Consider the following 115,343-nt stretch of genomic DNA (forward strand, 5'->3'; position numbering starts at 1 on the left):
GGTTACATTCCGAACCCGGAAGCTAAGCCTTTCAGCGCCGATGGTACTGCAGGGGGGACCCTGTGGGAGAGTAGGACGCCGCCGAACAATTTTTACAGAGAGAGCTCTGTCAGGAACTTTGTTTCCCGACAGAGCTCTCTTTTTGTTGCGCTGCGGGCCACTCGGTGTTCATGTTGCCTGGGCACGATGCCAGTCATGGGGACTCCTGCGGACGAGCTGTTGCAAGAGCTCACCAGGTCGGGCGTACGACCGGGTGACGAGGTGGTGGTGCCGTCGTACGGCACCGCCGAGGCCGCGGAAGCGGTGCTGCTGGCCGGGGCCCGGCCGGTGTTCGTGGACATCGAGGCCAATACCTTCTGCATAGACCCGGCCGCGGTCGCGGAGGCGCTCACGCCCCAGACCGTCGCCGTCATCGCGGTGCACACCTTCGGCCACCCCGCCGACATGGTTCGCCTCGGAGAACTCGGCAGGCGGCACGGTCTGGCCGTCATCGAGTACGGGGCGCGGCCCGAGCCGGCCTCGGAGATACTGCGACGGCAGGCGAACGCGGCTTATCTGGACGGGAAATTGCGCGGCGTGGTCATTCCGCGGGTGGCTCCGGGGGCCCAGCACACCTATCAGCAGTACGTGGTGCGTGTGCCGGGCAATGGCAGGCCGGACCGTGACGCCTTCGCCCGTACGCTGCGTTCCCGCGGTGTGGTGTGCCATGTCCCCGTACAGACGCCGGCTCATCGCACCGCGCGGTTCCGGCGGGACTTGTGGCTCGCGGAGACCGAGCGGGCCGCCGATGAATGTCTGGCGCTGCCCGTCGACGCGACAATGTCCCGGCGGGAGTTGCAGCGTGTGGTCTCCGCCTGCAATGCGCTCGGCGGGGTTCTCCAGGTGGCGGCTTAACCGTGGCCGTTGGGGCGGCGGTACGGAGCACCCTGATCTTCGGGGTATGATTTATTCCGTCGACGCGCCCCAATAGCTCAGTCGGCAGAGCGTCTCCATGGTAAGGAGAAGGTCTACGGTTCGATTCCGTATTGGGGCTCTCCATTTCACGGCACAAGGCCCTCGCCGATCGGCGGGGGCCTTAGTCATGTCTCGGATGATTTCTGAGGGTTGCTCAGGAGTCCTGCGGCTCGGGGACGCGCATGGCGAGGATCGCCATGTCGTCGGACGGCGGCTGGGCCGCGAAGCGCTCGACGGCGCGCAGCACTCGGGAGGCCACCGCGCCCGCCGTAAGACCCGTGCAGGTTGTCAGTACGTCGATGAGGCCGTCGTCGCCGAGCATCCGGCCGCCCTCGCGGCGCTCGGTCACGCCGTCGGTGACGCACAGCAGGACATCGCCCGGCGCGAGGGTGACGGTCTGCTCGTACAGTTCGAGGTCGTCCATCACGCCGAGCAGCGGCTGGGGCTCGGCCGCGGCCTCCACGGTGCCGTCCTGGCGGAGCCGCAGCGGCAGCGGATGGCCCGCGCAGACGACCTTCAGCAGGGCGCTGCCGTCCTCCTGGGGCCACAGCTCCCCGTAAAGGAGCGTCAGAAAGCGGCTGCGGGCGCCCTCGTCGAGGATGGCGGCGTTGAGGCGCTCCAGCACCGCCGGGCCGCCGAAGCCCTCGCGGGCGAGGAGGCGCAGGGCGTGCCGGGCGAGGCCGGTGACCGCGGCGGCCTCCGGGCCGGTGCCGCAGACGTCGCCGATGGCGAAGCCGTACGCGCCGTCGCTGATCGGGAAGAGGTCGTAGAAGTCTCCGCCGACCTCGTTGCCCTCGCCCGCCGCGCGGTAGATGACCTCGACCTCCACGCCGGAGACATCGGGCAGTTCGGGCGGCAGCAGGCTGCGCTGGAGGGACTGGCTGATGGCGGTGCGCTCGGAGTACAGCCGGGCGTTGTCGAGAGCGAGGGCCGCCCTGCGGGAGAGGTCTTCGGCGAGCTCCAGGTTCTCCTGGCGGAAGTGGCCGTCGGTGGACTTGCCGAGGGTGAGCATGCCGATGACGCGGTTGCGGGCGACCAGCGGCAGCACCACGGTCTCGCCGCCGACCGCCGAGGCGGTGGCGAGCGAGGCGCTGGGGCCCGAGGACGGGCGGGCGGCGTCGCCGAGGCTGAGGCCGCGCAGTGAGGTCCGCAGCGCCGCGGCGTGGGCGGCCTGGGAGGGGGCGGTCCACAGGCGGGCGCCGCCGGTGCGGACCTGCTCGGGCGGGTCGATCTTCGTCAGCAGGGCCTTGAGGCCGTCGATGCGCTCTTCGTCCTCGTGCAGGACGTAGGAGAGTTCGGGGTCGGAGGCGGGGTCGGCCACGGTGTAGACGGCGCACCAGTTGGCCAGCGTGGGCACGGTCATCTGGGCCATGAGGGCGAGCGTCTGGTCGCGGTCGAGGGTTCCGGCGAGCAGATCGGAGGCCTCGACGAGGAAGGAGAGGGAGTTGCGGCGCAGCCGCTCCAGCTCGGTGAGGCGGGCGCGTTCGACAGCGAGCGCGATGCGGTCGGCGGCGAACTGAAGCCGCAGTGCCTCCTCGTTGCTGTAGCGGGCGGGGGCCTCGGCGGCGACGCCGAGCGAGCCGGTGAGCCGGCCCTCGACCTTCAGCGGGACGGTGACGACCGAGCGCAGGCCGGTGTTGGCGAGGAGCGGGACGGCGCCGGGCACGACGGACAGATCCTCGTGGACGGCGGGCATCCGGGCGGAGCCGTAGCGGCCGGTGCCGGCCTCGACGGGGACGCGGGCGAAGCGCTGGCGTGCCGAGGTGAGCCCGGTGGAGGCGCGGACCTCCAGCTCGGTCTCGTCGTCGGTGGCGAGCAGCAGATAGGCGGCGTCTCCGTCGAGCATGTCGCGGGCGCGCTCGACGGTGCGCTGGAGCAGCCCGTCGAGGTCGTCGGGGGCGGGCGAGCCGAGGGAGACCTCGAAGGCGTCGGCGGCCGTGCCGCGCTCGGCCATGTCGGCGGCGTCGGGCCCGGGGCCGCGCTGCGGGCTCTGGAGCACCGCGCGCTCCCGCTCGCGCACCAGCAGGCAGACGGTGGACGGATCGCCGTCGGCGTCGCGGACGCGGAGGTGGGAGGCGTACACGGGGATGACGCGGCCGTCGGCGCCCCTGATGCCGTACGAGCCCTCCCAGCGGGAGAGCTGAAGGGCCTCGGCGACTCCGGTGCCGGTGCCGGGGGTGTGCGGCCAGGCCGCGAGGTCGGTGAGGGGCTTGCCGACGATCTGTTCCGGGGCGTAGCCGAACAGTTCCTGCGCGTCATCGTTCCAGGCGCTGATGACGCCGGTGCGGTCGATCTGGGTGACCGCGACGCGGATCCGGGTTTCGGTGACGGGCAGGGCGTCGGTGGGCAGGGCGGGGCCGGCCGAGCGGGTGCCGGCCGGGCGGTCCGGGAACTCGAGGTGGAACCAGACCTGCTTGTGGGTGGCCGTGTACTCGACGCCCCAGCGGGAGGCGAGCGCGGCGCACAGGAGCAGGCCGCGGCCGCCCTCGCGGTCGGGGTTGCCGATGGGGGAGCTGGTGGTCTGGAGCGGGAGTTCGCGCTCCGGGTAGCGGTCGGTGACCTCGATGCGGGCGCCGCCGTCGGCGCGGATGCACACGACGTCGGCGGTGGTGCCGGAGTGGACGACCGCGTTGGTGACCAACTCGCTGGTCAGGACGACGGCGTCATCGACGATGTCGGTGAGGCCCCATCCCTGGAGGGTGTCGCGGACAAAGGTACGGGCGGAGGCGACCGAGCGTCCCACCGGCTCGAAGGTGGCGGCTGCCCGCGCGGTGATCACAGGTCTCCTCATGCGTGTTGTCTCGGCGATCTGCTCACCCATGTCGCAGCGCCCCTCCGATGCCTGGCCGGATGCCAGGTTACTTACCTCGACCGCTTCCGCGAACGCCGGTGGGGGTTGATTCCACCCAGAGTGTGCTCTCGGGGGTGTGCGATGGTGCCGAACTGTTATGGCCTGGTTGGGACGGGGTGAAACACTGGGCAAGCTGGAAGAAGAACCCGACGAGGATGGTCGACCCTGCGGGAGGGACACGGTGGAGTCTGGCGCTGCGACGCGAGGCACGAGCACGCGCGCGAAAGGCGGACGGTCCCGGAGCAATGGGACGACTGAAGTGGACACGGCGGCCCTGCACCGCCTGCTGACGGCGATGACGGCCATGCGGGACGGGAACTTCCGCAAGCGTCTGACGGTCTCGGGCGATGGTGTGATGTCCGAGATCGCGGCGGTTTTCAACGAGGTCGCGGACCGAAATCTCCAGCTCACGGGCGAGCTGGCGCGGGTGCGGCGGGTGGTCGGGCGTGAGGGGAAGCTCACGGAGCGGCTGGAGATGGGGGCGTGCGAGGGCTCGTGGGCCGCGGCTATCGATGCCTCCAATGCGCTGGTGGACGATCTCGTGCGCCCCGTCTCCGAGGTCGGCCGGGTGCTGTCGGCGGTCGCCGAGGGCGACTTGGAGCAGCGGATGGATCTGCGCTCGCAGGGGGCGGACGGATCGGCGCATCCGCTGCGCGGGGAGTTCCTCAAGGTGGGCCGTACGGTCAACGGCCTGGTGGATCAGCTGTCCGCGTTCACCGACGAGGTGACGCGGGTGGCCAGCGAGGTGGGCACGGAGGGCAAGCTCGGCGGCCAGGCCCGGGTGCGCGGGATGTCCGGCTCGTGGAAGGACCTCACGGAGTCCGTCAACACGATGGCGTCCCGGCTCACCGCCCAGGTACGTGACATCGCTCTCGTGACCACGGCGGTGGCCAAGGGTGATCTGTCCCGGAAGGTCACGGTTCATGTGGCCGGGGAGATGCTCGAACTGAAGAACACCGTCAACACGATGGTGGATCAGCTCTCGTCCTTCGCCTCGGAGGTGACCCGGGTCGCTCGTGAGGTGGGCACCGAGGGCGAGCTGGGCGGTCAGGCGAAGGTCCCCGGCGTGGCGGGGGTGTGGAAGGACCTGACGGACTCGGTCAACCTGATGGCCGGGAACCTCACCGCCCAGGTGCGCGGGATCGCCCAGGTCACCACGGCGGTCGCCAATGGCGATCTGTCGCAGAAGGTGACGGTGAGCGCGCGCGGCGAGGTCGCCCAGCTCGCCGAGACGATCAACACCATGACCGAGACGCTGCGCACCTTCGCGGACGAGGTGACGCGGGTGGCCAGCGAGGTCGGGGCCGAGGGCCTGCTGGGCGGTCAGGCGCAGGTGCCGGGTGCGGCGGGCACGTGGAAGGATCTCACCGATTCGGTGAACACCGCGTTCCGTAACCTCACCGCGCAGGTGCGGGACATCGCGCAGGTGACGACGGCGGTGGCGAACGGCGATCTGTCGCAGAAGGTCACGGTCGATGTGGCCGGCGAGATGCTGGAGCTGAAGAACACCGTCAACACGATGGTGGACCAGCTCCAGTCCTTCGGCGTCGAGGTGACGCGGGTGGCGCGGGAGATCGGCGTCGAGGGTGAGCTGGGCGGTCAGGCGCAGGTGCCGGGTGTGGCGGGTACGTGGAAGGATCTCACCGATTCGGTGAACACCGCGTTCCGTAACCTCACCGGACAGGTGCGCAACATCGCAGAGGTGACGACGGCGGTCGCCAACGGCGACCTGTCGCAGAAGGTCACCGTGGACGTCTCCGGCGAGATGCTCCAGTTGAAGAACACCGTGAACACGATGGTGGATCAGCTGTCGTCCTTCGCCGACCAGGTCACGCGGATGGCCCGGGACGTGGGCACCGAGGGCCGGCTGGGCGGGCAGGCCCGGGTGGACGGCGTCAGCGGCACCTGGAAGGACCTGACAGACTCCGTCAACTCCATGGCGGGCAACCTGACATCGCAGGTGCGCGGGATCGCGCAGGTGACGACGGCGGTCGCGCGCGGCGATCTGTCGCAGAAGATCGAGGTCGACGCGCGGGGTGAGATCCTCGAACTGAAGAACACCATCAACACGATGGTCGATCAGCTCTCCGACTTCGCCGAGCAGGTGACCAGGGTCGCCCGCGAGGTGGGCACGGAGGGCCGGCTGGGCGGGCAGGCGCGGGTGCCCGGCGTCGCGGGCGTCTGGCGCGATCTGACCGACTCGGTGAACAGCATGGCGGGCAATCTGACCGCTCAGGTCCGCAGCATCGCGCAGGTCGCCACGGCGGTGGCGCGCGGTGACCTGTCGCAGAAGATCGAGGTGGACGCCCGCGGCGAGATCCTGGAGCTGAAGAACACCCTCAACACCATGGTCGACCAGCTGTCCTCCTTCGCCGAGGAGGTCACCAGGGTGGCCCGCGAGGTGGGCACGGAGGGCCAGTTGGGCGGGCAGGCCGAGGTGCAGGGGGTCTCCGGCACCTGGAAGGACCTCACCCAGTCCGTGAACGGCATGGCCGACAATCTGACCTCCCAGGTGCGCAGCATCGCCGAGGTGACCACGGCGGTCGCCAAGGGCGATCTGTCGAAGAAGATCACGGTCGACGCCAAGGGCGAGATCCTGGAGCTCGTCACGACCGTGAACACGATGGTGGACCAGCTGTCGTCGTTCGCCGAGCAGGTCACGCGGGTGGCCCGTGAGGTGGGTACGGAGGGCCAGCTGGGCGGGCAGGCGCGAGTGCCGGGCGTGACCGGCATCTGGAAGGACCTGAGCAACAACGTCAACCTGATGGCGAACAACCTCACCATTCAGGTGCGCAACATCTCCCAGGTCTCGGCCGCGGTCGCCAACGGCGATCTGACGAAGAAGGTGACGGTCGAGGCGCGCGGCGAGGTCGCGGCGCTCGCCGACACCGTCAACACGATGGTGACGACGCTGTCGTCCTTCGCGGACGAGGTCACCCGCGTGGCGCGCGAGGTGGGCACCGACGGCATCCTCGGCGGCCAGGCGCGGGTGCCCGGCGTCTCGGGGACGTGGAAGGACCTCACCGAGTCCGTGAACTCGATGGCGTCCAACCTGACCGGGCAGGTCCGCAACATCGCGATGGTCACCACGGCGATCGCCCAGGGTGACCTGACGAAGAAGATCGACATCGAGGCGCGGGGCGAGATCCTCGAGCTCAAGACGACCATCAACACGATGGTGGACCAGCTGTCGTCGTTCGCCGACCAGGTCACCCGGGTGGCCCGCGAGGTGGGCACCGAGGGGCAGTTGGGCGGCCAGGCGCGGGTGCGGGACGTGGCCGGCACCTGGAAGGACCTGACCGAGTCCGTGAACGAGATGGCGGGCAACCTGACCCGTCAGGTGCGCGCCATCGCCGAGGTCGCGACCGCGGTGACCCGCGGCGACCTCAACCTCAAGATCGATGTGGATGCCGCGGGCGAGATCCAGGTCCTCCAGGACCACATCAACACCATGATCGCCAACCTGCGCGAGACGACGCTCGCCAACGAGGAGCAGGACTGGCTCAAGGGCAACCTGGCCCGTATCTCCGGTCTGATGCAGGGGCGGCGCGACCTGGCGGACGTCGCCCGGCTGATCATGAGCGAGCTGACCCCGGTGGTCTCCGCGCAGCACGGCGCGTTCTTCCTGGCGGTGCCGACCGACGAGGGCGTGGAGGTCGGCGCCGACGGCGACGGGGACGCGTACGAGCTGCGGCTGATCGGCAGTTACGGCTACTCCAAGGGCACCATGCCGACGACCTTCCGGCCGGGCGACTCGCTCATCGGCACGGTCGCGGTCGAGAAGCGCACCGTGCTGATCGAGCGGGTGCCGCCGAACTATCTGAGGATCTCCTCGGGCCTCGGCGAGGCCGCCCCGGCGAATGTGATCGTGCTTCCGGTGCTGTTCGAGGGCCAGCTCCTCGGCGTGATCGAGCTGGCGTCCTTCCAGCCCTTCACCCAGATCCAGAAGGACTTCCTCAGCCAGATCGCCGAGATGATCGGCACCAGCGTCAACACCATCGCCGTCAACACCAAGACGGAGGTGCTGCTCATGCAGTCGCAGGAGCTCACCGAGCAGCTGCGCGAGCGGTCGGCCGAGCTGGAGAACCGGCAGAAGGCGCTCCAGGCCTCCAACGCGGAGCTGGAGGACAAGGCCGCACTGCTGGCCCGGCAGAACCGCGACATCGAGGTCAAGAACACCGAGATCGAAGAGGCCCGGCAGGTGCTGGAGGAGCGCGCCGAGCAGCTCGCCGTCTCGATGCGCTACAAGAGCGAGTTCCTGGCAAACATGTCGCACGAGCTGCGCACCCCGCTCAACTCCCTGCTGATCCTCGCCAAGCTGCTGGCCGACAACGCCGACGGCAATCTCTCGCCCAAGCAGGTGGAGTTCGCCGAGACCATCCACGGCGCGGGCTCGGACCTGCTTCAGCTGATCAACGACATCCTGGACCTGTCGAAGGTCGAGGCGGGCAAGATGGACGTCAGCCCGACGCGTATCGCCCTGATCCAGCTCGTCGACTATGTGGAGGCGACGTTCAGGCCGCTGACCGCGGAGAAGGGCCTGGACTTCTCCGTACGGGTCTCCCCGGAGCTGCCGGCGACGCTGCACACCGACGAGCAGCGGCTGTTGCAGGTGCTGCGCAACCTGCTGTCCAACGCGGTGAAGTTCACCGACACCGGGGCCGTGGAGCTGGTCATCAGGACGGCGGGCCCGGATGTGCCCGACGGCATCCGGGAGCAGCTCCTGGAGCACGGCGCGCTGCGCGACCCGGACGCCGAGATGATCGCGTTCTCGGTCACCGACACCGGTATCGGCATCGCGGCCAGCAAGATGCGGGTCATCTTCGAGGCGTTCAAGCAGGCCGACGGCACCACCAGCCGCAAGTACGGCGGCACCGGCCTCGGACTGTCCATCAGCCGGGAGATCGCCCGGCTGCTCGGCGGTGAGATCCACGCCGCCAGCGAGCCGGGCCGTGGCTCGACCTTCACGCTGTACCTGCCGCTCCACCCGAGCGGGCTGCCGCCCCAGGGCTACCCGCAGCTCGGCCCCGGCGGCGATGGCGCGCTCGCCCTGGAGGCCGTGCTGGACACCGGCGCGGAGGGGGCGGAGGAGCGCGCCCCGGAGGCGCGGGAGGCCATGCGGGACGTCTCGGCGGTCCACGCGGCGCACGCGGCCCATGCCGCTCATGCGGCGCAGCACCGGGCGCGCGGCGGCACGGGGAGCTTCCGGCGCCGTCAGCGGGCCGAGCAGGAGGCGATGGGCGGCGGGGTGCCGGTGAGTCGGCCGGGCCGCCGTCCGGTGGCGCGGCGGCCGGAGGCGCCCGAGCCCTGGCTGCTGGGTGGTCAGGACCTGGTCGCGCCGGAGCCGTCGGGCGGGTTCCACGGCGAGAAGGTGCTCATCGTCGACGACGACATCCGCAATGTGTTCGCGCTCACCAGCGTGCTGGAGCAGCACGGGCTCCAGGTGCTCTACGCCGAGAACGGCCGGGAGGGCATCGAGGTGTTGGAGCAGCACGACGACGTGGTGCTCGTCCTGATGGACATCATGATGCCGGAGATGGACGGTTACGCCACGACGGCCGCGATCCGCCGGATGCCCCAGTTCGCCGGGCTGCCGATCATCGCCCTCACCGCGAAGGCGATGAAGGGCGACCGGGAGAAGAGCATCGAGGCCGGTGCGTCGGATTATGTGACCAAGCCTGTCGACACGGATCATCTCCTCGCCGTTATGGAAGAGTGGATGGGCGCGGAGTGACCGGCGGGAACGGCGCCGCCACAGGGCTGCTGACTGAGTGTCGCCGAACACGTGTGGGAACTCGGTGTCCGGGGAACCTTCTGGTCTCTCGCCGCGTTTCTGCTACGTGCACAGTGACATCGCGGTGACAGGGTGTGGCGAACAGCGGGGTGCGGCTACCATGACCGGCACAAGGACGGGCGGCGCAAGGGAGTCGTCCCCCGGGGCGGCGCCCGGCGCCTCCCCGAGCTCTTTGAGCAGGGGAGGCCCCATGCCGGGGCGAGGAGGACGGGCCATGGTGCAGAAGGCCAAGATCCTCCTGGTCGATGATCGGCCGGAGAATCTGCTGGCGCTGGAGGCCATTCTCTCCGCGCTCGATCAGACACTGGTACGGGCATCGTCAGGGGAGGAAGCGCTCAAGGCGCTGCTGACGGACGACTTCGCGGTGATCCTGCTGGACGTCCAAATGCCGGGGATGGATGGCTTCGAGACCGCCGCGCACATCAAGCGGCGGGAGCGGACCCGCGACATCCCGATCATCTTTCTCACGGCGATCAATCACGGTCCGCACCACACCTTCCGCGGCTATGCCGCGGGCGCGGTCGACTACATCTCCAAGCCGTTCGACCCGTGGGTGCTGCGCGCGAAGGTCTCGGTGTTCGTCGACCTCTACATGAAGAACTGCCAGCTGAGGGAGCAGGCCTCGCTGTTGCGGCTCCAGTTGGAGGGCGGCCAGTCCGGCGGCGAGGACGCGAAGGAGTCGGCGGGGCTGCTGGCCGAGCTGTCCGCGCGGCTGGCCGCGGTGGAGGAGCAGGCCGAGGCGCTGTCGAAGCAGCTGGATGAGTCCGCGGACGCGGCCGCCGTGGCCACCGCCGCCCATCTGGAGCGCAAGCTGACCGGGCTGCGGCGGGCGCTGGACGCGCTGGAGCCCGGCGCGGGCGGTGGGGCGGGCCAGCTGCCGCCGCAGGGCTGAGCGGCCCATCCGTCCCGCGCCCCGGGGTTTGTGACGTCCCGTCGCCCTGACGCGCTGTCACCGCGCACCCGCCGCCCGCCACGGCCGCCGGGGCGGTCACCGGTGTGGCCTGGGTGACGCCTGGCCCCGCGGTATGCGTGCTCCGTACGGCGGACGCGGGTAATCTCGCCTCCATGGCCTCTCGTACGTCCGGCAAGGGTTCCCAGAGCACGGCGGGCACCTCGAAGAAGCGCGCCGGGCAGTCCGGGGGCGCAGCCAAGAAGGCACCCGCGAAGAAGGCGGCTGCCAAGAAGGCGCCCGCCAAGAAGTCCGCCGCGCCCGCGAAGAAGGCCGCGCCGAAGAAGGCCGCCGCCAAGGCCGCGCCGCCCAAGCCGGCGCCGAACCCCACCAGTGGGGTGTTCCGCGCGGCGCGCGCCGTCTGGATGGGCCTGGCGCGTGGCCTCGCGGCGCTGTTCGGTGGCATACGGCGCGGCGCGAAGGGGCTGGACCCGGCCCACCGCAAGGACGGCAGCGCGCTGCTGTTGTTCGCCCTGGCCCTGATCGTCGCGGTCGGCACCTGGTCCAATCTCCAGGGGCCGGTCGGTGACCTGGTCGAGGTGCTGGTCACCGGCGCGTTCGGGCGGCTCGACCTGGTCGTGCCGATACTGCTGGGCGCCATCGCGGTCCGCCTGATCCTCCACCCCGAGAAGCCGGAGGCGAACGGACGGATCGTCATCGGGCTGTCCGCTCTGGTGATCGGCATCCTCGGCCAGGTCCACATCGCCTGCGGGGCGCCGGGGCGCGGCCAGGGCACCCAGGCGATCCAGGACGCGGGCGGCCTCATCGGGTGGGCCGCGTCCCGGCCGCTGATCGTCGCGATGGGCGAGGTGCTGGCCGTACCGCTGCTGGTGCTGCTCACCGTCTTCGGGCTGCTGGTGGTGACCGCGACGCCCGTCGCCGCCATCCCGCAGCGGCTGCGCCTGCTCGCCTCCAAACTCGGCCTGGTGCGGGAGCGTCCCGCCGGCTACCCGGCCGACGACGACGGCTACGCGGCCTACGAGGCCTACGAGTGGGACGACGCCGGGGAGTACGCCGAGGAATGGCGCGAGACGCCCGCCAGACGGCCTCGGCGGGCCTCGCTGGACAAGGGGGGCCCGCAGGGCGCGGGCGACCCGGAGCGGGCCGAGGAGGAGGCGCTGCGCAAGCGCCGCCGTCCGCGCCGCGCGCCGTCCGCGCAGCCGCCGCTCGACCGCCCGATGGACGCCGTGGATGTCGCGGCCGCGGCGGCCGCGGCCCTGGACGGGGCGGTGCTGCACGGCGTCCAGCCCTCACCGCTGGTCGCCGGGCTCAGCAACGGGATCTCCACCGACCGGGGCGCCGACTCCGACACGGGCGGGGTCCCGGGGGCGCGCGACTCCGGGCAGCCCGGCGCACCGGGCGCCCCGGCGGGGAAGCGGAAGCGGTCCGGTCGGGCGGAGGGTGCCGGTGAGGAGCGGGCGGCCGTCGTCCCCGACCTGACCCGGCCCGCGCCCGAGCACTCCGAGCCGCTGCCGCCGCGCGCCGAGCAGCTCCAGCTCTCCGGCGACATCACCTATGCCCTGCCCTCGCTGGAGCTGCTGGAGCGCGGCGGCCCCGGCAAGACCCGCAGCCCGGCCAACGACGCGGTGGTGGCCTCGCTGTCGAACGTCTTCTCCGAGTTCAAGGTGGACGCGTCCGTCACCGGCTTCACCCGCGGCCCGACGGTCACCCGCTACGAGGTGGAGCTGGGCCCGGCCGTGAAGGTCGAGCGGATCACGGCGCTGACCAAGAACATCGCCTACGCGGTCGCCAGCCCCGACGTGCGGATCATCAGCCCGATCCCCGGCAAGTCCGCGGTCGGCATCGAGATCCCCAACAGCGACCGCGAGATGGTCCGGCTGGGGGACGTGCTGCGCTCGGCCGAGGCCTCCGGCGACGACCACCCGATGATCGTCGCGCTCGGCAAGGACGTCGAGGGCGGCTATGTCTCGCACAACCTGGCGGCCATGCCCCATGTGCTGGTGGCCGGCGCCACCGGCTCCGGAAAGTCGTCCTGCATCAACTGTCTGATCACCTCGGTCATGGCGCGCGCCACCCCGGACGACGTGCGGATGGTGCTGGTCGACCCCAAGCGCGTGGAGCTGACCGCGTACGAGGGCATCCCGCACCTGATCACGCCGATCATCACCAACCCCAAGCGCGCCGCCGAGGCCCTCCAGTGGGTCGTACGGGAGATGGACCTGCGCTACGACGACCTCGCGGCGTTCGGCTTCCGGCACCTGGACGACTTCAACGCGGCGGTCCGCGCCGGCAAGGTGAAGCTGCCCGAGGGGAGCGAGCGCGAGCTCAAGCCCTACCCGTATCTGCTGGTGATCGTCGACGAGCTCGCTGACCTGATGATGGTGGCGCCCCGGGACGTCGAGGACTCGATCGTCCGTATCACCCAGCTGGCCCGCGCTGCGGGCATCCATCTGGTGCTGGCCACCCAGCGGCCCTCCGTGGACGTCGTCACCGGCCTGATCAAGGCGAACGTGCCCTCACGGCTCGCCTTCGCCACCTCCTCGCTGGCCGACAGCCGGGTGATCCTGGACCAGGCCGGGGCCGAGAAGCTGATCGGCAAGGGCGACAGCCTGTTCCTGCCGATGGGCGCGAGCAAGCCGGTCCGGATGCAGGGCGCCTTCGTCACGGAGGAGGAGGTCGCCGCCGTCGTCGAGCACTGCAAGGCTCAGATGGCGCCCGTCTTCCGCGAGGACGTCACCGTCGGGACGGCGCAGAAGAAGGAGATCGACGAGGAGATCGGCGATGACCTGGATCTGCTGTGCCAGGCCGCTGAGCTGGTCGTTTCCACACAGTTCGGGTCGACGTCGATGCTCCAGCGCAAGCTGCGGGTGGGTTTCGCCAAGGCGGGGCGGCTGATGGACCTCATGGAGTCGCGGGGGGTCGTCGGCCCGAGCGAGGGTTCCAAGGCGCGCGATGTGCTGGTCAAACCGGATGAATTGGATGGAGTGCTCGCGGTGATCCGCGGGGAGGCTCACCCATAAGGAATCGGAGGGCAACCGTTTCCCCTGCCGATACGTCAAGTTGAGGGAGGTGGCGGAGCGATGTCCCACGATCGCGGTCATACGGCAATCCTGATGGCGGACAAACTCCGTCCTCCCGCTTGCCCGACCCTTTCGCCCCACCCCTAGACTGAACCTCCAGCAGGTGGCTACACGCTCGAAAGGCGCCCCCGTGTCCATCGGCAACTCTCCTGGCAACTCCCCCGAAGACGACCGGCCTTCCGTCGGCCGTGCTCTCCAGCAGGCCCGCATCGCCGCGGGGCTGACCGTCGACGAGGTCAGTACCACCACCCGGGTGCGCGTTCCCATAGTGCAAGGCATCGAGCAGGACGACTACTCGCGATGCGGCGGCGACGTCTACGCCCGGGGGCACATCCGTGTGCTCGCCCGCGCCGTGGGCCTCGACCCGGACGCCCTGGTCGCCCAGTACGACGACGAGCACGGCGGCCGCCCCGTGCCCACCCTGACGGCGCCGGTGTTCGAAGCCGAGCGGATCCGTCCCGAGCCCCGGCGCCCCAACTGGACGGCCGCCATGGTCGCGGCGATCGTCGCGGTCGTCGGATTCGTCGGCTTCACGCTTTTCAGCGGCGAGGACGGGAAGGACGGCTCCACGGTCGCCGAGGAGACCACGACGGCCAAGCCGTCCACCACCCCGCCCAGCACCAAGCCCGCCCCCTCCAAGTCGGCCGACCAGAAGCCGGAGCCCACCGAAGGCGTCGGCGGCGATGACGGCGCCATCGCGGGGGTCCCGGCGGACAAGGTCACGGTCAAGCTGACCGCGCAGGCCGGGCAGAGCTGGATCTCCGCCCAGGACCACAACGGGCGGCTGATCCACGAGGGGCTGCTGCGCCAGGGCGACTCCAAGACCTTCAGCGACAGCAAGCGGATCGACCTGGTGCTCGGCAACGCCCAGGCCATCAAGCTGTTCGTGAACGGCAAGGAAGTCAAGGACCTGGCGGCCAACGGACAGGTCCAGCGGCTGAGCTACACCAAGGGAGATCCCGTGGCGGGCTGAGCGGGAAGCCGGACGGGAGCCCTGGCAGCGGGAGGTGTCAGCGCGACGAAGTAGTCTGAGCCCATGTCCGAACGCCGTACCGTCGCCCTTGTCACTCTTGGCTGCGCCCGTAACGAGGTGGACTCGGAGGAGCTCGCAGGCCGCTTGGCGGCGGACGGCTGGGAGCTCGTCGAGGAAGCCGCCGACGCGGATGTCGCCGTCGTCAACACCTGTGGTTTCGTCGAGGCGGCCAAAAAGGACTCGGTCGACGCCCTGCTGGAGGCCAACGACCTGAAGGACCACGGCCGCACCCAGGCCGTGGTCGCCGTCGGCTGCATGGCCGAGCGGTACGGAAAAGAGCTGGCGGAGGCGCTGCCCGAGGCCGACGGGGTACTCGGCTTCGACGACTACGCCCATATCTCCGACCGGCTGCGGACCATCCTGTCCGGCGGGGTCCATGCCTCGCACACGCCGCGCGACCGGCGCAAGCTGCTGCCGATCAGCCCGGCCGAGCGGCAGGGGGCCGCCGAGGTCGCCCTGCCGGGCCACGCGCAGACCGAGGCCGAGGCCGCGCAGGCCCCCGAGGACCTGCCGGCGGGGGTGGCTCCGGCGTCCGGCCCCCGGGCCCCGCTGCGCCGCAGACTCGGGACCAGCCCGGTGGCCTCCGTCAAGCTGGCCTCCGGCTGCGACCGGCGGTGCTCCTTCTGCGCCATCCCGTCCTTCCGCGGGTCCTTCATCTCGCGCAGACCCTCCGATGTGCTCGGCGAGACGCGCTGGCTGGCGGAACAGGGCGTGAAGGAGATCATGCTGGTCTCCGAGAACAACACCTCCTACGGCAAGGACCTCGGGGACATCCGGCTGCTGGAGACGCTGCTGCCCGAGCTGGCCGCGGTGGACGGCATCGAGCGGATCCGGGTCAGCTATCTACAGCCCGCCGAGATGCGGCCCGGGCTGATCGACGTGCTGACCTCGACCGAGAAGGTCGCGCCGTACTTCGACCTGTCCTTCCAGCACTCCGCCCCCTCGGTGCTGCGCGCGATGCGCCGCTTCGGGGACACCGACCGCTTCCTGGAGCTGCTCGACCGGATCCGGGCCAGGGCGCCGCAGGCGGGCGTCCGGTCCAACTTCATCGTCGGCTTCCCCGGCGAGACCGAGGACGACCTGGCCGAGCTGGAGCGGTTCCTCGGCGCGGCCCGGCTGGATGCCATCGGCGTGTTCGGCTACTCGGATGAGGAAGGCACCGAGGCCGCGACCTACGAGGACAAGCTCGACCCCGACGAGGTCGCCGAGCGGCTGGCGCACATCTCGCGGCTGGCCGAGGAGCTCACCGCGCAGCGGGCGGAGGAGCGGCTGGGCGAGGTGGTCGAGGTGCTGGTCGAGGAGACGACCACAGTCGACGCCGAAGAGCCCGGTGAGGCCGTGGACGCGGATGATGCTGTGGACGGCGAGAGAGCCCTGGTGGGGCGCGCCGCCCACCAGGCGCCGGAGACCGACGGCCAGACGCTGCTGACCCTGCCCGGGGGCGGCCGCGGGCCCGCGGTGGGGCAGCTGGTCACGGCGAAGGTGGTGGCGACGGAGGGTGTGGACCTGGTCGCCGAGGTGCTGGAACAGGGGGAGGCGCTGGAGGGCGGCGCGTGTTCCGAGGAGGCTGGCAGATGAGCGGAGTCCCGGCCTCCGCCGCGGGGGGGCACAGCCGGACGGCCGCGGCCGTCCGGCCCGCCGGGCTGTGGAACATCGCCAACATCCTCACCATGGTCCGGCTGGTCCTCGTGCCCGGGTTCGTGCTGTTGATGCTGCACAACGGCGGGTACGACCCGGTCTGGCGCTCCTTCGCCTGGGCCGCCTTCGCCATCGCCATGATCACCGACCTCTTCGACGGGCACCTGGCCCGCCGGTACAACCTGGTCACCGACTTCGGCAAGATCGCCGATCCGATCGCGGACAAGGCGATCATGGGCGCCGCGCTGATCTGTCTGTCGGCCCTGTCCGACCTCCCGTGGTGGGTCACCGGCGTGATCCTCTTCCGTGAGATCGGGATCACACTGATGCGCTTCTGGGTGATCAAGCACGGCGTGATCCCGGCCAGCCGGGGCGGCAAGATGAAGACGCTCGCGCAGGGCACCGCGGTGGGCATGTACATCCTGGTGATGACCGGGCCGCTGGCCACCCTGAGGTTCTGGATGATGGCCGTGGCGGTGGCGCTCACCGTGCTCACCGGCCTCGACTACGTCCGCCAGGCGGTCGTGCTGCGCCGGGCCGGGCTGGCCGCGGAGCGGGCGGGGCGGGAGTCCGTGGGGTGAACCGGGGGCACGGGGGAAGCGGGGGAGGCGCGGCCGAGGCGCTGGGGCTGCTGGAGGAGCGCGGGCAGACCGTCGCCGTCGCCGAATCGCTGACCGGGGGGCTGCTGGCCGCCGAGCTGACGGATGTGCCGGGTGCGTCCCGCTCCTTCCGCGGCTCGGTCACCGCGTACGCCACCGATCTCAAGCGGGACGTACTGGGCGTCGACGGGCCCCTGCTCGATGCCCGGGGGGCGGTGGACGCGGAGGTCGCCCGGCAGATGGCGGGGGGTGTACGGCGGGCCCTGGGTGCGGACTGGGGCGTGGCGACCACCGGTGTGGCGGGGCCCACACCGCAGGACGGGCAGCCCGTGGGTACGGTCCATGTGGCGGTGGCGGGGCCTTCGGGCGCGGCCGCCGCGGTGGCGCTGCGGCTGTCCGGAGACCGCGCCGGAATCCGTCGACAAACCGTGGAGGCGGCGGTCAAGCTGCTGTTGAGAGAATTGATCGCGACGGCGAGGGCACAGGATACGGAACAACGCGGGGGGATTTGATGTTTGCAGCCCTGAGTGAACACGACATCGCTCCCCGCACGGGCGCAGCAAGAGGCGGTACGGTGGGGCGTGAAGGATCCGGATCCGAGGTCCGAGGAGGGAGCCAGCGATGATTCTGCTCCGTCGCCTGCTGGGTGACGTGCTGCGTCGGCAGCGCCAGCGCCAGGGCCGTACCCTGCGCGAGGTGTCCTCCTCCGCCCGGGTGTCCCTCGGCTATCTCTCAGAGGTGGAGCGCGGCCAGAAGGAGGCGTCCTCCGAGCTGCTGTCCGCGATCTGCGACGCACTGGACGTCAGAATGTCCCAGGTCATGCGAGAGGTGAGCGACGAATTGTCGCTCGCGGAGCTGGCGGAGTCGACGGCGGCGAGCGAGAAGGTGCCCGCACCGATGCGGCCCATGCTCAATTCGGTTTCCGTGACGTCCGTGACGGGTGTCCCGGAGGAGCGGGTGACCATCAAGGCGCCTACGGAGGCTGTGGACGTGGTCGCGGCCTGACCGCCGCACCCTGACAGCGAAGAGCTTTTGAGCCCCGGTCGGTACACACCGACCGGGGCTCGACGTTTGCCCGGTCGCGCACGGGTCACTCTGTAGGGAAGGTAGAAAAAGGAGCAAAAGAGCCCAAATAGTTCAAAACCTATTCAAGAGTCAGTCAACGGGTCGAAAAGGAGGAGATGGATGTCTGTGGTGAAGAGCCCGCTCTCGGAGGAGAACCTCAAGGTCGTCAGCGATGCGCTACAGGGTGCTCTCGTCGACCTCGTCGACCTTGCGCTCGTGGGCAAGCAGGTCCACTGGACCATCGTCGGCCCGCGTTTCCGCTCGGTCCATCTACAGCTCGACGACGTCGTCACCACCGCCAGGCAGCACGCCGACACCGTGGCGGAGCGGGCCTCCGCGCTCGGGGTGCCCCCGGACGGCCGTGCCGCCACCGTGGCCGCGACCAGCGGCATCGACACGGCCAAGAGCGGCTGGACCGAGGACAAGGACGCCGTGCGCGCCCTGGTGGCCGGCCTCCGAGCCGTGATCACCCGCATGCGCGACCGCATCGAGGCCACGGCCGACCCCGATCCGGTGACCCAGGACATCCTCATCGGACTCACGCGCGATCTGGAGAAGCACCACTGGATGTTCCAGGCGGAGAACGTCAACGGCCGGTAGCGCCCTCCGCGGCCCGGCCGCCCGGTGTCGCGGGGGCTCCCCGGCTCTGGGTGCGGGCGGCGGTGAGGCCGGTCAGACTGGAGGGGGCGCGGGATGTCTGACGCGCCCATGAGCCTCCGATGCGCCCTCCCGTCGTGAGTGAGCGGGCGTCTAGCGTCGGCCGAAGGAGGCAGTCGATGGCAGCCGTGGGAGGGGCCGACAAACAGCGCCGCGGACCGGTCCGGTGGGCGGTCGCGCTTGCTCTCGGCGGGGTGTGGTGGTGGGCGGTGCTGCGGATGGCCGCGGCGCCGGAGCAGACGGGGCCGGTCGAGGGGGCGTTCACGGTGGGCGGCTGGGGGCTGAGTCTGCTGCCGGTGCACTGTTGTCCCTCCCGGGGGCGGTCGATGCGCCGGCTCTGGTCGAGGCCGCGGCCGGGGCCGGGGTCACCAGGGCATGGCGAGGCCGCCGTTCGGGCGCAGGATCTGGCCGGTCGTGAAGGATGAGGCGTCGGACGCCAGGTGGAGCACCGCGTGTGCGACGTCCGCCGGCTCGCCCACCCGCCCCAGCGGGCTGTGCCGCACCATCGGTTCCTCCGCGAGGCGCTGCTCCTCGTCGCTGTGGCGGTCTGTCATGGGCGTGCGGATCCACCCGGGGGCGACGGCGTTCACGCGAATGCCGTGGCGGCCCACCTCGGTGGCGAGGGTCTTGGTGAGCTGGACGACGGCGGCCTTCGCGACGCCGTAGCAGAGCAGGCCGGGCGCGCCGGTGTCGATGGCGCCGGAGGCCATGGTGACGATGGCGCCGCCGGTGCCCTGTTCGACCATGGCGCGGGCGGCCTCCTGGCAGCCGTACAGCACCCCTTTGAAGTTGACCGCCAGCACACGGTCGAGATCGGCGTCGTCCGTCTCCAGGACGGGGCTGCTGTGCATGATCCCGGCGATGTTGGCCATGATGTCGAGGCGTCCGTCCGCGCGTGCGGCGGCCACCGCGGCGGCGACCTGGGCGCGGTCGGCGACGTCCAGGGTGTGGGCGTGGGCGCTGCCCCCCGATGCGGTGATGTCGTCGGCCGTCCGCCGCGCGCCATCGCCGTCCAGGTCCGCGATGTGGACGGTGGCGCCGGCCTCGGCCAGCAGGGCGGCGCAGGCCCGGCCGATTCCGCTGGCCGCGCCGGTGACCAGTGCGGTGCGGCCGGTGAGGTCGTACGCGGTGACCGTCATGGCGTGACCGTACGCCCGAATCTGACGGACCGTCAATTAGTCGGTCGGGCCCGGCTGGCAGGCCGGGCACCAGTACGTGGTGCGCTCCTGGCCGGCGCGGCCCTGATCCACCAGACGCACGGGTGTGCCGCAGCGCAGACAGGGCTTGCCCGCCCGGCCGTAGACCCACAGCCGGCGGTCGGCGCGCGGCTCGGCCGTGGTGACGCGCGCGGGGCGGGTCTTGTTGGCCTCCAACAGCCTCTTGGCGAGGGCCACCAGCCGCTCGGGGGACGGCACTTGACCGATGGGGAGCCATGGGGAGACGCGCAGCAGGAAACACAGCTCCGACTTGTACACATTGCCGATCCCCGCGAGGCTGCGCTGGTCGAGCAGGGCCTCGCCGACGGGGCGGGCGGGGTCGGCGAGCAGGCGGCGCACGGCCTCGGGCGGGTCCCAGCCGGGGCCGAGGAGATCGGGGCCCAGATGTCCCACGGCCCGGTCCTCATCCGAGGTGCGGAGCAGCTCGAGGACGGGGAGGCGGTAGCCGACGGCCGTGTGGTCGGCGGTGCTGAGCACGGCGCGGACCTGGTGGAGCGGGCCGCCGCGCCACCGCTCGCCGGGGGCGTAGATCTGCCAGGAGCCGTCCATCCGCAGATGGGAGTGGAGGGTCAGGCCGCCCTCCAGACGGGTGAGCAGATGCTTTCCGCGCGCGGTGACATCCGTCACCCGGCGCCCGGCGAGGTCGACCGTGGCCAGCCGGGGGACGCGTAGATCACAGCCGGTGAGCGGCCGGTCCGCCAGGGCCTGGTGCAGGCGCTGGGCCGTCCGCCAGACGGTGTCTCCCTCGGGCATGGATCCATGATGCCCTCCGGCGCGGCGGTGCGGGGCGCGCCCTGTCCGTCACGGGCGAAGCCGCAGGCCGCGGGGGGTGGGATGGAATCCGGCTCCTTCCAGGGCGCGCCCCGTAGGGGAGGACAGCGCGGCCGCCCCGTTGACCCGCTCCACGGTCACCGTGCCCAGCGAGCCCGCGCGCGCGGCCTGGGCGAGCGCCTCGACCGCCGCGTCGAGCCGGGTGTCGTCGTGCCATGCGAGGAGCGTCTTGCCGCCGCGCTCCATATAGAGGGTCAGCTCTCCGTCGACGAGGACGACCAGGGACCCCGCCTTCCGGCCCGGCCGGTGGTTCGCGTCGGCGGGCGGGTCGGGCCAGGGGAGGGCGGCGCCGTACGCGTTGGCCGGGTCGGCCGCGGCGAGGAGGACGGCGCGGCGGGCGGGGTCGCCGGTGTCACGGGCCGTGTTGACCGCGCGGAGCCGGTCGACCGCCCCGTCCATGGCGAACTGGGCGGCGCCGAGCCCCTCGACCACATAGCCGCGGCGGGCCTGGCCGCTGTCCTCGAAGGCGGACAGCACCCGGTAGGCGGCGGAGAACCCGCCCTCGACGCCCTCGGCGGCGACCGCGCCGCGGGTCACCACCCCATGGCGGTCGAGGAGCGTACGGGCCAGAGCGTGGGCGCGGTGGGTGGGCTCCGGCTCGCGCTCGGGCAGCAGGGACCAGCGGCCCGCCACGGTGGGCGGTCCGTTACGGGAGGCGGTGGGGCGGCCGGTGAGGCTGCCGTAGCGGCCCCGGGGGACCGCGCGCCTGGCCCGGTGGGCGGTGGAGCCGGCCGTGCGTCCCGAGCCCATCAGGGCGCGCAGCGGGGCGAGGGTGTCGCCGGTGAGCCGGCCGGACCAGGCCAGGTCCCAGACGGCCTCGGCGAGCTGAGGGTCCTGGACGTCGTGTCCGGCGGCCCGGACCTGCTCGGAGATCTGGCGGAAGAACAGGCCGTAGCCACCGGCCAGTGCGTCCAGCACGGCCTGGTGGAGCGGGCCGATCTCCAGCGGGTGCGGCGGGTGCAGCAGCAGCGGAGCGGCCTCGGAGAGGTGGAGGGTGACCCAGCCGTCCTTGCCGGGCAGCGCGCCCGCCCCGGCCCAGACCACCTCCCCGCTCGCGGTGAGCTCGTCGAGCATGGTGGCGGTGTAGTCGCCGACCCGGGAGGGCAGGACCAGCTTCTCCAGCGCGGAGGCGGGCACCGGGGCGCCCTGGAGCTGCTCGACGGCGCGCACCAGCCCGTCGATCCCGCGCAGGCTGTGGGTGCCCAGGTGCTGCCAGCGGGGGAGGAAGGAGGCGAGCGCGGTCGGCGGGACGGGCTCCAGCTCGTGGCGTAGCGCGGCCAGGGAGCGGCGGCGCAGCCGGCGCAGCACGGTGGCGTCGCACCACTCCTGGCTGACCCCGGCAGGGGCGAACTCGCCCTGGACGATGCGGCCGCCCGCCGCGAGGCTGTGCAGCGCCCCGTCGGTGACGGCGGTGCCCAGGCCGAAGCGGGCCGCGGCCTGGGCGGAGGTGAAGGGGCCGTGGGTGCGGGCGAAGCGGGCCAGGAGATCGCCGAGCGGATCCTTGACCGGCTCGGTGAACGCCTCGGGGACCCCGACGGGCAGCGCCGTGCCCAGCGCGTCCCGCAGCCGCCCCGCGTCCTCGACGGCCGCCCAGTGGTCCTGCCCGGCGATACGGACGCGGATGGCCCGGCGGGCCCCCGACAGCTCCCGCGCCCACTGGGGGTCGGCGCCGCGCTCGGACAGCTCGGCGTCGGTGAGCGGCCCCAGGAGGCGCAGCAGGTCGGCGACGCCCTCGGCGTCCTTGACCCGGCGGTCTTCGGTGAGCCACTGGAGCTCGCGCTCCAGCTCGGCCAGGACGTCGGGGTCGAGCAGCTCGCGCAGCTCGGCCTGGCCGAGGAGCTCGGCCAGGAGCCGGGAGTCGAGGGAGAGCGCGGCGGCCCGGCGCTCGGCCAGGGGGGAGTCGCCCTCGTACAGGAACTGCGCCACATAGCCGAAGAGCAGCGAGCGGGCGAACGGGGACGGCTCCGGGGTGGTCACCTCCACCAGCCGGACCCGGCGGGACTCGAGGTCGCCCATGAGCTCGGTGAGCCCGGGGACGTCGAACACGTCCTGGAGGCATTCGCGGACGGCCTCGAGAACGATCGGGAACGACCCGAACTCGCTCGCCACCTGGAGCAGCTGCGAGGCCCGCTGGCGCTGCTGCCACAGCGGGGTGCGCTTGCCGGGGTTGCGGCGGGGCAGCAGCAGGGCGCGGGCCGCGCACTCGCGGAAGCGCGAGGCGAACAGCGCCGAGCCGCCGACCTGGTCGGTGACGATCTGGCCGACCTCGTCCTTGTCGAAGGCGACATCGGCCGCCCCGACGGGGGACTGCTCGAAGTCGTACTCCCGGCCCTGGGCGGCCGGGTCGGCGTCCAGCAGGTCCAGACCCATCAGGTCCGCGTCGGGCAGCCGCAGCACGATGCCGTCGTCCGCGTGCATCGCCTGCGCGTCCAGCCCGAACCGCTCGGACAGCCGCGCCCCCAGCGCCAGCGCCCAGGGGGCGTGGACCTGCGCGCCGAAGGGGGAGTGGATGACGACGCGCCAGTCGCCCAGCTCGTCCCGGAAGCGCTCCACGACGATGGTGCGGTCGTCCGGCACATGGCCGCAGGCGCGGCGCTGCTCGTCCAGATACGCCAGGACGTTGTCGGCGGCCCAGTCGTCGAGCCCGGCGGCCAGCAGCCGCTCCCGGGCCGCCTCGGGGGTCATGCCGACGATCTCCCGGAGGAAGGCGCCCAGCGCGCGGCCGAGCTCCAGCGGACGGCCCAGCTGGTCGCCCTTCCAGAACGGGAGGCGGCCGGGGACACCGGGGGCGGGGGTGACCACGACCCGGTCGCGGGTGATGTCCTCGATCCGCCATGAGGTGGTGCCGAGGGTGAACACATCGCCCACCCGCGACTCGTAGACCATCTCCTCGTCGAGCTCGCCTACCCTGCCCCCGCCCTTCTTCGGGTCGGCACCCGCCAGGAAGACCCCGAACAGGCCCCGGTCGGGGATCGTGCCGCCCGAGGTGACCGCCAGCCGCTGCGCCCCCGGGCGGCCGGTGACCGTATTGGCCACGCGGTCCCACACCAGGCGCGGCCGCAGCTCCGCGAAGGCGTCGGACGGATAGCGGCCCGCGAGCATGTCGAGGACCGAGACGAAGGCGGACTCGGGGAGCGCGGCGAAGGGGGCGGCGCGGCGGACCAGGGCCAGCAGCTCGTCCACGTCCCAGGTGTCCACGGCCGTCATGGCGACGAGCTGCTGGGCCAGCACGTCCAGCGGGTTGGCGGGCACGCGCAGCGACTCGATGGCCCCCTCGCGCATCCGCTCGGTGACCACCGCGGCCTGCACCAGGTCGCCGCGGTACTTGGGGAAGACCACGCCGGTGGAGACCGCGCCCACCTGATGGCCGGCGCGGCCCACGCGTTGGAGCCCGGAGGCCACCGACGGCGGCGACTCGACCTGGACGACGAGGTCGACCGCGCCCATGTCGATGCCCAGCTCCAGGCTGGAGGTGGCCACCACGGCGGGCAGCCGGCCCGCCTTGAGGTCCTCCTCCACCAGCGCCCGCTGCTCCTTGGACACCGAGCCGTGGTGCGCGCGGGCCAGCAGCGCGGGCGCCCCCTTGGCCGCGCCCGACTCGGCCATCAGCTCGGCGGGGGAGTGGTCCTCGGGCAGGGCCGCCCCCGTGGCCCGCTCGTAGGCGATCTCGTTGAGCCGGTTGCACAGCCGCTCGGCGAGGCGGCGGGAGTTGGCGAAGACGATCGTCGAGCGGTGGGCCTGCACCAGATCGGCGATCCGCTCCTCCACATGGGGCCAGATCGACGGCTTCTCGCCCGTGTCGGTGTCGCCGTCCCGCACGGGCGAGCCGCCCAGCTCGCCCAGGTCCTCGACCGGGACCACCACCGTCAGGTCGAACTCCTTGTCCGACCGCGGCTGGACGATCTCCACCTTGCGTCGCGGCGACAGAAAGCGCGCCACCTCGTCCACCGGCCGCACGGTCGCCGAGAGGCCGATCCGCCGGGCCGGGCGGGTCAGCAGCTCGTCGAGCCGCTCCAGGGAGAGCGCGAGATGCGCGCCGCGCTTGGTCCCGGCGACGGCGTGCACCTCGTCGAGGATCACCGTCTCCACACCGCGCAGCGCCTCCCGCGCGGACGAGGTGAGCATCAGGAACAGCGACTCGGGGGTGGTGATCAGGATGTCCGGCGGGCGGTTGACCAGCGCGCGGCGCTCGGCGGCCGGGGTGTCGCCGGAGCGGACGCCCACCCGGATCTCCGGCTCGGGCAGCCCGAGCCGCACGGACTCCTGGCGGATGCCGGTGAGCGGGCTGCGGAGGTTGCGCTCGACGTCCACCGCCAGGGCCTTGAGCGGCGAGATGTACAACACCCGGCAGCGCTGCCGGGCCTCGGCCGGCGGGGGCGTGCTCGCCAGCCGGTCGAGCGCGGCGAGGAACGCGGCCAGGGTCTTGCCGGAGCCGGTGGGGGCCACGACCAGCACGTCCGAGCCCTCGCCGATCGCCCGCCAGGCGCCCTCCTGCGCCGCTGTGGGCGCGATGAAGGCACCCGCGAACCATCCGCGGGTGGCGGGGGAGAATCCGTCGAGCGCTGGGCCTGCCATGCCCTCCATCGTGCACCGCACCACTGACAACGGGCGGACCCGCAGGTCACGGCCCCGGGCTGGTGGTTCCGCGGCTCGGTTCGCGGCGCACAATGACCCTATGGACACCAGGCGGCGGGCAGGGGAGTGGGCACGGCACTGGCGCTGGACCGCGCTGCCGGGTCTGGACCTGCTGCGGGCCCGCTATGTGCGCCACACCTTCCCCCTGCACTCCCACGACGGATATGTGTTCGGCGCGGTCACCCGCGGGGTGGAGGAGGTCGGGCTGCCGGGCGGCATCGAGCGGGCCGGCCCCGGCACCGTCGTCATGATCAACCCGGAGGTGCCGCACACCGCGCGCGCCGGGGTGCCGGAGGGCTGGGCCTACGCCACGCTCTATCCCTCCGCGTCGGTGATCGCCGACATCGCGGCCGAGACCACCACGGTCCGCGGCACGGTCTGGTTCGCCGAGGCCATGGTCGAGGACGCGCACGCCGCGCGGCTCATCGGCGAGGTGCACCGGGCGGCCGAGGAGGGCGAAGCGCTCGCCGCCGACAGCCTGCTGCGCGTCACTGTCGCCCATCTGCTGCGTCACCACGGCGGCCCGCTCCCCGCGCGCACGGCGCGCAGCGCGGGAGCGTGCTCGGCGGCGCGCGCCCGCGAGCTCCTCGAGGAGCGGATGGCCGACCCGCCCACCCTGGAGCGGCTGGCGGCAGAGCTCGGCACGGGCCCCTTCGCCCTGCTGCGCGCGTTCCGCGCCGCCTACGGGATGCCGCCGCACACCTGGCTCACCGACGCCCGGGTGCGCCGGGCCCGCCGCCTGCTGGACGGCGGGGCCGCCCCCGCCGAGGCCGCCATCGCCGTCGGCTTCACCGACCAGCCCCATCTGAACCGGCACTTCACCCGGATCGTCGGAGTGCCGCCGGGCGCCTACCGGCGCGAGCGCGCCGCCAGGCCGTAGGCAGTAGGCCCCGGCGTGAGCAGGTGCAAGAACGTACAAGACCGGGCGCCATCCGGTCTCCTAACGTGCGGGGCGTGGCAGAACAGATCGACATACGTATCGGCTCCGAGCCCAAGGCGAGCGCGGCCGTGGTCCGTGACGCGCTGGGCGTCGGGGTCGCGGTCGGGCTCTCCGGCTTCGCCTTCGGCGTGACATCGGCGGGCGCCGGCCTCAGCATCGCGCAGAGCTGCGCGCTCAGCCTCCTCGTCTTCACCGGCGCCTCGCAGTTCGCCCTCGTCGGTGCGCTGGCGGCGGGCGGCAACCCGCTCACCGCCGCCGCGGGGGCGTTCTTCCTGGGCGTGCGCAACGCGTTCTACGGGCTGCGGCTGTCCGGCCTCCTCGGACTGCCCCGGCCCGTGCGTCCGCTGGCCGCGCACTGGGTCATCGACGAGACCTCCGCCGTCGCCCTCGCGCAGCCCGACCGGCGCACCGCGCGGCTCGGCTTCACCGTCACCGGCCTGAGCCTGTACGTCCTGTGGAACCTGACCACGCTGGCCGGCGCCGTCGGGGCGAACGCCCTCGGCGACACCGCCGCCTGGGGCCTGGACGCCGCCGGGCCCGCGGTCTTCCTCGCCCTGCTGGCGCCCATGCTCCGCGGCACGGTCGAGCGGGCCGCGGCCGGCCTCGGGGTGCTGCTCGTCCTCGGCTGTCTGCCGCTGCTGCCCGCCGGGGTGCCGGTCCTGGTGGCGGCGCTCGCCGCACCCGCCGTCCTCGCCGCCCAAGGCCTGCGTGCCCGGCGCGCCACCGGGGAGGGCGGGGTCCGTTGAGCACCTGGATCGCCATCGGCGTCACCGCGGCCGGGTGCTACCTGGCCAAACTGCTGGGCCTTTCGGTGCCCGCCGGGGCCCTCGAGCGCCCGGCCGTCCGGCGCCTGGCCGCGTTGCTCCCCGTCGCGCTGCTGGCCGCGCTCACCGCTCAGCAGACCTTCGGCGACGGGCAGCACCTGGTCCTCGACGCGCGCGCGGCCGGGCTCGGCGCGGCGGCGCTCGCCCTGGTGCTGCGCGCCCCCTTTCTGGTGGTGGTCGCCGTCGCGGTGATCGTCACCGCGGGTGTACGGGCGCTCTAGTCCAGAGCGCGGCCGTACGCGCGCAGCGTCAGCAGGGCCTCGATGGTTACGATCGGCCGCCGTTCCAGGGCCGCACCGGGCGGGCCCGGGCGCAGGTGGGGGAGGGGCCAGCCGCCGTCCTCGCCCTGGGAGGCGGCGAGGAAGTCCAGCGACCGCTCCACCTCGGCGTCGGTGAACCACGGACGGGCCGACGAGTCCGGGGTGCGCGCCATCTCGTGTACGAAGATCCGCTCGCCCGGGGCGCGGCCCTCGGCGGGCGGACGGTCCTCGGCGGGCTCGGGGTCCAGCGTCACCAGCCCCAGTTTGCGCACCCGCCGCCCGAGCCGCTCCGCCGCCGCCAGCGCTCGGGGGCGGTCCGGCGCCCCGTCGAGGAAGGCGGCGGCCGCCAGCACCTCGCGCGGACGGGGCGCGGCGCCCTCCGCCAGGGCCGCGACGGCCGCCCAGCAGAAGTCCGTCGCCCGGAACAGCCAGGCGTGCCACACGTCGTTGCGGTGCAGCAGGCCCACCACCGGACCGGTGGCGCGCAGATCGCCGGCCGAGCCGTCCGCCGCGGGATTCCAGGAGGCCACCGCGGCGCCGGGCGGGGCGGGGCGGTGTGCCGGGAGCGCGCCGTCCGGGGTGGTGATCTCCGTCAGATAGCGGCACAGGAGCTCCACGCGCCGCCCCGCGCAGCGGCCGATCCCGTCCAGGACGCGCAGCGCGTGCGCGGCGTGCTGCGGCCTGCTGTGCGGGCCGCGCAGATCCGGCTCCAGGGCGTGGCCGTAGCCCCCGTCGTCGCCCAGGTACGCGGCCAGCGCGGTCTCGACCGGATCGGCGCCGCCGCCCAGGAAGTGGTACGCGAATCTGCGCTGCTCGAGCACCCGGGCGGTCAGCCACACGAACTGCTCGGCGCGGGCGAGCGGGGAGGAGGGGACTGCTGCGGATCGGTCCATGGGCCGACCGTAGGCCGCAAAGCGCTGTCGCACGGCGGCTCGCGTCCGACTGCACTCCCAGGAGCGCGATACTGATCGCATGCGGTTGACGGACTTCTGGCAGCGGATGGCGGACTACTTCGGAGAGGGGTACGCGGACTCCTTCGCACGTGATCATGTGATGTCCGAGCTCGGTGGTCGTACCGTGCACCAGGCGCTGGACGCCGGCTGGGAGGCCAAGGCCGTCTGGCGCGGGGTGTGCGTCGCCCTGGAGATTCCGGCCGACAAGCGCTGATCGGCCGCCGGGCCCGCGGCCCCGGAGTTGCGGGGTGGCCGGAATTCTTCCACGGATGTACGCCACACTTGCCCAGTGGCCCCAGCAGAAGAGACCCTCCCGCCCGACGCCGACGGCGTCCCCGCCAGCCCCGAGGCTGCCGCCGCCCCCGGGGCGCGGCCCGACGCGCGCATGCCGCGCTGGCTGCCGCGCGCCATGGTGCTCGCGCTCGCCCTGGTGGCCTGTTATCGACTGGCCACCTGGGCCTTCGACCAGCTGACCGGACTGCTCCTCAACATCCTGATCGCGTTCTTCCTCGCGCTCGCCGTCGAACCGGCCGTGGACCGGATGGCGGCGCGCGGCATGCGCCGCGGGGCGGCCACCGGGCTGGTCTTCCTCGGCATCCTGATCGGTGTCGCCGGGTTCTTCACCCTGCTCGGCTCGATGCTCGCCGACCAGATCATGACCATGGTCGAGGACTTCCCGAAGTACCTCGACCAGCTGGTCAGCTGGATCAACGAGACGTTCCACACCGAGCTCTCGCGGGTCGAGGTCCAGGACAGCCTGCTCCACTCGGACTGGCTTCAGAACTACGTCAAGAACAGCGCGGACAACGTGCTGGACGTCTCCACGCAGGTCCTCGGGGGGCTCTTCAAGGTCCTGACGGTGGCCCTCTTCGCCTTCTACTTCGCCGCCGACGGCCCCCGGCTGCGCCGCGCCCTGTGCTCGGTCCTGCCGCCGACCCGGCAGACCGAGGTGTTGCGCGCCTGGGAGATCGCGGTCGCCAAGACCGGCGGCTACATCTACTCGCGCGGCCTGATGGCGCTGATCTCCGGCATAGCGCACTACGTCCTGCTGGAGTGGCTGGGCGTGCCCTATGCCCCGGCGCTGGCCGTCTGGGTGGGGCTGATCTCGCAGTTCATCCCGACCATCGGCACCTACATGGCAGGCGCCCTGCCGATGCTGATCGCGTTCACCGTCGAGCCCTGGTACGCGCTGTGGGTGCTGGTCTTCGTCGTGGTCTACCAGCAGTTCGAGAACTATCTGCTTCAGCCGCGCATCACCGCCAGGACGGTGGACATCCACCCGGCGGTCTCCTTCGGCTCGGTGATCGCGGGCACCGCGCTGCTCGGTGCGGTGGGCGCGCTGATCGCGATCCCGGCGACCGCGACGCTCCAGGCGTTCCTCGGCGCGTACATCAAGCGGTATGACGTCACAGACGACCTGCGGGTCAAGGGCCGGACGCGGCGGCAGCGCGGGATGTCGGCCCTGGCACGGGCGCGGGACATGCTGAAGCGGCGTGGTTGACACAAAAATCGAACATCCATTCTCATGGTGGATCTCGCCTGAGTTATCCACAGGCGGAGGACGTCCGGGCCGCTTGTCAGTGGCAGGCGTTAGCGTCGTGGACGTGAAGCGATCGACTCAAGCAAACCGGGTGGAACCCATGGCAGGAACCGACCGCGAGAAGGCGCTCGACGCCGCGCTCGCACAGATTGAACGGCAATTCGGCAAAGGCGCCGTGATGCGGATGGGCGAGCGGCCGAACGAGCCGATCGAGGTGATTCCCACCGGATCGACCGCGCTCGACGTGGCCCTCGGCGTCGGCGGCCTGCCGCGCGGCCGTGTGGTGGAGGTCTTCGGCCCCGAGTCCTCCGGTAAGACCACCCTGACCCTCCACGCGGTGGCGAACGCCCAGCGAGCCGGCGGCGCGGTCGCGTTCGTGGACGCGGAGCACGCCCTCGACCCGGACTACGCGCAGAAGCTGGGCGTGGACACCGACTCCCTCATCCTGTCCCAGCCGGACAACGGCGAGCAGGCGCTCGAGATTGTCGACATGCTGGTCCGCTCCGGCGCGCTCGACCTCATCGTCATCGACTCCGTCGCCGCCCTGGTGCCGCGGGCGGAGATCGAGGGCGAGATGGGCGACTCCCACGTCGGTCTGCAGGCCCGGCTGATGAGCCAGGCGCTCCGTAAGATCACCAGCGCGCTCAACCAGTCCAAGACCACCGCGATCTTCATCAACCAGCTTCGCGAGAAGATCGGCGTCATGTTCGGCTCCCCCGAGACGACGACCGGTGGCCGGGCGCTGAAGTTCTACGCCTCGGTGCGCCTGGACATCCGCCGCATCGAAACCCTCAAGGACGGCACCGACGCGGTCGGCAACCGCACCCGTGTCAAGGTCGTCAAGAACAAGGTCGCGCCGCCCTTCAAGCAGGCCGAGTTCGACATCCTCTACGGCCAGGGCATCAGCCGCGAGGGCGGCCTGATCGACATGGGCGTGGAGCACGGCTTCGTCCGCAAGTCCGGCGCTTGGTACACCTACGAGGGCGACCAGCTCGGCCAGGGCAAGGAGAACGCCCGGAACTTCCTGAAGGACAACCCCGATCTCGCCAACGAGATCGAGCGGAAAATCAAGGAAAAGCTGGGCATCGGCGTCAAGCGGGAGGAGCCGGCCGCCGAGTCCGGCGCCGAGGCGGCCGGAGCTGTCGCGCCCGCCGCCGCGCCCGCCAAGGCGGCGCCCGCTGCGGCGGCCAAGGCCGGAACGAAGGCGGCCAAGACTGCCGCGGCCAAGAGCTGACCGTGACGCGGCGGACCGACTGGCCGGACGGCCAAGGCCGTCCGGCCGGCCCGGACAGCGGCGCCCCCTCCTCGTCGAGGGCCGAGCAGGGGCCGCCGCGCAGCCCGGAGGAGCAGGCGCGGGCGATCTGTCTGCGCCTGCTCACCGGGACCCCGCGCACGCGCAGACAGCTCGCGGACGCGCTGCGCACCCGCGGCATCCCCGACGAGGTGGCGCAGGAGGTGCTGTCCCGGTTCGAGGACGTCGGGCTGATCGACGACGCGGCGTTCGCGGACGCCTGGGTGGAGTCCCGCCACCACAGCCGGGGCCTCGCCCGCCGCGCGCTCGCCCGTGAGCTGCGCACCAAGGGCGTGGACTCGGCCCTGATCGACGAGGCTGTGGGGCAGCTCGACGCCGAGCAGGAGGAGCGCACCGCGCGTGAGCTGGTCGAGCGCAAGCTGAGGGCCACCCGCGGCCTCGACCGGGAGAAGCGGCTGCGCCGCCTGGCGGGGATGCTCGCCCGCAAGGGCTATGCGGAGGGGGTGGCGCTGCGGGTGGTGCGGCGCGCGCTGGAGGAGGAGGGGGAGGACCCGGAACTGCTTGAGCGGCATCTGCCCGACGCGTAGCCGGGGCGGTCGCGGTGATCCCGGGCGAGGGCCTGTACCGGGTGGCCGCCGGTCGTGGGGAAGGGGGGTTAACCCGACGATCAAGAGGCCGGTCGGCAGGAGCGCCCCCGACCCCGGCCCCGTGGAATGGTGCGCTCATGACAGAGCACCCCACGCAGCGGGCCATGATGCTGCGCTACGCGATACGAACCCTGCGCGCCCGCAAGGGCGGATTCATCGGCGCGCTGCTCGCGTTGGTCTGCGCCTCGGCTCTGATCACCGCCTGTGGTGTGCTGCTGGAGACGGGCCTGCGCGGCTCCATTGCCACCGAGCGCTATGCCGCGACCCCTGTCGTCGTCTCGGCCGACCAGAACGTGCACAAGACCACCGTCAAGCACAAGAAGGGCAAGACGAAGGTCAAGCACAAGGCCAAGCCGCTGGCCGAGCATGTCTGGCTGCCGTATGACACGGTGCGCACCGTCCAGCGCGTCCCCGGCGTGCGCCGGGCCGTCCCCGAACTCACCTTCCCCGCCTACGCGGTGACGCCCGACGACCGCGTTCTGACCGGTCCCGGCGACACTCCCTCGTACGGCCACGCCTGGAGCTCCGCGCCGCTCACCCCGTTCGCCCTCACCCGCGGCAGCGCCCCGCGCTCAGCCGGGGATGTCGTCGTCGACCGCGAACTCGCGGCCCGCGCCGGTCTCGAGCCCGGCGACCGGCTCACCGTCCAGTCCACCGCCGCCCCCGCGCCTACCGCGTCACCGGTATCGCCGCGCCCGCCGACGGCGATCTGCGCCGGCAGACCAGCCTGTTCTTCACCGACGCCGAGGCCGACCGGCTCGCCGCCCGCCCCGGCCGGATCGCCGCCATCGGCGTGCTGGCCGAACCGGGCACGGACCCGGCCCGGCTGAAGCAGGACCTCGCCGCGGCCCTGAGCGGCACCAAGGCCCGGGTCCACACCGGCGGCGACCGCGGACCCGCCGAGTTCCCCGACGCGGCGGCCGCCCGTACCCGCCTGGTCAGCATGGGCGGCGCCATGGGCGGCACCTCGCTGCTGGTCGCGATCCTGGTCGTGGTCGGCACCTTCGCCCTCTCCATCCAGCAGCGCCACCGTGAGATCGCCCTGCTCCGCGCCATCGCCGCCACCCCGGGCCAGATCCGCCGCCTCCTCGGCCGGGAGGCCCTCGTCGTCGGCCTGGTGGCGGGCATCCTGGGCTCGCTCGCCGGACTGCCGCTCGCCCACTGGCTGTACGGCCGGTTCGTGGCGACCGGCGCCGTCCCCGCCACCCTGCACCTCGCGGTCGGCCTCTTCCCGATGGCCGCAGCCGTGGGCACCACGCTGTTCGGCGCCTGGGCGGCGGCCCGCATCTCCGCCCGCCGGATCGTCCGCATCCGGCCCGCCGAGGCCCTCTCCGAGGCCGCGGTCGAGCGCCCCCGCCCGGCCCTGGGGCGGGTGCTGGCCGGGCTGGCGCTGCTGGCCGGGGGCGTGGTCCTGGTCGTACTCCTCGGCCATCTGCACACCGAGCCCGCCTCGACGCCCGTCACCTACCTCGCCGTCGTCGTCCTCGCCGGGGCCGTCGCGCTGCTCGGCCCGCTGATCGTCCGCATGGCGGTGGCCATCCTGGCGCTGCCGCTGCGCATGGCCCGGCCCTGGGGCCGGCTGGCCGCCGCCAACCTGCGCGGCAACGCCACCCGGATGGCCACCGCCGTCACCCCGCTCGTGCTGCTGATCGGCATGGCCGCCACGGTCCTCTTCCTCCACCCCACGCTCGACGACGCCGCCCGCCGCCAGGCCAGGGACGGCAACCGCGCCGACTGGACGCTCGCCTCCCAGGGGCCGGGCGTGCCCGGGGCGGCGGCCACCGCGGTCCGCGGGACGCCGGGCGTCACGGCGGCGACCGAGGTGGTGCGGACTACCGTGCGCGTCGGCCTCGACAAGTACCCGGCTCAGGGCGTCACCCCCGAGGGGCTGACCCGGACCTGGGACCCGGACGTGACCCGCGGCTCCCTGGCCCGCTTCGGCGACGGCACGGTGGCCGTCAGCGAGGTCGCGGCCGACGGCCTGGGCCTGGCTCCCGGCGACACGTTGAAGCTCACGCTCGGGGACGGCACCCGCGCCGCCCTCACGGTCGTCGCCGTCTACGCCCGCGGACTGGGCTTCGGCGATCTGACCATGCCCCATGACCTGGTGGCGCGGCATGTCGACAATCCGCTGGCCTCGTCGGTACTCGTGGCCGCGGACCACGCCACGCGGGCCGGCCTGGCGAAGGCCGTGCGGGACTTTCCGGGGGTACGGGTCCTGGCCCCGGACCGGGTCGAGGAGCTGCGGGCCGCGACCGCGCGGTCGAACGCGGAGGTCGACTACATCGCGATGGGCCTCATCGTGGCCTTCACCGCCATCGCCGTCGTCAACACCCTGGCCATGTCCACCGCCGAGCGCGGCCGGGAGTTCGCGATGCTCAGGCTGGCCGGGGCCACCCGGCGCCAGGTGCTGCGGATGCTGCGGATCGAGACGGCGGGCCTGCTGCTGATCGCGGCCGTCCTGGGGACCGGCACGGCGCTGGCCGTCCTGACCGCGTTCAGCGTCGGCATGACGGGCGGCGCGGCGCCCACCGTCGTCCCGCTCGCCTACGGGCTCGTGCTGGGCCTCGCGGCCCTGCTGGCCTTCGCGGCGACGGTGCTGCCCGGGCGGCTGGCGCTGACGGCCCGTCCGGTGGACCTGGCCTCGGCCAAGGAGTGAGCGGGCGGCCGACGGGCCTGGAGCGCAGGTTTCACGGGGTTCACAGGTTTCACGGGTGAGGACTCACCGGCAGGCCCGCCGCGCGCCACGCCTGGAAGCCGCCCACCAGGTCTGTGGCGCGCGACAGCCCGAGCTGCCGCAGCGAGACCGCCGCGAGGCTGGACGCGTACCCCTCGTTGCACACGACCACGATCCGCAGATCGTGGTCCGTGGCCTCGGGCAGCCGGTGGTCGCACAGCGGGTCGAGCCGCCACTCCAGTTCGTTCCGCTCGACGATCAGCGCGCCCGGGATGGTCCCGTCGCGCTCCCGCAGGGCGGCGTACCGTATGTCCACGAGCAGCCCGCCCTCGGCCTGTGCCGCCGCGGCCTCCGCGGGCCCGAGGCGGTCCAGGCCCGTACGGGCCTCGGCCAGCAGTTCGTCGATGCTCCGCTTCGCGCTCATCGGATCACTCCCACTCACCCGGCAGCTCGACCTGTTCCAGCCGCAGCACCTGTCCGGTGCGGCTGTAGCGGCGCATCAGCGGCAGCGGCGGGTAATAGGCGTGTACCGAGACCGCGTGCCGCTCCGTGGAGGTGTTGAGCACCTCGTGGACGTGGTGCGGTCCGAAGGCCCGCCCCTGTCCGGCGGGAAGCGACCGCTCACGGTCGACGTCGTCGGCCAGCTCAAGGGTCTTCCAGCCCTCGGTGGGCAGGCGCGCGGCGAGCGACTGCTCGCGCAGCTGACCGGCCGCCGTGACGAACGCGCCGTGCGAGCCGCCGTGGTCGTGCCAGCCGGTGCCGGTGCCGGGAGGCCAGCCGATCAGCCACGCCTCGCTGCCGCCCGGCCCCTCGAGCCGCAGCCAGGTGCGGCCCTCCGGGTCGAGGGGGAGGGAGTCGACGAGCGCGGCGTCGGCGGCGGTACGGCGGGCGAACTCGAGGAGCTCGGCCGGGCCGGGCGAGGCGTCGGCGGGGGACCCGGCGGGTGCCGAGGGCCGGGCGGGGGAGGATGTGCTTACGTCGGGCACTGAGACCGTCCTGAGTGATCGCGAAAGGGGCGCGGCCCTGGCCGCGCGGGAAAAAGCCGATCAACAGGAGGGGCGACAGACGCAGCCCGCGTAGCGGACGAGGTCCACATGGACTCTCCGCCAGAAGCGCGGCAGCTGAGTGTCGGTCACGAGGCGTACTCAACCACGGGGCGGAAAGCAAGGTCAACTACTGCTGTCCACTCCGCGGACGCCCCCTGCCACGCACCCCGGCGCGCACACTGCCGCGCGCCGCCCTACCGGTGCGCCGTCGTTCCCGCCTCCGCCTCCGCCGACGCCTCCTCTGCGCCGCCGCCCCTCGCGGCCCTCCCGCCCAGCGCCGCGTCCGCGCACGCGTACAGCTCGGCCGGGCGCACCCCGGACAGCGCCGCGACCAGGTGCCCGTCGGGCCGCACCAGCAGCACGGTGTGGGCCGGGGCACCCGGGTACTCCTCGGCGACCAGCAGCTCGGCCCGCATCGGCAGCGCCGCGACGGCCGCCGCCAGCCGGGGCATCAGCCCCGCGCGCAGCCAGTGACGGCGGTCCCACACGCCCGTGCCGGGGGCGACGAGGACGACCAGCAGCTCCCGCCCCAGCCGCGCCCACAGCCGGGTGAGCGATCCGTCCGACGCGGTCACCGGCACATCGGCGGCGAGCGCGCCGATCTCGGTGTCGACTGTGATCGACCCCTCGGGGGCCGCCGCGGGCGTGAGGGGCGAGCGGCGGTGGACCGGTGGCTCGCCCAGGGGACCGCGCCCCAGATGGCCGTCGGTGAGCAGCTCGTCGTGGGCACGGACCGCGCCGGGCAGCACGGAGCGCCGCATCGCGTGCCAGCCGCCGGAGGCCCGCACCAGCGGCAGCGCCTGGTCCGCGGCGCGCAGCCGGGCGCTCACGGCGCCGCGCCGCTCGGCCTGATAGCTGTCGAGCAGCGCGTCCGACGCCCCGTGATGCCAGGCGAGGGCCAGCTTCCAGGAGAGGTTGCCGACGTCCCGCATGCCCTCGTCGAGCCCCTGGGTGCCGAGCGCGCCGAGCAGATGGGCGGCGTCCCCGGCGAGGAAGGCCCGGCCGGCGCGCCAGCGGAGCGCGAGCCGGTGGTGCACGGTGTGCACGCCGGTGTCCAGAAGCTCGTAGGGGAGCGCGGGGTCGCCGGACCACCCCGTGAGGGTGTCGCGCACCCGCGCGACCAGCGCGTCCGGCGTGACCAGGTCGCGGCCCGGCGGCAGCAGCCAGTCCAGCCGCCAGACGCCGCGCGGCAGCGGGCGGGCGGTCACCTCCGCGTCGAGGGTGCGCCACGGCGGGGAGCGGTGCAGCACGGCCTCGCCGGGCCAGGGGAGTTCGGCGCGCAGCGCGGCGACCGCGTGCCGCTCCACCGCGGTGCGCCCCGGGAAGCGCACGCCCAGGAGCTTGCGGATGGTGGACCGGGGCCCGTCGCAGCCGATCACATAACTGCCCCGCCACCAGGTGCTCTGGGCGCCCCGTGTGCGGATGCTGACGCCCCGGGGATCCTGTTCCAGGGTGTCCAGGCGGGTGCCCGGGACGATCCGGACCAGGTCCTCGCCGGGGATGGTGGCCAGCGCGGCGCGCAGGGCGCCGGTGAGCTCGTGCTGGGGCAGGTGCAGCGGCGAGGGCAGCTCCGCCTCCGGCTCGTCGCCCACCGTCCCGGCGTCGGGGCCGACGTCATAGCCATAGCCGTTACCGCCGGGGCTGTCCCTCCGGCCGGGCAGGAACGGCCGACCGGGCACCAGGGACACATGCCGGACCAGCTGCCGCCGCCGCAGGGTGCGCCAGCCGGTCCACGGCTCGGCCGCGTGGGCGGCCCGGCAGCCCAGCCGCTCCAGCAGGGCGGCGGTGTCGGGGCGCAGCACGGCCGTACGGGCGGGGCGGCGCTCGTCGCCGCCCTGGCTCTCGTCGAGCAGGATGACGGGCACCTCGGCGCGCGCGAGCGCGAGGGTCAGGGCGAGGCCGACCGGGCCCGCCCCGGCGACGATCACCGGGTCCACGGCGCGGTTCCGGTGACCCTGCGGGACGTACGTGAGTTGAGGAAACTGGCAGTTGAAACCCGGTGCGCGATCACACAAAGTATGCAACCCACTGCGGGTCCCCGCGTCAAGCGACGGGGGCGGTGGCGCGTACGCCACCGCCCCCGTCGGACCGGATATCGGACCGGGTATACGGTCAGTTCTTCGCCGCCGTGTCGGCCGGTCCGGCCACCTCGGCCTGGTCGACGACGTCCAGAGCGTCTCCCGCCGCGACCGGCTGCTCGGCCGGTGCGACCGCTATACCGCTCTTGGCGCGCCGACCGCGCCGCTCGATCCAGGTGGCCAGGGCGGACAGCGCCAGACACAGGGCCACATAGATCACACCGCCGACGATGATCACCGGAACGTAGGGGCTCTCGTCGTTGACGACGGTCACCTCGGCGATGTGCTGCATCTTGTACAGCAGTTCCTGGTACGTGATGACATAGCCGAGCGAGGTGTCCTTCAAGGTGACCACCAGCTGGCTGATGATGGTCGGCAGCATCGCGCGGACACCCTGCGGAATCAGGATGGTCATCATGACCTGGGTCTTGCGCATACCCAGGGCGTAGGCGGCCTCACGCTGCCCCTTGGGCACCGAGTTGATGCCCGCCCGCAACACCTCGGCCTGCACCGAGCCGTTGTAGACCGTCAGGCCGACGACCAGGGCCCAGAACTCCGTCCCGTCGCCGGTGAACCCCAGATCGTTCTTGTAGGTGAGGAAGAGCACCCACAGGGCGTAGATGGTGATCAGCAGCGGGACGGCCCGGAACAGCTCGATGAATCCGGTCGTGAACACTCGGACCCACTTGTGGTCCGAGAGCCGGCCGACGGCGAGCACCACGCCGAGCGCCACCGACAGCACCGCGGCCACGGCGAACACCTGGAGGGTGGTCAGCAGGCCGTCGATGATGTCGTTCTGGACACCCGCGTAGTTGAAGATGTCCCACATCTCCGGCGCGAACTGACCCTTGTCGTTCAGCCGTATGGCGATGAAGGCGATCAGGCCGATCACGGCGAGAGTGCCGATGACCGAGTACACGCGGTTGCGGATACGGGCCTTGGGACCGGGCGAGTCGTACAGGACGCTTGCGCTCATCGGGCCACCTCCATGCGGCGCTCCAGCAGCCGGAAGAGCCCGCTGATGGTGAAGGTGATGACCAGGTAGCTGAGCGCGATCCACAGGAAGATCCAGGCGATCGCGTACCCCTTGTCACTCAGCAGCTTCGAGACGCTGAACAGCTCGGTGTTGCTGAAGGCGCCCGCGATCGCGGAGTTCTTGGTGAGGGCGATGAATATGCTGCTCAGCGGCGGGATCACGGTCCGGGTGGCCTGCGGCAGGACGATCATCCGCAGGGTCTGGAAGAAGGTCATCCCCAGGCTTCGGGCCGCCTCGGCCTGCCCGATCGGCACCGTGCCGATGCCGGAGCGCACCGCCTCGCAGACGAACGTCGAGGTGTAGCAGCCCAGCGCCCCCACCGCGAGCTTGTAGGGGCTCGTCCCGGGGAAGAGGATCTGGGGGATCACGAAGAACGTGATCAGGAACAGCAGGGTCAGCGGGGTGTTCCGCAGCAGCGTGACCCAGGCGGTGCCGAAGGCACGCAGCGGCGGTATGGGGGACACCCTGAAGCCGGCCATGATGATGCCGAGGATGAGGGCGAGCGCCGCGCTGGCCGCGGTCAGCGACAGGGTGCCGAGGAACCCGTCGCGGAACTCAGGGAAGTAATCGAAGAGTAGGTTCATCTGTTCTCCGCGCTAGCGGTCAGGGCAGCACGACGGATCGCACCGGCTTCAGGGCGTACGGGGAGAACCGGCTCAGTAGCGCGGCAGGGGGGTCTTCGGGGCGACGTAGGCGGAGCCGGACTTGCCGAGCGTGCCCTCGTACGCCTTCTTGTAGTCGCCGTTCCCGATGTGCTTCTCGAGCGCGTCGGAGATCGCGTCGCGCAGCACCTTGTCGTCCTTGTTCATGCCGACGCCGTAGGGCTCCTCGGTGAACGGCTTGCCGACGACCTTGAGCTTGCTCGGACGCTGGGCCGCGTAGCCCTTGAGGATCGCGTCATCGGTGGTGACCGCGTCCACCTGGCCGTCCAGCAGCTGCTTGACGCACAGCGAGTACTTGCCGAGCTCGGTGGTCTTGGCGCCGTACTTCGGCTTCTTGATCTCCTGGAGCGGAGTGGAGCCGACGATGGAACAGACCTTCTTGCCCTTGACGGCGTCCGGGCCGGTGATGTCCTTGTCGTCCTTGCGCACCAGCAGGTCCGCGCCGGCCACGTAGTACGGGCCTGCGAAGCCGACCTGCTTCTTGCGCTCGTCGTTGATCGTGTAGGTGCCGACGTAGTAGTCGACCTGGCCCTTGGAGATGGAGGTCTCGCGGACGTTGGAGTCGACCGTCTTGAACTCGATCTGGTCCTCGGAGAAGCCCAGGTCGGCGGCGACCATCTTGGCGATCTCGATGTCGAAGCCGGAGCGCTTGCCGGTGGTGTCCTCGAAGCCGAGGTAGGGCTGGTCGGCCTTGGCGCCGATGATGAGCTTGCCGCGCTTCTGGGCCGCCTTGAGGGTCGGCGAGTCCAGCTTCACGTCCTTGGCGACGGTGTAGTCGCCGCTGACGACCTCGCCGCCCTTGGGCTTGTCGCCGGCCGTGCCTTCCTTGCCACCGCAGGCAGCGGTCGCCGCCAGAGCCAGAACCACCGAAGCCGCTGCGGCCGTCTTACGAATTCTCATCGTGCATCCCTCAGGTTTTGTTGTGCGTGCGTGCAGAAGGTGAGCCGTGCGGGGCTCAGTGGTGAAGCCAGGTGCGGGGGACCCGGGTATGGGCCTCAGTGGTGCCTCAGTGGTGAAGGATCTTCGACAGGAAGTCCTTGGCCCGGTCGCTGCGGGGGTTGTTGAAGAACTCCTCGGGCTCGGCCTCTTCGACGATCCGGCCGTCGGCCATGAAGACCACCCGGTTCGCGGCGGAGCGCGCGAAGCCCATCTCGTGGGTGACGACGACCATCGTCATACCGTCCCGGGCGAGCTGCTGCATGACGTCCAGCACCTCGTTGATCATCTCCGGGTCGAGCGCGGAGGTCGGCTCGTCGAACAGGATCGCCTTGGGGTCCATGGCCAGCGCTCGGGCGATGGCCACGCGCTGCTGCTGACCACCGGACATCTGCGCGGGGTACTTGTCCGCCTGCTTGCCCACGCCCACTCGGTCGAGCAGCGTGCGGGCCTTCTCCTCGGCGGTCTTCTTGTCTGTCTTGCGCACCTTCTGCTGGCCCAGCATCACGTTTTCGAGCACCGTCTTGTGCGCGAAAAGGTTGAAAGACTGGAAGACCATGCCGACGTCGGCGCGCAGCCGGGCGAGCTCCTTGCCCTCTTGAGGCAGTGGCTTGCCGTCGATCGTGATGGTGCCGGAGTCGATTGTCTCCAGGCGGTTGATGGTGCGGCAGAGGGTCGACTTGCCGGACCCGGAAGGGCCGATCACAACGACCACTTCGCCCCGTGCGATGTTCAGGTTGATGTCCTGGAGCACATGCAGCGCGCCGAAGTGCTTGTTGACTCCTGACAGCGCAACCAACGCGTCCGCAACGGGAGTTGCGTCCTTGGTCACCGGTACTTCGCTCATTCGGCGTTTCGCTCCGTCCTCCTCGGTTGGGAGGACCTTAGGGGGCCGCCGAGACCAGCGTCATTACATCTGAGCGGAAATTGAGGATAACGATCCGGCAGCGGAGCGGCACTCTGTGTGAACGCGGTCCGAGGCTGCCGTACCGGCTACATAACGGAAACCTAAGTGTGACTAGATGCGTCTTGACGAGCACGCGTCTACTGGGCGTGGATGCCCTGTGGCCATGTTGGCGAAACGCATGCGCCACTCTGTGGAAAGGTGGTGGAAGGCTCGGTGAGGCTGCTGCTCGTCGAGGACGACAACCATGTCGCCGCGGCTCTCTCCGCGGTGCTCGCGAGGCACGGTTTCGAAGTTACGCACGCCAGAAGCGGTGAGGAGGCGCTCAGAGCGCTGCTGCCCGACTCGGGGCCGCCGTTCGGCGTTGTGCTCCTCGACCTCGGGCTGCCGGACCAGGACGGCTTCCAGGTGTGCGGCAAAATCCGCAAGCGGACCACCACTCCCGTGATCATGGTGACCGCGCGGGCGGATGTAAGATCCCGCATCCATGGTCTCCACCTCGGTGCCGACGACTATGTGGTCAAACCCTACGACACCATGGAGCTGCTCGCCCGGATCCACGCTGTGAGTCGGCGCACGCTTCCGGCCGACCCCGCCCCGGCCTCCGAGGAGGGCACCGAGAGCCGCAACGCACCCCTGCGGATCGGCCCCGTCACCCTCGATCTGGCCACCCGGCAGGTCGCGGTGGAGGGTACGACCATCTCGCTCACCCGTAAGGAGTTCGACTTGCTGGCGCTGCTCGCCCAGCGCCCCGGCGTCGTCTTCCGGCGGGAGCAGATCATCAGCGAGGTGTGGCGGACCAGTTGGGAGGGGACCGGGCGCACCCTGGAGGTGCACGTCGCCTCGCTCCGCTCCAAGCTGCGCATGCCCGCGCTGATCGAGACGGTTCGCGGCGTCGGGTACCGCCTGGTGTCACCGGCGAGCTGAGGACCCGAGAGACTTCTCCCCGTGCGCACCCGACTTCTCCCGCTCCTCATCGTCCTCATGGCCGGCGTGCTGCTCGCGCTCGGCTTCCCGCTCGCGGGCAGCGTGGCCGCCCGCGAGCAGCAGCGCGTGGTCGTCGACCGGATCGACGACACCGCGCGGTTCGCCGCGCTCGCGCAGTTCGTCACGGCCGGGCCGGCCGCGGCCGCCAGCGCGGAGGACGACGAACGGCTCAGCACCCTGAAGGCTGAACTCCGGCGCTACCACGCCCTGTACGGCATCCGGGCCGGCGTCTTCTACCGGAGCGGCAAGCCCATGGCCCAGGCGCCCGACGGCTGGCGGCTCCCCAAGGCCGGGGACGGCGCCGAGGCGTTCGAGGAGGCCCTCCAGGGCCGTCGCAGCCATGACCCGGACCAGGTCTGGCCCTGGCAGCGGGGCCGGCTCACCGTCGCCTCCCCCGTGGTGCGCGACGGCGACGTGGTGGCCGTCGTGGTCACCGACTCGCCCACCGGGCAGATGCGGTCGCGCACCCTGCACGGGTGGCTGGTGATCGCCGCGGGGGAGGCCGCCGCGATGCTCCTGGCGGTCGGGGCGGCCTTCCGGCTCACCGGCTGGGTGCTGAGGCCCGTACGGATCCTCGACACCGCCACCCACGACATCGCCACCGGGCGTATGCAGTCGCGCGTCGCGGCCGCCTCCGGGCCGCCCGAGCTGCGCCGCCTGGCCCGCTCCTTCAACGAGATGGCCGACAACGTCGAGGAAGTCCTCGAACAGCAGCGTGCGTTCGTCGCCGACGCCTCCCACCAGCTGCGCAACCCGCTGTCCGCGCTGCTGCTGCGCATCGAGCTGCTGGCCCTCGACCTGCCCGACGGCCACGAGGAGATCGCCTCGGTGCGCACCGAGGGCAAGCGCCTCGCCCAGGTCCTGGACGACCTCCTGGACCTGGCCCTGGCCGAGCACTCCACCACCGACCTCAAGCTCACCGACATCGCCGAGCTCGCCGCCGACCGGGTCGACGCCTGGCTCCCGCTCGCCGAGCGGGAAGGCGTCCGCCTCTCCTACGAGGGCCCGTCGGCCGTGGCCGGCTGGGCCGACCCGGTGGCGCTGTCCAGCGCGCTGGACGCCGTCGTGGACAACGCGCTGAAGTTCACTCCGGCGGGCGCGGACGTGCGGGTCTCCGCCCAGCCGGACGGGGACACGGTCGCCATAGTCGTCGCCGACGGCGGCCCCGGCCTCACCGAGGACGAGCTCGCGCGCATCGGCGACCGCTTCTGGCGCAGCGGCCGCCATCAGAACATCAACGGCTCCGGCCTGGGGCTGTCGATCTCCCGGGCGCTGCTCGCCGCGGGTGGCGCCTCCATCGAGTACGCCCCCAACGAGCCGTGCGGGCTGCGCGTGACGATCACCGTGCCGCGCACCGGGCCGCACTAGGCGGGCCCCGGTACGGCGTCGCGGTAGGGGGTCGCAGTAGAGGGTCGCAGTAGGGGCGGGCCGGGTGTGGGCGGTGGGCCCTACGGCTTGACCGAGCGGTAGTAGCGCGCCGCGCCCGCGTGGAGTTCCAGCGGGTCGGTGAAGATCGCGGTGCGAAGGTCCACCTTCTGCGCCGCGTGCACCTTGGAGCCGATGCGGTCCCGGTTCTCTATCACGGTCCGGGTGACGGCCTCCGCGAGCGCGGGGTCCACCCGGTCCGTGGTGACCAGGAGGTTCGGCACCGCGATGGTCTTGATGGCGTCCTTCTGGCGCATGTCCGCGTACGCGTCGGCGGGCACGGCCGCCGCCCTGTAGTAGCGGGTCACGCCGCCCTGGCTGTGCAGCGGGCCGATGAGGTCGCCGAGCTGGACCAGCCGGATCGGGAAGTCCTCGGCCAGGGTGCGCACGGCGGTCGTCGGCAGTCCGCCGGACCAGAAGAAGGCATCCAGCTTGTCCTCCTTCAGGAGGGCAGGCATCCGGTCGATGCCCTCGCGCACGGCCGTGACGTTCTTGTCCATGTCGAGCCCGGCGGCCTTGAGCAGCGACTTGGCGATCAGCTGTACACCCGAGTCGTCCTCGCCGACGCCGACCCGCAGGTTCTTGAGGTCCCGGGTGGACCGCACCCGGGAGCCCCTGGGCACCACCAGCTGCATGTAGTCGTCGTACAGCCGCGCGCAGGCGCGCAGCCGCTCGGAGCCCTTGCCGCCCTGCTCACGGTAGGCGGCCACCGCGTCGGTGGCGGCGATGGCGAACGTGGCCCGGCCCTCGGCGAGCCGCCGGACGTTGTCCGGGGACCCCTTGCTGCGCTGGAGCGTCACGTCCAGGCCGGGGAGGTCCCGGGCGAGGTCGCGGCGCAGCATCTTGCCGTAGGTCTCGTAGACCCCGGTGGGCACTCCGGTCGCGAAGGTCACCGGGCCGTGGGGCGACTCGTCGTCCCCGATCGGCACCAGCCACCACAGGAGCAGGGCGAGCGCGACGGCTCCGGCGGCGGCGGACTGAAGCGCGCGGCGCCGGCCGAGGCGCGGAAGACGGACGGCCATGCGCAGGATCATGACAGTCCCCCCGGCCCTGTGGGGAGGCGGGGGCCGTCGGTGGCCGTATGCGGCCTCAAACGCGGCCTTCCCGATTCGGCACGGTGGCCTGATCGCCGCCCCTTACCCTGGATGGGTGAGCAGCAGCGAGGTAGCCGGTTTGAAGACCTACGAGGTGCGCACCTACGGGTGCCAGATGAACGTCCACGACTCCGAGCGGCTTTCCGGCCTCTTGGAGGAGGCCGGCTATGTCCGCGCGCCCGAGGGCGTGGGTGAGGGCGACGAGGCCTTCGCCGATGTCGTCGTGTTCAACACCTGCGCGGTGCGGGAGAACGCCGACAACAGGCTGTACGGCAACCTCGGCCGGCTGGCGCCCATCAAGGCCGGGCGGCCCGGCATGCAGATCGCCGTCGGCGGGTGCCTGGCCCAGAAGGACCGCGACACCATCGTCAAGAAGGCTCCTTGGGTCGACGTGGTCTTCGGCACGCACAACATCGGCAGCCTGCCGGTGCTGCTGGAGCGCGCCCGGATCCAGGAAGAGGCCCAGGTCGAGATCGCCGAGTCCCTGGAGGCATTCCCCTCCACCCTTCCGACGCGGCGTGAGTCGGCGTACGCGGCGTGGGTCTCGATCTCCGTCGGCTGCAACAACACCTGCACGTTCTGCATCGTCCCGGCGCTGCGCGGCAAGGAGAAGGACCGCCGTCCGGGCGACATCCTCGCCGAGGTGGAGGCGCTGGTCGCCGAGGGCGTCAGCGAGATCACCCTGCTGGGCCAGAACGTGAACGCGTACGGGTCCGACATCGGCGACCGCGAGGCGTTCAGCAAGCTGCTGCGCGCCTGCGGGAAGGTGGCGGGCCTGGAGCGGGTCCGCTTCACCTCGCCGCACCCGCGCGACTTCACGGACGACGTCATCGCCGCCATGGCCGAGACGGACAACGTGATGCCCCAGCTGCACATGCCGCTCCAGTCCGGCTCGGACACCGTGCTGAAGGCGATGCGCCGCTCCTACCGGCAGGAGCGCTACCTCGGGATCATCGAGAAGGTGCGCGCCGCCATGCCGGACGCCGCGATCTCGACCGACATCATCGTCGGCTTCCCCGGCGAGACCGATGCCGACTTCGAGCAGACCCTGCACGTCGTGCGCGAGGCGCGCTTCGCCCAGGCGTTCACCTTCCAGTACTCCAAGCGGCCCGGCACGCCGGCCGCCGAGATGGACGGGCAGGTGCCGAAGGCCGTCGTCCAGGAGCGCTACGAGCGGCTGGTCGCCCTCCAGGAGGAGATCTCCTGGGAGGAGAACAAGAAGCAGATCGGCCGGACCGTGGAGGTGCTGGTCGCGGAGGGCGAGGGCCGTAAGGACGGCGCCACCCGGCGGCTGTCCGGCCGCGCCCCCGACAACCGCCTCGTCCACTTCGCGCGGCCCGAGGAGAGCGTCCGTCCGGGGGATGTCGTCACCGTGGACCTCACCTACGCGGCACCGCACCACCTGCTCGCCGAGGGCCCGGCCAAGGGCGTGCGGCGCACCCGTGCGGGCGACGCGTGGGAGCGGCGCAACGCGGCCGAGGAGAAGAAGCCCGCGGGCGTGATGCTGGGCCTGCCGACGGTCGGCGCCCCGCCGCCGGTCCCCGCGCCCGCCGCGGGCTGCGGCTGCGACTGAGCGGGACGGCGACGTCTTCCTGATGGTGCCGGAGGCCGCGACGGGCAACTACTGCCGGCGGTTCCGGGTGGCCGAGCTGCTGTGGGACTCGGAGCCCCGGCCCGAGCCTGCCGGATAGGCTGGCGATCATGCTGATCGCCGCCGCTGTCTGCCCCTGTCCACCGCTGCTGGTGCCCGAGGTCGCCGCCGGGGCGGCCGGTGAGCTGGCCGCGCTGCGCGCGGCGTGCCTGGACGCGGTCGGGGTGCTGGCCGCGGCGCGGCCGGAGCGGCTGATCGTCGTGGGGCCCGCGGAGTGCGACGGGCGCGGCCCGCACCCGCAGGGCACGCCCGGGTCGTTCGGCGGCTTCGGGGTGGACCTGGACGTACGGCTCGGCGGCTGGGGCGAGGCCGGAGCCGGGGCCGAGGCCTCCGAGCGGACGCTGCCGCCCTCGCTGGCCGTGGCCGCGTGGCTGCTGGAGCGCGCGCGGTGGCAGGCCGCGCCGGTCGAGGGGCTGGGCGTGGGGGAACCTCTGGCGGCCGAGCGGTGTAGAGAAGTCGGAAGGGAACTGGCGGCACAGGCCGAGCGGGTCGCGCTGCTGGTGATGGGCGACGGCAGCGCGTGCCGGACGCTGAAGGCTCCGGGCTATCTCGACGACCGGGCGGCCGCCTTCGACGCGGAGGTGGCGCGGGCGCTGGGCGCGGCGGACATCGCCGCGCTCGCCGAGCTGGACGAGGAGCTGGCGGCCGAGCTGAAGGCGGCGGGCCGGGCGCCGTTGCAGGTGCTCGCGGGCGCGGGCGAGGGGGCCGCGCTGAAGGGGGAGTTGCGGTATGAGGGAGCGCCGTACGGCGTGGGGTATTTCGTCGCGATGTGGTCGTAGCGGCCCTCGCGGGAGCGGGTACGAGAGCGGGCATGGGCGCGGCCGCGGAGCGGGCGCTCCGCGGCCGTTCGCCGGAGGGGCTCAGGCGCTGGGCCGCTCGTCGCCCTTGGCCTTGCCCCCGCCCTCTTGCCCGTGGGAGAAGCGGCCGAGGGCGCCCTTGGCCTTGTCCGCACTGTTCTCGAGCTTGTCGCGGTACTTGCCCTTGGTCTTGGTGTCGACCGTCTTGACGGCCTTGTCCAAGCCGCGCTCGATCTTCTCCTCGTGCTGCCGTGTGAAGCCGGCGGCCTTGTCCTTCATGACTCCGGCCTTGGCCTTGAGGTTGTCCAGCACGCTCATGGGCCACCTTCCCTCGGTCAATGACTATCTGCGGGCACTCTCGTCGGTCTCGCTGTCCGCGGCGCCGAGCGATTCCTGTACGGCCTCCTGCTCGGCTTCCCGCGTGGGCTCCTGTTCAGTCTCCCGCACGGGCTCCCGCGCGGCATCGGCCTCCTGCTTGGACTGCTGCTTCGGAATACCGATGGCCTCGCCCGCCGGGGCAGCCGCCCCGGCGTGCTCCGGCCCCGCCTCGTCAGCGGCGCCGGCCGTCACTCCGTCCACCGAGGTGTGGGCCTCGGGCTGCTCGGTTGACGCCTCGGGCGATCGGCTCGCCTCCTTGGGACCTCGGCGAAACCAATCAAAAACACCCATAACTATCTCCATACCCTACTCGTGCGGGCGATATCGCGTGCCGCTCAGGCAACGACCCCGGAGGTGTCCCGTCACGTAGCTCGTTCGAGTAGGCGGTCCAGGGTTTGCGAGACTGGTCCGGTGAATACCCCAGGCCCCCCACCCAGCGTCATCGCCGTCGTCGGCCCCACCGCGGCCGGAAAGTCCGACCTGGGCGTCGCCCTCGCCCGCCACCTCGGCGGCGAGGTGGTCAACGCCGACTCCATGCAGCTCTACCGGGGCATGGACATCGGCACCGCCAAGCTGACCGAGGAGGAGCGGCAAGGGGTGCCGCACCGGCTGCTGGACATCTGGGACGTCACCCGGACCGCCAGCGTCGCCGAGTACCAGCGGCTGGCCCGCGCCGAGATCGACCGGCTGCTCTCGGAGGGCCGCACCCCCGTCCTGGTCGGCGGCTCGGGGCTCTACATCCGCGGTGCGATCGACGCCCTCGAGTTCCCCGGCACGGACCCGGCCGTCCGGGCCCGGCTCGAGGCCGAGCTGGCGGAGCTCGGCTCGGGTGCGCTGCACGCCCGGCTCGCCGCCGCCGACCCCGAGGCGGCTCGCGCGATCCTGCCCAGCAATGGCCGGCGGGTGGTGCGGGCGCTCGAGGTGATCGAGATCACCGGCCGCCCCTTCACCGCGAATCTGCCGGGCCACGAGGCCGTCTACGACACCCTTCAGATCGGCGTCGACGTCGAGCGCCCCGAGCTGGACGAGCGGATCGCGGTGCGCGTGGACCGGATGTGGGAGGCCGGGCTCGTGGACGAGGTGCGCCGGCTGGAGGGCGCCGGGCTGCGCGACGGCCGCACCGCGTCCCGCGCCCTGGGCTATCAGCAAGTGCTTTCCGCGCTGGCCGGGGAGTACGGCGAGGACCAGGCCCGGGCCGAGACCGTGCGGGCCACCAAACGGTTTGCGCGACGCCAGGACTCCTGGTTCCGGCGCGACCCGCGCGTCCACTGGCTCAGCGGCGCGGTCGCCCGCCGCGGGGAGCTTTTGCACGACGCGCTGGCGTTGGTGGACCGGGCGGTCACAGCCTGATCACGTGATGGCATCGGGACGCTCCGTGTGCCATACCGGCCCGTGCGGGCATGCCATCATCGAGCTCCGATCGTGCTGTTGTTCAGGAGTTGGGAGGGCGGGTGGCGATGGAGGCCGGCCCTCGCGACGTATCGCAGCAGTCGCCCCACGGCGACCCGGGTCCGCTCACCTCCGACGGCCCTGACCTCGCCTCCGACGGTCCGGACCTCACTTCCGACGGTCCTGGCGGCGACGCGGTCTCGGCTGAGCCCGGCGCCCCGGCCATCGACGACGGCATCGAGGGGCTCCCCGCCCCCGGTGAGTCCTTCAGCGAGCTGCGTCCGCCGCGCCGGTTCCGGATCTGGCAGATCGCGCCGATCGTCGGCCTCGCCATCCTGGGCTCGCTGATGTTCGCCTTCCCGCTCGCCTTCGAGTTCGGCGACGGCGGGGCGGTGGTCGCCATGCTCGGGCTGCTGTTGAGCTGCTGCGCCGCCGGATGGGGCCTGATGGCCGCCCGTCGCGTGGGCTACACCTGGCCGGGGCTGCCGCCCCGGGGCTCCGGGCGCCGCCCCGACTGGCGGTTCATCCTGCTGTACGTGGCGGTTGTGGCGGTGCTGGCCACCCTCACCATCTGGCGCGTGGCCCGCCTGCGCTGATCCCCGCCGGTAGCGCCTCCGCCGGTCACCGCCGGTGGCGCCCCGCTCGTGGTCACCGCTGGTGGCGAGCCCTCTCGGAGCACTCGTCCCGGGCGCCCCGTAGGATCGAGGGATGAACGACGCGCCCCGGCCGACCTTCCTCAAGGGCCACGGCACCGAGAACGACTTCGTCATCGTCCCCGACCCGGACGGCCGGCTCGAGCTGTCCCCGGCCGCCGTCGCCCGCATCTGCGACCGCCGGGCCGGCATCGGCGGTGACGGGCTGATCCGCGTCGTACGGTCCTCGGCGCACCCCGAGGCCCGGGCCATGGCCGACGAGGCCGAGTGGTTCATGGACTACCGCAACAGCGACGGCAGCGTCGCCGAGATGTGCGGCAACGGAGTCCGCGTCTTCGCCCGCTATCTGGAGCGGGCCGGGCTCGTCGAGCCCGGCGATCTCGCGGTCGCCACCCGCGCCGGAGTGCGCCGCGTCCATATCGCCAAGGACGGCCCCGGCGGCGCCGAAGGCCACGGCGGGGCGATCACCGTCCGGATGGGCAAGGCCCTGCTGCCCGAGCCCGGCCCCGACGGCCCGATCACGGTCACCGTCGGCGAGCACAGCTGGCCCGCCCGCCACGTGGACATGGGCAACCCGCACGCGGTCGCGTTCGTCGACGACCTCGGCCAGGCGGGGCGCCTGCTCGACGCCCCCGGGGTGACCCCCGGCTCCGCGTATCCGCACGGCACCAACGTCGAGTTCGTGGTCGACCGCGGCCCGCGCCATGTGGCGATGCGGGTGCATGAGCGCGGCTCCGGCGAGACCCGATCCTGCGGCACCGGCGCCTGCGCCGTGATGGTTGCCGCCGCCCGCAGGGACGGAGCCGACCCCGCGGCCGAGGGCCACCCCGTCACCTACACCGTGGACGTCCCCGGCGGACGCCTGGTGATCAGCGAACTCCCGGACGGTACGGTGGAGATGACCGGCCCGGCCGTGATCGTCGCCGAGGGCGAGATCGACCCTGCCTGGCTGGACACGGCCGTCGCCTGAGAGTTCACCCCAATGGGTGATCCATTTCACTCTGGGCGAGAGCCGGTCGGCCGTGCGTGATGGGCTCGGTAGCATCAAGCACCGGCCCAGGGGGAGTGCCCACGCCGGTTGACGCTCGACGCCGCCGGAGGTGCCCATGAGCGCAGAGGCCACCGACCACGCCGCTCTCGGCCGCAGGCGCGGCCTCCCGCGCATCGACCTGCGCAATCTCCGCAGGTTCAGCAGGGCCGCGCTGTCGGGCTCGCCCGCCCGCGGCCGCCTGCCGGACGCGATCGAGCATGTGGCCAAGGTGCACCGGGCCCACCACCCCGGGGCCGATCTCGACGTACTGCGCCAGGCGTATGTGCTCGCCGAGTCCTCGCACCGCGGCCAGATGCGCAAGAGCGGCGAGCCGTACATCACCCATCCGCTCGCGGTCACCCTCATCCTCGCCGAACTGGGCGCCGAGACCACGACCTTGACGGCGTCACTCCTCCACGACACGGTCGAGGACACCGATGTGACGCTGGATCAGGTGGGCGAGCAGTTCGGTGAGGAGGTCCGCTATCTCGTCGACGGCGTCACCAAGTTGGAGAAGGTCGACTACGGCGCGGCGGCCGAGCCCGAGACGTTCCGCAAGATGCTGGTCGCCACCGGCAACGACGTGCGCGTGATGTCCATCAAGCTCGCCGACCGCCTGCACAACATGCGCACCCTCGGTGTGATGCGCCCCGAGAAACAGGCGCGCATCGCCAAGGTCACCCGCGATGTGCTGATTCCGCTCGCCGAGCGGCTGGGCGTACAGGCGCTCAAGACCGAGCTGGAGGACCTGGTCTTCGCCATCCTCCACCCCGCGGAGTACGCCCGCACCCGCGAGCTGCTGCTGGAGCACGCGGGCCGTCCGGACCCGCTCGCCCGCGCCGCCGAGGACGTACGCGCCGTGCTGCACGAGGCGGGCATCGCCGCCGAAGTCCTCGTCCGGCCCCGGCACTTCGTATCCGTCTACCGAGTGGGCCTCAAGCGCGGCGAGCTGACCGGCTCCGACCTCGGCCGGCTGCTCGTCCTCGTCTCGGAGGACGCGGACTGCTACGCGGTCCTCGGCGAGCTGCACACCTGCTTCACCCCGGTCATCTCGGAGTTCAAGGACTTCATCGCGGTCCCCAAGTTCAACCTGTACCAGTCGCTGCACACGGCGGTGGCCGGGCGCGACGGCGAGGTCGCCGAAGTCCTCATCCGCACCCACCAGATGCACCAGGTCGCCGAGGCCGGGGTGATCGCCCTCGGCAATCCCTACGCGCCGAACGCGCCGTCGGAGGCCGCCGACGCGCCCGACGGCGAGCGCGCCGACCCCACCCGCCCCGGCTGGCTGTCGCGGCTGCTGGCCTGGCAGAGCGCCACCCCCGACCCCGACACGTTCTGGTCCTCGCTGCGCGCCGAGCTCGCCCAGGACCGGGAGATCACCGTCTTCCGGGCCGACGGCGGCACGCTGGGCCTGCCCGCGGGGGCCAGCTGTGTGGACGCCGCGTACGCCCAGTACGGCGAGGCCGCCCACGACTGCATCGGCGCCAGGGTCAACGGCCGTATCGCGACGCTGAGCACCGTGCTGCGCGACGGCGACATGCTTCAGCTGCTCATGGCGCGCGACACCCGGGACGCCGCCTCCTCGGGGCCCTCGCCCGAGTGGCTCGACCACGCCCGCACGCCGGCCGCGCGCATCGCCATCAGCCGCTGGCTCGCGGCCAACCCGGAGCGGCAGCAGCCCCAGCCGGCCACCGGCCCGGGCCCCGCACCGGCCGAGGACCCCGCCGGGGCCGCCGGGAGCGGCACGGCCGGCGGAGGCGGCGCGTCCGGTGGGGCCGCGGTGCGGGAGGCGGTCGCCACCGGCATCGCCGCGGACCTGCCCGGCGCGGCCGTGCGACTGGCCGGCTGCTGCACCCCCGTGCCCCCGGACGTGGTCATCGGCTTCGCGGTGCGCGGCGGGGCCGTCACCGTGCACCGCGAGCAGTGCCCCGCGGTGGCCCGTATGACGGCGGCCGGGCGGAGCACGGTCGGGGTGCGCTGGCTGGAGGGGGAGGAGAGCGACGGGGGCGACTACCGCGTGACCCTCCTGGCCGAGGCGTTCAGCAGACCCCGTCTGCTGGCCGACCTCACCGAGGCCATCGCCGCCGAGGGCGCGGCCGTGGTCTCGGCCGCCGTCGAGCCGCCCCGCGAGCAGCGCGTCCGCCATACGTACACGCTCCAGCTGCCCGACCCCGGCCGGCTGCCGACGCTGATGCGCGCCATGCGCGATGTGCCCGGGGTCTACGACGTGACGCGGGCTGGCCGGCGGATGGCGGCGGCGCGGTCCTGAACCGGCCGGAGCCAAGGCCCGAACCCCCATTCGGGTGGAGTTGGGCCGCGCCGCCCGGCGCGGTCGTCCGGGCGTTGATAGCCGTAGATCATGCTGTCTTCCCCGAGGGGACGCCCCTCGCCGGCCCGGCGCGCGCGACGTCGCAGGACCGCCGCCGCGGCCGCCGCGCTGACCGCCGCCCTCGTCGCGATCTGCCCGTCCTCGGCCGCGGGGCCGGTGTCCTCGGCGCCCGCGCCGCCCCCGGTCCCCCGGGGCATCGGCGACCGGCTCTTCCCGTATCTCGGCAACCCCGGCTACGACGTCGCGTCATACGACATCGCGCTGCGCTACCACGGCAACGACCGGCCGCTTGATGCCATCACCACCCTCACGGCCCGCGCCACCGCGCCGCTGCCCACCTTCAACCTCGACTTCGCCCATGGCGATGTGCGCTCGGTGCGGGTCGACGGCAGGCCCGCCCTGTTCACCGGCGCGGGGGAGGACCTCGTCATCACCCCGGGCCGGCCGGTCCACCGCGGCGCCCGGTTCCGGGTCACCGTCAGGCACACCAGCGACCCGGGCGGCAGCGGCGGCGGCTGGGTCCGCACCCACGACGGCCTGGCGATGGCCAACCAGGCCGACGCCGCGCACCGCGTCTTCCCCTGCAACGACCACCCCTCCGACAAGGCGCGCTTCACCTTCCGCGTCACCGCCCCCAAGCGACTCACGGTCGTCGCGAACGGGCTGCCGCTCGGGCGCACCCAGAAGGGCGACGACATCACCTGGCGGTACGGCCTCGCCCACCCCATGGCCACCGAGCTGGCGCAGATCTCCATCGGCCGTTCGGCCGTCCTGCACCGCACCGGCCCCGGCGGGATGCCGGTGCGCGACGTCGTGCCCGCGGCGGACCGCGAGCGCCTGGCCAAGTGGCTCGCGCGCACACCGGCACAGCTGGAGTGGATGGAGAAGAAAGTCGGCCCCTACCCCTTCGAGACGTACGGGTTGCTCATCGCCAGGGCCACGACCGGCTTCGAGCTGGAGACCCAGACCCTCTCCCTCTTCGAGAGCGGCCTGTTCACCACCTCCGGACTGCCCTCCTGGTACATCGAGTCGATCATGGTGCACGAGCTGGCGCACCAGTGGTTCGGCGACAGCGTCAGCCCGCGCCGCTGGTCCGACCTGTGGCTCAACGAGGGCCATGCCACCTGGTACGAGGCGCTGTACGGAGACGAGCGCGGAAAGCTGCCGCTCGAGAAGCGGATGCGCCTCGCCTACCGGCAGTCCGACGCCTGGCGCGCCTCCGGCGGCCCACCCGCCGCCCCCCTGCCGTCCGACGCCGACCACCAGATCGGCATCTTCCGCCCGGTCGTCTACGACGGCAGCGCCCTGGTCCTGTACGCGCTGCGGCAGCGGATCGGGCGGGCGGCGTTCGAGCGGCTGGAGCGGCGCTGGACACACCGGTACCGCGACGGGGTGGCCTCGACCGGGGATTTCATCCGGCTGGCGTCGGAGGTGGCGGGCCGCGACCTGTCCGGCTTCCTGTGGCCCTGGCTGTACGGGAGGACGACGCCGAAGATGCCCGGGCACCCCGACTGGAAGTCCGACGCCGCGGCCCACGGGGAAACCATGGCGAAAGCCGGCGGAAACCCGGGTGACGGCCCGGCCGCCGCGTGCGACCATCGACGGGTCGGCGCAGCGGCCGGCGGCCGGGAATCCTCCGGGTCCGCCACGCGTTGTCGACGGTGACAGCACCCAACGACGTAAGGATCGATTTGACCCACTCCTCTTCCCTTCCGCAGGACCGGCAGCGCTTCGCCTTCGCCGAGAGCCTTCGGGCGGACGCCCTGATGGAAGAGGACGTCGCCTGGAGTCACGAGATCGACGAGGAGCGTGACGGCGACCAGTACGACCGATCCGAGCGGGCCGCGCTGCGCCGCGTCGTGGGCCTGTCCACCGAGCTGGAAGACGTCACCGAGGTCGAGTACCGGCAGCTGCGCCTGGAACGCGTGGTGCTGGTCGGCGTCTGGACGTCCGGCACGGTGCAGGACACGGAGAACTCCCTGGCGGAGCTGGCCGCGCTCGCGGAGACCGCGGGCGCCCTCGTGCTCGACGGGGTCGTCCAGCGGCGTGACAAGCCGGATCCGGCCACCTACATCGGCTCGGGCAAGGCCCAGGAACTGCGCGACATCGTGGTCGAGACCGGCGCCGACACGGTGGTGTGCGACGGTGAGCTGAGCCCCGGCCAGCTGATCCACCTGGAGGACATCGTCAAGGTCAAGGTGGTGGACCGCACCGCCCTGATCCTCGACATCTTCGCCCAGCACGCCAAGTCCCGAGAGGGCAAGGCGCAGGTCTCGCTGGCCCAGATGCAGTACATGCTGCCGCGGCTGCGCGGCTGGGGTCAGTCGCTGTCCCGGCAGATGGGTGGCGGTGGCTCCGGAGCGGCTGGCGGCGGTATGGCCACCCGAGGCCCCGGTGAGACCAAGATCGAGACCGACCGGCGCCGTATCCGCGAGAAGATGGCGAAGATGCGCCGGGAGATCGCGGAGATGAAGACCGGCCGCGACATCAAGCGGCAGGAGCGCAAGCGCCACCGGGTGCCCTCGGTCGCCATCGCCGGATACACCAACGCGGGGAAGTCCTCGCTGCTCAACCGGCTCACCGGCGCGGGTGTTCTGGTGGAGAACGCACTGTTCGCCACCCTGGACCCGACCGTGCGCCGGGCCGAGACGCCCAGCGGGCGGCTGTACACCCTCGCGGACACCGTCGGCTTCGTGCGGCATCTGCCGCACCACCTGGTCGAGGCGTTCCGCTCCACCATGGAGGAGGTCGGCGACGCCGATCTGATCGTCCATGTGGTGGACGGCTCGCACCCGATGCCGGAGGAGCAGCTGGCCGCCGTGCGCGAGGTGATCCGCGATGTGGGCGCGGTCGACGTGCCCGAGATCGTGGTGGTCAACAAGGCGGACATGGCGGATCCGCTGGTGCTCCAGCGGCTGCTGCGCCTCGAGAAGCGCGCCATCGCGGTGTCGGCCCGTACGGGGCAGGGCATTGACGAGCTGCTCGGGCTGATCGACGCCGAGCTGCCGCGACCTCAGGTCGAGATCGAGGCGCTGGTGCCGTACACCCAGGGCAAGCTGGTCTCGCGTACGCATGCCGATGGCGAGGTGCTCTCCGAGGAGCACACCGCGGAGGGCACGCTGCTCAAGGCTCTGGTGCACGAGGAACTGGCCGCCGAGCTGCGGCGGTACGTACCCGCAGCCACCCCCTCGCAGGGCTAGCCACACCCCTTCCACGGCGAAGGCCCGCCTCCGGGAGACCGGGGGCGGGCCTTCGTCGTACGCGCCGAGGGCGCGCGGGCCCTCGCGGGGTGTGCGGGGCGCGGCGGCCGGCCGGGGCCGACCGCCGCGCCCTTCGTTCCGGCACGGCCGGATGGTTCTACTGGCGTCCTACTGGTTGGCGAACTTCTTGCTGACCGCGTTGTAGAGGGCCTTCGCCTCGGGGCCGAGGTGCGGGCCGGCCAGCCAGGTGGCGTTGGACGGGCCGATCGACGTGTTCGACACCAGCGCCGGCTTGCCGTTGGAGCCGGTCGCGACCCAGCCGCCGCCGGACGAACCCGCGGTCATGGTGCAGCCGATGCGGTACATCGTCGGCTGCTTGGCGTCGAGCGAGAGCCGGCCGGGCTTGTCCGTGCACTGGTTCATCTTCTGGCCGTCGAAGGGGGGCGCGGCCGGGTAGCCCGTGGCCGTGATCGCGCTGATGGACTTCACCGCCGGGGCGTTGAAGTCGACCGGCAGCGCGCCGCCGACCGTCTCCTCGAGCGACTTGCCGCCGCTGTTCTCCGGCTTCACATGCAGCACCGCGAAGTCGTACGGGGCGCCCTTGCCGCCGATGGACGCGCCGTTGTCGATCCACTGCGAGGAGGTCTGCGCCCAGTCGGCCCACCAGACACCCTTGGGCGCCAGCTGTTCCTTGGTGGCGTTCTCCAGCTCGGCGGCCGACTTGCCGGCGTCGTTGTACGAGGGGACGAACATCAGGTTCTTGTACCAGCCGCCGCCCTTGCCCGCGTGGACGCAGTGGCCCGCCGTCCACACCAGGTTGGACTTGCCCGGGTGCGCCGGGTCCTGCACCACGGTGGCGGAGCAGACCATCGAGCCCTGGGGGCCGTCGAAGAAGACCTTGCCCGCCTCGGGGACGTTGGCGCTGTAGGGGCTCGCGACCTGTTTGGCCGTGACCGGCTGCGGGTCAGGGTCGGTTATGCCCTGGTCGCCCGAGATGTCGTTGTCGTCGACCGGAGTGTCGGGCTCCTGGGCCTCCTTCATCCGGTCCGGCTTCCAGAGGTCCTTGATGATCGGGTTGATGAAGTCGCCCGCCTCACGCAGCCAGTCGTCCTTGTCCCACTTGTTCCAGGCGCCGTTCTTCCACTTGTCCAGGTCGATCCCGAGGTCCTTCAACTTGTCGTCGAGGTTGTCGGGAAGGGTGACGTCGCCGGCGTTCTGAGAGGAGGAAGCGGTCGGCTCGGACTCCGCGTTGTCGTCCGAGGGGCCGCACGCCGTGGCGGTCAGCGCCAGCACCGAGGCGATGGCCGCGGCGGCCAGCACGGGGGAGTTGCTGCGGGTGCGCAGCGCCCTCCACCTGGACCGTGAGCGCGAGGCTTGCTGGCGATTGGATGGCATGGGCGGAACTCCCCCTGATGTTCTGGGCTGCTCTGAGTGCTGCTGTGAATTTGTCATGCACCGCCCCCGAGGATGGGGCGGCCCCCACTATGCCGGTGCCGCCTACGACGGCCGGAGCCGGGTCCTTGGTTCCCGGTCGCACGGATCTTCCGGTTGCCCGTGATCCCACGCCCCACGCGTCGTTGGTACGTGCGGGGGACAGCCGAAAGGCGCTCAGCAGCAGGAGGACCGAAGCCGTGCCCGCACCCGACATGCCGCACTCCCCCGGGGAACACCGCCCACACCTTCCGTCGGCACCGCGGACCGCCGCCGAGCGGTGCCAGGACGGGGCAGGCGCCGAGGCGGCGGTCGTCCCACGGCAGGGCCGCCGCGCCGACAGCGCGCCCCGCGGCCAGACCCCGGCGACCCGCCCGGCCCCGCTGGGCGGCTCCCCGTGCGACGTCCCAGAGCTCGACCCGTACGACGCCCCGGACGATCCGCTGGACCACCCCGACCCCTGGGCCGCGGCGGACGCCTGCGCCACCGAGAACCTGCTGCGCTGCTGGGTGCGCGAGAGCGGCGCCGCTCCCCCCGACACGGACACCCTGCGCATCCCGCTCCCCGCCACCGACACCGCGCTGCTCGTGCCAGTGCGCCACTGGTCAGCCACCGGATGGCACCGCTTCGGCCCACCCGTGTTCGACGGCGGCGCCCAGGACGCGCCCGCCCTCGACGCGGTCACCCTCGCCTCCCTCCTCGGCCGGGAGGCGGACCACGGCACCGAGCGGCTCGGTGCCCGGGCCGGGACCACCGAACTCGTCGGCCGCGTCGCGAACTCCGTGGAGCACACCGCCCGGTTTCTGTCCCGCCGGCGGGGCGCCCCCGCCGATCCCGCCACGGACACCCCCTTTCTGACCGCCGAACAGTCCCTTCTCTTCGGACACCCCCTCCATCCCACGCCCAACAGCCGCGAGGGGCTCTCCGACGCCGAATCGCCCGTCTTCTCACCGGAGCCGCGTGGCTCCTTCCCCCTGCACTGGATCGCCGTCGACCGGTCCGTGCTGGCCTGTGACTCGGCCTGGACCGAACGCGGCCGGACCGTGCCCGCCGAACGGCTGGCCCTCTCGCTCGCGGGCCCCGACCCGGAACTTCCGTCCGGCACCGTCCCCTTGCCGCTGCACCCCTGGCAGGCCCGGGAGATCCGGTACCGCCCGGACGCCGCCGCGCTCTTCGACACGGGGCTGTTGCGCGACCTGGGACCGGCCGGCGAACACTGGCATCCCACCTCCTCCCTCCGCACCGTGTACCGGACCGGCGCACCCGCGATGCTCAAGCTGTCCCTCGGCCTGCGGATCACCAACTCCCGCCGCGAGAACCTCCGCAAGGAGCTGTGCCGTGGCGTCGAGGTGCACCGGCTGCTGCGCAGCGGCCTCTCCGGGCAGTGGCGTGCGGCCTGCCCCGGGCGCCCCGGTTTCGACATCGTCCGCGACCCCGCCTGGCTCGCGGTCGACAAGCCCGACGGCACTCCGCTGACCGGAGTCGATGTCGTCATCCGGCACAACCCGTTCGGCCCAGGTGACGAGGCCGTGTGTCTGGCAGGCCTCACCTCGCTCCGCCCCTGGCCGGACCGCAGCGCGATGTGCTCACGGCTCGAACGGATCGTCGCCCGGCTCGCCGCCCGAACCGGCCGCCGCCCCGCGACCGTCAGTGCCGAGTGGTTCCTGCGGTATCTGCACACCGTCGTACGGCCCGTGCTCTGGCTGGACGGGGAGGCCGGCATCGCCCTGGAGGCGCACCAGCAGAACACCCTGGTGCTGCTGGACCTCGACGGCTGGCCGATCGGCGGCCGCTACCGCGACAACCAGGGCTACTACTTCCGTGAGTCCCGGCGCCCCGAACTCCAGCGGCGACTGTCCGACCTCGGGGCCCACAGCGACACGTTCGTCTCCGACGAGGTCGCCGACGAACGGTTCGCCTACTACCTCGGCGTCAACAACATCCTGGGCCTGATCGGTGCGTTCGGCTCCCAGCGGCTCGCGGACGAGCGCCTTCTGCTGGCCGCGCTCCGCCGCTTCCTCGCCGAGGCCGCGTCCGGCCCCGCGAAGATCCGCTCGACACTGCCCGCCAGGCTCCTGGAGGCGCCCACCCTGCGCTGCAAGGCCAATCTGCTCACCCGGCTGCGCGGCCTGGACGAGCTTGTGGGCCCGGTGGATACCCAGTCCGTCTATGTCGCCATCCCCAACCCCCTGTTCCGATCGGTGACTTCCCACGCATGACTTCCACGGCCCGGCGCCCCACGACGCCCCGGTAACGACAAGAGGAGAGCGCCGCCATGCCGCCCACCGACTCCGGCACCGGCTCCAGCACCGAGGACACCCTCGACATGCGGCCGTCCGAGGAGCGCGCCGCACGCCTTGCCGAAGAGCACCTCGCCGGGGCGGAGGCCCTCGACCGGCCGGACCTGCTCGACGGGGTCGCCCAGTGGGGGGCCGCCGGCACGGCGGTGGGCGCCTTCCAGCTCGTACCGGTCCACCTCGAGCGCGATGTCGAGCTCATCGCCCGATGGATGAACGACCCGGCCGTCGCCGCCTTCTGGGAACTGTCCGGCCCCGACGAGACCACCGCGCGGCATCTGCGCGCCCAGCTCGACGGCGACGGCCGCAGCGTGCCCTGCCTGGGGGTCCTGGACGGGGTGCCGATGAGCTACTGGGAGGTGTACCGCGCGGACCTCACCCCCCTGGCCCGGTACTACCCGGCCCGGCCGCATGACACGGGTCTCCATCTGCTCATCGGCAGCGTGCGCGATCGGGGCCGCGGCATCGGCACGGCCCTGCTGCGCGCCGTGGCCGACCTCGTCCTCGACCGGCGACCCTCCTGCGGCCGGGTGGTCGCCGAACCCGATCTGCGGAACAGCCCCTGCGTGGCCGCCTTCCTCGGCGCCGGCTTCCGTCTCGCCGCCGAGATGGAACTGCCCGACAAACACGCTGCCCTCATGCTGCGGGATCGCACCCTGCGCCACCTCCTGTGATCCGCCGGCGCCACTTCGCGCCTCTGCCTTCCATACACCGCCCGCCCCGTTCCGGTTCCGCGCCAGGAGATCCGCCCCGTGATGTCAGTGCCGCCGCGTAGGCTGACAGGCCTATGACTGCATCGTCCCCGCCGCCACTCGCTGACCTGCTGCATGCCGCCGTCACCGCCGTCGGCGGCACCGAGCGCCCGGGCCAGGTCGCCATGGCCGAAGCCGTAGCCGAGGCGATCGGCGACAATTCCCATCTGCTGGCCCAGGCCGGCACCGGCACCGGAAAGTCCCTCGGCTATCTCGTGCCCGCCCTCGCGCACGGAGAGCGTGTCGTGATCGCCACGGCCACCCTCGCCCTTCAGCGTCAGCTCGTCGAGCGCGACCTGCCGCGCACCGTCGACGCCCTGCACCCGCTGCTGCGCCGCCGCCCCGAGTTCGCCATGCTCAAGGGCCGCTCCAACTACCTGTGTCTGCACCGCCTCCACGAGGGCGTGCCACAGGAGGACGCCGAGTCGGGGGAAGCCGGGCTGTTCGACCCGTTCGAGGCCGCCGAGCCCACCAGCAAGCTGGGCAAGGACCTGCTGCGGATGCGGGACTGGGCCGATGAGACCGAGACGGGCGACCGCGACGATCTGACCCCCGGCGTCTCCGACCGCGCTTGGTCCCAGGTCTCCGTCTCCTCGCGGGAATGCCTCGGCGCGTCGAAGTGCGCCTACGGTGCCGAATGCTTCGCCGAGGCCGCCCGCGAGCGGGCGAAGCTGGCCGAGGTCGTGGTCACCAACCACGCGCTGCTCGCCATCGACGCCATCGAGGGCGCGCCCGTCCTGCCAAGCCATGAGGTGCTGATCGTCGACGAGGCCCATGAGCTGGTCTCCCGGGTCACCGGAGTCGCCAGCGGCGAGCTCACCCCGGGCCAGGTCAACCGCGCCGTGCGCCGCGCCGCCAAGCTCGTCAACGAGAAGGCGGCGGACGCCCTCCAGACCGCCGCCGAGACCTTCGAGCGGCTCATGGAGCTGGCGCTGCCCGGTCGCCTCGAGGAGATCCCCGAGGACCTCGGCTATGCCCTGATGGCGCTGCGCGACGCGTCGCGTACGGTCATTTCGGCGCTCGGCGCCACGCGTGACGCCTCGGTCCAGGACGAGGACGCCGTGCGCAAGCAGGCCCTCGCCTCCGTGGAGAACATCCACCAGGTGGCCGAGCGCATCGTGGACGGCTCCGAGTACGACGTGGTCTGGTACGAGCGGCATGACCGCTTCGGCGCCTCGCTGCGCGTCGCCCCGCTCTCGGTGTCGGGTCTGCTGCGCGAGAAGCTCTTCGAGGACCGGTCGGTGGTCCTCACCTCCGCGACCCTCAAGCTGGGCGGGGATTTCAACGGCGTGGCCGCCTCGCTCGGACTCTCTCCCGAGGGTGTCCAGGGCGCCGACGGCGAGGAGGGCGCCCCGCCCCCGTGGAAGGGGCTCGATGTCGGTTCGCCCTTCGACTACTCCAAGCAGGGGATCCTCTACGTCGCCAAGCATCTGGCCCAGCCCGGCCGCGAGGGCAGCCGCTCTGACATGCTCGAAGAGCTCGCCGAGCTGGTGGAGGCCGCGGGCGGCCGGACGCTCGGCCTCTTCTCCTCGATGCGTGCCGCCCAGGCGGCCGCGGAGGAACTGCGCGGCAGGCTCGACATGCCGATCCTGCTTCAGGGCGAGGAGACGCTCGGAGAGCTGATCCGCACCTTCGCCGCCGATGCCCGTACGTGCCTGTTCGGCACGCTCTCGCTCTGGCAGGGCGTCGATGTGCCCGGCCCGAACTGTCAGCTGGTGGTGATGGACCGGGTGCCGTTCCCGCGCCCCGACGACCCGCTGATGAGCGCTCGCCAGAAGGCCGTGGAGGAGGCCGGTGGCAATGGTTTCATGGCGGTCGCGGCCACGCATGCCGCCTTGCTGATGGCTCAGGGGGCGGGCCGGCTCGTGCGCGCCTCCGGGGACCGCGGGGTCGTCGCCGTGCTGGACCCGCGTGTCGAGCGGGCCCGCTACGGCTCCTTTCTGCGCAAGTCCATGCCGGACTTCTGGTACACGACCGACCGCAATCAGGTGCGCCGCTCGCTGGCCGCCATTGACGCCGCGGCCAAGAAGGCCCAGGCGTAGCACGGCGCGGACACAGCAGGGCCCCGGAACCGGCGCAGAGGTTCCGGGGCCCGGTCACTGGGCGCGGAGGGTCGACGCGCCTGGACCCGCCGAGCTCAGACCCGGCGCAGCACCGCGACCACCTTGCCCAGGATGGTCGCCTCGTCGCCAGGGATCGGCTGGTACGCGGCGTTGTGCGGGAGGAGCCACACATGGCCGTCCTCCCGCTTGAAGCGCTTGACCGTCGCCTCTCCGTCGAGCATCGCGGCGACGATGTCGCCGTTCTCGGCGACGGGCTGGCGGCGCACCGTCACCCAGTCACCGTCGCAGATGGCGGCCTCGATCATGGAGTCGCCCACGACCTTCAGGACGAAGAGCTCACCGTCACCGACGAGCTGCCGGGGGAGCGGGAAGACGTCCTCGACGGACTCCTCGGCGAGGATCGGGCCACCGGCCGCGATCCGGCCGACCAGGGGCACGTACGAGGCGGCAGGCTTGCCGGTGGTGTCGGCGGGCTGGGCGCTGGGCTGGTCGGAGCCGCGCACCTCGTACGCCCGGGGCCGGTGCGGGTCGCGCCTCAGAAAGCCCTTGCGCTCCAGAGCCATGAGCTGATGGGCGACGGAGGAGGTGCTGGAGAGGCCCACCGCCTGCCCGATCTCACGCATGGACGGCGGGTAGCCGCGCCGCTGCACAGAGTCGCGAATGACCTCGATGACCCGGCGCTGTCGGTCGGTCAGCCCGGAGCTGTCCGCCCGGATGCCTGGAGGTCGGCCGGGTAGGGAGCGCGTGGGCTTCTGCCCCTCCGGGTTCGTGGCTGCGTCATTCATCGGGTGGCCCTGGTTCATCGCGTGCGTGTGTTCGAGTCGGCTCTGGGAACGCTCCTGGGCGGTGATGGTGGCGCTCTCTGTGGTGGTGGTCACGACGGCCCCTCTCGAGATGTTCTCCCTAGTAGGGCAACGGTAGTTGCTTTCGAAAGGTTGCGCCAAACACACGTTCGAGTGAAATTTCGCAGATGAGCTGACGTGATCACAGGATTGGGTGTATAGGGCGATTGATCTGGTGGTCGGTGAAGGGGTGCCCAGTCTGACATCCTCACCCCCGGTGGCGTGGCGGCCGGTGGGCTTCGCGTAGTCTCGTGCCTGCTCGCGAGTCGGGACACGCCGCCGCTGCGGCTGGATGTCAGGCACCACATCTAGTGGTTAGATGGAGTCAGCCGCCCACAGGTTGTGGTCCCCGGTTATTCACAACCGAGCGCTTCGCCTATGCTTGTGGCCGCTTCGAAAGGCCTGTGAGGGCCGGTCGAAGCATGCCGAAGCACGTCAGCTATACGCCGTTCTTGAGGGTGAGGAGGGTACGGAGTCATGCACTGCCCCTTCTGTAGGCACCCCGACAGTCGAGTCGTCGACAGCCGGACCACCGACGACGGTTGTTCGATTCGCAGGCGCCGCCAGTGCCCCGACTGCTCGCGTCGCTTCACGACCGTGGAGACCGCGTCACTGATGGTGATCAAGCGGAGTGGGGTCACCGAGCCCTTCAGTCGCGACAAGGTCATCTCCGGGGTGCGCAAGGCATGCCAGGGCCGCCCGGTCACCGAGGACGCCCTCGCCAAACTCGGTCAGCAGGTGGAAGAGGCCGTGCGGGCCACCGGCAGCGCGGAGCTGTCCACCCATGACGTGGGGCTCGCCATACTCGGCCCGCTCCAGGAGCTCGACCTCGTCGCGTACCTCCGCTTCGCCTCCGTCTACCGCGCCTTCGACTCCCTCGAGGACTTCGAAGCCGCGGTCACGGAGCTGCGCAACCAGCAACGGCCTCCCGCGAACGACCGCGGGCCCGGCGCCGACGGGGCCGCGGAGGTCCCCGCGCCCGCCACCGCCACCGACTGAGTCGCGGCGGCCAAGGCCTGCCGGGGGCCGTAGTGCCCTCGGATGAACGACATACACCGTGCCGCGGGAAGAAAGCGGCACATCAGGGCGTTTTTGCCCGTACAGGGAGGCGGAATGACAGAGACGACGAGCGGCCCGGCACGAGGTTCCCGCTCCAAGGGAAGCAAGGCGGCCAAGGGTCTGCGTATCGAGCGCATCCACACCACTCCCGGCGTGCATCCGTACGACGAGGTGGTCTGGGAGCGCCGTGACGTCGTCATGACCAACTGGCGCGACGGCTCGATCAACTTCGAGCAGCGTGGCGTCGAGTTCCCCGACTCCTGGTCGGTGAACGCGGTCAACATCGTCACAAGCAAGTACTTCCGCGGCGCGGTCGGTTCTCCGGACCGCGAGTCGAGCCTGAAGCAGCTCATCGACCGGGTGGTGCGCACCTACCGCCGGGCCGGCGAGGAGCACGGCTACTTCGCCTCCCCCGCGGACGCCGAGATCTTCGACCACGAGCTCACCTACGCCCTGCTGCACCAGGTCTTCAGCTTCAACTCGCCGGTCTGGTTCAACGTCGGCACCAAGCAGCCGCAGCAGGTCAGCGCCTGCTTCATCCTCTCCGTCGACGACTCCATGGAGTCGATCCTCGACTGGTACAAGGAAGAGGGGATGATCTTCAAGGGCGGCTCCGGAGCCGGCCTGAACCTCTCCCGTATCCGCTCCTCCAAGGAGCTGCTCTCCTCCGGCGGCAACGCCTCCGGGCCGGTCTCCTTCATGCGCGGCGCCGACGCCTCCGCCGGGACGATCAAGTCGGGCGGCGCGACCCGCCGGGCCGCCAAGATGGTCGTCCTCGACGTCGACCACCCGGACGTCGAGGCCTTCATCGAGACCAAGGTGAAGGAGGAGGAGAAGATCCGCGCGCTGCGCGACGCGGGCTTCGACATGGACCTGGGCGGGGACGACATCACGTCCGTCCAGTACCAGAACGCCAACAACTCGGTTCGGGTGAACGACACGTTCATGAAGGCCGTGGAGTCCGGCTCGAAGTTCGGACTGCGCGCCCGGATGACCGGCGAGACCCTCGAAGAGGTCGACGCCAAGGCGCTCTTCCGCAAGATGGCCGAGGCGGCCTGGGCCTGCGCCGACCCTGGCATCCAGTACGACGACACGATCAACCACTGGCACACCTCGCCGGAGACGGGCCGGATCACCGCCTCCAACCCCTGTAGCGAGTACATGCACCTGGACAACTCCTCGTGCAACCTCGCCTCGCTCAACCTGATGAAGTTCCTCGACGACGATGACGCGGGCCGCCAGCGCTTCGACGCCGAGCGCTTCGCCAAGGTCGTCGAGCTCGTCATCACCGCGATGGACATCTCCATCTGCTTCGCGGACTTCCCGACCGAGAAGATCGGCGAGACCACCCGCGCCTTCCGTCAGCTGGGCATCGGCTACGCCAACCTCGGCGCTCTCCTGATGGCCACCGGCCACGCCTACGACAGCGACGGCGGCCGGGCCCTGGCCGGGGCCATCACCTCGCTGATGACCGGCACGTCCTACCGGCGCTCCGCCGAGCTGGCGGCGGTCGTCGGCGCGTACGACGGCTACGCCCGCAACGCCGACGCCCACAAGCGCGTCATGAAGCAGCACTCGGACGCCAACGGCGCCGCCAAGCGCATGGACGACCTGGACACGCCGGTGTGGGCCGCGGCCACCGAGGCCTGGCAGGACGTGATCCGCCTCGGCGAGAAGAACGGCTTCCGCAACGCCCAGGCGTCGGTGCTCGCGCCGACCGGCACCATCGGCCTGATGATGGACTGCGACACCACGGGCATCGAGCCGGACCTGGCCCTGGTCAAGTTCAAGAAGCTCGTCGGCGGCGGCTCCATGCAGATCGTGAACAACACGGTCCCCAAGGCGCTGAAGCGGCTCGGCTACCAGCCGGAGCAGGTGGAGGCGATCGTCGCCCACATCGCCGAGAGCGGCAACGTCATCGACGCGCCGGGGCTGAAGCCCGAGCACTACGAGGTGTTCGACTGCGCGATGGGCGAGCGCTCCATCTCGCCGATGGGCCATGTGCGGATGATGGCCGCGGCCCAGCCCTTCCTGTCGGGCGCGATCTCCAAGACGGTCAACATGCCGGAGTCGGCCACCGTCGAGGAGATCGAGGAGATCTACTTCGAGGGCTGGAAGCTGGGCCTGAAGGCTCTGGCGATCTACCGCGACAACTGCAAGGTCGGCCAGCCGCTCTCCGCCAAGAAGAAGGAGGAGAAGCCCGCCGAGCAGGCCGCGCCCGAGGCCGAGAAGGTCGTCGAGTACCGCCCGGTCCGCAAGCGCCTCCCCAAGGGCCGCCCCGGCATCACGACCTCCTTCACGGTGGGCGGCGCCGAGGGCTACATGACGGCGAACTCCTACCCGGACGACGGCCTCGGCGAGGTCTTCCTGAAGATGTCCAAGCAGGGCTCGACCCTCGCGGGCATGATGGACGCCTTCTCGATCGCCGTCTCGGTCGGCCTCCAGTACGGCGTGCCGCTGGAGACCTACGTCTCGAAGTTCACCAACATGCGCTTCGAGCCGGCCGGGATGACGGACGACCCGGATGTGCGGATGGCGCAGTCGATCGTCGACTACATCTTCCGCCGGCTGGCGCTGGACTTCCTGCCCTTCGAGACCCGGTCGGCGCTCGGCATCCACTCCGCGGAGGAGCGCCAGCGCCACCTGGAGACCGGTTCGTACGAGCAGTCCATCGACGACGCCGAGGTGGACGTCGAGGGCCTGGCACAGTCGGCCCCGCGCCACGTGGACGCCCCGCAGGCCGCCACCTCCAAGCCGCGCGCCGTCGCCCCGGCGCCGAAGCAGGCGCACAGCTCCACCGAGCTCGCCGAGATCCAGTTCGGGCTGAACGCCGACGCGCCGCTGTGCTTCTCCTGCGGGACGAAGATGCGCCGGGCGGGCAGCTGCTACCTGTGCGAGGGCTGCGGTTCGACCAGCGGCTGTAGCTGATCACCGGCCCTTCGGGGACGAACCGCTGAGGCGGGGTGCGGGCCTTGGCCCGTGCCCCGCCTTTGGCGCTCTTTGGCGCTCTTCGGGGCTCTTCGGGGCTCTTCGGGGCGTGCGCGGGGCGCACGGCCGCGCGGAGACTCGAACGTGCTGCCGCCGGGCGACCCCCACGCGTAGTCCACTCCTTCAGTCCGTGATGCGGGCCACCTATGGGGCCGTACGATGGCGCGGTGCTGGTCAAGTGGATTCGCTGCACCGTGGTGGACCGCCGCGGTTTCGAGCGGGGGCAGCGGAAATGGGCGGGGTTGCTCGGTGAACCGGGATTCCGGGGACAGGGCGGTGGCTGGAGCCGGGGGCGGCCGAACGTGGCGCATGTCTTCGCGTTCTGGGAGAGCAGGGCGTTCTACGACTCCTTCATGGCGCGCTCGCACGACCGGCTGGCGGCGGCGCAGTCGGGTACGTACAGAGACATGCAGGTGCGGCTGTTCGAGCACCGCTTCGATGTGAAGGTGGGCTTCCAGCCGCGGTTCACCGACGCGGACGTGGTGCGGGTGGCGCACAGCCGGGTGCACGCGGACCGGGTGGAGCACTTCACGCTGGTGCAGGAGAAGGTGTGGAATCCGGCGATGGCCGGGTCGCCGGGGATGCTGCGCGGGGTGTTCGGAGAGGCTCCCGGCAATGAGTTCCTCGTGCTGTCGATGTGGGACTCGGCCGCCGAGCACGGCAAGTACCGCACCGAGCGGGTGGAACGCCTCGGGCTGCGCGCGCAGACCGAGGCGGATGTGGCCGCGATCGCGGGCGATGTCGTCGGCGTCGAGTCCTCCTGGACGGTGTGAACGCGAGACCGGCTGCCGGCGCCGCCGGTCACCGGCCGCCAGTGCGAGATGGGCGACGACAGACCGGTGGCCTAGGGTGGCCGCATGGCACGACCCCGGCGCATCGTTCTCGTACGGCATGGCGAATCGGAGGGGAACGTCGATGACACCGTGTACGAACGGGTGCCCGACCATGCCCTCAGGCTGACGGAGACCGGGCGGCGGCAGGCGGTCGAGGCGGGCAAGCGGCTGCGCGCGACCTTCTCCGACGAGCGGGTCTCGGTCTATGTGTCGCCGTATCGACGCACCCACCAGACCCTGGACCTTTTCGGCCTCGACCCGGCGCGCACCCGCGTCAGGGAGGAGCCCCGGCTGCGTGAGCAGGACTGGGGAAACTGGCAGGACCGGGAGGACGTCCGCAAGCAGAAGGCCTACCGGGACGCCTACGGGCATTTCTTCTACCGCTTCGCCCAGGGCGAGTCGGGCGCCGATGTCTACGACCGGGTGGGCGCCTTCCTGGAGAGCCTGTGGCGCAGCTTCGAGGACCCCGGCCACCCGCCGAACGTCCTGCTGGTGACCCACGGGCTGACCATGCGGCTGTTCTGTATGCGCTGGCTGCACTGGACCGTCGCGGAGTTCGAGTCGCTGTCCAACCCGGACAATGGCGAGACCCGGACCCTGCTGCTCGGCTCCGACGGGCGCTACCACATCGATCGGCCCTTCCAGCGCTGGTGCGCCCCCGAACCCTACGGCCTGACCAGTTGGAGTGCGTGGGCATGACCGACGACCGATTCCAGCGGGCTCTGCGGAGCCTGCGTGGGCTGGCCGTGGGCGACGCGCTCGGCTCCCAGTTCTTCGTGCCCGTCAACTATCCGCTGCTGGGTCGGCGCGAGCTGCCGCCCGGCTCCTGGCAGTGGACGGACGACACCGAGATGGCCGGCTCCGTGCTGGCCGTCCTGGTCGCCCACGGCCGCATCGACCAGGACGCGCTCGCCCGGTCCTTCGCCGAGCACCATGACTTCGACCGAGGCTACGGCCCCGCCGTGAACCGGATGCTCCGCCTGATCAGACAGGGCGGGGACTGGCGGGAGCTGGCCGCGGGCCTCTTCCAGGGACAGGGCTCCTGGGGCAACGGCGCCGCGATGCGGATCGCGCCGCTGGGCGCCTGGTACGCGGGCGACCCGGAGCAGGCCACGCACCAGGCGGAGATCTCCGCGTACACCACGCACCAGCACCGGGAGGCCGTGGCGGGAGCGATGGCGGTGGCAGCGGCGGCGTCGCTGGCCGGCGACCCGGCGGGCGCGGGTGGGCCGGAGGCCCTGCTGGACCGGGTGATCTCGCTGGTGCCGCGCAGCGCCGTCCAGGCCGGGCTGCGCCGCGCCCGCGACATGCTCGACTACGCGGACGCCGGGACCGTCGCCGCGGTGCTCGGCTGCGGCCGCCGGACCAGCGCGCACGACACCGTGCCGTTCGCCCTGTGGGCGGCGGCCCGCCACCTCGGCGCCTTCGAGGAGGCGTTCTGGACGACCGCTCAGGTGGGCGGGGACGTGGACACCAACTGCGCCATCGTCGGGGGTGTCCTCGCGGCCGCGGAGGCCGGTGCGCCGCCCGGCGAGTGGCAGGGCCGCACCGAGCCGCTTCCGGACTGGGTCCCGACGTCGGGCTGACAGGCGCTGACGTGGGATGACACGGGGTGCCACCGGGGCCTGCGCCCGGCGAGCGACCCGCGCCGGCGAACCGCCCGCCATCGGTGTCGGGTTGAGCGGCGCCGCCCGCGGGGCCCGGTCGCGGGCCGCCGGGCGGAACCCGGTGCACGGCTGCCGCCCGGGCGGCGTAATCTTGTCCTCGCCATGGCCTACGAACCGCCCACTCACCGCGTCGAGCGCTCGCTCCGCGCCACCACAGGCGCCAAGATCGTCGTCGGAGTCGACGAGGTCGGGCGCGGGGCCTGGGCCGGTCCCGTGACGGTCTGCGCGGCGGTCACCGGCCTGCGGCGACCGCCGGCCGGACTCACCGACTCCAAGCTGCTGAGCCCCAAGAAGCGCACGGCGCTGGCTCAGGAGTTGGAGACGTGGGTGACCTCGTATGCCCTTGGCCACGCCTCGTCCGAGGAGATCGACGCCCTGGGGATGACGGCGGCCCTCCGGCTCGCCGCCACCCGTGCGCTCGAGGGGCTGTCCGTGCGCCCCGACGCTGTGATACTCGACGGGAAGCACGACTACCTGGGCGAGCCCTGGAAGGTCCGTACGGTCATCAAGGGCGACCAGTCCTGCGTGGCCGTCGCCGCGGCCTCGGTGATCGCCAAGGTCCGGCGGGACGCGCTGATGACCGAACTGGGAGCCGCCCACGCGGACTTCCGTTTCGGTGACAACGCGGGGTATCCGTCGCCCGCGCACCGCGCCGCTCTGGTGGAGTTGGGTCCCACCCCCTACCACCGGCTGTCCTGGTCCTACCTGGACGGGCTGCCCCGCTGGCGGCATCTCAAGCGGGTCCGCAGTGTGCCCGGACCGGCCGACGCGGAGGATCACGGGCAACTCGGCTTCGACTTCTGAACGCATTTTTCCACCCACCCGCCGATGCGACTCGCACCGGCGTTTGATAGACATCACCCCATGCCTCTCATCCCCGAGGAGCCTCAGATTCACGAGAGTGTCCCGGGTCCTCGCGCGACACCGGCCGCAGGCCGCACCGCGCCGACCCCTCGTCCTGTTCCTGGCCCCGGCCCCCGGCCCGCCCCTCGGCGGCCCGGCAGCCCCGGTCCCAACCGCGGTTCCACCGCGACCCCCTCGGCCCCGTCCCAGCGCACCGCGGGTGACGTGGCGAAGCCCGGACCGCCCACCGCGGCGGCCAAGCCCGGGCCGCCCGCCGCCTCCGCGCCGACCGGCCCGCAGATCCAGCTGATCCCCGCCTCGCCGGAGGGGGCTCTGGACGCGGCGGACGAGGCCGTCGACCTGCTGCTGGACTCCGGCCGGGCACCCGGCGAGATCCTGGTGCTGACCACCGGGGAACAGCATCCGTGGGCGACGCATGAGCTCTCCTTCGGAGAGGCGTCGTACTGGGCGCAGCAGGAAGCCGGTGACGACGTCTTCTACGCCTCCGCCGCCGCCAGCCGCGCCACGGCCCGCCCGGTCGTGGTCGTCGCGGTCGACGGAGGAGCCGACGACACCGTCGCCCGTGCGCTGCCCGAGGCGATGCGGCGCGCCGGAACGCTGCTGATCGTCTGCGGTGACGCGCAGCGGATCAACGCCCTGCTCGCCGCGGGCGTCTGATCGCGCGGTCGCTCACACGGCCGCGGAGCGGCGCAGCGCCTCGTGCGCTTCGCCGCGCGGGTACGGCACGGCCGTCGTGACACCGTCACCGGTGGCGGTGGCGGTGTCGAGGCGGCTGTGGAGGGAGGCGGAGTGCGGCCGACGGCCGCCCCGCCCCTCACCCAGCACCTGCCAGCCGGCGCGGGTCAGCGTGATGTAGGCGCCACAGCGCAGGCCGTGCAGGGTGCAGGCATCGCGCAGGCCCCACATCCAGGCGCCGTCCTCCTCCGTCCACTGGCTCTCGCCCTCCCGGCAGTAGAGCAGCACGGCGGTGCGGACGGGCGTGCGGCGCCGCAGGTCGTGTGGGATGACCCGGCGCAGCTGGGCCAGCAGCGCGTTCCGGAACTCCCAGCCGTCGGCGGCCGAGGAGCCGCGCCGGATGAACGAGGCACTGGCCGCCAGCCGTTCCTCCGGGTCCAGGACCGCGATGACAGCCGTCGAGGGCCTGGGCCGATGACGGCTGTGCAGGCCGGTGACGACCTCGCGCGGGTTGCGCAGCAACGGGATGCCGGCGGCGGCCCACTCGGCGGGCTCGAGTATCCGGCTCAGGCGGGAAACGGGGTCGGCGGCCGGCGGCGGAGCGAAGCCGAAGGTCACGGTCCTCCCTTCGTCTGCGCGCCCACGGTCCGTGCGAAGGGTCGGGCACGGGCGCACGCCACGACACAGCTCCGGCGCACCACGGGCGGGCCAGGAGTGGGGAACTCTTCAATTCTTGCGGTCGTACAGGCGCGCGGCAACGAGCAATTGGCGCGACTGACCGGTTTGGGCCGGTGCGCCGTCAATATTCCGGGAGCCGCCCTTACCTGCGGCGGCGGTCATCCCTGCACCGCGAGAACCAGCGGGAAGACCGCTTCCGCCCCGGCCCTGCGGAGCAGCCGGGCGGCCACGGCCAGCGTCCAGCCGGTGTCCGCCATGTCGTCGACGAGGAGCACCGGCCCCGAGGCCCGCTCGAGCGCCGCGGCCAGCTCGGCCGACACGGTCAGCGCCCCGTGCAGCGCCCGCAGCCGCTGGGCGCTGTTGGTCCGCGGCACCCGGGTGTCGGCCCCGGCGTCGAGGTAGGAGACGGCGCCGAGCAGGGGCATCCGGCCGACGGAGGCGATCCGCTCGCCCAGCGTCTGGATCAGCCGCGGCCGGGTGTGCGAGGCCACCGTGACCACCCCGACCGGGCGGGCCGGGGCGTCCGGCGCCCCCGACGCCCAGCCGCCGGGCCCCTTGGCCCAGTCGGCCAGCACCGTCACAACGGCGGCGGCAACATCGTCCGGAACCGGTCCGTCCGGGCTCTGCGGGGTGAACAGCGGCCGCAGCCGGTTTCCCCAGCCGATGTCGGAGAGACGGCCGAGCGCCCGCCCGGGGGCCGCCTGCTCACCGGCCGGGATCCGGCCCTTGAGCTCGACGCCCACCGCGGGCAGGCCCGTCGGCCACATCCGGCGCGGCTCCACCTCGACACCCGGGCGCCCGAGCTCCCCGCGCGCCGCATCCAGCGACGCGGCGGACACCTCGGCGGCGAACCGAGCCCCCGCGCAGTTGTCGCAGCGCCCGCAGGGCTTCGCCGCCTCGTCGTCCAGCTGCCGCCGCAGAAACTCCATCCGGCAGCCGGCCGCCGCGGCGTAGTCCCGCATGGCCTGCTGCTCCGCCTCCCGCTGCCGCGCCACCCACGCGTACCGCTCCGCGTCGTACGTCCACGGCTGCCCTGTCGCGGTCCAGCCGCCGCGCACCCGCCGCACCGCGCCGTCCACATCGAGCACCTTGAGCATGGTCTCCAGGCGCGAGCGGCGCAGGTCGACCTGTGGCTCGAGCGCGGGCAGGGACACCGGCCGGCCCGCCGCGGCCAGCACATCGAGCGTGCGGCGCACCTGCTCCTCGGCAGGGAAGGCGAGCGAGGCGAAATACCGCCAGATGGCCTCGTCCTCACGGCCCGGCAGCAGCAGCACCTCCGCGTGCTCCACACCGCGCCCGGCCCGCCCCACCTGCTGGTAGTAGGCGATGGGGGAGGAGGGTGAGCCCAGGTGCACCACGAAGCCCAGATCCGGCTTGTCGAAGCCCATGCCCAGCGCGGAGGTGGCCACCAAAGCCTTGACCCGGTTGCCCAGCAGGTCCTCCTCGGCCTGCTGGCGGTCCGCGTTCTCCGTCTTGCCGGTGTAGGAGGCCACGGTGTGGCCGCGCTGCCGCAGGAAGGCCGCCACCTCCTCGGCGGCGGCGACCGTGAGGGTGTAGATGATCCCCGAGCCGGGGAGCTCGGGGAGGTGGTCGGCGAGCCAGGCCAGCCGGTGTGCCGCGTCCGGCAGCCGCAGCACGCCCAGGCTCAGGCTCTCCCGGTCCAGCGGCCCGCGCAGCACCAGGGCCGGCGAGCCCTCCGCGCCTGCGCCGCCCGGCCCGGCCCCGCCCGTGCCCAGCTGCTCGGCGACGTCCGCGGTCACCCGGGCGTTGGCCGTCGCGGTGGTGGCCAGCACGGGCACGCCCGGCGGCAGGTCGGCCAGCATGGTGCGCAGCCTGCGGTAGTCGGGGCGGAAGTCGTGGCCCCAGTCGGAGATGCAGTGTGCCTCGTCGACGACCAGCAGGCCGGTGGCCGCGGCGAGCTTGGGCAGGACCTGGTCGCGGAAGTCGGGGTTGTTCAGCCGCTCGGGGCTGACCAGCAGCACATCCACCTCGCCGGCGGCCACCTCGGCCTGGACGGTGTCCCACTCCTCGGTATTGGCGGAATTGATCGTGCGCGCGCGGATACCGGCCCGAGCGGCGGCCTCGACCTGGTTGCGCATCAGCGCGAGCAACGGGGAGACGATCACCGTCGGGCCACTGCCGCGCTCGCGGAGCAGAGCGGTGGCGACGAAATAGACGGCCGACTTGCCCCATCCCGTGCGCTGCACGACCAGCGCCCGGCGGCGGTCGGCGACCAGCGCCTCGATCGCCCGCCACTGGTCCTCCCGCAGGCGGGCGGAGCCGGTGGGGTCCCCGACGAGGCGGGCCAGGACGCGGTCGGCCGCGGTGCGCAGGTCTTCGTCGCTCATGCCCCCATGCAACCCGATCCCACCGACATCGCGCGAACCAGGCCCCCGGCCTGTGGATAACGTTATCCACAGGCCTGGCGGTCCGGGCCGGGCTGGGAGACCGTCGGGTCATGACGCGACACGACCAAGCCGGCCTGTCCGGCAATGACCAGATCACGCTCCGCAGCCCGGCCGAGTTGGCCGACGCCCTGCCCTACGTCCTCGGGTTCCACCCGGACGACAGCATCGTGATGATCGCGCTGCACGGGCCCCGCGGCCGCTTCGGAGGCAGGCTCAGGCTCGGCATTCCCCGGGCGAGCGAGGAGTGGCCGGAGGTCTGTGACCAGCTCGCCCAGTGCCTCGTGGCGGGCAGTGAGCGGCGGGCGGGCCGGCCCGACGGCACGGTGCTGTTCCTGTGCCAGGAGCCGGCCGAGGGGGAGTCGGGGCAGGATGTGATGGAGCGCCTGCGGCCGCTTGCCCAGCGGCTGCGTACCGCCTGCGGCAGGTTGGAGGTGCCCGTCTTCGAGGCGCTGTGCATCTCCGACGGCCGGTTCTGGTCGTATGTGTGCCCGGACCGGCGCTGCTGCCCGCCGGAAGGCGTCCCGCTCACCCTGCCCGGCACCTCCGTGATGGCGGCGGCCGCGACCTACGCGGGCATCCATGTGCGGGGTTCACTGCGCGAGATGGAGGCCAGGCTCGCGCCGCTCGCCCCGCCCCGGGCCGAGGAGCAGGAGCGGGCGCTGGACGCGGCGGGTGGCGAGCTCGTGCCCAGGATCCTGGGCGGTGCGGACTGCGCGACAGTGCGCGAGGAGACCCTCGTCCTCCTCGGCGGCATGCTGGCCCGCTTCCGCTCCGCGCCGCCGATCGCCGACCCGGTCGCGACCGATGTCCGTGACGACGGGATGATCGGCGACGAGGAGGCGGCCGCGGTCATCATCGGGCTCCAGGACCGGCTGGCGCGCGACCGGGCCGCGCAGTGGATGGAGGGGCCCGACGCGGAGGCGGCGCTGCGGCTGTGGCGCGCCCTCGCGCGCCGCTGTGTCGGCTCGTACGCCGAGCACGCCGCGGCGCCGCTCACCCTCGCGGGCTGGGTCGCCTGGTCGGTCGGGGACGAGCCCGCGGCACGCGTCGCGCTCGGCCGTGCGCTGTGCGCCGATCCCGAGTACCTCTTCGCCAGGCTGCTGCACCAGGCCTGCAACGAGGGGCTCGACCCGGAGCTGCTGCGCCGCAGCCTGCGCCAGGAGCGCGCCGACCGGGCCCTCCAGACCGCGGTGCGCGGGGAGTTGGAGCGCCTCGGCGCCGCTGCCGCCGCCGCGTCAGGGGGATCCGGTGGCTCCGGCGGGTCCGACCGGCAGCGCGGCGGCCGGGCCAAGAGCTCGGGTGCGCAGGGGGCCAGGCGGCGGCCGCCCGGCCGGACCCGGATGCGGCGCAGGCCCGGGCATCGAGGTGCCCGCAGCCGTCACTGAGCCACGCCGGGCCCGGGGTGGGGCCGCGGCGGCGGGAGCGGTTCCATCAACATCGACGATCATGCAGAAGGCACTGATTATCGTCAGGAAGACGACTATGATCGCCACATGCCCTACGACCCATCGGCCTTCCCGCCCTTCGCCGTCTCCGTCGATCTGGTCGTGCTGACCGTCCGGGGGCATGCGCTGTGCGCGCTGGCCGTCCGCCGTGGCGAACCGCCCTTCCAGGGGCGCTGGGCTCTGCCAGGCGGGTTCGTGCGGCCCGACGAGGACCTCGCGGCGGCGGCCGCCAGGGAGTTGGTGGAGGAAACCGGGCTGCTCGCCCACGATCCCGCGGTTCCGGCTCCTCCCAACGCGGCCCACCTCGAACAACTCGCCACCTATGGCGACCCGAAGCGCGACCCCAGGATGCGGGTGGTGAGCGTCGCGCACCTCGCCCTCGCCCCGGACCTCCCCGCGCCCCGGGCCGGGGGCGACGCGCACAGCGTGCGCTGGGCACCGGTCGAGTCCCTGCTCGACCAGGACGGGTCCTTCGGCCGCGACGCCGACCTGGCCGCCCCGCTCGCCTTCGACCACGCCCGCATCCTCGCGGACGGAGTGGAGCGGGCCCGCTCCAAGATCGAGTACTCCTCGCTGGCCACCGCCTTCTGCCCCCAGGAGTTCACGGTCGGCGAGCTGCGCCGGGTGTACGAGGCGGTGTGGGGGGTGGCCCTGGACCCGCGCAACTTCCACCGCAAGGTCACCGGAACGCCCGGATTCCTGGTGCCCACGGGTGGCACCACGACCCGTCAGGGCGGCCGTCCCGCACAGCTGTTCCGGGCCGGGGGTGCGACGGTGCTCAACCCGCCCATGCTTCGCCCCGAGGTGTGACGACCTATGACACGACGACTCGACAGGGAGTGTAGGTACTGAAGAAATAGGACATAGCGGGTTACCGTGCTCCGGTACGTCACCAGTCCCCACGTGCCACGAGCGGTTCCACGCCCCGCGGGAGAAGCCATGATCCAGGCCACCGGACTGACCAGCACCCCCCGCCGCAACCACCGGCCTGTCATCGACGATCTCACCTTCGAGGCGCCACCGGGCCGTGTGACCGCCCTGGCCGGCGCCCCCGGCGCGGGCAAGACCAGCGCGCTGAGGCTGCTGCTACAGCTCGACCGAGGCCATGGCGCGGCCTTCTTCCGGGGCCGCCCGCTCCATCGCATCCGGCGCCCGGCCAGGGAGATCGGCGTCCTTCTGGACGATGTCCCCGGCCACCCCGGTCGCACGGCACGGGCCCACCTCAAGATGCTCGGAGCCGCCGTCGGGGTGCCCGCCACCCGAGCGGACGTGGTGCTGGACGTGGTCGGTCTCACCGAGCTGGCCGATGAGCGCATCGGCAATCTGGCGGCCGGTATGGAGCGCCGGCTCGGCCTCGCCACAGCGCTCCTCGGAGACCCGCATACGCTCGTCCTCGACGCCCCGACGCGCGGTCTGTCCGCCCGGGAAGCCGTTTGGATGCACGGGCTGCTGCGACAGTTCGCCGGGCAGGGCGGTGCCGTCCTCGTCACCGACCGGAACTCGGAGAGCATCACCCGCCTCGCCGACCAGGTCCTCACCCTGGAGGGCGGCCGACTGGTCGCGGATCAGCCGGTTGAGGAGTTCGCGCGCACCCGGCTGCGCCCTCGCGTTGCCGTGCTCTCGCCGCTGGCCGGGCGGCTGGCCGCCGTGCTGGAGGAGGAGGCGCGCGCCGCCGAGCCGGCCGCCGGGCCGCCGTCTCCGCCCGAGGCCGAGCCCGAGGTTGAGGCGAGCGTGGACGGGGCGGAGGCCGAACCAGAGGCCAAGACGCAGGCAGAGGCAGAGGCAGGGGGTGCGACGGAGGCCGAGGCGGGAACCGAGGCGGGAACCGAGGCGGAAAACGAGGCAGAGGCCAAGGCAGAGGCCGCAGAGGCCGCGGAGGCCGCGGAGGCCGCGGAGGCCGCGGAGGCCGGTGCGGCCGCCGCTGACGGAACGGAGGGTGCGGAGGGCGCGGAGGAGGGCGGCGCCGGATCCGCGGAGGCCGCGGAGCGCCCGATCGACGGCCGGCTCTCGGTGGTGAAGGAGGACGAGACCCGCATCTCCGTCTACGGGCTGCCCTGCGCCGCCGTCGGCGAGGCCGCGTACCGCCATGGCATCGTCGTGCACCGCCTGGTCGAGGAGACCGCCGACATGGGTCCGGAGACCGCGCGCGGGGACACCGCCGCCCGCGATCCCCGGGTCACCCCGCCCCGGGTGCTCCCGAGGCTGCCGCTGCCCGGCCCGGCGTGGCCGCTGCGCTACGAGCTGCGCCGCGCCACCGGCGTACGGACCGGCTGGCTGATCGCCGTCACGGCCCTCGTGGCCTCGCTCGTCGGTTCCGTGCTGCTCGCCCGGGCGGGCGGGGCTGGGGAACTGCACCGGATCACCGCCTGGCCCGCTGACGTTCCCCTGCCGCCCGTGGCGGTCGCGTCCGGGCTGCTGGGCGCGCTGGCCTTCGGGGAGGAGTTCCGATATCCGGCGCTGGCCCCGGCGCGGGACACGGTGCCGCGCCGACTCAGCCTGCTGGTCGCCAAATTGCTCGTGTGTGCCGTCGGCGCGGTGCTGCTCTCCTTCGCCGTCCTGGCCCTGGACGGGGCGGCGCTCCTGATGCTCGTCGGTGGTGACGCGGTGCCGCTCCCGGGCGACTGGCCGCTGCTGACGGCGAGCGTGTGCGCCCTGGCGATCGGCTCCGGCTGGGCCGGGCTGATGGCGGCGGCCGTCTTCCGGTCCACCGCGCTCGGCCTGGCGACGCTGCTGGCGGTGCCCATCCTGGCGGTGCCGGTCGTCCAGCGGCTGATGGCCGAGCCGTCGGTGCGCTCGCTCGTCGGGCTGCCGCACCGGCTGCGCGCGGAGGCGCTGGACCGTCCGCACTCCATGGTGGACCGGATCCTGGCGCTCGCCCTGAGGCTGGCGTCCCAGCCCGTGGGGCAGGCCCTGGTGCTGTCGCTGGCCGTCCTGCTGTGCGCGTATGCCCTCACCGGCCTGCGCGGCCGGGCGCGTCAGTAATACGCCCCCGGCGTTCCGGAGGAGTGCCGCCCGGCGCGCCGATGGACTCCGTCCGGCCCAGTGCCGACCTGGCGCGGGCTCACCTCCCATCCCGCACCGGCTCGGCGCCGGTGCGGCCCGCTGCGGCGGTGGACCAGGCCGGGAGCACTTCCGCAGGCCCATCGCATGAAGTGGTCGCAACTCCGCGAAGGGTGCTGTTTTCTGTCCGATTCGGCGTCAATTGTGAGGTAATGGGCGATCACCCTTTCGTGTGCTTTTCACCAAAGACCTCAAGGGCTTCCGGAGCGTCGCCGACAAAGGATGCGTGAGTACCCTTGCGCACACCACGATGACCGCGGCTCGCCCCGCCGATTCCGGCCTCGCCGGCCCGGGCGAGCTGGACCGCTACCCCTACGCCGACGCCCCCGGCGGTGACCGCGGCGGCGCCCCCTCATGGGACGGCGCCGACGCCGAGATCGGCCGAGTGGGCCGGCGCACGGCCGGCAACCGGGGCCGCGGGCTGCACGGCCAACTCGTCCAGCAGCTGGGCCAGATGATCGTCTCCGGCGATCTGGGGGCCGACCGCCCGCTCGTCCCCGAGGAGATCGGCCAGCGCTTCGAGGTCTCCCGCACGGTGGTGCGGGAATCGCTGCGTGTCCTGGAGGCCAAGGGCCTGGTCAGCGCCCGGCCCAACGTGGGCACCCGGGTCCGCCCCGTCAGCGACTGGAACCTCCTGGACCCGGACATCATCGAGTGGCGGGCCTTCGGCCCACAGCGCGACGACCAGCGCCGCGAGCTGTGCGAGCTGCGCTGGACCATCGAGCCGCTCGCCGCCCGCCTCGCGGCCGGCTCCGGCCGCGAGGACGTGCAGCAGCGGCTCGCCGACATGGCGGAGATCATGGGCCATGCGCTGGGTCAGGGCGACGCCCTGACCTTCTCGCGGGCCGACGCCGAGTTCCACGCCCTGCTGCTCCAGGTCGCGGGCAACCGGATGCTGGAGCACCTGGCCGGCATCGTCGCCGCCGCCCTGCACGTCTCGGGCGCCCCGATCACCGGCTGCGACCGGCTGAGCGAGGCCGGGGTGGGCCACCACCGCCGGATCGTCGAGGCCATCGGCGCCGGTGACGCCGTGGCGGCGGAGGCCGCTATGCGCCAGCTGCTGACCGTTCACCCCGATCGCGACCACGCCGAGGTGGGGGTGCCCGCGCCGCGCGAGCACTGACCCGCGGACTCCGGACCGCGGACTCCGGACCGCGGACTCCGGACCCCGGGCCGCAGACCCCGGACCGCGGACTCCGGACCCCGGACCGCGGCGTACGGCGACCGCGGCGTGCGGCGTACGAGAGCGGCGTCGCCGGAACCCGCCAGGCGGGTTCGGCGGCGCAACGCCCTCGGCGCGGAGGTGCCGGTCCGGGCGCTGATCATGATCAACCAGTGCCGATCTGTCCGCCGAGTAGGCATTACGGCCGTTATGGGGTGTGACTCGGGACACGAGGAATGGGCGTAACGCTCTTTGGGGCAGCGCGATGATTAAAGAGGTGGCAGCCGCGGAGGGAATACGGACGTCGCTCGCGACGTTCCAGTTCACCCGCACTCCGCCCGCGCCGTCGGTTCATCCTGCCGGCGGTCGTCGGCTCCAGTCCCCAGCGGACGGGGCCGGAAGCCGTTTCCATCGTTCCGAGAGGTTGTTCGTGTCGGCCAGCACATCCCGTACGCTCCCGCCGGAGATCGCCGAGTCCGAGTCTGTCATGGCGCTCATCGAGCGGGGAAAGGCTGAGGGGCAGATCGCCGGCGATGACGTGCGTCGGGCCTTCGAGGCTGACCAGATTCCGCCAACCCAGTGGAAGAACGTTCTGCGCAGCCTCAACCAGGTCCTCGACGAGGAGGGTGTGACGCTGATGGTCAGTGCCGCAGAGGCGCCCAAGCGCACCCGTAAGAGCGTCGCAGCGAAGAGTCCGGCAAAGCGCACCGCCACCAAGACCGTCACGGCCAGGACGGTCCCCGCGAAGAAGACCCCTGCCGCCGCTCCGACCGCCCCGGCGGCCGAGGCGGCAGACGGCGCGGCCGGAGAGGCCGCGGCGGCGCCCGCGAAGAAGGCCGCGGCCAAGAAGACCACGGCCAAGAAGGCGGTGGCCAAGAAGACCGCCGCCAAGAAGACGGCGGCGAAGAAGACCACCGCCAAGAAGGACTCGGACGAGATCCTCGAGGGCGAGGACGTCATCGAGGAAGCTCCCGGTGGCAAGCCCGGGGCCGAGGGTGCCGAGGGCGAGCCCGAGAACCAGGGTTTCGTGCTCTCGGACGAGGACGAGGACGACGCCCCGGCGCAGCAGGTTGCCGCGGCGGGCGCGACCGCCGACCCGGTCAAGGACTACCTGAAGCAGATCGGCAAGGTCCCGCTGCTCAACGCCGAGCAGGAGGTCGAGCTCGCCAAGCGCATCGAGGCCGGCCTGTTCGCCGAGGACAAGCTCGCCAACTCCGACAAGCTCGCCCCCAAGCTCAAGCGCGAGCTGGAGATCATCGCCGAGGACGGCCGCCGGGCCAAGAACCACCTCCTGGAGGCCAACCTCCGTCTGGTGGTCTCCCTGGCCAAGCGCTACACCGGCCGCGGCATGCTCTTCCTGGACCTCATCCAGGAGGGCAACCTGGGTCTGATCCGCGCCGTCGAGAAGTTCGACTACACCAAGGGCTACAAGTTCTCCACGTACGCCACCTGGTGGATCCGTCAGGCGATCACCCGCGCGATGGCCGACCAGGCCCGCACCATCCGTATCCCGGTGCACATGGTCGAGGTCATCAACAAGCTCGCGCGTGTGCAGCGCCAGATGCTCCAGGACCTGGGCCGCGAGCCCACCCCGGAGGAGCTGGCCAAGGAGCTCGACATGACCCCCGAGAAGGTCATCGAGGTCCAGAAGTACGGCCGCGAGCCGATCTCCCTCCACACCCCGCTCGGTGAGGACGGCGACAGCGAGTTCGGCGATCTGATCGAGGACTCCGAGGCGGTCGTTCCGGCCGACGCGGTGAGCTTCACGCTGCTCCAGGAGCAGCTGCACTCCGTCCTCGACACGCTCAGCGAGCGCGAGGCGGGCGTGGTCTCCATGCGCTTCGGCCTGACCGACGGCCAGCCGAAGACGCTCGACGAGATCGGCAAGGTCTACGGGGTGACGCGTGAGCGCATCCGGCAGATCGAGTCGAAGACGATGTCGAAGCTGCGCCACCCGTCCCGGTCCCAGGTCCTGCGCGACTACCTGGACTGATGACGGAGCTGGGCTGATCGACAGAGCAGCTCCACGGCACAGCGCGAAGGCCGGGCCCTTTTCCAGGGCCCGGCCTTCGCGCTGTCCGCGCTTCCCCCCCCCGACCCGTTCGGCCCCTCTCGGGATGCGGGATGGCCGAGGCCGGGTGACGCTGGGTGTGCGACGCGCTCCGTACGGTCAGGAGGCTGAATGCGTAGGTCGCTGTCCGCCCTGTTCGCCCCTCTCGCGGCACCGCTGGTCACCGCACTGGCCATGCTGGTGATCCTGCCTCCCCCGGCGACGGCAGACCGCACGGTGGTCGGGGGCCACCCCGCGCACACCGCCCTGGCGCCCTGGGCGGTGGCTCTGGCGAGCCGTGAGCGGTTCGGCGATGCGCGCTCGGGCCAGTTCTGCGGCGGTGTGGTGGTGGGCCCCACCACGGTGCTCACGGCCGCGCACTGCATGAGCCGTGGTGTGCTCGGCGTGAACTGGTGGGAGGTCGGGGACCTCCGCGTGATCATCGGCCGCGACGATCTGCGCGGCAGCGGAGGGGTGGAGATGGCGCCCCGCTGGGTCTGGGTCAATCCGGCCTACGACCAGGGGGGCCGGGCCGGGGACGTCGCGGTGCTGACCCTCTCCCAGCCGCTGCCCCGGATCTACGGCGTCGCCATGGCGGCCGTGGGGGATCCGGCGTACCAGCCGGGCGCGCGAGCGGCGGTGTACGGCTGGGGCGACACCCGGGGCAACGGCAGCTATGCCTCGACGCTGCGGGCCACCCGGCTGCGGGTGATGCCGGACGCGACGTGTGAGGAGGCCTATCCGGGTGGTGCGGAGGGGGAGTACATCTCCGAATCCATGATGTGCGCGGGGCTGCCGGACGGTGGCCGGGACGCCTGCCAGGGGGACAGCGGCGGGCCGCTGATCGCCCGCGGAAAGCTGGTCGGCCTGGTGTCCTGGGGGAGCGGCTGCGCGGAGCCGGGCAGGCCCGGCGTCTACACGCGGATCTCAGCGGTGCTGTCGCAGGTGACCGCCGCCGGATGACGGGATGCCGGGATGGCGGGGGAGAGCAAGGGAGGGCATGCGGGCGGGCGGCCGGCCCCATGCGGGGACGGCCGCCCGAGGTCCCGGCCCTGGGCCGGTGTCGCTCGTCGTCGTCGGATGCGAGGTGTCAGCGTTCGTCGTTGGACGCGGACGCCGGGACGGTCGTCAGCCGCTCGGTCTCGTCCTGTATCTCCGCGGCGATCTTCTTGAGTTCCGGCTCGAACTTACGTCCGTGGTGGGCGCAGAAGAGCAGTTCACCGCCACTTACCAGGACGACACGCAGGTACGCCTGGGCGCCGCAGCGGTCGCAGCGGTCAGCGGCCGTCAGGGGGCTCGCGGGGGTCAGAACAGTAGTCACGTCGCCTCTTCTCTAGCTCGACGAGCTGTCGTACCAGGGTCAACATCCAACCAAGCCGAAAACGTTCCCGCTCGTGGCTTTTTCTCAAAAATTGCTTCTGAGTAGACCAGATGGTGACGGTTGGCGGCGAATGAGCCGTATTGCGTTGGTTTACGGTTTCACGTCGCTTGTCGGATTTGTCCTCCCGGCTGGGTTGCCGGTTGTTGCTGAGGACGTGCCCGGAGCCTAAATGGTTCATGCCTGAAAGGGAACGTGATGTGTGCGTCACTCCAACGAGCGATCGAACGTACGAGCGAAAGTCAAGGAGTCTGGACTAGCATGGACGTTCTCATGGGTGGTGGCACAACGGCTCTATCAGGCCTCGGTACGCTCTGACGGGCGACCCTGCCACCAAGCGGCCCCCAGCCGGGCCAACAAAGAAATTCAGCGAGGAGCGAACCGCGTGACCGCCGACACGTCCGTGCCGTCCACTGCGCTGCTGACCGGAGCAGACCGGGGCGGCTCCAACTACACCGCGCGGCACCTGCTCGTCCTGGAGGGGCTCGAAGCGGTACGCAAGCGCCCCGGCATGTACATCGGCTCCACGGACAGCCGTGGCCTCATGCACTGCCTCTGGGAGATCATCGACAACTCCGTCGACGAGGCGCTCGGGGGTTACTGCGACCGCATCGAGGTGATCCTGCACGACGACAGCTCCGTGGAGGTGCGGGACAACGGCCGCGGTATCCCGGTCGACGTCGAGCCCAAGACCGGTCTGTCGGGCGTCGAGGTCGTGATGACCAAGCTGCACGCCGGCGGCAAGTTCGGGGGCGGCTCGTACGCGGCCTCCGGCGGTCTGCACGGCGTCGGCGCCTCCGTGGTGAACGCGCTGTCCTCCCGGCTCGACGTGGAGGTGGACCGGGACGGCAAGACGCACTCCATCAGCTTCCGGCGAGGTGTCCCGGGCATCTTCACCGAAGGCGGCCCCGAGGCGCCCTTCGACCCGTCGAGCGGCCTCCTCAAGGGCAAGCGGGTTCCCAAGAGCCGCACCGGCACGCGCATCCGCTACTGGGCGGACCGGCAGATCTTCCTCAAGGACGCCAAGCTCTCCCTGGAGACGCTGTACGCGCGCGCCCGCCAGACGGCCTTCCTGGTGCCGGGCCTGACGCTGATCGTCCGGGACGAGCGGACCCCCGAGGGCGGGGACGGCGCAGGCCACTCGGAGGAGATCTTCCGGTTCGACGGCGGCATCAGCGAGTTCTGCGAGTACCTGGCGCAGGACAAGGCCGTCTGCGACGTGCTGCGGCTGTCCGGGCAGGGCACCTTCAAGGAGACCGTGCCGGTCCTGGACGAGCGCGGCCATATGACACCCACCGAGGTCACGCGCGAGCTCGGTGTCGATATCGCGCTGCGCTGGGGCACCGGCTACGACAGCACCATGAAGTCCTTCGTCAACATCATCGCCACCCCGAAGGGCGGCACCCACGTCGCCGGCTTCGAGCGCTCGGTGACCAAGACGGTGAACGAGGCGCTGCGCGGCGCCAAGCTGCTGCGCGTCGCCGAGGACGACGTCGTCAAGGACGACGCGATGGAGGGCCTCACCGCGGTCGTGACCGTGCGGCTGGCGGAGCCGCAGTTCGAGGGGCAGACCAAGGAGGTGCTGGGCACCTCCGCGGCCTCCCGGATCGTGGCGAATGTGGTGGCCAAGGAGCTCAAGGCGTTCCTCACCTCCACCAAGCGGGACGCCAAGCAGCAGGCCCGCGCCGTGCTGGACAAGATCGTGGCGGCCGCCCGCACCCGTATCGCGGCCCGCCAGCACAAGGAGGCACAGCGCCGCAAGACTGCGCTGGAGTCCTCCTCGCTGCCCGCGAAGCTGGCCGACTGCCGCAGCGACGACGTGGACCGCAGCGAGCTGTTCATCGTCGAGGGCGACTCGGCGCTCGGCACGGCCAAGCTCGCCCGGAACTCCGAGTTCCAGGCGCTGCTGCCGATCCGGGGCAAGATTCTCAACGTTCAGAAGGCGTCGGTCTCCGACATGCTGAAGAACGCCGAGTGCGGCTCGATCATCCAGGTCATAGGGGCGGGCTCGGGCCGTACCTTCGACATCGACCAGGCGCGCTACGGCAAGGTGATCTTCCTCGCCGACGCCGATGTCGACGGCGCCCACATCCGCATCCTGCTGCTCACCCTCTTCCAGCGCTATATGCGGCCGATGGTCGAGGAGGGGCGGGTCTTCTCGGCCGTGCCGCCCCTGCACCGGCTCGAGCTGGTCAACCCCAAGCGGGGGCAGGAGAAGTACGTCTACACCTACTCGGACAAGGAGCTCCAGGAGACGCTGCTGGACTTCCAGCGCCGGGGCGTGCGCTACAAGGACGGCATCCAGCGCTACAAGGGTCTGGGCGAGATGGACGCCGACCAGCTCGCGGAGACCACGATGGATCCGCGCCACCGCACCCTGCGGCGGATCAACATCAGCGACCTGGAGGCGGCCGAGCAGGTTTTCGACCTGCTCATGGGCAATGAGGTCGCGCCGCGCAAGGAGTTCATCACCAACTCGGCGGCGACCCTGGACCGTTCGCGTATCGACGCCTGACGGAGGACCCTGACGGGCGCGGAAACGCGAGGCGCCTCTCCACCCCAGGGTGGAGGGGCGTTCTCCACCCGCGCCCGACCGGAGGCCGATTCGCTCGGCGGAGGGCATTGCGTAGCGTCGTGAGCGTCCGGAGCCGGGGAGGGCCGATGAGCGGATGGACGCAGTGGCCCTCGCGGCAGGCGCTCACGGGCCAGGGCCTGCCCAAGGTCCGGCTGGTGATCAATTGCGGGATGTCGATCGTCGGGTCGGGCCTGCTGATCTGGAACGTGGCCCGTGACGGCTCCTTCGAGGTGTGGCAGCGGATCGCCCTGCTCGCGGCCGTCGCCGGCTGCGGGGCCACGGTGCACGCGTTCCGCCGCGTCACCGTCGACCGCCGGCTGGGCCCCGCCCTCGGCCTGCTCGCCCTGCTGCTCGCCGCGGGCGCGGCGCTGTGGGCCGTGGGCGCCGATACCCCGGCGGTCGTGGCGTGGATCGTCGGCGCGATCCATGCGATGGAGCGGCTGCCGCTGATGGCCGCGCTGCCTGCCTCGACCGTGGCCGCCGGTTCCTTCGTGCTCACCGTCGACCACGGCCCGCTGACCGGCCCGGCCATCGGCGCCGGCCTCGTGCTCATCGGCTATTCGCTGCGGGTGGACGAGGAGGCGCGCGGCACCGCCTACTTGCTGCTGGAGCAGGAGCGGGCGGCGCGCAGCGCCGAGGCGCAGAGCGCGGCGCTCGCCGAGCGGGCCCGGATCGCCCGGGAGATCCACGATGTGCTGGCGCACAGCCTGTCCGCCCAGTTGGTGCATCTGGAGGCGGCCAGGCTGCTGATCGAGCGCGGGCGGGACCAGGAGATGGTGCTGGAGCGGGTGGTGGCGGCCCGCCGGATGGCGCGCCACGGCCTGGCCGAGACCCGCCAGGCGCTGCACGCGCTGCGCGGCGAGACGGCGCCGGTCGAGGACTTCCTGCGGGAGTCCGCCGCGACCGAGGGGGCGCGTTTCGAGACGGAGGGCGAGCCGCGCGAACTGGCCGCCGAGACGGGGCTCGCGGTGCGGAGGGTCGCGCAGGAGGCGCTGACCAACGTCCGCAAGCACGCGCCGGGCGCCCCGGTGGAAGTGCGGTTCGCCTACCAGGAGGACGAGGTGCTCCTGGAGATACGCGACGGCGGGGCGCGCCAGGCGCCCTCCGGCGGCCCGGCGGCGACCGGGGCCGGATACGGCCTGCGGGGGATGCGGGAGCGCGCCGAACTCCTCGGCGGCACGCTCGAGGCGGGACCCGCCGAGGGAGGCTTCGTCGTACGCCTGCGGGTCCCGGCGTGACGGTCCACCGGCGTACTGGTATGACGGCGTACGGGTGTGACGCCGCGTCGCCATCAGGAGCGTCGCCATCAGGAGCGGGAACGGCAGGAGCGGGGACGGCATGGGGGACAGGGCCATGAGCGAAGGGCACGGCGCCACGGGCCCGCGCGTGGTGCGGGTGCTGGTCGTCGACGACCAGATCATGGTGCGCGAGGGCATCGTGCTGCTGCTGGGGCTGCTGCCCGGCATCGAGGTCGTCGGCTCGGCGGGCGACGGCGAGGAGGCGCTGCGGCTGGTCGCCGAGGTCTCCCCGGACGTGGTGCTGATGGATCTGCGGATGCCGCGCTGCGACGGCGTCGAGGCGACCCGGCGCATCCGCGCCGAGCACCCCGCGACCCAGGTCGTGGTGGTGACGACCTACGCCGACGACGAGTGGCTCTTCCCGGCCCTGAAGGCGGGCGCCCGCGGCTATGTGACCAAGGACGCGGACGCGGAGGAGATCGCCCGCGCCGTCGAGGACGTGATGTCCGGGCAGGCCGCGCTGTCGCCGCAGGTGCAGAGGAGGCTGCTGGAGCGGCTGGTGCAGGAGGGTGCCACGGGGGCGCCGGGCGGTGCGCCCGCGGCGGCCGTGGGCGCCCCCGGCCCGCTGCCCGACGGGCTGACGCCCCGCGAGGCGGAGGTGCTCGCCCTGGTCGCCGAGGGGCTGTCCAACGCGGAGATCGCCCGTCGGCTCCGTATCGGCCCGGCGACCGTGAAGACCCACATCAACAACCTCTTCACCAAGGCGCGGGTCCGCGACCGCGCCCAGGCCGTGCGCTACGCCTACCGCAGCGGGATCGCCCGGCCACCCGGCTTCGACCCGGCCTCCTGACCCGTTCCGGCCCCGATTCCGGCCCCGATCTCAGCTCCGGCTCCGGTCCCGGTTCCAGGATGTTCGTCACCTGAGTCACCTGATGGGGTGAACGTCCGTTATTGCGGGGTCCGGGGTCTCGCGCCCCCTCCATCCTTGGCACGCGGCCAATGCGGCAGTGGAGCAAGGAGTGTTCGGGTGGACATGCAGCACAACGCGCGCGACGCCGGGGCGGTCGGGCTGGGCGACCCCTGGTACGACACGGTCGCCTCCGGCTGGGGTGCGGGCGAGGGGGAGAGGGAGGACCGCGGAGCCCGTCGCGCGCGCCCGCCCGCCGCGGCGGACATCTACACCGAGGTGCACGGCAGCGCCGCCTTCCAGGAGGTGCGCAGACGCTATCGCCGCTTCGTCTTCCCCGCGGCCGCCGCCTTCCTCCTGTGGTATCTGGGGTACGTCGTCGCGGCGACCACCGCGCCCGGTCTGATGGCCCGCCCCGTCGTCGGCGCGCTCAATGTCGCGATGGTCGCCGGGCTGGCCCAGTTCGCCACCACCTTCCTGCTGACCTGGGCGTACGCCCGCCACGCCCGGCTGCGCCGGGACCAGGTCGCGCTGGAGCTCCGCTGGGTGACGCAGGAGATGATGCGGGGGCGCGGCCGGTGACGGGCAATCAGCAGAGCCTGGCGCTGCTGCTCTTCGGCGTGTTCGTCGCGGCCACGCTCGCCATCACCACCTGGGCGGGGCGTCGTCGGCAAGGCTCTCCGGAGGAGTTCTACGCGGGCGGGCGGCTGTTCTCGCCCATGGAGAACGGCTTCGCCATCGCGGGCGACTACATGTCGGCCGCCTCGTTCCTCGGCATCTCCGGCCTCATCGCGCTCTACGGCTACGACGGCGTGCTGTACTGCGTCGGCTTCCTCGTGGCCTGGCTGATCGTGCTGCTCCTGGTCGCCGAACTGGTCCGCAACTGCGGCCGGTTCACCCTCGCCGATGTGCTGGCCGCCCGGATGGGCGAGCCCTCGGTCCGGATCGCCGCGGGCGTCTCCTCCGTCACCGTGTGCGTGCTCTACCTCGTGGCCCAGATGGTCGGGGCGGGCAGCCTGATCGCCCTGCTGCTCGGTGAGACCGGGCCGCGCGCCCGCGCCTGGACGGTCATCGGGGTGGGCACCCTGATGGTGATCTTCGTGGCGCTCGGCGGGATGCGCGCCACGACCTGGATCCAGATCGTCAAGGCGGTGCTGCTGATGGCCGGGGCGGCCACGCTCACCGCCCTGGTCCTGGTCCGCTTCCACGGCGATGTGGACGCCCTGCTCAGCGCGGCGGCGCGGCACAGCGGGCATGGCCGGGACTTCCTCGCCCCGGGCCTGAAGTACGGCGGCGGATGGACCGCGCGGCTGGACTTCATCAGCCTCGGACTCGCCCTCGTCCTCGGCACCGCCGGGCTGCCGCACATCCTGTCCCGCTTCTACACCGTGCCCACCGCCCGGGCCGCCCGCCGCTCGGTCATCTGGTCCATCGGGCTGATCGGCGGTTTCTATCTGATGACCATCGTGCTCGGCTTCGGCGCCGCCGCCGTGCTGGGCGGCGGCGCCGTACGGAGCTCCAACCCGGCCGGGAACACCGCCGTCCCGCTGCTCGCGCTGGATCTCGGCGGGGGCGCCGGGTCGACCGGCGGCACGGTGCTGTTCGCCACGGTCGCCGCCGTCGCGTTCGCCACCATCCTCGCCGTGGTCGCCGGGATCACCCTGGCCTCCTCCGCCTCGGTCGCCCATGACCTGTACGCCTCGCTGGGCCGCCGCGCGCACCGTACGCCGCGCAGCGAGGTCGCGGTCGCGCGGATCGCGGCCGTCGGGATCGGGGCGGCCGCCATCGGGCTGGGGCTGCTGGCCCAGGACCTCAATGTGGCCTTCCTGGTCGGGCTGGCGTTCGCGGTCGCCGCCTCGGCGAACCTCCCGGTGCTGCTGTACTCGCTCTTCTGGCGGCGGTTCACCACGCGCGGCGCGGTGTGGGCCGTCTACGGCGGGCTGCTTCCGGCGCTGGTGCTGGTGGTGCTCTCCCCGGTGGTGTCCGGCGGCCCGGAGGCGATCTTCCCGGGCGTGGACTTCCATGTCTTCCCGCTGGAGAATCCGGGCCTTGTCTCCGTCCCCCTCGGCTTCCTCGCCGGCTGGTTCGGCACGGTCACCTCACCGCGGGGCGCCCACTCCAGGCACGCCGCCAAGTACGCCGAGACGGAGGTAAGGGCCCTCACCGGGGCGGGAGCGGCCTGACGCGCCGGGTCACACCCATGCGTAGCGGTGCTCCGGGCGCCCCGTCTCGCCGTACTTCAGACTGAGCCGGACCCGGCCCGTGCGCTCCAGGAGCTTGAGATAGCGCTGGGCGGTCTGGCGGCTGAGCGAGGACCGCTCGGCGACCTCCTGCGCCGACAGCGGGCCCTCGGCGCCCCGCAGCACCTCCCGCACCAGGTCGGCGGTGAGCGCGGAGTGGCCCTTGGGCAGCTCCGCCGGGCCCGCCGAGGCGCCGCCCACGGCGCCGAAGATCCGGTCGACCTGGTCCTGCCCGGCCTCGCCGCCGCCCTCCAGCGCGCGGCGCAGCGCCGCGTAGCCCTGGAGCTTGGCGCGCAGCCCGGCGAAGGTGAAGGGCTTGACCAGGTACTGGAGCGCGCCATGGCGCATCGCGGCCTGGACGGTGGCGATGTCGCGGGCGGCGGTCACCATGATGATGTCGGTGTGGTGGCCGCGCTCGCGAAGCCGCCGCACCAGCGCGAGGCCCGTCCCGTCCGGCAGATAGTGGTCCAGCAGCACCAGGTCGACCGCGGCGCGGTCCAGGAAGGCCAGCGCCTCACCGGCCGTGTGCGCCTGCCCCACGACGCGGAAGCCGGGCACCTTCTCCACATACGCCGCGTTGACCCGGGCCACGCGCACGTCGTCGTCCACGACCAACACATTGATGGCGCTGCTCGCGCCACCCGTGCCGCCCGGCCCACCCACGCCGCCCCTGCCGTTCACGGCCGTCACCTCCGTACCTCCGTCATCGCGGCTCTCCTGTCGTGCTCAGCTGTGCCCCGCTCGGCTCCTCGGCCAGCGCCTCGGGCAGCACCACCGTGAACTCCGCGCCCCCGCCGTCCCGGTCGGTCACCCGCACGCTGCCGCCCTGCCGCTCGGCGAGCCGGCGCACCATCGGCAGGCCGATGCCGCGCTTGCGGTGCGCGGGCGGCTCCTTGGTCGACCAGCCCTCGGCGAAGACCACATCGCGCCGGTCGGCCGGGATACCGGGCCCGCTGTCGGAGACCCGCAGCACCACCGCCGTGTCGTCGGCGGCCAGCTCCACCTCGACCAGCGGGTCGGCCGTCCCGGCCGCCGCGTCCAGCGCGTTGTCGATGAGGTTGCCGACGATCGTCACCAGGCCCGGCGGGTCCACCAGCCGGTCCGGCAGCAGCGTCCCCTCGGCGATGCGCAGCGAGACGCCGCGCTCCGCGGCGACCGTGGCCTTGCCGACCAGCAATGCGGCCAGCAGCGGGTCGTGGACCCGCTCGGTGACCTGCTCGGCGGTGGCGCGGTGCACCCCGACCGTCTCGGTGACGAACTCCACCGCCTCCTCGTACAGCTCGAGCTCCAGCAGCCCGAGGAGGGTGTGCAGGTGGTTGGCGTGCTCATGGTCCTGGGCGCGCAGCGCGTCGATCAGCCCCCGGGTGCCGTCCAGCTCACGGCCCAGCCGCTCCAGCTCGGTGCGGTCGCGCAGGGTGGCCACGGCCCCGCCGTCGTCCGTCGGCATCCGGTTCGCGACCAGCACCCGGCCGCCGCTGACGGTCAGCAGATCGGATCCGGTGACCCGCCCGGCGAGGACATCGGTGGTACGGCCCGGCGGCAGCAACTCGTCCAGCGGCCGCCCGGTGTCCTCGGCGCGCAGGTCCAGGAGCCGCTGTGCCTCGTCGTTGACCAGCCGGATGCGGCCGCGCGCGTCGAGGGCGACGACCCCCTCGCGGATGCCGTGCAGCATGGCCTCGCGCTCGGCGAGCAGCGCGGAGATATCGGAGAAGGCCAGGTCGTGGGTGCGGCGCCGGAGCCTGCGGGCCACCACGTACGCCGCGACCGCACCCACCGCGAGCGCGCCGCCCGCGTAGGCGAGCAGCCCCGGCACCGCCCCGATGAGCCGGTCGCGCACGCTGTTGTACGAGATGCCGACCGACACGGCGCCGACGATCCGGCCGTGCTCGTCGCGCAGCGGGACCTTGCCGCGGGCCGAGCGGCCGAGCGTGCCGTTGTCGATCTCCATGACCTCCTCGCCGGCGAGGGCGTCGCTGGGGTCGGTGGAGACATGCCGGCCGATCTCCTCGGAAGAGGTGTGGGACCAGCGCACGCCACGCTTGTCCATGATCACGACATACTCGGCACCGGTGGCCCGGCGGATCCGCTCCGCCTGGACCTGGACCGGGCCGTCGGGGGCGGGGCGGGTGTGCTCGATGGCGTCGGTGAGATTCGGGGCGGAGGCCGTGGTCTGGGCGATGGCGAGGGCACGGCGCATGGCCTGGTCGTCCAGCTGGGAGCCGAGCCGGGCGAGGAAGAGGCCGGTCGCGAGCACCGTGACACCCGTGGCGATGGTCAGCTGCATCAGCAGGACCTGGGAGAAGACACGTCGGGGCCAGCCGATGCGCCACCTTGGGGCCTCGGCGCGCGGCCCCCGGGGTATCGCGGCGCTCATGCCACGGAAGGGTAACCAAGAGCGGGCCCCGGCACTGCGCCAGGACACCCTCTTTGTGCCTAAACCGGCGCCTTTGTGTCTAAACCGGCGCCACTCTCGCGGAGGTGGTTGCTCGCCGTGGGGGTTCCTCAATTGATGGCTGCGTCACAGCCGTGGCGGCGACGGGCGGCACCGGCCGCGAGGCGCGCACCGCCCGCACTCCGACGACGTCCATCCGCGCCGGGGAGCCCAGGACGGACCCGCAGCTCTCCGGGCGCGGCGGCGCGGCGGCGACCTGGACGACGCCGACCCGCCACAGCCGGCCGTCGGTGTGCTCGACGGTCACGGTCCAGGCCGGGGCGGCGCCCTCGGTCCGCAGCACGGTCAGCGCGTCGGCCCCCGCCTCGCCGGTCAGCTCGCGGATCGCCAGCTCGGCGGCCTGGCCGGGGCGCTCCCAGGTGGACCGGCCGCGGCAGCCCTCGGTGACGACCGTGCCCTCGCGCAGCGCGTCCAGCACCTCCTGGACGGACTGCGCGGTGGCCCGGCCGTACGCGTAGCCGTGCGGCAGCACCATGAGCGTGGGGGAGAAGCGGTGGCCGCCGATGTGGGTGATCTCCCAGGTGCCGCGCGCGCCGGAGGCGATGAGCTCGGCGGCCAGCGGCCGGCCGAGGATGGCGCAGCAGCGGTCGCGCTTCCCGTTGGTGCACACGAACACCAGGGGGTCGCCGGTGTACTGCTCCCACGCCTGGCCGGGGCCCGTGGCCACGGGGCGCAGACCGCCCGGGTCGCCCGCGCCCAGCGCGCCGAAGTCGAGGGCGAGCAGCCGCTCGGGCTCGGTGAGCGTGGTGGTACGGATCCAGGAGCGGCCCGGGCGGGTGTGCGCGATGAAGACCCGCTGCCGCGGGTGGGTGTGGCAGTCGGGGTGCCGGCCGGGGCGCCGGATCAGCGCGACCCGGACTCCGGTGTCCTTGACGGCGCGCTCCAGCGCGCGGCCGACGGCCGGGGCCAGATGGCTGGCGGTCAGGGCCTCGGCCCCCCAGGGGCCGGGCTGTTCGAGCAGAAGCCAGGTGGTGGCGGTGGTCGCCGTCCCGGCGAGCGGCTCGGACAGATCACGGGAGGCGGTCGCGCACGTGCTCACGAAGGTAAGCCTAACCTCTCTTGCGGCCGTCGGCTTCCGAAGGCGCGCCTCTGGGGGTGCGAGGCGCGTTTGTGCTGGGTGCGGGCGGGTTCCGAGGGGGGCGGCCGCGGGCCGGGGCGGGCCTGCGCCGGGGCCGCCCGGAGGCCTCAGCGCCGGCCGGGGCCCGGGTGCCGCAGGGCCGTGGCGAGATCGCTCAGATACGCCGAGATCGGCCCGAGGGTCAGCAGGCCGCTGCCCGCCCCGGCCAGCTCCGCCGCCGCGGGGGTGAGCTCGCGGTGGGCGCGCTCCATCGTCTCCCGGTCGCCGACGGCGACGGCCGCCCGGGCTGTCAGGCACCACAGCGCCTCGAACAGCAGGTCGCGCGGTGGGTCCGGGGCCTCGCGCAGCGCCGCCGCGGCCTCGTCGCGGCGGTCCTGGGCCAGCAGCGCCAGGGGGCGGACCCAGGGCGCGTAGGGCCCCCAGTCGGTGTGCCGGTCGGTGTGCGGGTCGGTGTGCGGGTCGTTGTGCGGGCTGGACCGGACGGGCAGCGTGCGCCGGGTGCGCAGGCACAGCAGCGCGAGCGGCAGCAGACCGCGCTCCAGCCCGGGCATGCCGGCGCCGTCCAGCCGCGCGGCGGCGCTCCGGTAGGCGGCCTCCGCCGCTGCTTCCGTCGCGTCGCCCGTCGCGTCGAGCCGCAGCGCGGCGTACCACCGCGTGAACACGCCGACCAGCGGCAGCTCATGGCGCTCGGCCAGGCGGTCCGCGGCGGCCGCGTGGCGGTCGGCCCCGGCGAAGTCCGCCAGCGCGCTGCGAGCCTGGAGCCGGACGAGGTGGCCGAGGACCTCGAAGGTGGTCAGGCCGTGCCGGGCGGACAGGGCGATCAGCTCGGCGCCGATCGCGTCCCGGCGCGGCGCCAGACCGGCGTGGTGGAAGGTCTGCATGAACGTGGCGTTGAGGGCGAACGCGAGCAGCGCGGGGTCGTCCAGGCGGCGGGCGAGCTCCTCCGCCTGCCGGGCGGCCTGGGGCCCGCGCGCGGCGCGGGTCCCCCGCGACTCCAGGGCGATCGTGGCCAGCAGCCGGGCCCGGGCCGCCTCGTGCCCGCCGGGCGACAGGGTGGCCAGGGCGCGCTCCGCCGCCGCGACGACCTGCGCGGCCTGCTCGGGGTCGTCGACCCGCGTCCAGACTGCCGGGACGTCGTACGCGCCGATCACGCGGGCCGTCAGCTCCGCGTCGGCCAGCTCCTCGGCCGCCGTGATGGCCGCCACGCGGTGTCGCCGGGCGGTCTGGAGGCCGCTGCCGCCGGTCACCGCGAGGCTGCGCAGCAGCCCCACCGTCGACTCCAGACGGGCCCGGGCGCCGGAGGGCACGGTGCGGTCGTAGGCGGCGGCCGTACGCGCCCACACCCGCCCCGCCGCCCCGGCCGGGCCGGGGTCGAGGTGGGCGGCGTGGCCGAGGATGTCCGCCTCCAGGCCGCGCAGCCGCGGGCCGGGGTCCACCCCCAGCTGCTCGGCCAGGAGCGCGCGGGCGCGGCGCAGCACCGCCAGCGCGTCGCCCTGGCGGCCGGAGCGGTACAGCGCCAGGGCCAGCAGCCGCCAGGCGCCCTCGCGCCAGGGGTGCTCGGCCACGTGCGCGTCCAGGTCGGCCGCCGCCTCGGCGGCCAGGCCCAGCGCGACCCGGGCCTCGGCCCGCCGCTCGACGGCGTGCAGCCGCAGCTCCGTCAGGCGGGAGCGCTCCGCGCGGGCCCAGGGCTCGTCGGCGCACTCCGCGTAGGCGGGCCCGCGCCACCACTCCAGCGCCTCGTCCAGCCGTACGAACGCGTCCTCGGGAGGCAGCGCCGCGGCGGCGGCCACCGCCCGCTCGAAGCCCCAGGCGTCCACCGCGCCGGGGTCGGCGCGCAGCGCGTATCCCGGCCCCTCGGTGACCAGCAGCCGGGCCGGAGCGCGGGGCGGGCGCTCCGGTTCCAGGCTGCGCCGCAGCGCGGCCACGAAGGTGCGTATCGCGCCCACCGCGTCGGCGGGCGGCTCCGTCCACAGGTCCTCGGCCAGGCGGCGGACCGGGACGACACGGCGGCGGGCGACGATCAGCCGGGCCAGCACCGCGCGATGCCGTGGCCCCTTCAAGGCGATCGCGCCCCCGGCCCCGTCCCAGGCCGCCACCGGACCCAGCACGCCGAACAGGAACCGCACGCCTGACCACCCTTTCCGGACCCGGGGCAGCGCCCTGGCCACGGTAGCTCGCTCATCCGCCGCTCATCCGCGCCCGGCACGCTGACGACAACGGCGGATCCTCACTCCCAGCCCCCACGAAACTCCCAGCCCCCACGAAACTCCCAGCCGCACCAAACTCCCAGCCCCACGAAAGAGGCGGAACCATGGCGCCTGTCATCACCGGCTTCGACCATCAGCGAGTCCCCGTCGCCGACGGAGTGTCCCTCCACGCGGCCGTCGGCGGTTCGGGCCCTCCGATCGTGCTGCTGCACGGCTTTCCGCAGACCCACCTGATGTGGCGGCACGTCGCCGCCGACCTCGCGGCCGACCACACCGTCATCTGCCCCGACCTGCGCGGCTACGGCGCCAGCGACAAGCCCGCCGACCCCGACGGCACCGCCTACGCCAAGCGCACCATGGCCGCCGACATCGTCGCCCTGGCCCGAGAGCTGGGCCACGAGCGGTTCGCGCTGGCCGGGCACGACCGCGGCGCGCTGGTCGCCTTCCGCGCCGGCCTCGACCACCCGGCGGCGATCACCCACCTGGCCTGCCTCGATGTGCTGCCGACCCTGGACATGTGGGAGGCGCTGCACGGCACCACCGCGGCCGTCGGCTTCCACCTCTACCTGATGGCCCAGCCGCCCGGGCTGCCCGAGCGGCTGATCTCGGCCGCCCCGGAGGCCTTCTTCGGCCACTTCCTCGACCTGTGGGCGGGCGACCCGCGTGCCGTCCCGGCCGACGTCCGCGCCGCGTACCTGGACGCCTGCCGCGAGGCGGTGCCCTCGATCGTCGCCGACTACCGCGCCTCCGCCGGGATCGACACCGACCACGACCGGGCCGACCGCGCCGCCGGCAGCCGGCTGCGGATGCCGGTCACCGTGCTCCAGCAGGACTGGGGTGCCGCTCTGGGCTACGACGCGGCCGCGCTGTGGGGCGCGTGGGCGCCGGATCTGCGGCACACCACCGTCACCTGCGGCCACTTCATGGCCGAGGAGGCCCCCGCGGACATCGTGAAGGCCCTGCGGGCCCTGCTCGCCCGCTGAAGGCCGGGGCGGCGTCGCCCGGACAGCCGAGGCGCCCCCGAGTCGCTCGAGCGACAGGGGCGCCCCTGAACGGCCGCGGCGGCGGGGCCGTACGACGACGGCCCGGCCGACGCGGCCATGACGGTCACGACGACGGCGCGCTACGACGAGCCCGCCCCGTCCGCACCGGCCCCTACACCGGGCCGGCCAGCACCGACACCGCCTTCGCAAGCGGCACTCCCGAGCCGTCGCGGCGCGGATCGGGCTCCGGCAGCGGCACCGGGGTTCCGGTAGGCGTGGCCGCGCGGGCCGGTGTCGCGCCCGCCCAGGCCAGGACCAGGCAGTCCTCGCCCTTCAGGAACCGCTGGCAGCGCACCCCGCCGGTCGCCCGGCCCTTGCGCGGGTACTGGTCGAACGGCGTGAGCTTGGCCGACTGCTGCACCGAGTCGTCGAGCGTGCCGTGCGCGCCGGCGACCGTGAACACCACCGCGTCGGACGCCGGGTCGACGGCCGTGAACGAGATCACCTTCGCGCCCGAGCCCAGCTTGATGCCGGCCATGCCCCCCGCGGGGCGGCCCTGCGGCCGCACCTGGGCGGCCGGATAGCGCAGCAACTGTGCGTCATCGGTGATGAAGACCAGGTCCTCCTCGCCCGTGCGCAGCTCCACCGCGCCGACGATCCGGTCGCCCTCCTTGAGGCCGATGACCTCCAACTCGTCCTTGTTGGCGGGGTAGTCGGGGACCACGCGCTTGACGACGCCCTGCTCCGTGCCGATCGCGAGCCCGGGTGAGGACTCGTCGAGCGTGGTGAGGCAGACGAGCTCCTCGCCGTCCTCCAGGGTCAGGAACTCCGCGATGGGCGCCCCGCCCGCCAGGTTCGGGGCCCCGGGCGTCTCCGGGAGTATCGGCAGATCGACCACGGCGAGCCGCAGCAGCCGCCCGGACGAGGTCACCGCCCCCAGGTCCCCGCGGGCCGTGGCCGGGACCGCCGAGACGATCACATCGTGCTTGACGCGCTTGGCCTGCCCCTCGCCCGGGAACGGCTCACCGTTGGCCGTGCGGGCCAGCAGGCCGGTGGAGGACAGCAGCACCCGGCACGGGTCGTCGGCGACCTCCAGCGGCACCGCGGTCACCGGGGCGTTCGCCGACTCCTGAAGCACCGTGCGGCGCGGCGTGGCGAACTTCTTGGCCACCTGGGCCAGTTCCGCCGACACCAGCTTGCGCAGCTCGGCGTCCGAATCCAGGATCCGGGTCAGCTCCTCGATCTCCGCCTTGAGGCGGTCGCGCTCCGACTCCAGCTCGATCCGGTCGAACCTGGTCAGCCGGCGCAGCGGGGTGTCCAGGATGTACTGCGTCTGGACCTCGGAGAGCCCGAAGCGGGCGATCAGGGACTCCTTGGCCTGCGCCGCGTTGTCGCTGGAGCGGATGATGCGGATGACCTCGTCGATGTCGAGCAGGGCGACCAGCAGCCCCTCGACCAGGTGCAGCCGGTCCCGCCGCTTGCCGCGCCGGAACTCGCTGCGCCGCCGCACCACGGTGAAGCGGTGGTCGAGATAGACCTCCAGCAGCTCCTTGAGCCCGAGCGTGAGCGGCTGGCCGTCCACCAGCGCGACATTGTTGATGCCGAAGGACTCCTCCATCGGCGTCAGCTTGTAGAGCTGCTCCAGCACGGCCTCGGGGTTGAAGCCGTTCTTGACCTCGATGACCAGGCGCAGTCCGTGCTCGCGGTCGGTCAGGTCCTTGACGTCCGCGATGCCCTGGAGCTTCTTGGCGCCGACCAGGTCCTTGATCTTCGAGATGACCTTCTCGGGGCCGACCGCGAAGGGCAGTTCGGTGACGACCAGGCCCTTGCGGCGTGCCGTCACGTCCTCCACCGCGACCGTGGCGCGGATCTTGAAGGTGCCGCGCCCCTTCTCGTACGCGTCCCGGACGCCGCCCAGGCCCACGACCCGGCCGCCGGTCGGCAGGTCGGGGCCGGGCACGAACCGCATCAGGGCGTCCAGGTCCGCGCCCGGGTGCCTGATCAGATGGCGGGCGGCGGCGATCACCTCGCCCAGGTTGTGCGGGGGCATGTTCGTCGCCATGCCGACGGCGATCCCGGAGGCGCCGTTGACCAGCAGGTTGGGATAGGCGGCGGGGAGCGCCACCGGCTCCTGCTCGCTGCCGTCGTAGTTGGGGGTGAAATCGACGGTGTCCTCGTCGATCGACTCCGTCATCAGCGAGGTCGCCGAGGCCATGCGGCACTCGGTGTAGCGCATCGCGGCGGGCGGGTCGTCGTTGCCCAGGGAGCCGAAGTTCCCGTGGCCGTCGACCAGCGGGACGCGCATCGAGAAGGGCTGGGCCATACGCACCAGCGCGTCGTAGATCGACGCGTCGCCATGGGGGTGCAGCTTGCCCATGACCTCGCCGACGACCCGGGCGCACTTCACGAAGCCGCGCTCGGGCCGCAGGCCCATCTCGTTCATCTGGTAGAGGATGCGCCGGTGCACCGGCTTGAGCCCGTCCCGGGCGTCGGGAAGGGCGCGCGAGTAGATGACCGAGTACGCGTACTCAAGGAAGGAGCCCTGCATCTCGTCGACGACGTCGATGTCGAGAATGCGCTCCTCGAAGTCGTCCGGCGGAGGGGTCTTTGTGCTGCGGCGGGCCATCGCGCTTGCGGCTCCTTCAACTGCCGAGGCGGGATCTGACGCCGACCATTGTGGACCGGACCGCAGACAAGTGTGGAACGGGCCATGGTCAACGCCCCCTCGCCGACCGTTCCCAGGGCCCCCGCGGAGCCGTCTTGGGAGCTCCCCCGACTACCGCTGGGCGGTGCCCCAGGGGCACGCCGGGGGCGCGCCGGGAGCCGCTCGCGCGGTGTTCCGGCGGCCCGCCGGCGAGATTCGCCCGGCGGGAACTTCGCCAGATGTCCGTGCGCTTGCATACAGTGACAGGACCGCACTTCACGCGGCTCGCACGCGCTCCATCACGCGATCGAAGGGACGTACATGCCCATGGGTCACACGGCCACGGAACAAGCCGGCTCCGGCGGCCTGACAGCGACCGAGCACCGGCTGGCCAACGGCCTGCGGGTGGTGCTCTCCGAAGACCACCTGACCCCGGTCGCGGCGGTCTGCCTGTGGTACGACGTCGGCTCGCGCCACGAAGTCAAGGGGCGTACCGGGCTGGCTCACCTTTTCGAGCACTTGATGTTCCAGGGCTCGGCGCAGGTGAAGGGGAACGGCCACTTCGAGCTGGTGCAGGGCGCCGGCGGCTCGCTCAACGGGACGACCAGCTTCGAGCGGACCAACTACTTCGAGACGATGCCGACCCACCAGGTGGAGCTGGCGCTGTGGCTCGAGGCGGACCGCATGGGCTCGCTGCTGACCGCGCTGGACGAGGAGAGCCTGGAGAACCAGCGCGACGTCGTCAAGAACGAGCGCCGCCAGCGCTACGACAACGTGCCGTACGGCACCGCGTTCGAGCGCCTGGTCGGCATGGCCTACCCCGAGGGCCACCCGTACCACCACACCCCGATCGGCTCGATGGCCGACCTGGACGCGGCCTCCCTGGAGGACGCGCGCGAGTTCTTCCGCACGTACTACGCGCCGAACAACGCGGTGCTGGCGATCGTGGGCGACATCGACCCCGAGCAGACTCTTGCCTGGATCGAGAAGTACTTCGGCACCATCCCCTCCCACGACGGCAAGCGCCCGCCCCGCGACGGCACCCTGCCGGAGGTGATCGGCGGACAGCTGCGCGAGGTCGTCGAGGAGGAGGTCCCGGCCCGCGCCCTGATGGCCGCCTACCGGCTGCCCCACGACGGCACCCGCGAGGCCGACGCAGCCGACCTGGCGCTGACCGTCCTGGGCGGCGGGGAGTCCTCCCGCCTGCACAACCGCCTGGTGCGCCGCGACCGTACGGCGGTGGCCGCGGGCTTCGGCCTGCTGCGGCTGTCCGGCGCCCCCTCACTCGGCTGGCTGGACGTGAAGACCTCGGGCGGCGTGGAGGTGCCCGACATCGAGGCCGCGGTCGACGAGGAGCTGGCCCGGTTCGCCGAGGAGGGGCCGACCCCGGAGGAGATGGAGCGCGCCCAGGCCCAGCTGGAGCGCGAGTGGCTGGACCGGCTGGCCACGGTCGGCGGCCGCGCCGACGAGCTGTGCCGGTTCGCGGTGCTGTTCGGCGACCCGCAGCTGGCGCTGACCGCCGTGGAGCGCGTGCTCCAGGTGACGGCCGAGGAGGTGCGGGCCGTGGCCCAGGCCAGGCTGCGCCCCGACAACCGCGCGGTGCTGGTGTACGAACCGCTCCAGGGCGCCGAGCAGGCCGAGGCCGACGCCGTCACGGACACGGACAACGACGCGGCAGCCGACGACAACGACGCAGAAGGAGAGTCGGCCCAGTGAGCGACGCCGTCACCACCACGATGACCTTCCACCCGCAGCCGCTGGGCGGCGCCGCCAAGCCCTGGGCCTTCCCGGCCCCCGAGCGCGCCGAGCTGTCCAACGGGCTGGCCGTGCTGCGCTGCCACCGCCCCGGCCAGCAGGTCGTGGCCGTGGAGGTCAACCTCGCGGCCCCGCTGGACGCCGAGCCGGCCGGGCTCGACGGCATCGCCACGATCATGGCCCGCGCGCTGTCCGAGGGCACCGACAAGCACACCGCCGAGGAGTTCGCCGCCGAGCTGGAGCGCTGCGGCGCCACCCTGGACGCACACGCCGACCACCCCGGCCTCCGCGTGTCCCTGGAGGTCCCCGTCTCCCGGCTGCCCAAGGCGCTCGGCCTGCTGGCCGACGCGCTGCGCGCGCCCGCCTTCCCCGAGGGCGAGGTCGAGCGGCTGGTGCGCAACCGCCTGGACGAGATCCCGCACGAGCTGGCCAATCCGGCCCGGCGCGCCTCGATGGCACTGTCCAAGACGCTGTTCCCGGCGGAGTCCCGGATGTCCCGCCCGCGCCAGGGCACCCAGGAGACCGTCGAGGGCATCGACGCCGCGGCCGTGCGGGCCTTCTACGAGACGCATGTCCGCCCCTCCACCACGACCGCCGTGGTCGTCGGCGACCTGACCGGCGTCGACCTCGACAAGGCGCTGGCCGACACCCTCGGCGCCTGGACGGGCGGCGCCGCCGAGCCCCGCTCCATGCCGCCGATCACCGCCGATGACACCGGCCGGGTGATCATCGTCGACCGGCCGGGCGCGGTGCAGACCCAGCTGCTCATCGGGCGGATCGGCGCCGACCGCCACGACCGCATCTGGCCCGCCCAGGTGCTGGGCACCTACTGCCTGGGCGGCACCCTCACCTCCCGGCTGGACCGGGTGCTGCGCGAGGAGAAGGGCTACACCTACGGCGTGCGCGCCTTCGGCCAGGTGCTCCGCTCGGCGGCCCCGGACGCCTCTGGAGGGGCCACGGGCGCCGCGATGCTGGCCATCAGCGGCTCGGTGGCCACCGAGGTCACCGGTCCCGCCCTGGAGGACCTGTGGAAGGTGCTGGGCACGCTCAAGGAGGAGGGCCTGACGGACGCCGAGCGCGATGTCGCCGTGCAGAACCTCGTCGGGGTGGCCCCGCTGAAGTACGAGACGGCGGCCGCGGTCGCGGGTACGCTGGCCGACCAGGTCGAGCAGCACCTGCCGGACGACTTCCAGGCGCACCTGTACGCGCGCCTCGCGGAGACCGGCACGGTGGAGGCGACGGCCGCGGTGGTGAGCGCCTTCCCGCCCGACAGGCTGGTCACGGTGCTCGTGGGCGACGCCTCGAAGATCGAGGAGCCGGTCAAGGAGCTCGGCATCGGCGAGGTGAGCGTCATCCAGGGCTGACCTGGAGATGACCCGGGGGTTTACCCCAGGTTGACGTGAGGCCGACGCGCCCGGCCGCCCTCGCGAGCTGGGCGAACGGGCCGCCGGGACAAGGACCCTGGCGCCGTTTCAGGCGCCGGGGTTTCCTTTTGTTGCCGTTTCACCGGTCGTTTCGCCCGCTTTATAGCAGAGGTTGCCCATCTGGATGGGCGTGTCTGTGGGGAAACCAACAAAAGAGCGGAACCGTTTGGTGATCGAAAGCGGTCCCGCTTAGCGTCAGTCCGGTTGCCCGCCCGAGACACGCCGCGCCCGCGGCACGGACAACCATCGCCGAATCCCCGTACGGCGCGAGCCAGGGGAACCGGGGAACCAGCCTCGCCCGTTGCCGCCCGCGGCGCCGGAGGGGCGATTCCCAGGGGTGAATCGGACGCCTTCCCCGCGAGGGGCGAGGGGCCCGTAGGAGACCTTCCTGCTCCGAACCCGTCAGCTAACCCGGTAGGCGAGAGGGAAGGAAAGGAGTGCGCCGCTTCATGGCGATCACCCGTACCACCGGGAAGCACCGCCGCCCCGGACGCGCCCCCCGTACCGCCCGCTCCGGCGCCAACCTGGCGGGCATAGCCACACTGGCCGCCTCCGGCGTGGTCGCCGGCTTCGCCGCCCCGGCGCTCGCGGCCTCGGACGACGGGCGCGGCGCCGAGGACACCGGGCTGCGCCAGGCGGTCGCCATGGGCGACGAGCTCGCCGACCAGGTCGCCGCCCAGGCGGAGACCCAGCAGTCCTTCGCCGCGGAGGCCGCCGCCAAGGCGCAGGCCGAGGCCGACGCCCGCAAGGAGGCCGCGCGGCTGGCCGCGGAGGCGAAGCGCAAGGCGGAGGCGGCCGCGAAGAAGGCCAAGCAGGAGCGTGAGGCCAAGGAGCGCGCGGCGCGCGAGGCGGAGCGCAAGCGGCTGAACATGTTCGTGCTGCCGGTCTCCGGCTCGTACCTCTCCACCAGCTACCAGGCCTCCAGCGGCCTGTGGTCCTCCGGCAGCCACACCGGGGTGGACTTCCACGCCGCGTCCGGGACCTCGGTGCACTCCGTGGGCTCCGGCACCGTCGTCGAGGCCGGCTGGGGCGGCGCGTACGGCAACAACATCGTGATCAAGATGAACGACGGCACCTACACCCAGTACGCGCATCTGTCGTCCCTCAGCGTCTCCGTCGGCCAGGCGGTCACCCCCGGTCAGCAGATCGGCCTGTCCGGCGCCACGGGCAACGTCACCGGGCCGCATCTGCACTTCGAGGCCCGCACGAGCCCGGACTACGGCTCGGACATCGACCCCGTCGCCTATCTGCGCTCGCACGGCGTCAACATCTGATCAACCGCACGCCGCCCGAAGGCCCCGGTCCCACGGACCCGGGGCCTTCGGTCTGTCTGTCTGTCCGTCCGCCCGCTGTCCGTCCGCTCGCCCTGGCCAAAAAATATCCATGAAATCCCCCCGCCCATCGGAAATTCCAGCCGCTTAGAATAGAGTCGCTGAACACGCGTCAATCGGCTGCGTTTCGCGGAGATTAAGGCGGAGGTTCGACAATGCGGGACCGTAAGTGAACGGCGATACGACCGCGGTCCACGGCAGCCGCCGGATTTCGGCGCACGCGGTGTGTACGGCGATCCGCGACGACATCGTCTCCGGCACCTTCGCGCCGGGCAGCCGGCTGACCGAGGAAGTCCTCGCCCGGCGGTACGGCGTCTCGCGTGTGCCCGTGCGCGAGGCCCTGCGCACCCTGGAGTCGGAGGGCTTCGTGACCACCCGCCGGCACGCGGGCGCATGCGTGGCCCAGCCGTCCGACCGGGAGGCCGCCGACCTGCTGGACATCCGCGCGCTGCTGGAGCCGCTGGGCGCCGCCCGGGCCGCCCAGCGCCGCACCGAGGCGCATCTGAAGGTGTTGCGCGGCCTGGTCCGGCTGGGCCAGGAGCGGGCCCAGCGCGGTCAGCTGGGCGAACTGCGGTCGCTGAGCGACTGGTTCCACGAGACGCTGGCCCAGGCGTCCGGCAGCCCGAGCCTGGCCGGGCTGCTGGTGCAGCTGCGGCGCAAGATCGCCTGGGTGTACGCGGTGGAGCCCCGCCGGTCCGCGCCGCCCGTCCCGGGCGGCCCCGGACGCCCCGACTTCTCGCTCAGGGCCGTCGAGTCCTGGAGCGAGCACGGGGCGCTGGTCGACGCGGTGGCGCGGGGCGACGCCGACCGCGCCCGGACGCTCGCCGCGGCTCACGCCGAGCGCTCGATGTCGGAATACCGGCTGCGCCGTCCCCCCCGCGTGAGGACTTCGAAACATTCCGTAAACAATGCGGGCGCGCGGAATTAACAGCGGCCCCGTATACAACTTCTTGGAATTATCGCCGATGTGTCGCGGCCGTGGATTTCCGTGGCCGCTGATTTCGTGTCCCCGTATTCAGGTGGTGTGTGCGGAGCGCGGGCGGAAAACATAAAACAACGCGGCCGCGGTCGCCCGGAATGGGGCACCGCGGCCGCGCTGCGCGGCCGTGCCGAATCGATCCGCCGACGGCGGAGCCGGAGCCAGTCAGACGGTCTCCGGCAGCTCCTCGAGCCCCTCGCCGACCAGCTTGGCCAGACGGTCGAGCGCGACCTCGGCGTCATCCGCCTCCGAGGCGAGGACGACCTCCTCGCCGCCCTGGGCGCCGAGGCCGAGCACCGCGAGCATGGACGCGGCGTTGACCGGGGTGCCGTCCGCCTTGGCGATCGTGATGGGGACGCCGGAGGCGGTGGCCGCCCGGACGAAGATCGACGCGGGGCGGGCGTGCAGGCCCTCGGCCCAGCCGATGTTGACGCGGCGCTCAGCCATGGTGTTGCCCTTCAGAAGCGGTGTGGTTGTTGTCTAGACCAAATCATACGGTGTCGGTGTCTGGGTCTGCCCGGAAGGTGTCCGAGTGGGCCCGAGCGTGCCCGTACGGGTCCGATACGGACCTTCCCTCGACACCTCCTCTTCACGCAAGAGGGGTCCGCCATTCGGATGTCCGGACCCCTCTCCACCCGCGCCGTAGGCTGGGCCCCATGCGGCCCCCGTCCGACACCCACGCCTATCCGGCCCACTGGGAGGCCGACGTGGTGCTCCGCGACGGCGGTACCGCCCAGATCCGCCCGATCACCGCCGACGACGCACAGCGCCTGGTCAGCTTCTACGAACGGGTCTCGGACGAGTCCAAGTACTACCGCTTCTTCGCGCCCTACCCCCGGCTCTCCGATCGCGACGTCCACCGCTTCACGCACCACGACTACGTCGACCGGGTGGGCCTGGCCGCCACGGTCGGGGACGAGTTCATCGCCACCGTCCGCTACGACCGGATCGACGGCCAGGGCCTGGCCGCGACGGGCCCGGCCGACGAGGCCGAGGTCGCCTTCCTCGTCCAGGACGCCCACCAGGGCCGCGGGGTGGCCTCCGCCCTGCTCGAGCACATCGCCGCCGTCGCCCGCGAGCGCGGCATCCGCCGTTTCGCCGCCGAGGTGCTGCCCGCCAACACCAAGATGATCAAGGTGTTCACGGATGCGGGCTTCACCCAGAAGCGCAGCTTCGAGGACGGCGTCGTCCGGCTGGAGCTCGACCTCGAACCCACCGACCGCTCCCTGGCCGTCATGCGCGCCCGCGAGCAGCGCGCCGAGGCCCGCTCCGTACAGCGGCTGCTCGCCCCGGGCTCCGTCGCCGTCATCGGCGCCGGGCGGGCCCCGGGCGGCGTCGGCCGCACCGTGCTGCGCGGCCTCCTGGACGGCGGGTTCACCGGGCACGTCCACGCCGTCAACCGCCGCTTCCCCGGGGAGTGGAAGCGGCTGGACCCCGAGGGCGTCCCGGCCCACCGCTCGATCCGCGAGATCGACGGGCCGGTCGACCTCGCCGTCGTCGCCGTCCCCGCCGACCAGGTGCCGTCCGTGGTCGCGGACTGCGGCGAACACGGCGTCCAGGGCCTCGTCGTGGTCTCCGCCGGCTACGCGGAGAGCGGGCCCGAGGGCCGCGACCGCCAGCGCGAGCTGGTCCGCCAGGCGCGCACCTACGGCATGCGGATCATCGGCCCCAACGCCTTCGGCATCATCAACACCGCCGACGGCGTGCGGCTGAACGCCTCCCTCTCGCCTCGGCTGCCCGCCCCCGGCCGGCTCGGCCTGTTCACCCAGTCCGGGGCGATAGGCATCGCGCTGCTCTCCGGTCTCGACCGGCGCGGCGCGGGGACCGCGGGGGTCTCCACCTTCATCTCCGCGGGCAACCGCGCCGACGTGTCCGGCAACGACCTCCTCCAGTACTGGTACGACGACCCGCGGACGGACGTCGCCCTGATGTACCTCGAGTCCATCGGCAACCCCCGCAAGTTCACCCGGCTCGCCAGGCGCACGGCCGCGGTCAAGCCGGTCGTGGTCGTCAAGGGCGCCCGGCACAGCGGCAGCGCCCCCACCGGCCACGCCGTGCCCGCCACCGGCATCCCGGACGCCACCGTCTCCGCCCTGCTGCGGCAGGCGGGCGTCATCCGGGTCGACACCGTCACCGAGCTCGTCGACGCCGGGCTGCTGCTCGGCTCCCAGCCGCTCCCCGCCGGCCCGCGCATCGCCATCCTCGGCAACTCCGAGTCCTTGGGGCTGCTCACCTACGACGCCTGCCTCGCCGAGGGGCTGCGCCCGCTGCCGCCCCGCGACCTGACCACGGCCGCCGCCCGCGACGACTTCCGGCGGGCCCTGGCAGCGGCCCTCGCCGACGACGCGTGCGACGCGGTCGTCGTCACCGCCATCCCCTGGGTCGGCGACGCAGACGCGGCCGACCTCGCCGGGGCGATGCGGGGCGCGGCCGCCGAGGCGGCGGCGGGCGGCGCGGCCAAGCCGGTGGCGGTGGTCCACCTGGAGATCCCGGGGCTCGTCGAGGCCCTGGCCGCGCCCTGGGGCGCCCCCGGAGCACACGGGGGACAGGAGGGCGGTGAACCCTTCCCGGCCCCGCGGATCCCCGCGTACCCGGCCGCGGAGCGCGCCGTACGGGCCCTCGCCGAGGCCGTGGGGTACGCGCGGTGGCGCCGGCAGGCCGAAGAAGAGCCGGGGCGGGTGCCCCAGTACGAGGACATCGACGAGGCGGGGGCCGCGGCCGACATCGACGTGCTGCTCGCCCCGTCGGACTCGACCGAGGCGGCCCCGCCCGGCGGCCCCCGCCCCGAGGTCCCGGCCCCGCCCCCCGTCAGCCTGTCCGCCCCCGACGCCCAGCGCCTCCTCGCCCGCTACGGCGTCAGCGTGCTGCCCGCGTTCCCCGCCCCCGACCCGGACGCCGCCGTACGGGCCGCGGCCCGGCTCGGCTTCCCCGTCGCCCTCAAGACCACCGCGCCCCAGCTGCGCCACCGCGCCGACCTCGGGGGTGTGCGGCTCGACCTCGGCGGGGAGGCGGAACTGCGCCGGTCCTACGCCGAGTTGACCGGGTACCTCGGCGCCCCCGAGGAGCTGCGGCTCGTCGTGCAGCGGATGGCCCCGCGCGGCGTCGACACCGTCGTACGGGCCGCCATCGACCCCGCCGCCGGGGCGGTGCTCTCCTTCGGGCTCGCCGGAGCCCCCTCCGAGCTGCTCGGCGACACCGCGCACCGGCTCGTCCCGGCCACCGACCGGGACGCCGCGGAGCTGATCAGATCCATCCGGACCGCGCCGCTCCTGTTCGGCTGGCGCGGCTCAAGACCCGTCGACACCGCGGCGCTGGAGGAGCTTCTGCTGCGGGTGTCCCGACTGGTGGACGACCATCCCGAGGTGGTCGGCGTCGACCTGGAACCGGTCGTCGTCGCCCCGCACGGCCTGTCCGTGCTCGGCGCGGCCGTCCGGCTGGCCCCGCCACCCCCGCGCACCGACCTCGGCCCCCGCCACCTCCCCAGCTATTGACCCCGCCGTGGGCATGGCCGGCATGGGCGCCGGTGTCGGCGCGGGCCCGTAGGATGGGCACATGGCGAAGACCGGTACGACGACCAAGGGGCTGCGCGCGGCGATCGAGCGCAGTGGCTATTACCCGGCACTCGTTGCCGAGGCGGTGGAGGCCGCTGTGGGCGGTGAGCCCGTCGTCTCGTATCTGGTCCACCAGGAGACCACCTTCGACTCCAACGAGGTCCGCCGCCATGTCACGGTCCTCGTCCTGACCGGCACCCGCTTCATCGTCAGCCACACCGACGAGCAGGCCGCCGACGGCACCTCCCCGTCGCCGTACGCGACCACCTCCACCGAGTCGGTGAAGCTCCAGCGGATCTCCTCGGTGGTGCTCAGCCGGGTCGTGGCCAACCCCGAGTCGTACACCCCCGGCACGCTGCCCCGCGAGGTGGTCCTCACCATCGGCTGGGGCGCCGTCAACCGTCTCGACCTCGAGCCCGCCGCCTGCGGCGACCCCAACTGCGAGGCCGACCACGGCTACACCGGCTCCTCCACCGCCGACGACCTCAGCCTGCGGGTCAGCGAGGCGGGCGACGGCCCCGACAGCGTCCGTCAGACCCTCGCTTTTGCCCAGTCGCTCTCCGAAGCCACCGTGGACACGCCGGACGCCGGCCGCTGATGTCCGACTTCACCGCGGGCTCCACCACTGCCTCCCCATGGCATGAGCCCGAGCCGCTCGACCCGCGCTCCGCCCCCGCGCCCCGCTACGGCACGGGCTCGCTCGCCGATCTGCTGCCCGCCGTCGCCGCGGGCCAGGGGGTCCCGGGCCTTGCCTCGGGCCTCGCCCTCGCGCCCGCCGACCGCGTCTGCGTCTTCCTGGTCGACGGCCTCGGCTGGGAGCTGCTGCGCGCCCACCCCGCCGAGGCGCCGTTTCTGACCTCGCTGCTGGCCGGCTCGCTGGGCGGCACCGGCGAGCCCATCACGGCGGGCTTCCCCTCCACCACCGCGACCTCGCTGGCCTCCGTCGGCACGGGCCTGCCGCCCGGCGCCCACGGCCTGCCCGGCTACACGGTGGCCGACCCCGCCACCGGCGGGCTGATGAACCAGCTGCGCTGGCAGCCGTGGACGGACCCGCACGCCTGGCAGCCGTACCCCACCGTCTTCCAACTGGCCGACGCCGCAGGCGTGCACACCTGCCAGGTGTCCGCGCCGACCTTCGCCGAGACCCCGCTCACCAAGGTCGCGCTGAGCGGCGGCACCTTCCACGGCCGGCTGACCGGCGAGGAGCGCATGGATCTCGCGGCCGAGCAGCTGGCCGCGGGCGACCGCTCGCTGGTGTACACGTACTACAGCGAAGTCGACGGCAAGGGGCACCGCTTCGGCGTCGACTCCGACGAGTGGCGCGCCCAGCTGCGCTATGTGGACGGGCTCGTCCAGCGCCTCGCCGAGCAGCTGCCGCCCCGCGCCGCCCTCTATGTCACCGCCGACCACGGCATGATCGACATCCCCTTCGACCCGGAGTCCCGGATCGACTTCGACGAGGACTGGGAGCTGCGGGCCGGCGTCGCCCTGCTGGGCGGCGAGGGCCGCGCCCGCCATGTGTACGCGGTCCCCGGCGCCGCGGGCGATGTGCTGGCCGTGTGGCGCGAGGTGCTCGGCGACCGGATGTGGGTGGCGAGCCGCGACGAGGCCATCGAGGCGGGCTGGTTCGGGCGGCCTGACGACGCTGGCGTCGGCGGCGGCGTGGACGAGCGGGTGTACCGGCGGATCGGCGATGTGGTGGCCGCGGCCAGCGCGGACGTCGCGATCGTCGCCTCGCGGACCGAGCCGAAGGAGTCGGCGATGGTGGGGCTGCACGGCTCGATGACCCCCGTCGAGCAGCTCGTCCCGCTCCTCGAAGTACGCTCCTGAGCCGTTCCTCCGCCCGCCCCGCTCGCCTGCCCGCCCCTCCCGTACGAAAGGCCTCACCACTCCCATGCCCGAGCTGGTGTTCTTCTCCGGAACCATGGACTGCGGAAAGAGCACCCTCGCTCTCCAGATCGAGCACAACCGCTCGACGCGCGGGCTCCAGGGCATGATCTACACCCGGGACGACCGGGCGGGCCGGGGCAAGCTCTCCTCGCGGCTCGGGCTGGTCACCGAGGCCGTCGAGGCGGGTGACGACCTGGACTTCTACGCCCATGTCGTCGGGACGCTCACGGCCGGGGGCCGCGCCGACTATGTGATCGTGGACGAGGCGCAGTTCCTCGCCCCGCCCCAGATCGACCAGCTCGCCCGGGTCGTGGACGACCTCGGGCTCGACGTCTTCGCCTTCGGCATCACCACCGATTTCCGCAGCAAGCTCTTCCCCGGCTCGCAGCGCCTGGTCGAACTCGCGGACCGGATCGAGGTGCTCCAGGTCGAGGCGTTGTGCTGGTGCGGGGCCCGCGCCACGCACAACGCCCGGACCGTCGGCGGCGAGATGGTCGTCGAGGGCGCCCAGGTGGTCGTCGGCGACGTCAACCAGCCCGGGACCGAGGTGGGTTACGAGGTGCTGTGCCGGCGCCACCACAGCCGCCGCATGACGGCCGCCGCCGCCCGCGCCGCCGCGCTGTCGCCCGACGTCCTCCCCGTCGACCCGACGTCCCCGGCCCCGATCCCCGCCCCCGCGTCCGGCGACACCGGCGAAACGCCCTGGACCGCCTCCTAGCCGTCCGTCAGCCGTCCGTTCCGACCAGGGTGAAGGCCGCCCCCTCCGGGTCCGTGACGGTGGCCGTACGGCCCCTCGCGCCGTCCTGTGGCGGGAGGACCACATAGCCGCCCAGCTCGGCCACCTGGCGCACCGCCTTGTCCACGTCCGTCACCGCGAAGTGGGTCCGCCAGTGCGGGCCCCGGTCGCGCGGGAGCGCGCCGCCCAGGCCGTGGATCGCGGCCACCGGCCGCCCCGCCACCCGCAGGGTCCGCACATCGGATCCGGATTCGGATCCGGGGGCCGTGCCGGGGCCGTCGGACCGACGGGGAGAGGGCTCGCTGTCGCAGCCGAAGACCATGTCGTAGAACTTGCCGACGGCCGAGGACTCACGGGTCATCAGCTCATGCCAGACCGGGGAGCCCGGCACCCCGATCTCCTCGGTGCCCAGGCCCTCGCGCTCCTGCCACACGCCGAAGGCCGCGCCCTCCGGATCGGCCGCGAGAGCCATCCGGCCCGCGTCGTCCGCGTCCAGCGGGCCCACCGCCACGGTGCCGCCGCACGCGCGGATCAGCTCCGCCGTCTCGTCGACGTCGTCGGAGGCCAGATACGTCGTCCAGGCGACCGGGAGGTGGCGCTCCGGAGGCAGCTCGCCCAGCCCGGCGACCAGCCGGTCGCCGATCCGCGCGCGTACATACGGGCCCAGGTGCCGTGGCCCCGGGGTGAACTCCCAACCGAACAAGGCGTGGTAGAAGTCCTGCGTCGCGGCCAGGCTGTGCACCATCAGGCTCGTCCAACAGGGCGTGCCCGGTGTGCGCCGGGTCGCTGCCTCGGTCATCTTCACTCTCTCCTCGGACCATTGTGGTGTCCGTACGGCTTCGGCCCGCCCGCTGGTGTGCGGGGCGGTGGTGGGGGTGGTCGCGCCCGACAGATATTTGCACCACCTGTCGTGACACGGGCCCTGGCCGCGCCGCAATTCGCGGCTCCCGCCAGGACAATGCCCGCTTTCGGGCCGGGCATCCGTTTCCGAGCCATGGTCGCGGGGGGTCCGTCAGCTGTACGGCGGGTGATCGAGTGGGCCAATAGTCGCAGTCACATCTACGCAAGGATGGTTCCCATGAATGCCATCATCACCGCATCCGATCTCATGGATGAGTTGGCGGGAGAGCAGCCGCCGCTCCTCCTGGACGTCCGCTACCAGCTGGGCGGCCCGCCCGGCCGCCCGGCGTACGAGGCCGGGCACCTCCCCGGCGCGGTCTACGTCGACCTCGAGGCCGAACTCGCGGGCCCCGCGGGCGCGGCCGGCCGCCACCCGCTGCCCGATCTGTCCGTCTTCGCCGCCGCGATGCGCCGGGCCGGAGTCCGCGCGGACCGGCGCGTGGTGGCGTACGACGGCGGACAGGGGTGGGCCGCGGCGCGCGCCTGGTGGCTGCTGCGCTGGGCGGGCCACCCGTCCGTACGCGTCCTCGACGGCGGCCTGGCGGCCTGGACCGAGCAGGGCGGCCCGCTGAGCACCGAGGTGACCGCCCCGCCCGAGGGCGACTTCGAGCCGCGCCCCGGCGCCCTGCCGCTGCTGGACGCGGACGGCGCGGCGGCGCTGGCCCGGCGCGGGGTGCTGCTGGACGCGCGGGCGGGCGAGCGGTACCGGGGCGAGGTGGAGCCGATCGACCCCGTGGCCGGGCACATCCCCGGGGCGGTCTCGGCGCCGACGATGGAGAACGTCACCCCCGAGGGCCGGTTCCTGCCGGCCGAGCGGCTGGCCGAGCGCTTCGGCGAACTCGGCGCCGCCGAGGGCACCGAGGTGGGGGTCTACTGCGGCTCGGGCGTCTCGGCCGCGCACCAGGTGCTGGCCCTGGCGGTCGCGGGCGTCCCGGCCGCCCTGTACGTCGGCTCCTGGAGCGAATGGTCGGCCGACCCGGCCCGCCCGGTGGCCACCGGCCCCGACCGCGGCTGAGGTCCCACACCGGGCCAACGCGACCGGGCCCCGCCGTCGGAGCGACGGCGGGGCCCGGTGCGGCTGCTGTTGCCGCTAGTCCTGCTTCTTGCGGCGGGTGCCGAAGACGATCTCGTCCCAGCTCGGCACCGCCGCCCGGCGGCCCGGACGCACGCCGTCCGCCTCCGCCTGACGGTCCGTGGTGCCGGTCAGCCGGTCGCGGTGCCCGGCGACCGAACGCGGCATCAGGACGTCCGCGTACGCCGAGCCGGCGCTCGCCGCCGGGGCCGGCGGCTCGACGGCCTCCGGCTCCTCGGCCGGCTCGTCCGGCGGGGAGGAGACGCCCGGCGGCTCCGGCACGATCATGTCGCCGCGGAAGTTGGGCACGGCTTCCAGCAGGCTGGTGAGCGAGTCCCGCTCCCCGCCGAGCCCGTCGTCCACCGAGGCGGACGCCGACGCGGACTCGGCATCGCCGTCACCGCGCTCGGGCGCGCCCAGCCGGTCCCGGTCCCGGTCGCGGTCACGCGGCAGCCGGGCGATCCGCGGCACGAAGGGGAAGCTCGGCTCCGGGGTGTCGTCGGCCTCGCCGATCAGCGCCCGGGCCTCGTCGTCGACGGCCTGCACCAGCCGCCGGGGCGGGTCGTAGGTCCAGCTGGCCGAGTGCGGCTCCCCGGCCACGCGGTAGACCAGCAGCACCTCCCAGGTGCCGTCGTCACGCCGCCAGGAGTCCCACTGCGCGGTGTCCTTCTCGGCGCCGCGCAGCAGCAGCCGCTCCGCGACCGCCTCGCCGAGCTGGGGCCCGGCGTTCTCGCCGGGGCGGCGCACGGGGGTCTTGCGGGCGCGCTCGGCCATGAAGGCGCGCTCCGCGAGCACCGGTCCCTCGAAGCGGCGCACGCGGTCGACGGGGATGCCCGCCATCTGCGCGACCTCTTCGGCCGAGGCGCCGGCGCGTATACGGGCCTGGATGTCACGCGGCCGCAGATGGCTCTCGACCTCGATCTCGATCTGGCCGAGCCGAGCGCGGTCGTTGCGCACGGCAGCGCGCAGTCGCTCGTCGATGGGAAGTGTGTACTCCGTGCTGTCCGCAGCCTTGAGCACCAGCCGTGTGCCGTCGTTGCTGACGGCCACGACACGCAGTTCGGGCATGGGGACCTCCCGGGTGGTGCCTGCCGACGTCACGGTTGCGTCGCTGCTCTCCCGCTAGACGAGTGTGGCCTGCCCGGGTGCAGCCTGCCACAACTTTGCCGAGTTGCCCGGCGTGTCGGGCCTGCACCCCGATCCGCCGTTATGGCACGGTGACCTGTTTGCAGCCCAAAGCGACGGCGCCGTCGCTCGGGGCAGCGATCCCCATGTCATGTCGCGGCGCCGCCGGTTGAGTTGCCGCCGTCCGACCCCTCCCGTTGGGTCCGGGCGGCCGGACGGGAAAGCGGGGCCAAGGATCGTCACAGTACTCCATTCGGGCCGCTCAGGTGGAGCGGCGCGCCAGCCGAGTTCTCGCCGCGCGGGGCCCGCGGACCGGGAATCGGGCGGTGTCGCCCGTGAAGTGGGTGGCAAGTTTCACATGATCGACAGAAACGGAACGATCTACTTCGTTTTTGCTCGCTTCCCTTCATGTGCGGGAACGAATGTGCGGATGCGTCAGTCGCCCAGCACCCGCCGCAGATAGTCGTTGCCGAACCGCCGCTCCGGATCGAGCCGGTCGCGGACGGCCGTGAACTCTCCGAAGCGCGGGTAGACCTCGGCCAGATACGCGGCATCGCGGCTGTGCAGCTTGCCCCAGTGCGGGCGCCCGCCGTGCGCGGTCATGATCTGCTCGGCGGCGGTGAAGTACTCCCGGTGCGGGGTGCCCCGGTAC

At 72.6% G+C, this 115,343-nt stretch carries 87 protein-coding genes, 1 tRNA gene, 1 rRNA gene, 2 pseudogenes and 1 riboswitch (1 of these 92 running past the window's edge); of the genes and pseudogenes, 61 read left to right on the forward strand and 30 right to left on the reverse strand.

Translation table 11 applies throughout. From position 1 onward, the window contains the following. The 3 genes from rrf to ACH4S9_RS22275 all read left to right on the forward strand — a co-directional run. Positions 1–87: ribosomal RNA gene (gene rrf, locus ACH4S9_RS22265) — 5S ribosomal RNA — on the forward strand; the annotation flags it as partial. Between the two features lie 108 nt (positions 88–195). Then, positions 196–894, forward strand: a complete 699-nt coding sequence (locus ACH4S9_RS22270) for a DegT/DnrJ/EryC1/StrS family aminotransferase (RefSeq protein ID WP_311723844.1) — start codon at positions 196–198, stop codon at positions 892–894. 66 nt (positions 895–960) lie between these two features. Continuing rightward, a tRNA-Thr gene (locus tag ACH4S9_RS22275) sits at positions 961–1,033 on the forward strand. Positions 1,034–1,108: 75 nt separating this feature from the next. Here the strand turns inward: ACH4S9_RS22275 and ACH4S9_RS22280 are convergent. Further along, a complete protein-coding gene (locus ACH4S9_RS22280) occupies positions 1,109–3,733 on the reverse strand; it encodes a SpoIIE family protein phosphatase (RefSeq protein ID WP_311723892.1) in 2,625 nt (874 codons plus the stop codon). Positions 3,734–3,986: 253 nt separating this feature from the next. Here ACH4S9_RS22280 and ACH4S9_RS22285 point away from each other — a divergent pair, with 253 nt between their 5' ends. From ACH4S9_RS22285 to ACH4S9_RS22325, 9 genes are all read left to right on the forward strand, one after another. Then, positions 3,987–9,539 carry a HAMP domain-containing protein gene (locus tag ACH4S9_RS22285; RefSeq protein ID WP_311723843.1) on the forward strand — a complete coding sequence of 1,851 codons (5,553 nt, stop codon included), beginning with the start codon at positions 3,987–3,989 and terminating at the stop codon, positions 9,537–9,539. A gap of 274 nt (positions 9,540–9,813) precedes the next feature. Further along, complete coding sequence (locus ACH4S9_RS22290) at positions 9,814–10,491, forward strand: response regulator (protein ID WP_311723842.1); 678 nt, start codon at positions 9,814–9,816, stop codon at positions 10,489–10,491. A 173-nt stretch (positions 10,492–10,664) separates the two neighbouring features. Continuing rightward, positions 10,665–13,529, forward strand: a complete 2,865-nt coding sequence (locus ACH4S9_RS22295) for a DNA translocase FtsK (RefSeq protein ID WP_398373662.1) — start codon at positions 10,665–10,667, stop codon at positions 13,527–13,529. A gap of 190 nt (positions 13,530–13,719) precedes the next feature. Beyond that, a complete protein-coding gene (locus ACH4S9_RS22300) occupies positions 13,720–14,562 on the forward strand; it encodes a helix-turn-helix domain-containing protein (RefSeq protein ID WP_398373663.1) in 843 nt (280 codons plus the stop codon). A gap of 63 nt (positions 14,563–14,625) precedes the next feature. Continuing rightward, positions 14,626–16,200, forward strand: coding sequence for a 30S ribosomal protein S12 methylthiotransferase RimO (rimO, locus tag ACH4S9_RS22305; RefSeq protein WP_311723837.1), 1,575 nt, complete (start codon positions 14,626–14,628; stop codon positions 16,198–16,200). Continuing rightward, positions 16,197–16,841 (forward strand): CDP-diacylglycerol--glycerol-3-phosphate 3-phosphatidyltransferase, encoded by a 645-nt coding sequence (pgsA, locus tag ACH4S9_RS22310; protein WP_398373664.1) that lies wholly within the window; start codon positions 16,197–16,199, stop codon positions 16,839–16,841. Before rimO ends, pgsA begins: the two co-directional genes overlap by 4 nt. Then, the gene (locus ACH4S9_RS22315; RefSeq protein ID WP_385342247.1) at positions 16,838–17,371 is read left to right on the forward strand and encodes a CinA family protein; all 534 of its coding nucleotides are present in this window, start codon (positions 16,838–16,840) and stop codon (positions 17,369–17,371) included. The genes pgsA and ACH4S9_RS22315 overlap by 4 nt, the downstream gene beginning before the upstream one ends. 109 nt (positions 17,372–17,480) lie before the next feature. Further along, entirely contained in the window at positions 17,481–17,864 is a 384-nt protein-coding gene (locus ACH4S9_RS22320; RefSeq protein WP_065965310.1) for a helix-turn-helix domain-containing protein, read from the forward strand. A 180-nt stretch (positions 17,865–18,044) separates the two neighbouring features. Then, a complete protein-coding gene (locus tag ACH4S9_RS22325; RefSeq protein ID WP_311723835.1) occupies positions 18,045–18,524 on the forward strand; it encodes a DNA starvation/stationary phase protection protein in 480 nt (159 codons plus the stop codon). Between the two features lie 422 nt (positions 18,525–18,946). On the opposite strand, the gene ACH4S9_RS22330 is transcribed toward ACH4S9_RS22325, so the two are convergent. From ACH4S9_RS22330 to ACH4S9_RS22340, 3 genes are read right to left on the reverse strand one after another with little or no spacing between them, the layout of a single operon-like run. Then, positions 18,947–19,720: an SDR family NAD(P)-dependent oxidoreductase gene (locus ACH4S9_RS22330; RefSeq protein WP_358846255.1), complete on the reverse strand. Its 774-nt coding sequence runs from the start codon at positions 19,718–19,720 to the stop codon at positions 18,947–18,949. 36 nt (positions 19,721–19,756) lie between these two features. Next, entirely contained in the window at positions 19,757–20,551 is a 795-nt protein-coding gene (locus ACH4S9_RS22335) for an Fpg/Nei family DNA glycosylase (RefSeq protein ID WP_398373665.1), read from the reverse strand. Between the two features lie 48 nt (positions 20,552–20,599). Next, entirely contained in the window at positions 20,600–25,204 is a 4,605-nt protein-coding gene (locus ACH4S9_RS22340; RefSeq protein ID WP_398373666.1) for an ATP-dependent helicase, read from the reverse strand. 100 nt (positions 25,205–25,304) lie between these two features. Here ACH4S9_RS22340 and ACH4S9_RS22345 point away from each other — a divergent pair, with 100 nt between their 5' ends. The 3 genes from ACH4S9_RS22345 to ACH4S9_RS22355 all read left to right on the forward strand — a co-directional run bounded on the left by ACH4S9_RS22345 (position 25,305) and on the right by ACH4S9_RS22355 (position 27,249). Continuing rightward, positions 25,305–26,144, forward strand: coding sequence for an AraC family ligand binding domain-containing protein (locus ACH4S9_RS22345; RefSeq protein ID WP_398373667.1), 840 nt, complete (start codon positions 25,305–25,307; stop codon positions 26,142–26,144). A 65-nt stretch (positions 26,145–26,209) separates the two neighbouring features. After that, positions 26,210–26,950: an AzlC family ABC transporter permease gene (locus tag ACH4S9_RS22350; protein WP_311723830.1), complete on the forward strand. Its 741-nt coding sequence runs from the start codon at positions 26,210–26,212 to the stop codon at positions 26,948–26,950. Then, entirely contained in the window at positions 26,947–27,249 is a 303-nt protein-coding gene (locus ACH4S9_RS22355; protein ID WP_311723828.1) for an AzlD domain-containing protein, read from the forward strand. The genes ACH4S9_RS22350 and ACH4S9_RS22355 overlap by 4 nt, the downstream gene beginning before the upstream one ends. Here the strand turns inward: ACH4S9_RS22355 and ACH4S9_RS22360 are convergent. After that, positions 27,246–28,181 (reverse strand): hypothetical protein, encoded by a 936-nt coding sequence (locus tag ACH4S9_RS22360; RefSeq protein ID WP_311723827.1) that lies wholly within the window; start codon positions 28,179–28,181, stop codon positions 27,246–27,248. The genes ACH4S9_RS22355 and ACH4S9_RS22360 overlap by 4 nt on opposite strands. Positions 28,182–28,260: 79 nt before the next feature. Here ACH4S9_RS22360 and ACH4S9_RS22365 point away from each other — a divergent pair, with 79 nt between their 5' ends. The 5 genes and pseudogenes from ACH4S9_RS22365 (at position 28,261) to ACH4S9_RS22385 (ending at position 34,339) form a co-directional block, all read left to right on the forward strand. Further along, a complete protein-coding gene (locus ACH4S9_RS22365; protein WP_311723826.1) occupies positions 28,261–28,455 on the forward strand; it encodes a DUF3046 domain-containing protein in 195 nt (64 codons plus the stop codon). Positions 28,456–28,530: 75 nt separating this feature from the next. Beyond that, positions 28,531–29,742: an AI-2E family transporter gene (locus ACH4S9_RS22370; protein WP_311723825.1), complete on the forward strand. Its 1,212-nt coding sequence runs from the start codon at positions 28,531–28,533 to the stop codon at positions 29,740–29,742. A gap of 139 nt (positions 29,743–29,881) precedes the next feature. After that, positions 29,882–31,015: a recombinase RecA gene (gene recA, locus ACH4S9_RS22375; RefSeq protein ID WP_311723824.1), complete on the forward strand. Its 1,134-nt coding sequence runs from the start codon at positions 29,882–29,884 to the stop codon at positions 31,013–31,015. After that, a pseudogene (gene recX / locus ACH4S9_RS22380) lies at positions 30,934–31,620 on the forward strand (recombination regulator RecX); the annotation flags it as partial. The gene recA and the pseudogene recX, both read left to right, overlap by 82 nt. Before the next feature lie 164 nt (positions 31,621–31,784). Then, positions 31,785–34,339, forward strand: a pseudogene (locus ACH4S9_RS22385) (ABC transporter permease). Positions 34,340–34,388: 49 nt separating this feature from the next. Here ACH4S9_RS22385 and ACH4S9_RS22390 read toward each other — a convergent pair. The 8 genes from ACH4S9_RS22390 to ACH4S9_RS22425 form a co-directional block, all read right to left on the reverse strand. Next, positions 34,389–34,781: a rhodanese-like domain-containing protein gene (locus tag ACH4S9_RS22390; RefSeq protein WP_358846260.1), complete on the reverse strand. Its 393-nt coding sequence runs from the start codon at positions 34,779–34,781 to the stop codon at positions 34,389–34,391. Positions 34,782–34,785: 4 nt separating this feature from the next. Then, positions 34,786–35,343 carry a cysteine dioxygenase gene (locus ACH4S9_RS22395; RefSeq protein ID WP_398373668.1) on the reverse strand — a complete coding sequence of 186 codons (558 nt, stop codon included), beginning with the start codon at positions 35,341–35,343 and terminating at the stop codon, positions 34,786–34,788. Between the two features lie 60 nt (positions 35,344–35,403). Then, positions 35,404–35,493 carry a putative leader peptide gene (locus tag ACH4S9_RS22400; RefSeq protein WP_352132105.1) on the reverse strand — a complete coding sequence of 30 codons (90 nt, stop codon included), beginning with the start codon at positions 35,491–35,493 and terminating at the stop codon, positions 35,404–35,406. Between the two features lie 104 nt (positions 35,494–35,597). After that, entirely contained in the window at positions 35,598–37,340 is a 1,743-nt protein-coding gene (locus ACH4S9_RS22405) for an FAD-dependent monooxygenase (protein WP_398373669.1), read from the reverse strand. 175 nt (positions 37,341–37,515) lie between these two features. Then, positions 37,516–38,457, reverse strand: coding sequence for an amino acid ABC transporter permease (locus ACH4S9_RS22410; protein WP_311723819.1), 942 nt, complete (start codon positions 38,455–38,457; stop codon positions 37,516–37,518). Next, entirely contained in the window at positions 38,454–39,101 is a 648-nt protein-coding gene (locus ACH4S9_RS22415; protein ID WP_311723818.1) for an amino acid ABC transporter permease, read from the reverse strand. Before ACH4S9_RS22415 ends, ACH4S9_RS22410 begins: the two co-directional genes overlap by 4 nt. A gap of 72 nt (positions 39,102–39,173) precedes the next feature. Continuing rightward, positions 39,174–40,079: a glutamate ABC transporter substrate-binding protein gene (locus ACH4S9_RS22420; RefSeq protein WP_311723817.1), complete on the reverse strand. Its 906-nt coding sequence runs from the start codon at positions 40,077–40,079 to the stop codon at positions 39,174–39,176. A gap of 106 nt (positions 40,080–40,185) precedes the next feature. Further along, on the reverse strand, positions 40,186–40,962 hold the full coding sequence (locus tag ACH4S9_RS22425) for an amino acid ABC transporter ATP-binding protein (RefSeq protein ID WP_311723816.1): 777 nt from the start codon (positions 40,960–40,962) through the stop codon (positions 40,186–40,188). 273 nt (positions 40,963–41,235) lie between these two features. Between ACH4S9_RS22425 and ACH4S9_RS22430 the strand changes: the two genes are divergently transcribed. Together ACH4S9_RS22430 and ACH4S9_RS22435 are read left to right on the forward strand one after the other, a co-directional pair. After that, positions 41,236–41,946 (forward strand): response regulator transcription factor, encoded by a 711-nt coding sequence (locus ACH4S9_RS22430; RefSeq protein WP_311723815.1) that lies wholly within the window; start codon positions 41,236–41,238, stop codon positions 41,944–41,946. 21 nt (positions 41,947–41,967) lie between these two features. Further along, on the forward strand, positions 41,968–43,374 hold the full coding sequence (locus ACH4S9_RS22435) for a HAMP domain-containing sensor histidine kinase (protein WP_358846268.1): 1,407 nt from the start codon (positions 41,968–41,970) through the stop codon (positions 43,372–43,374). Between the two features lie 80 nt (positions 43,375–43,454). Here ACH4S9_RS22435 and ACH4S9_RS22440 read toward each other — a convergent pair whose 3' ends face one another. Then, positions 43,455–44,453 (reverse strand): TAXI family TRAP transporter solute-binding subunit, encoded by a 999-nt coding sequence (locus tag ACH4S9_RS22440; RefSeq protein ID WP_311723813.1) that lies wholly within the window; start codon positions 44,451–44,453, stop codon positions 43,455–43,457. Positions 44,454–44,580: 127 nt separating this feature from the next. Between ACH4S9_RS22440 and miaB the strand changes: the two genes are divergently transcribed. After that, positions 44,581–46,098, forward strand: coding sequence for a tRNA (N6-isopentenyl adenosine(37)-C2)-methylthiotransferase MiaB (gene miaB / locus ACH4S9_RS22445; RefSeq protein ID WP_361186094.1), 1,518 nt, complete (start codon positions 44,581–44,583; stop codon positions 46,096–46,098). Positions 46,099–46,226: 128 nt separating this feature from the next. Continuing rightward, a complete protein-coding gene (locus ACH4S9_RS22450) occupies positions 46,227–46,955 on the forward strand; it encodes a class III extradiol dioxygenase subunit B-like domain-containing protein (RefSeq protein ID WP_398373670.1) in 729 nt (242 codons plus the stop codon). Positions 46,956–47,036: 81 nt separating this feature from the next. On the opposite strand, the gene ACH4S9_RS22455 is transcribed toward ACH4S9_RS22450, so the two are convergent. Next, positions 47,037–47,291 carry an antitoxin gene (locus ACH4S9_RS22455; RefSeq protein ID WP_311723810.1) on the reverse strand — a complete coding sequence of 85 codons (255 nt, stop codon included), beginning with the start codon at positions 47,289–47,291 and terminating at the stop codon, positions 47,037–47,039. Positions 47,292–47,315: 24 nt separating this feature from the next. Further along, the gene (locus ACH4S9_RS22460; protein ID WP_311723809.1) at positions 47,316–47,642 is read right to left on the reverse strand and encodes a hypothetical protein; all 327 of its coding nucleotides are present in this window, start codon (positions 47,640–47,642) and stop codon (positions 47,316–47,318) included. A 120-nt stretch (positions 47,643–47,762) separates the two neighbouring features. Here ACH4S9_RS22460 and miaA point away from each other — a divergent pair, with 120 nt between their 5' ends. The 6 genes from miaA (at position 47,763) to hflX (ending at position 55,952) form a co-directional block, all read left to right on the forward strand. Continuing rightward, positions 47,763–48,701, forward strand: a complete 939-nt coding sequence (miaA, locus tag ACH4S9_RS22465) for a tRNA (adenosine(37)-N6)-dimethylallyltransferase MiaA (RefSeq protein ID WP_311723808.1) — start codon at positions 47,763–47,765, stop codon at positions 48,699–48,701. A 107-nt stretch (positions 48,702–48,808) separates the two neighbouring features. Continuing rightward, positions 48,809–49,336, forward strand: a complete 528-nt coding sequence (locus ACH4S9_RS22470) for a hypothetical protein (protein ID WP_385342226.1) — start codon at positions 48,809–48,811, stop codon at positions 49,334–49,336. Between the two features lie 112 nt (positions 49,337–49,448). Then, the gene (gene dapF, locus ACH4S9_RS22475) at positions 49,449–50,363 is read left to right on the forward strand and encodes a diaminopimelate epimerase (protein WP_311723806.1); all 915 of its coding nucleotides are present in this window, start codon (positions 49,449–49,451) and stop codon (positions 50,361–50,363) included. 136 nt (positions 50,364–50,499) lie between these two features. After that, positions 50,500–52,692: a RelA/SpoT family protein gene (locus ACH4S9_RS22480; RefSeq protein WP_398373671.1), complete on the forward strand. Its 2,193-nt coding sequence runs from the start codon at positions 50,500–50,502 to the stop codon at positions 52,690–52,692. 90 nt (positions 52,693–52,782) lie between these two features. Beyond that, entirely contained in the window at positions 52,783–54,417 is a 1,635-nt protein-coding gene (locus ACH4S9_RS22485; RefSeq protein WP_398373672.1) for a M1 family metallopeptidase, read from the forward strand. 26 nt (positions 54,418–54,443) lie between these two features. Beyond that, complete coding sequence (gene hflX, locus ACH4S9_RS22490; protein ID WP_398373673.1) at positions 54,444–55,952, forward strand: GTPase HflX; 1,509 nt, start codon at positions 54,444–54,446, stop codon at positions 55,950–55,952. 168 nt (positions 55,953–56,120) lie between these two features. Here the strand turns inward: hflX and ACH4S9_RS22495 are convergent, their stop codons facing one another. Further along, complete coding sequence (locus ACH4S9_RS22495; protein ID WP_311723802.1) at positions 56,121–57,347, reverse strand: hypothetical protein; 1,227 nt, start codon at positions 57,345–57,347, stop codon at positions 56,121–56,123. A 251-nt stretch (positions 57,348–57,598) separates the two neighbouring features. On the opposite strand from ACH4S9_RS22495, the gene ACH4S9_RS22500 reads away from it, so the two are divergent. The 3 genes from ACH4S9_RS22500 (at position 57,599) to ACH4S9_RS22510 (ending at position 62,474) form a co-directional block, all read left to right on the forward strand. Further along, a complete protein-coding gene (locus tag ACH4S9_RS22500) occupies positions 57,599–59,602 on the forward strand; it encodes an IucA/IucC family protein (RefSeq protein WP_398373994.1) in 2,004 nt (667 codons plus the stop codon). Positions 59,603–59,658: 56 nt separating this feature from the next. Continuing rightward, positions 59,659–60,354, forward strand: coding sequence for a GNAT family N-acetyltransferase (locus tag ACH4S9_RS22505; RefSeq protein WP_358846276.1), 696 nt, complete (start codon positions 59,659–59,661; stop codon positions 60,352–60,354). Between the two features lie 113 nt (positions 60,355–60,467). Then, positions 60,468–62,474 (forward strand): ATP-dependent DNA helicase, encoded by a 2,007-nt coding sequence (locus ACH4S9_RS22510; protein WP_311723799.1) that lies wholly within the window; start codon positions 60,468–60,470, stop codon positions 62,472–62,474. Positions 62,475–62,569: 95 nt separating this feature from the next. Here ACH4S9_RS22510 and lexA read toward each other — a convergent pair whose 3' ends face one another. Beyond that, the gene (gene lexA, locus ACH4S9_RS22515; protein WP_311723798.1) at positions 62,570–63,373 is read right to left on the reverse strand and encodes a transcriptional repressor LexA; all 804 of its coding nucleotides are present in this window, start codon (positions 63,371–63,373) and stop codon (positions 62,570–62,572) included. Between the two features lie 441 nt (positions 63,374–63,814). Between lexA and nrdR the strand changes: the two genes are divergently transcribed. The 7 genes from nrdR to ACH4S9_RS22550 all read left to right on the forward strand — a co-directional run bounded on the left by nrdR (position 63,815) and on the right by ACH4S9_RS22550 (position 71,405). Next, positions 63,815–64,336 carry a transcriptional regulator NrdR gene (nrdR, locus tag ACH4S9_RS22520; RefSeq protein WP_311723797.1) on the forward strand — a complete coding sequence of 174 codons (522 nt, stop codon included), beginning with the start codon at positions 63,815–63,817 and terminating at the stop codon, positions 64,334–64,336. A 114-nt stretch (positions 64,337–64,450) separates the two neighbouring features. Beyond that, entirely contained in the window at positions 64,451–67,324 is a 2,874-nt protein-coding gene (locus tag ACH4S9_RS22525; protein WP_311723795.1) for a vitamin B12-dependent ribonucleotide reductase, read from the forward strand. 227 nt (positions 67,325–67,551) lie between these two features. Further along, positions 67,552–68,157, forward strand: coding sequence for a YdbC family protein (locus ACH4S9_RS22530; protein WP_358846278.1), 606 nt, complete (start codon positions 67,552–67,554; stop codon positions 68,155–68,157). 84 nt (positions 68,158–68,241) lie between these two features. Further along, on the forward strand, positions 68,242–68,916 hold the full coding sequence (locus tag ACH4S9_RS22535) for a histidine phosphatase family protein (protein ID WP_352132082.1): 675 nt from the start codon (positions 68,242–68,244) through the stop codon (positions 68,914–68,916). After that, positions 68,913–69,803, forward strand: a complete 891-nt coding sequence (locus ACH4S9_RS22540) for an ADP-ribosylglycohydrolase family protein (RefSeq protein WP_398373674.1) — start codon at positions 68,913–68,915, stop codon at positions 69,801–69,803. Before ACH4S9_RS22535 ends, ACH4S9_RS22540 begins: the two co-directional genes overlap by 4 nt. A gap of 183 nt (positions 69,804–69,986) precedes the next feature. Beyond that, positions 69,987–70,688, forward strand: coding sequence for a ribonuclease HII (locus tag ACH4S9_RS22545; RefSeq protein ID WP_311723791.1), 702 nt, complete (start codon positions 69,987–69,989; stop codon positions 70,686–70,688). A gap of 60 nt (positions 70,689–70,748) precedes the next feature. Continuing rightward, a complete protein-coding gene (locus ACH4S9_RS22550; RefSeq protein WP_398373675.1) occupies positions 70,749–71,405 on the forward strand; it encodes a hypothetical protein in 657 nt (218 codons plus the stop codon). 12 nt (positions 71,406–71,417) lie between these two features. On the opposite strand, the gene ACH4S9_RS22555 is transcribed toward ACH4S9_RS22550, so the two are convergent. Together ACH4S9_RS22555 and ACH4S9_RS22560 are read right to left on the reverse strand one after the other, a co-directional pair. After that, positions 71,418–72,041 (reverse strand): hypothetical protein, encoded by a 624-nt coding sequence (locus ACH4S9_RS22555; protein ID WP_398373676.1) that lies wholly within the window; start codon positions 72,039–72,041, stop codon positions 71,418–71,420. A gap of 218 nt (positions 72,042–72,259) precedes the next feature. Further along, positions 72,260–74,449 carry a DEAD/DEAH box helicase gene (locus tag ACH4S9_RS22560; RefSeq protein ID WP_311723788.1) on the reverse strand — a complete coding sequence of 730 codons (2,190 nt, stop codon included), beginning with the start codon at positions 74,447–74,449 and terminating at the stop codon, positions 72,260–72,262. Between the two features lie 110 nt (positions 74,450–74,559). Between ACH4S9_RS22560 and ACH4S9_RS22565 the strand changes: the two genes are divergently transcribed. The 6 genes from ACH4S9_RS22565 to ACH4S9_RS22590 all read left to right on the forward strand — a co-directional run bounded on the left by ACH4S9_RS22565 (position 74,560) and on the right by ACH4S9_RS22590 (position 83,189). After that, positions 74,560–75,894, forward strand: coding sequence for a DUF4192 domain-containing protein (locus ACH4S9_RS22565; RefSeq protein ID WP_398373677.1), 1,335 nt, complete (start codon positions 74,560–74,562; stop codon positions 75,892–75,894). A 108-nt stretch (positions 75,895–76,002) separates the two neighbouring features. After that, positions 76,003–76,764 (forward strand): NUDIX hydrolase, encoded by a 762-nt coding sequence (locus ACH4S9_RS22570; protein WP_358846283.1) that lies wholly within the window; start codon positions 76,003–76,005, stop codon positions 76,762–76,764. A 129-nt stretch (positions 76,765–76,893) separates the two neighbouring features. Beyond that, entirely contained in the window at positions 76,894–78,936 is a 2,043-nt protein-coding gene (locus ACH4S9_RS22575; protein ID WP_398373678.1) for an ATP-binding cassette domain-containing protein, read from the forward strand. A gap of 250 nt (positions 78,937–79,186) precedes the next feature. Next, the gene (locus ACH4S9_RS22580) at positions 79,187–80,137 is read left to right on the forward strand and encodes an FCD domain-containing protein (protein ID WP_311723784.1); all 951 of its coding nucleotides are present in this window, start codon (positions 79,187–79,189) and stop codon (positions 80,135–80,137) included. A 463-nt stretch (positions 80,138–80,600) separates the two neighbouring features. Next, on the forward strand, positions 80,601–82,169 hold the full coding sequence (locus ACH4S9_RS22585) for an RNA polymerase sigma factor (protein ID WP_311723783.1): 1,569 nt from the start codon (positions 80,601–80,603) through the stop codon (positions 82,167–82,169). 189 nt (positions 82,170–82,358) lie between these two features. Then, complete coding sequence (locus tag ACH4S9_RS22590) at positions 82,359–83,189, forward strand: serine protease (RefSeq protein WP_311723782.1); 831 nt, start codon at positions 82,359–82,361, stop codon at positions 83,187–83,189. 127 nt (positions 83,190–83,316) lie between these two features. Here the strand turns inward: ACH4S9_RS22590 and ACH4S9_RS22595 are convergent, their stop codons facing one another. Continuing rightward, positions 83,317–83,547 carry a hypothetical protein gene (locus ACH4S9_RS22595; RefSeq protein ID WP_311723781.1) on the reverse strand — a complete coding sequence of 77 codons (231 nt, stop codon included), beginning with the start codon at positions 83,545–83,547 and terminating at the stop codon, positions 83,317–83,319. Positions 83,548–83,989: 442 nt separating this feature from the next. Here ACH4S9_RS22595 and ACH4S9_RS22600 point away from each other — a divergent pair, with 442 nt between their 5' ends. From ACH4S9_RS22600 to ACH4S9_RS22620, 5 genes are all read left to right on the forward strand, one after another. Next, positions 83,990–86,119, forward strand: coding sequence for a DNA topoisomerase IV subunit B (locus ACH4S9_RS22600; protein ID WP_361186118.1), 2,130 nt, complete (start codon positions 83,990–83,992; stop codon positions 86,117–86,119). A 146-nt stretch (positions 86,120–86,265) separates the two neighbouring features. Next, the gene (locus tag ACH4S9_RS22605) at positions 86,266–87,417 is read left to right on the forward strand and encodes a sensor histidine kinase (protein ID WP_398373679.1); all 1,152 of its coding nucleotides are present in this window, start codon (positions 86,266–86,268) and stop codon (positions 87,415–87,417) included. Between the two features lie 115 nt (positions 87,418–87,532). Then, positions 87,533–88,267 (forward strand): response regulator, encoded by a 735-nt coding sequence (locus ACH4S9_RS22610; protein ID WP_398373680.1) that lies wholly within the window; start codon positions 87,533–87,535, stop codon positions 88,265–88,267. Between the two features lie 177 nt (positions 88,268–88,444). Further along, positions 88,445–88,906, forward strand: coding sequence for a DUF485 domain-containing protein (locus ACH4S9_RS22615; RefSeq protein WP_398373681.1), 462 nt, complete (start codon positions 88,445–88,447; stop codon positions 88,904–88,906). Then, the gene (locus ACH4S9_RS22620) at positions 88,903–90,507 is read left to right on the forward strand and encodes a cation acetate symporter (RefSeq protein ID WP_361186122.1); all 1,605 of its coding nucleotides are present in this window, start codon (positions 88,903–88,905) and stop codon (positions 90,505–90,507) included. The genes ACH4S9_RS22615 and ACH4S9_RS22620 overlap by 4 nt, the downstream gene beginning before the upstream one ends. 9 nt (positions 90,508–90,516) lie before the next feature. Here ACH4S9_RS22620 and ACH4S9_RS22625 read toward each other — a convergent pair whose 3' ends face one another. The 4 genes from ACH4S9_RS22625 to ACH4S9_RS22640 form a co-directional block, all read right to left on the reverse strand. Beyond that, positions 90,517–91,245 (reverse strand): response regulator, encoded by a 729-nt coding sequence (locus ACH4S9_RS22625; protein ID WP_398373995.1) that lies wholly within the window; start codon positions 91,243–91,245, stop codon positions 90,517–90,519. A gap of 22 nt (positions 91,246–91,267) precedes the next feature. Next, positions 91,268–92,938: a sensor histidine kinase gene (locus ACH4S9_RS22630; RefSeq protein WP_311723776.1), complete on the reverse strand. Its 1,671-nt coding sequence runs from the start codon at positions 92,936–92,938 to the stop codon at positions 91,268–91,270. Positions 92,939–93,017: 79 nt separating this feature from the next. After that, complete coding sequence (locus ACH4S9_RS22635) at positions 93,018–94,055, reverse strand: sucrase ferredoxin (RefSeq protein WP_398373682.1); 1,038 nt, start codon at positions 94,053–94,055, stop codon at positions 93,018–93,020. A 146-nt stretch (positions 94,056–94,201) separates the two neighbouring features. Next, positions 94,202–96,220, reverse strand: coding sequence for a BTAD domain-containing putative transcriptional regulator (locus ACH4S9_RS22640; protein WP_398373683.1), 2,019 nt, complete (start codon positions 96,218–96,220; stop codon positions 94,202–94,204). A 185-nt stretch (positions 96,221–96,405) separates the two neighbouring features. Here ACH4S9_RS22640 and ACH4S9_RS22645 point away from each other — a divergent pair, with 185 nt between their 5' ends. Continuing rightward, positions 96,406–97,284: an alpha/beta fold hydrolase gene (locus ACH4S9_RS22645; protein WP_398373684.1), complete on the forward strand. Its 879-nt coding sequence runs from the start codon at positions 96,406–96,408 to the stop codon at positions 97,282–97,284. Positions 97,285–97,456: 172 nt separating this feature from the next. Here the strand turns inward: ACH4S9_RS22645 and ACH4S9_RS22650 are convergent, their stop codons facing one another. Continuing rightward, positions 97,457–99,910 carry a DNA topoisomerase (ATP-hydrolyzing) subunit A gene (locus ACH4S9_RS22650; RefSeq protein WP_398373685.1) on the reverse strand — a complete coding sequence of 818 codons (2,454 nt, stop codon included), beginning with the start codon at positions 99,908–99,910 and terminating at the stop codon, positions 97,457–97,459. 339 nt (positions 99,911–100,249) lie between these two features. On the opposite strand from ACH4S9_RS22650, the gene ACH4S9_RS22655 reads away from it, so the two are divergent. The 4 genes from ACH4S9_RS22655 (at position 100,250) to ACH4S9_RS22670 (ending at position 105,366) form a co-directional block, all read left to right on the forward strand. Beyond that, positions 100,250–101,644 carry a pitrilysin family protein gene (locus ACH4S9_RS22655; protein ID WP_358847729.1) on the forward strand — a complete coding sequence of 465 codons (1,395 nt, stop codon included), beginning with the start codon at positions 100,250–100,252 and terminating at the stop codon, positions 101,642–101,644. Positions 101,645–101,664: 20 nt separating this feature from the next. After that, positions 101,665–103,047: a pitrilysin family protein gene (locus tag ACH4S9_RS22660; protein WP_311723885.1), complete on the forward strand. Its 1,383-nt coding sequence runs from the start codon at positions 101,665–101,667 to the stop codon at positions 103,045–103,047. A 297-nt stretch (positions 103,048–103,344) separates the two neighbouring features. Further along, a riboswitch (cyclic di-AMP (ydaO/yuaA leader) is annotated at positions 103,345–103,543 on the forward strand. A 13-nt stretch (positions 103,544–103,556) separates the two neighbouring features. Further along, complete coding sequence (locus ACH4S9_RS22665; protein WP_311723770.1) at positions 103,557–104,381, forward strand: M23 family metallopeptidase; 825 nt, start codon at positions 103,557–103,559, stop codon at positions 104,379–104,381. Positions 104,382–104,607: 226 nt separating this feature from the next. After that, entirely contained in the window at positions 104,608–105,366 is a 759-nt protein-coding gene (locus ACH4S9_RS22670) for a GntR family transcriptional regulator (protein WP_398373686.1), read from the forward strand. A 216-nt stretch (positions 105,367–105,582) separates the two neighbouring features. Here the strand turns inward: ACH4S9_RS22670 and ACH4S9_RS22675 are convergent, their stop codons facing one another. Further along, on the reverse strand, positions 105,583–105,864 hold the full coding sequence (locus tag ACH4S9_RS22675; RefSeq protein ID WP_311723768.1) for an HPr family phosphocarrier protein: 282 nt from the start codon (positions 105,862–105,864) through the stop codon (positions 105,583–105,585). 209 nt (positions 105,865–106,073) lie between these two features. Between ACH4S9_RS22675 and ACH4S9_RS22680 the strand changes: the two genes are divergently transcribed. From ACH4S9_RS22680 to ACH4S9_RS22695, 4 genes are all read left to right on the forward strand, one after another. Then, the gene (locus tag ACH4S9_RS22680) at positions 106,074–108,908 is read left to right on the forward strand and encodes a GNAT family N-acetyltransferase (RefSeq protein ID WP_358847730.1); all 2,835 of its coding nucleotides are present in this window, start codon (positions 106,074–106,076) and stop codon (positions 108,906–108,908) included. A 61-nt stretch (positions 108,909–108,969) separates the two neighbouring features. Continuing rightward, a complete protein-coding gene (locus ACH4S9_RS22685; protein WP_311723766.1) occupies positions 108,970–109,566 on the forward strand; it encodes a DUF5998 family protein in 597 nt (198 codons plus the stop codon). After that, positions 109,566–110,798 carry an alkaline phosphatase family protein gene (locus tag ACH4S9_RS22690; RefSeq protein WP_311723765.1) on the forward strand — a complete coding sequence of 411 codons (1,233 nt, stop codon included), beginning with the start codon at positions 109,566–109,568 and terminating at the stop codon, positions 110,796–110,798. Before ACH4S9_RS22685 ends, ACH4S9_RS22690 begins: the two co-directional genes overlap by 1 nt. Positions 110,799–110,862: 64 nt before the next feature. Then, positions 110,863–111,576: a thymidine kinase gene (locus ACH4S9_RS22695; protein WP_311723763.1), complete on the forward strand. Its 714-nt coding sequence runs from the start codon at positions 110,863–110,865 to the stop codon at positions 111,574–111,576. Between the two features lie 7 nt (positions 111,577–111,583). Here ACH4S9_RS22695 and ACH4S9_RS22700 read toward each other — a convergent pair whose 3' ends face one another. Then, on the reverse strand, positions 111,584–112,393 hold the full coding sequence (locus ACH4S9_RS22700; protein ID WP_385342019.1) for a VOC family protein: 810 nt from the start codon (positions 112,391–112,393) through the stop codon (positions 111,584–111,586). A 279-nt stretch (positions 112,394–112,672) separates the two neighbouring features. On the opposite strand from ACH4S9_RS22700, the gene ACH4S9_RS22705 reads away from it, so the two are divergent. Beyond that, positions 112,673–113,509, forward strand: coding sequence for a sulfurtransferase (locus tag ACH4S9_RS22705; RefSeq protein ID WP_398373687.1), 837 nt, complete (start codon positions 112,673–112,675; stop codon positions 113,507–113,509). 75 nt (positions 113,510–113,584) lie between these two features. Here ACH4S9_RS22705 and sepH read toward each other — a convergent pair whose 3' ends face one another. Beyond that, a complete protein-coding gene (gene sepH, locus ACH4S9_RS22710) occupies positions 113,585–114,667 on the reverse strand; it encodes a septation protein SepH (protein ID WP_385346220.1) in 1,083 nt (360 codons plus the stop codon). Between the two features lie 459 nt (positions 114,668–115,126). After that, on the reverse strand, positions 115,127–115,343 hold the 3' end of the coding sequence (locus tag ACH4S9_RS22715; protein ID WP_398373688.1) for a D-arabinono-1,4-lactone oxidase. 1,094 nt of this gene lie beyond the right edge of the window; the window shows 217 of its 1,311 coding nt (coding positions 1,095–1,311); its start codon lies beyond the right edge, outside the window — the gene reads right to left on this strand; its stop codon occupies positions 115,127–115,129.

It is taken from the genome of Streptomyces sp. NPDC021225 (assembly GCF_044332865.1).
In the GTDB taxonomy this organism is placed as follows: Bacteria; Actinomycetota; Actinomycetes; order Streptomycetales; family Streptomycetaceae; genus Streptomyces.

Bases quoted from the DNA above. Each gene is read 5' to 3' on its own strand.
- ACH4S9_RS22270 (WP_311723844.1), top strand. From the start codon at position 196: ATGGGGACTCCTGCGGACGAGCTGTTGCAAGAGCTCACCAGGTCGGGC.
- ACH4S9_RS22290 (WP_311723842.1), top strand. From the start codon at position 9,814: ATGGTGCAGAAGGCCAAGATCCTCCTGGTCGATGATCGGCCGGAGAAT.
- ACH4S9_RS22295 (WP_398373662.1), top strand. From the start codon at position 10,665: ATGGCCTCTCGTACGTCCGGCAAGGGTTCCCAGAGCACGGCGGGCACC.
- rimO (WP_311723837.1), top strand. From the start codon at position 14,626: ATGTCCGAACGCCGTACCGTCGCCCTTGTCACTCTTGGCTGCGCCCGT.
- pgsA (WP_398373664.1), top strand. From the start codon at position 16,197: ATGAGCGGAGTCCCGGCCTCCGCCGCGGGGGGGCACAGCCGGACGGCC.
- ACH4S9_RS22320 (WP_065965310.1), top strand. From the start codon at position 17,481: ATGATTCTGCTCCGTCGCCTGCTGGGTGACGTGCTGCGTCGGCAGCGC.
- ACH4S9_RS22325 (WP_311723835.1), top strand. From the start codon at position 18,045: ATGTCTGTGGTGAAGAGCCCGCTCTCGGAGGAGAACCTCAAGGTCGTC.
- ACH4S9_RS22330 (WP_358846255.1), bottom strand. From the start codon at position 19,720: ATGACGGTCACCGCGTACGACCTCACCGGCCGCACCGCACTGGTCACC.
- ACH4S9_RS22335 (WP_398373665.1), bottom strand. From the start codon at position 20,551: ATGCCCGAGGGAGACACCGTCTGGCGGACGGCCCAGCGCCTGCACCAG.
- ACH4S9_RS22340 (WP_398373666.1), bottom strand. From the start codon at position 25,204: ATGGCAGGCCCAGCGCTCGACGGATTCTCCCCCGCCACCCGCGGATGG.
- ACH4S9_RS22345 (WP_398373667.1), top strand. From the start codon at position 25,305: ATGGACACCAGGCGGCGGGCAGGGGAGTGGGCACGGCACTGGCGCTGG.
- ACH4S9_RS22360 (WP_311723827.1), bottom strand. From the start codon at position 28,181: ATGGACCGATCCGCAGCAGTCCCCTCCTCCCCGCTCGCCCGCGCCGAG.
- ACH4S9_RS22365 (WP_311723826.1), top strand. From the start codon at position 28,261: ATGCGGTTGACGGACTTCTGGCAGCGGATGGCGGACTACTTCGGAGAG.
- recA (WP_311723824.1), top strand. From the start codon at position 29,882: ATGGCAGGAACCGACCGCGAGAAGGCGCTCGACGCCGCGCTCGCACAG.
- ACH4S9_RS22390 (WP_358846260.1), bottom strand. From the start codon at position 34,781: ATGAGCGCGAAGCGGAGCATCGACGAACTGCTGGCCGAGGCCCGTACG.
- ACH4S9_RS22410 (WP_311723819.1), bottom strand. From the start codon at position 38,457: ATGAGCGCAAGCGTCCTGTACGACTCGCCCGGTCCCAAGGCCCGTATC.
- ACH4S9_RS22415 (WP_311723818.1), bottom strand. From the start codon at position 39,101: ATGAACCTACTCTTCGATTACTTCCCTGAGTTCCGCGACGGGTTCCTC.
- ACH4S9_RS22420 (WP_311723817.1), bottom strand. From the start codon at position 40,079: ATGAGAATTCGTAAGACGGCCGCAGCGGCTTCGGTGGTTCTGGCTCTG.
- ACH4S9_RS22425 (WP_311723816.1), bottom strand. From the start codon at position 40,962: ATGAGCGAAGTACCGGTGACCAAGGACGCAACTCCCGTTGCGGACGCG.
- ACH4S9_RS22440 (WP_311723813.1), bottom strand. From the start codon at position 44,453: ATGGCCGTCCGTCTTCCGCGCCTCGGCCGGCGCCGCGCGCTTCAGTCC.
- ACH4S9_RS22450 (WP_398373670.1), top strand. From the start codon at position 46,227: ATGCTGATCGCCGCCGCTGTCTGCCCCTGTCCACCGCTGCTGGTGCCC.
- ACH4S9_RS22455 (WP_311723810.1), bottom strand. From the start codon at position 47,291: ATGAGCGTGCTGGACAACCTCAAGGCCAAGGCCGGAGTCATGAAGGAC.
- ACH4S9_RS22460 (WP_311723809.1), bottom strand. From the start codon at position 47,642: ATGGGTGTTTTTGATTGGTTTCGCCGAGGTCCCAAGGAGGCGAGCCGA.
- ACH4S9_RS22470 (WP_385342226.1), top strand. From the start codon at position 48,809: ATGGAGGCCGGCCCTCGCGACGTATCGCAGCAGTCGCCCCACGGCGAC.
- dapF (WP_311723806.1), top strand. From the start codon at position 49,449: ATGAACGACGCGCCCCGGCCGACCTTCCTCAAGGGCCACGGCACCGAG.
- ACH4S9_RS22480 (WP_398373671.1), top strand. From the start codon at position 50,500: ATGAGCGCAGAGGCCACCGACCACGCCGCTCTCGGCCGCAGGCGCGGC.
- ACH4S9_RS22485 (WP_398373672.1), top strand. From the start codon at position 52,783: ATGCTGTCTTCCCCGAGGGGACGCCCCTCGCCGGCCCGGCGCGCGCGA.
- ACH4S9_RS22495 (WP_311723802.1), bottom strand. From the start codon at position 57,347: ATGCCATCCAATCGCCAGCAAGCCTCGCGCTCACGGTCCAGGTGGAGG.
- ACH4S9_RS22500 (WP_398373994.1), top strand. From the start codon at position 57,599: ATGCCGCACTCCCCCGGGGAACACCGCCCACACCTTCCGTCGGCACCG.
- ACH4S9_RS22505 (WP_358846276.1), top strand. From the start codon at position 59,659: ATGCCGCCCACCGACTCCGGCACCGGCTCCAGCACCGAGGACACCCTC.
- ACH4S9_RS22510 (WP_311723799.1), top strand. From the start codon at position 60,468: ATGACTGCATCGTCCCCGCCGCCACTCGCTGACCTGCTGCATGCCGCC.
- nrdR (WP_311723797.1), top strand. From the start codon at position 63,815: ATGCACTGCCCCTTCTGTAGGCACCCCGACAGTCGAGTCGTCGACAGC.
- ACH4S9_RS22525 (WP_311723795.1), top strand. From the start codon at position 64,451: ATGACAGAGACGACGAGCGGCCCGGCACGAGGTTCCCGCTCCAAGGGA.
- ACH4S9_RS22535 (WP_352132082.1), top strand. From the start codon at position 68,242: ATGGCACGACCCCGGCGCATCGTTCTCGTACGGCATGGCGAATCGGAG.
- ACH4S9_RS22540 (WP_398373674.1), top strand. From the start codon at position 68,913: ATGACCGACGACCGATTCCAGCGGGCTCTGCGGAGCCTGCGTGGGCTG.
- ACH4S9_RS22545 (WP_311723791.1), top strand. From the start codon at position 69,987: ATGGCCTACGAACCGCCCACTCACCGCGTCGAGCGCTCGCTCCGCGCC.
- ACH4S9_RS22550 (WP_398373675.1), top strand. From the start codon at position 70,749: ATGCCTCTCATCCCCGAGGAGCCTCAGATTCACGAGAGTGTCCCGGGT.
- ACH4S9_RS22560 (WP_311723788.1), bottom strand. From the start codon at position 74,449: ATGAGCGACGAAGACCTGCGCACCGCGGCCGACCGCGTCCTGGCCCGC.
- ACH4S9_RS22565 (WP_398373677.1), top strand. From the start codon at position 74,560: ATGACGCGACACGACCAAGCCGGCCTGTCCGGCAATGACCAGATCACG.
- ACH4S9_RS22570 (WP_358846283.1), top strand. From the start codon at position 76,003: ATGCCCTACGACCCATCGGCCTTCCCGCCCTTCGCCGTCTCCGTCGAT.
- ACH4S9_RS22575 (WP_398373678.1), top strand. From the start codon at position 76,894: ATGATCCAGGCCACCGGACTGACCAGCACCCCCCGCCGCAACCACCGG.
- ACH4S9_RS22590 (WP_311723782.1), top strand. From the start codon at position 82,359: ATGCGTAGGTCGCTGTCCGCCCTGTTCGCCCCTCTCGCGGCACCGCTG.
- ACH4S9_RS22605 (WP_398373679.1), top strand. From the start codon at position 86,266: ATGAGCGGATGGACGCAGTGGCCCTCGCGGCAGGCGCTCACGGGCCAG.
- ACH4S9_RS22610 (WP_398373680.1), top strand. From the start codon at position 87,533: ATGAGCGAAGGGCACGGCGCCACGGGCCCGCGCGTGGTGCGGGTGCTG.
- ACH4S9_RS22630 (WP_311723776.1), bottom strand. From the start codon at position 92,938: ATGAGCGCCGCGATACCCCGGGGGCCGCGCGCCGAGGCCCCAAGGTGG.
- ACH4S9_RS22645 (WP_398373684.1), top strand. From the start codon at position 96,406: ATGGCGCCTGTCATCACCGGCTTCGACCATCAGCGAGTCCCCGTCGCC.
- ACH4S9_RS22650 (WP_398373685.1), bottom strand. From the start codon at position 99,910: ATGGCCCGCCGCAGCACAAAGACCCCTCCGCCGGACGACTTCGAGGAG.
- ACH4S9_RS22655 (WP_358847729.1), top strand. From the start codon at position 100,250: ATGCCCATGGGTCACACGGCCACGGAACAAGCCGGCTCCGGCGGCCTG.
- ACH4S9_RS22660 (WP_311723885.1), top strand. From the start codon at position 101,665: ATGACCTTCCACCCGCAGCCGCTGGGCGGCGCCGCCAAGCCCTGGGCC.
- ACH4S9_RS22665 (WP_311723770.1), top strand. From the start codon at position 103,557: ATGGCGATCACCCGTACCACCGGGAAGCACCGCCGCCCCGGACGCGCC.
- ACH4S9_RS22675 (WP_311723768.1), bottom strand. From the start codon at position 105,864: ATGGCTGAGCGCCGCGTCAACATCGGCTGGGCCGAGGGCCTGCACGCC.
- ACH4S9_RS22680 (WP_358847730.1), top strand. From the start codon at position 106,074: ATGCGGCCCCCGTCCGACACCCACGCCTATCCGGCCCACTGGGAGGCC.
- ACH4S9_RS22685 (WP_311723766.1), top strand. From the start codon at position 108,970: ATGGCGAAGACCGGTACGACGACCAAGGGGCTGCGCGCGGCGATCGAG.
- ACH4S9_RS22690 (WP_311723765.1), top strand. From the start codon at position 109,566: ATGTCCGACTTCACCGCGGGCTCCACCACTGCCTCCCCATGGCATGAG.
- ACH4S9_RS22695 (WP_311723763.1), top strand. From the start codon at position 110,863: ATGCCCGAGCTGGTGTTCTTCTCCGGAACCATGGACTGCGGAAAGAGC.
- ACH4S9_RS22700 (WP_385342019.1), bottom strand. From the start codon at position 112,393: ATGACCGAGGCAGCGACCCGGCGCACACCGGGCACGCCCTGTTGGACG.
- ACH4S9_RS22705 (WP_398373687.1), top strand. From the start codon at position 112,673: ATGAATGCCATCATCACCGCATCCGATCTCATGGATGAGTTGGCGGGA.